This window comes from Pseudoalteromonas sp. CNC9-20 (assembly GCF_022347875.1).
In the GTDB taxonomy this organism is placed as follows: domain Bacteria; phylum Pseudomonadota; class Gammaproteobacteria; order Enterobacterales; family Alteromonadaceae; genus Pseudoalteromonas; species Pseudoalteromonas ruthenica.
This window is the reverse complement of sequence record NZ_JAKRFS010000003.1, coordinates 519,043-634,385: the sequence shown is the minus strand read 5'-3', so window position 1 is coordinate 634,385 and position 115,343 is coordinate 519,043. Positions and strand designations below refer to the sequence as shown.

99 protein-coding genes and 2 tRNA genes (2 of these 101 only partly in view) are annotated in these 115,343 nt (G+C 48.2%); 45 read left to right on the top strand and 56 right to left on the bottom strand.

The genetic code is table 11. The annotated features are described in order from the left end of the window. Positions 1 to 440, top strand: partial view of a hypothetical protein gene (locus MHM89_RS10030; RefSeq protein WP_130148417.1) — the 3' portion only. 124 nt of this gene lie to the left of the window's left edge; 440 of the gene's 564 nt are visible here — the last part of the coding sequence; its start codon lies off the left edge, out of view; it ends in the stop codon at positions 438 to 440. 50 nt (positions 441 to 490) lie between these two features. On the opposite strand, the gene metH is transcribed toward MHM89_RS10030, so the two are convergent. From metH to metA, 3 genes are read right to left on the bottom strand one after another with little or no spacing between them, the layout of a single operon-like run. Then, a complete protein-coding gene (gene metH, locus MHM89_RS10025; RefSeq protein ID WP_239408707.1) occupies positions 491 to 3,115 on the bottom strand; it encodes a methionine synthase in 2,625 nt (874 codons plus the stop codon). 12 nt (positions 3,116 to 3,127) lie between these two features. Beyond that, complete coding sequence (locus tag MHM89_RS10020; protein WP_239408706.1) at positions 3,128 to 4,183, bottom strand: homocysteine S-methyltransferase family protein; 1,056 nt, start codon at positions 4,181 to 4,183, stop codon at positions 3,128 to 3,130. Continuing rightward, a complete protein-coding gene (gene metA / locus MHM89_RS10015; RefSeq protein WP_053910546.1) occupies positions 4,173 to 5,120 on the bottom strand; it encodes a homoserine O-succinyltransferase in 948 nt (315 codons plus the stop codon). Before metA ends, MHM89_RS10020 begins: the two co-directional genes overlap by 11 nt. 146 nt (positions 5,121 to 5,266) lie before the next feature. Between metA and MHM89_RS10010 the strand changes: the two genes are divergently transcribed. From MHM89_RS10010 to MHM89_RS09950, 13 genes are all read left to right on the top strand, one after another. Continuing rightward, on the top strand, positions 5,267 to 6,154 hold the full coding sequence (locus MHM89_RS10010; RefSeq protein WP_239408705.1) for a DMT family transporter: 888 nt from the start codon (positions 5,267 to 5,269) through the stop codon (positions 6,152 to 6,154). Positions 6,155 to 6,235: 81 nt separating this feature from the next. Next, positions 6,236 to 7,909, top strand: coding sequence for an energy-dependent translational throttle protein EttA (ettA, locus tag MHM89_RS10005; protein ID WP_130148425.1), 1,674 nt, complete (start codon positions 6,236 to 6,238; stop codon positions 7,907 to 7,909). A gap of 213 nt (positions 7,910 to 8,122) precedes the next feature. Next, positions 8,123 to 8,488: a PilZ domain-containing protein gene (locus MHM89_RS10000; protein ID WP_022945793.1), complete on the top strand. Its 366-nt coding sequence runs from the start codon at positions 8,123 to 8,125 to the stop codon at positions 8,486 to 8,488. A gap of 25 nt (positions 8,489 to 8,513) precedes the next feature. After that, on the top strand, positions 8,514 to 8,918 hold the full coding sequence (locus MHM89_RS09995) for a DUF350 domain-containing protein (protein WP_022945794.1): 405 nt from the start codon (positions 8,514 to 8,516) through the stop codon (positions 8,916 to 8,918). 10 nt (positions 8,919 to 8,928) lie between these two features. Beyond that, positions 8,929 to 9,516, top strand: coding sequence for a DUF1190 domain-containing protein (locus MHM89_RS09990; RefSeq protein ID WP_138509870.1), 588 nt, complete (start codon positions 8,929 to 8,931; stop codon positions 9,514 to 9,516). Further along, positions 9,517 to 10,674: a glutathionylspermidine synthase family protein gene (locus MHM89_RS09985; protein ID WP_022945796.1), complete on the top strand. Its 1,158-nt coding sequence runs from the start codon at positions 9,517 to 9,519 to the stop codon at positions 10,672 to 10,674. 78 nt (positions 10,675 to 10,752) lie between these two features. After that, a complete protein-coding gene (locus tag MHM89_RS09980) occupies positions 10,753 to 13,266 on the top strand; it encodes a hypothetical protein (protein ID WP_239408704.1) in 2,514 nt (837 codons plus the stop codon). Between the two features lie 286 nt (positions 13,267 to 13,552). After that, positions 13,553 to 16,069, top strand: a complete 2,517-nt coding sequence (locus MHM89_RS09975; protein WP_239408703.1) for a TonB-dependent receptor — start codon at positions 13,553 to 13,555, stop codon at positions 16,067 to 16,069. A gap of 83 nt (positions 16,070 to 16,152) precedes the next feature. After that, positions 16,153 to 18,438 carry a family 20 glycosylhydrolase gene (locus MHM89_RS09970; RefSeq protein ID WP_239408702.1) on the top strand — a complete coding sequence of 762 codons (2,286 nt, stop codon included), beginning with the start codon at positions 16,153 to 16,155 and terminating at the stop codon, positions 18,436 to 18,438. Between the two features lie 143 nt (positions 18,439 to 18,581). Beyond that, complete coding sequence (locus MHM89_RS09965; RefSeq protein ID WP_239408701.1) at positions 18,582 to 21,329, top strand: family 20 glycosylhydrolase; 2,748 nt, start codon at positions 18,582 to 18,584, stop codon at positions 21,327 to 21,329. A 69-nt stretch (positions 21,330 to 21,398) separates the two neighbouring features. Then, positions 21,399 to 21,965 (top strand): RNA polymerase sigma factor, encoded by a 567-nt coding sequence (locus tag MHM89_RS09960; RefSeq protein WP_022944563.1) that lies wholly within the window; start codon positions 21,399 to 21,401, stop codon positions 21,963 to 21,965. Positions 21,966 to 21,967: 2 nt separating this feature from the next. Then, complete coding sequence (locus MHM89_RS09955; RefSeq protein ID WP_235419389.1) at positions 21,968 to 23,014, top strand: FecR domain-containing protein; 1,047 nt, start codon at positions 21,968 to 21,970, stop codon at positions 23,012 to 23,014. Positions 23,015 to 23,087: 73 nt separating this feature from the next. Further along, entirely contained in the window at positions 23,088 to 25,763 is a 2,676-nt protein-coding gene (locus tag MHM89_RS09950) for a TonB-dependent receptor (RefSeq protein ID WP_239408700.1), read from the top strand. Positions 25,764 to 25,849: 86 nt separating this feature from the next. Here MHM89_RS09950 and nqrM read toward each other — a convergent pair whose 3' ends face one another. The 11 genes from nqrM to MHM89_RS09895 form a co-directional block, all read right to left on the bottom strand. Then, positions 25,850 to 26,062, bottom strand: a complete 213-nt coding sequence (nqrM, locus tag MHM89_RS09945; protein ID WP_022944566.1) for a (Na+)-NQR maturation NqrM — start codon at positions 26,060 to 26,062, stop codon at positions 25,850 to 25,852. Between the two features lie 75 nt (positions 26,063 to 26,137). Beyond that, positions 26,138 to 27,169 carry an FAD:protein FMN transferase gene (locus tag MHM89_RS09940; RefSeq protein ID WP_239408699.1) on the bottom strand — a complete coding sequence of 344 codons (1,032 nt, stop codon included), beginning with the start codon at positions 27,167 to 27,169 and terminating at the stop codon, positions 26,138 to 26,140. A gap of 95 nt (positions 27,170 to 27,264) precedes the next feature. Further along, a complete protein-coding gene (gene nqrF, locus MHM89_RS09935) occupies positions 27,265 to 28,491 on the bottom strand; it encodes an NADH:ubiquinone reductase (Na(+)-transporting) subunit F (RefSeq protein WP_045980502.1) in 1,227 nt (408 codons plus the stop codon). A 17-nt stretch (positions 28,492 to 28,508) separates the two neighbouring features. Then, on the bottom strand, positions 28,509 to 29,117 hold the full coding sequence (nqrE, locus tag MHM89_RS09930; protein ID WP_022944569.1) for an NADH:ubiquinone reductase (Na(+)-transporting) subunit E: 609 nt from the start codon (positions 29,115 to 29,117) through the stop codon (positions 28,509 to 28,511). A 10-nt stretch (positions 29,118 to 29,127) separates the two neighbouring features. After that, the gene (locus tag MHM89_RS09925) at positions 29,128 to 29,757 is read right to left on the bottom strand and encodes an NADH:ubiquinone reductase (Na(+)-transporting) subunit D (RefSeq protein ID WP_022944570.1); all 630 of its coding nucleotides are present in this window, start codon (positions 29,755 to 29,757) and stop codon (positions 29,128 to 29,130) included. Further along, positions 29,757 to 30,524, bottom strand: a complete 768-nt coding sequence (locus MHM89_RS09920; protein WP_138548022.1) for a Na(+)-translocating NADH-quinone reductase subunit C — start codon at positions 30,522 to 30,524, stop codon at positions 29,757 to 29,759. The genes MHM89_RS09925 and MHM89_RS09920 overlap by 1 nt, the downstream gene beginning before the upstream one ends. Then, positions 30,514 to 31,716 (bottom strand): NADH:ubiquinone reductase (Na(+)-transporting) subunit B, encoded by a 1,203-nt coding sequence (locus MHM89_RS09915; protein WP_239408698.1) that lies wholly within the window; start codon positions 31,714 to 31,716, stop codon positions 30,514 to 30,516. Before MHM89_RS09915 ends, MHM89_RS09920 begins: the two co-directional genes overlap by 11 nt. Position 31,717: 1 nt before the next feature. After that, the gene (locus tag MHM89_RS09910; protein ID WP_045980538.1) at positions 31,718 to 33,061 is read right to left on the bottom strand and encodes a Na(+)-translocating NADH-quinone reductase subunit A; all 1,344 of its coding nucleotides are present in this window, start codon (positions 33,059 to 33,061) and stop codon (positions 31,718 to 31,720) included. Positions 33,062 to 33,470: 409 nt separating this feature from the next. Further along, a complete protein-coding gene (gene fabV, locus MHM89_RS09905; RefSeq protein ID WP_045980501.1) occupies positions 33,471 to 34,661 on the bottom strand; it encodes an enoyl-ACP reductase FabV in 1,191 nt (396 codons plus the stop codon). An 80-nt stretch (positions 34,662 to 34,741) separates the two neighbouring features. Beyond that, a complete protein-coding gene (locus MHM89_RS09900) occupies positions 34,742 to 35,053 on the bottom strand; it encodes a BolA family protein (protein ID WP_239408697.1) in 312 nt (103 codons plus the stop codon). A 35-nt stretch (positions 35,054 to 35,088) separates the two neighbouring features. Beyond that, a complete protein-coding gene (locus MHM89_RS09895; protein ID WP_235419385.1) occupies positions 35,089 to 35,700 on the bottom strand; it encodes an alpha-ketoglutarate-dependent dioxygenase AlkB in 612 nt (203 codons plus the stop codon). Between the two features lie 59 nt (positions 35,701 to 35,759). Here MHM89_RS09895 and MHM89_RS09890 point away from each other — a divergent pair, with 59 nt between their 5' ends. The 4 genes from MHM89_RS09890 to MHM89_RS09875 all read left to right on the top strand — a co-directional run bounded on the left by MHM89_RS09890 (position 35,760) and on the right by MHM89_RS09875 (position 39,569). Continuing rightward, on the top strand, positions 35,760 to 36,884 hold the full coding sequence (locus MHM89_RS09890; protein ID WP_239408696.1) for a methyltransferase: 1,125 nt from the start codon (positions 35,760 to 35,762) through the stop codon (positions 36,882 to 36,884). A gap of 8 nt (positions 36,885 to 36,892) precedes the next feature. Further along, positions 36,893 to 37,468: a YajG family lipoprotein gene (locus MHM89_RS09885; RefSeq protein ID WP_239408695.1), complete on the top strand. Its 576-nt coding sequence runs from the start codon at positions 36,893 to 36,895 to the stop codon at positions 37,466 to 37,468. Further along, positions 37,465 to 38,100: a peptidylprolyl isomerase gene (locus MHM89_RS09880; RefSeq protein ID WP_022944579.1), complete on the top strand. Its 636-nt coding sequence runs from the start codon at positions 37,465 to 37,467 to the stop codon at positions 38,098 to 38,100. The genes MHM89_RS09885 and MHM89_RS09880 overlap by 4 nt, the downstream gene beginning before the upstream one ends. A gap of 62 nt (positions 38,101 to 38,162) precedes the next feature. Beyond that, a complete protein-coding gene (locus tag MHM89_RS09875; protein WP_239408694.1) occupies positions 38,163 to 39,569 on the top strand; it encodes an MFS transporter in 1,407 nt (468 codons plus the stop codon). A 57-nt stretch (positions 39,570 to 39,626) separates the two neighbouring features. Here the strand turns inward: MHM89_RS09875 and MHM89_RS09870 are convergent, their stop codons facing one another. Further along, positions 39,627 to 39,869, bottom strand: coding sequence for a helix-turn-helix transcriptional regulator (locus tag MHM89_RS09870; protein WP_022944581.1), 243 nt, complete (start codon positions 39,867 to 39,869; stop codon positions 39,627 to 39,629). A gap of 303 nt (positions 39,870 to 40,172) precedes the next feature. On the opposite strand from MHM89_RS09870, the gene MHM89_RS09865 reads away from it, so the two are divergent. After that, positions 40,173 to 40,355 (top strand): hypothetical protein, encoded by a 183-nt coding sequence (locus MHM89_RS09865; RefSeq protein ID WP_151173114.1) that lies wholly within the window; start codon positions 40,173 to 40,175, stop codon positions 40,353 to 40,355. Between the two features lie 63 nt (positions 40,356 to 40,418). Here the strand turns inward: MHM89_RS09865 and erpA are convergent, their stop codons facing one another. Beyond that, a complete protein-coding gene (erpA, locus tag MHM89_RS09860; protein ID WP_022944582.1) occupies positions 40,419 to 40,757 on the bottom strand; it encodes an iron-sulfur cluster insertion protein ErpA in 339 nt (112 codons plus the stop codon). 217 nt (positions 40,758 to 40,974) lie between these two features. Between erpA and MHM89_RS09855 the strand changes: the two genes are divergently transcribed. The 4 genes from MHM89_RS09855 (at position 40,975) to hemL (ending at position 45,670) form a co-directional block, all read left to right on the top strand. Beyond that, the gene (locus MHM89_RS09855) at positions 40,975 to 42,657 is read left to right on the top strand and encodes a chloride channel protein (RefSeq protein WP_239408693.1); all 1,683 of its coding nucleotides are present in this window, start codon (positions 40,975 to 40,977) and stop codon (positions 42,655 to 42,657) included. A 12-nt stretch (positions 42,658 to 42,669) separates the two neighbouring features. Continuing rightward, positions 42,670 to 43,104 carry a CopD family protein gene (locus MHM89_RS09850; protein ID WP_022944584.1) on the top strand — a complete coding sequence of 145 codons (435 nt, stop codon included), beginning with the start codon at positions 42,670 to 42,672 and terminating at the stop codon, positions 43,102 to 43,104. A 126-nt stretch (positions 43,105 to 43,230) separates the two neighbouring features. Next, on the top strand, positions 43,231 to 44,247 hold the full coding sequence (locus MHM89_RS09845) for an aspartate carbamoyltransferase (RefSeq protein ID WP_053910567.1): 1,017 nt from the start codon (positions 43,231 to 43,233) through the stop codon (positions 44,245 to 44,247). 142 nt (positions 44,248 to 44,389) lie between these two features. Beyond that, positions 44,390 to 45,670: a glutamate-1-semialdehyde 2,1-aminomutase gene (gene hemL / locus MHM89_RS09840; RefSeq protein ID WP_151173116.1), complete on the top strand. Its 1,281-nt coding sequence runs from the start codon at positions 44,390 to 44,392 to the stop codon at positions 45,668 to 45,670. A gap of 86 nt (positions 45,671 to 45,756) precedes the next feature. On the opposite strand, the gene mrcB is transcribed toward hemL, so the two are convergent. The 4 genes from mrcB to MHM89_RS09820 all read right to left on the bottom strand — a co-directional run bounded on the left by mrcB (position 45,757) and on the right by MHM89_RS09820 (position 51,257). Beyond that, positions 45,757 to 47,967, bottom strand: coding sequence for a penicillin-binding protein 1B (gene mrcB, locus MHM89_RS09835; RefSeq protein ID WP_239408692.1), 2,211 nt, complete (start codon positions 47,965 to 47,967; stop codon positions 45,757 to 45,759). Between the two features lie 287 nt (positions 47,968 to 48,254). After that, complete coding sequence (locus tag MHM89_RS09830) at positions 48,255 to 49,484, bottom strand: ammonium transporter (protein WP_022944589.1); 1,230 nt, start codon at positions 49,482 to 49,484, stop codon at positions 48,255 to 48,257. An 11-nt stretch (positions 49,485 to 49,495) separates the two neighbouring features. Continuing rightward, a complete protein-coding gene (locus MHM89_RS09825; RefSeq protein ID WP_022944590.1) occupies positions 49,496 to 49,834 on the bottom strand; it encodes a P-II family nitrogen regulator in 339 nt (112 codons plus the stop codon). Between the two features lie 181 nt (positions 49,835 to 50,015). After that, entirely contained in the window at positions 50,016 to 51,257 is a 1,242-nt protein-coding gene (locus MHM89_RS09820; RefSeq protein WP_045980492.1) for a response regulator, read from the bottom strand. 134 nt (positions 51,258 to 51,391) lie between these two features. Here MHM89_RS09820 and MHM89_RS09815 point away from each other — a divergent pair, with 134 nt between their 5' ends. From MHM89_RS09815 to MHM89_RS18835, 7 genes are all read left to right on the top strand, one after another. Then, positions 51,392 to 52,270 (top strand): SDR family oxidoreductase, encoded by an 879-nt coding sequence (locus MHM89_RS09815; RefSeq protein ID WP_239408691.1) that lies wholly within the window; start codon positions 51,392 to 51,394, stop codon positions 52,268 to 52,270. Positions 52,271 to 52,330: 60 nt separating this feature from the next. Then, positions 52,331 to 53,869 carry a carboxypeptidase gene (locus MHM89_RS09810; RefSeq protein ID WP_239408690.1) on the top strand — a complete coding sequence of 513 codons (1,539 nt, stop codon included), beginning with the start codon at positions 52,331 to 52,333 and terminating at the stop codon, positions 53,867 to 53,869. A 120-nt stretch (positions 53,870 to 53,989) separates the two neighbouring features. Beyond that, positions 53,990 to 54,541 (top strand): hypothetical protein, encoded by a 552-nt coding sequence (locus MHM89_RS09805; RefSeq protein ID WP_022944593.1) that lies wholly within the window; start codon positions 53,990 to 53,992, stop codon positions 54,539 to 54,541. A 3-nt stretch (positions 54,542 to 54,544) separates the two neighbouring features. After that, positions 54,545 to 55,156 carry a 5-formyltetrahydrofolate cyclo-ligase gene (locus tag MHM89_RS09800; RefSeq protein WP_275441798.1) on the top strand — a complete coding sequence of 204 codons (612 nt, stop codon included), beginning with the start codon at positions 54,545 to 54,547 and terminating at the stop codon, positions 55,154 to 55,156. A gap of 46 nt (positions 55,157 to 55,202) precedes the next feature. Then, positions 55,203 to 55,856 (top strand): ribose-5-phosphate isomerase RpiA, encoded by a 654-nt coding sequence (rpiA, locus tag MHM89_RS09795; protein ID WP_022944595.1) that lies wholly within the window; start codon positions 55,203 to 55,205, stop codon positions 55,854 to 55,856. Positions 55,857 to 55,869: 13 nt separating this feature from the next. Beyond that, positions 55,870 to 57,099, top strand: coding sequence for a phosphoglycerate dehydrogenase (gene serA / locus MHM89_RS09790; protein WP_045980488.1), 1,230 nt, complete (start codon positions 55,870 to 55,872; stop codon positions 57,097 to 57,099). 78 nt (positions 57,100 to 57,177) lie between these two features. Next, positions 57,178 to 57,303 carry a hypothetical protein gene (locus MHM89_RS18835; RefSeq protein ID WP_022944597.1) on the top strand — a complete coding sequence of 42 codons (126 nt, stop codon included), beginning with the start codon at positions 57,178 to 57,180 and terminating at the stop codon, positions 57,301 to 57,303. A 35-nt stretch (positions 57,304 to 57,338) separates the two neighbouring features. Here MHM89_RS18835 and yghU read toward each other — a convergent pair whose 3' ends face one another. The 3 genes from yghU to radA form a co-directional block, all read right to left on the bottom strand. Continuing rightward, positions 57,339 to 58,181 (bottom strand): glutathione-dependent disulfide-bond oxidoreductase, encoded by an 843-nt coding sequence (gene yghU, locus MHM89_RS09785; protein ID WP_239408688.1) that lies wholly within the window; start codon positions 58,179 to 58,181, stop codon positions 57,339 to 57,341. 135 nt (positions 58,182 to 58,316) lie between these two features. Further along, positions 58,317 to 59,234, bottom strand: coding sequence for a hypothetical protein (locus MHM89_RS09780; RefSeq protein WP_152440366.1), 918 nt, complete (start codon positions 59,232 to 59,234; stop codon positions 58,317 to 58,319). A 48-nt stretch (positions 59,235 to 59,282) separates the two neighbouring features. Further along, complete coding sequence (gene radA, locus MHM89_RS09775) at positions 59,283 to 60,653, bottom strand: DNA repair protein RadA (protein WP_026111063.1); 1,371 nt, start codon at positions 60,651 to 60,653, stop codon at positions 59,283 to 59,285. Between the two features lie 103 nt (positions 60,654 to 60,756). On the opposite strand from radA, the gene MHM89_RS09770 reads away from it, so the two are divergent. Beyond that, complete coding sequence (locus MHM89_RS09770) at positions 60,757 to 63,225, top strand: PilZ domain-containing protein (protein ID WP_239408687.1); 2,469 nt, start codon at positions 60,757 to 60,759, stop codon at positions 63,223 to 63,225. On the opposite strand, the gene serB is transcribed toward MHM89_RS09770, so the two are convergent. After that, positions 63,222 to 64,241: a phosphoserine phosphatase SerB gene (gene serB, locus MHM89_RS09765; RefSeq protein ID WP_239408686.1), complete on the bottom strand. Its 1,020-nt coding sequence runs from the start codon at positions 64,239 to 64,241 to the stop codon at positions 63,222 to 63,224. The two genes, MHM89_RS09770 and serB, sit on opposite strands and share 4 nt — an antisense overlap. Before the next feature lie 93 nt (positions 64,242 to 64,334). On the opposite strand from serB, the gene MHM89_RS09760 reads away from it, so the two are divergent. Beyond that, the gene (locus MHM89_RS09760; protein WP_026111023.1) at positions 64,335 to 64,958 is read left to right on the top strand and encodes an AhpA/YtjB family protein; all 624 of its coding nucleotides are present in this window, start codon (positions 64,335 to 64,337) and stop codon (positions 64,956 to 64,958) included. On the opposite strand, the gene MHM89_RS09755 is transcribed toward MHM89_RS09760, so the two are convergent. From MHM89_RS09755 to prfC, 4 genes are all read right to left on the bottom strand, one after another. Continuing rightward, positions 64,925 to 65,692 carry a TatD family hydrolase gene (locus MHM89_RS09755; RefSeq protein WP_235419372.1) on the bottom strand — a complete coding sequence of 256 codons (768 nt, stop codon included), beginning with the start codon at positions 65,690 to 65,692 and terminating at the stop codon, positions 64,925 to 64,927. The genes MHM89_RS09760 and MHM89_RS09755 overlap by 34 nt on opposite strands. Beyond that, positions 65,693 to 66,331, bottom strand: a complete 639-nt coding sequence (gene pdxH / locus MHM89_RS09750) for a pyridoxamine 5'-phosphate oxidase (RefSeq protein WP_022944344.1) — start codon at positions 66,329 to 66,331, stop codon at positions 65,693 to 65,695. It lies immediately after the preceding gene. Positions 66,332 to 66,521: 190 nt separating this feature from the next. Next, positions 66,522 to 68,264 carry an arginine--tRNA ligase gene (gene argS, locus MHM89_RS09745; protein ID WP_239408685.1) on the bottom strand — a complete coding sequence of 581 codons (1,743 nt, stop codon included), beginning with the start codon at positions 68,262 to 68,264 and terminating at the stop codon, positions 66,522 to 66,524. A gap of 69 nt (positions 68,265 to 68,333) precedes the next feature. Further along, complete coding sequence (gene prfC / locus MHM89_RS09740) at positions 68,334 to 69,932, bottom strand: peptide chain release factor 3 (protein ID WP_026111022.1); 1,599 nt, start codon at positions 69,930 to 69,932, stop codon at positions 68,334 to 68,336. Positions 69,933 to 70,154: 222 nt separating this feature from the next. On the opposite strand from prfC, the gene MHM89_RS09735 reads away from it, so the two are divergent. After that, positions 70,155 to 72,821: an ATP-binding protein gene (locus MHM89_RS09735; protein ID WP_239408684.1), complete on the top strand. Its 2,667-nt coding sequence runs from the start codon at positions 70,155 to 70,157 to the stop codon at positions 72,819 to 72,821. On the opposite strand, the gene MHM89_RS09730 is transcribed toward MHM89_RS09735, so the two are convergent. The 6 genes from MHM89_RS09730 to guaB all read right to left on the bottom strand — a co-directional run bounded on the left by MHM89_RS09730 (position 72,822) and on the right by guaB (position 79,038). Continuing rightward, positions 72,822 to 74,591, bottom strand: coding sequence for a S41 family peptidase (locus MHM89_RS09730; protein ID WP_239408683.1), 1,770 nt, complete (start codon positions 74,589 to 74,591; stop codon positions 72,822 to 72,824). A gap of 267 nt (positions 74,592 to 74,858) precedes the next feature. Then, positions 74,859 to 75,302: a ribosomal protein S18-alanine N-acetyltransferase gene (gene rimI, locus MHM89_RS09725; RefSeq protein ID WP_138509930.1), complete on the bottom strand. Its 444-nt coding sequence runs from the start codon at positions 75,300 to 75,302 to the stop codon at positions 74,859 to 74,861. Further along, a complete protein-coding gene (locus MHM89_RS09720; protein ID WP_239408682.1) occupies positions 75,289 to 75,591 on the bottom strand; it encodes a hypothetical protein in 303 nt (100 codons plus the stop codon). Before MHM89_RS09720 ends, rimI begins: the two co-directional genes overlap by 14 nt. Before the next feature lie 60 nt (positions 75,592 to 75,651). Further along, positions 75,652 to 75,728 (bottom strand) — tRNA-Trp (locus tag MHM89_RS09715). Between the two features lie 150 nt (positions 75,729 to 75,878). Next, a complete protein-coding gene (gene guaA / locus MHM89_RS09710; protein ID WP_022944337.1) occupies positions 75,879 to 77,456 on the bottom strand; it encodes a glutamine-hydrolyzing GMP synthase in 1,578 nt (525 codons plus the stop codon). A 112-nt stretch (positions 77,457 to 77,568) separates the two neighbouring features. Next, positions 77,569 to 79,038 (bottom strand): IMP dehydrogenase, encoded by a 1,470-nt coding sequence (gene guaB / locus MHM89_RS09705; protein ID WP_022944336.1) that lies wholly within the window; start codon positions 79,036 to 79,038, stop codon positions 77,569 to 77,571. Between the two features lie 135 nt (positions 79,039 to 79,173). Between guaB and xseA the strand changes: the two genes are divergently transcribed. Then, positions 79,174 to 80,532 carry an exodeoxyribonuclease VII large subunit gene (gene xseA, locus MHM89_RS09700; RefSeq protein WP_045979541.1) on the top strand — a complete coding sequence of 453 codons (1,359 nt, stop codon included), beginning with the start codon at positions 79,174 to 79,176 and terminating at the stop codon, positions 80,530 to 80,532. On the opposite strand, the gene MHM89_RS09695 is transcribed toward xseA, so the two are convergent. Together MHM89_RS09695 and cysE are read right to left on the bottom strand one after the other, a co-directional pair. Continuing rightward, entirely contained in the window at positions 80,495 to 81,169 is a 675-nt protein-coding gene (locus MHM89_RS09695; protein ID WP_239408681.1) for a hypothetical protein, read from the bottom strand. The two genes, xseA and MHM89_RS09695, sit on opposite strands and share 38 nt — an antisense overlap. Positions 81,170 to 81,189: 20 nt before the next feature. Further along, positions 81,190 to 82,005, bottom strand: coding sequence for a serine O-acetyltransferase (cysE, locus tag MHM89_RS09690; RefSeq protein ID WP_045979543.1), 816 nt, complete (start codon positions 82,003 to 82,005; stop codon positions 81,190 to 81,192). Positions 82,006 to 82,195: 190 nt separating this feature from the next. Between cysE and MHM89_RS09685 the strand changes: the two genes are divergently transcribed. Continuing rightward, positions 82,196 to 82,516, top strand: a complete 321-nt coding sequence (locus tag MHM89_RS09685) for an Mpo1-like protein (RefSeq protein ID WP_022946280.1) — start codon at positions 82,196 to 82,198, stop codon at positions 82,514 to 82,516. A gap of 35 nt (positions 82,517 to 82,551) precedes the next feature. On the opposite strand, the gene MHM89_RS09680 is transcribed toward MHM89_RS09685, so the two are convergent. The 4 genes from MHM89_RS09680 to MHM89_RS09665 all read right to left on the bottom strand — a co-directional run bounded on the left by MHM89_RS09680 (position 82,552) and on the right by MHM89_RS09665 (position 84,414). Next, complete coding sequence (locus tag MHM89_RS09680; protein ID WP_022946281.1) at positions 82,552 to 82,800, bottom strand: hypothetical protein; 249 nt, start codon at positions 82,798 to 82,800, stop codon at positions 82,552 to 82,554. 15 nt (positions 82,801 to 82,815) lie between these two features. Beyond that, entirely contained in the window at positions 82,816 to 83,349 is a 534-nt protein-coding gene (locus MHM89_RS09675) for a hypothetical protein (RefSeq protein WP_239408680.1), read from the bottom strand. A 182-nt stretch (positions 83,350 to 83,531) separates the two neighbouring features. Then, entirely contained in the window at positions 83,532 to 83,981 is a 450-nt protein-coding gene (locus MHM89_RS09670) for a hypothetical protein (protein WP_239408679.1), read from the bottom strand. Positions 83,982 to 84,329: 348 nt separating this feature from the next. Then, positions 84,330 to 84,414: transfer RNA gene (locus tag MHM89_RS09665), tRNA-Leu, on the bottom strand. Here MHM89_RS09665 and MHM89_RS09660 point away from each other — a divergent pair. Then, positions 84,389 to 84,598 (top strand): hypothetical protein, encoded by a 210-nt coding sequence (locus tag MHM89_RS09660; RefSeq protein WP_138588425.1) that lies wholly within the window; start codon positions 84,389 to 84,391, stop codon positions 84,596 to 84,598. The two genes, MHM89_RS09665 and MHM89_RS09660, sit on opposite strands and share 26 nt — an antisense overlap. A 5-nt stretch (positions 84,599 to 84,603) precedes the next feature. Here MHM89_RS09660 and MHM89_RS09655 read toward each other — a convergent pair whose 3' ends face one another. Then, on the bottom strand, positions 84,604 to 86,256 hold the full coding sequence (locus tag MHM89_RS09655) for an acyl-CoA dehydrogenase family protein (protein WP_239408678.1): 1,653 nt from the start codon (positions 86,254 to 86,256) through the stop codon (positions 84,604 to 84,606). Between the two features lie 144 nt (positions 86,257 to 86,400). On the opposite strand from MHM89_RS09655, the gene MHM89_RS09650 reads away from it, so the two are divergent. Further along, positions 86,401 to 86,901: an RDD family protein gene (locus tag MHM89_RS09650; RefSeq protein WP_239408677.1), complete on the top strand. Its 501-nt coding sequence runs from the start codon at positions 86,401 to 86,403 to the stop codon at positions 86,899 to 86,901. Between the two features lie 16 nt (positions 86,902 to 86,917). On the opposite strand, the gene lptG is transcribed toward MHM89_RS09650, so the two are convergent. Together lptG and lptF are read right to left on the bottom strand one after the other, a co-directional pair. After that, complete coding sequence (lptG, locus tag MHM89_RS09645; RefSeq protein WP_239408676.1) at positions 86,918 to 87,982, bottom strand: LPS export ABC transporter permease LptG; 1,065 nt, start codon at positions 87,980 to 87,982, stop codon at positions 86,918 to 86,920. Continuing rightward, positions 87,979 to 89,091, bottom strand: coding sequence for an LPS export ABC transporter permease LptF (gene lptF / locus MHM89_RS09640; protein ID WP_022946286.1), 1,113 nt, complete (start codon positions 89,089 to 89,091; stop codon positions 87,979 to 87,981). The genes lptG and lptF overlap by 4 nt, the downstream gene beginning before the upstream one ends. Positions 89,092 to 89,334: 243 nt before the next feature. Between lptF and pepA the strand changes: the two genes are divergently transcribed. The 3 genes from pepA (at position 89,335) to MHM89_RS09625 (ending at position 94,252) form a co-directional block, all read left to right on the top strand. Beyond that, positions 89,335 to 90,849: a leucyl aminopeptidase gene (gene pepA, locus MHM89_RS09635; protein ID WP_022946287.1), complete on the top strand. Its 1,515-nt coding sequence runs from the start codon at positions 89,335 to 89,337 to the stop codon at positions 90,847 to 90,849. Between the two features lie 105 nt (positions 90,850 to 90,954). Then, positions 90,955 to 91,389, top strand: a complete 435-nt coding sequence (locus tag MHM89_RS09630) for a DNA polymerase III subunit chi (protein ID WP_026111300.1) — start codon at positions 90,955 to 90,957, stop codon at positions 91,387 to 91,389. A 16-nt stretch (positions 91,390 to 91,405) separates the two neighbouring features. Then, entirely contained in the window at positions 91,406 to 94,252 is a 2,847-nt protein-coding gene (locus tag MHM89_RS09625; protein ID WP_239408675.1) for a valine--tRNA ligase, read from the top strand. Between the two features lie 117 nt (positions 94,253 to 94,369). Here the strand turns inward: MHM89_RS09625 and MHM89_RS09620 are convergent, their stop codons facing one another. Next, positions 94,370 to 95,629 carry an outer membrane protein transport protein gene (locus MHM89_RS09620; RefSeq protein ID WP_130148491.1) on the bottom strand — a complete coding sequence of 420 codons (1,260 nt, stop codon included), beginning with the start codon at positions 95,627 to 95,629 and terminating at the stop codon, positions 94,370 to 94,372. A 231-nt stretch (positions 95,630 to 95,860) separates the two neighbouring features. On the opposite strand from MHM89_RS09620, the gene MHM89_RS09615 reads away from it, so the two are divergent. After that, positions 95,861 to 96,190 carry a hypothetical protein gene (locus MHM89_RS09615; protein WP_138547988.1) on the top strand — a complete coding sequence of 110 codons (330 nt, stop codon included), beginning with the start codon at positions 95,861 to 95,863 and terminating at the stop codon, positions 96,188 to 96,190. Here the strand turns inward: MHM89_RS09615 and MHM89_RS09610 are convergent. From MHM89_RS09610 to MHM89_RS09600, 3 genes are all read right to left on the bottom strand, one after another. Then, a complete protein-coding gene (locus tag MHM89_RS09610; protein ID WP_151173134.1) occupies positions 96,150 to 97,391 on the bottom strand; it encodes an HD-GYP domain-containing protein in 1,242 nt (413 codons plus the stop codon). The genes MHM89_RS09615 and MHM89_RS09610 overlap by 41 nt on opposite strands. Before the next feature lie 87 nt (positions 97,392 to 97,478). Continuing rightward, positions 97,479 to 97,814 carry a ribonuclease E inhibitor RraB gene (gene rraB, locus MHM89_RS09605; protein ID WP_022946294.1) on the bottom strand — a complete coding sequence of 112 codons (336 nt, stop codon included), beginning with the start codon at positions 97,812 to 97,814 and terminating at the stop codon, positions 97,479 to 97,481. Then, entirely contained in the window at positions 97,814 to 98,518 is a 705-nt protein-coding gene (locus tag MHM89_RS09600; RefSeq protein WP_239408734.1) for a 1-acylglycerol-3-phosphate O-acyltransferase, read from the bottom strand. Before MHM89_RS09600 ends, rraB begins: the two co-directional genes overlap by 1 nt. A 260-nt stretch (positions 98,519 to 98,778) precedes the next feature. On the opposite strand from MHM89_RS09600, the gene katG reads away from it, so the two are divergent. Next, the gene (gene katG / locus MHM89_RS09595) at positions 98,779 to 100,941 is read left to right on the top strand and encodes a catalase/peroxidase HPI (RefSeq protein ID WP_239408674.1); all 2,163 of its coding nucleotides are present in this window, start codon (positions 98,779 to 98,781) and stop codon (positions 100,939 to 100,941) included. Positions 100,942 to 100,986: 45 nt separating this feature from the next. On the opposite strand, the gene parC is transcribed toward katG, so the two are convergent. The 8 genes from parC to MHM89_RS09555 all read right to left on the bottom strand — a co-directional run bounded on the left by parC (position 100,987) and on the right by MHM89_RS09555 (position 110,684). Continuing rightward, positions 100,987 to 103,287, bottom strand: a complete 2,301-nt coding sequence (gene parC / locus MHM89_RS09590; protein WP_239408673.1) for a DNA topoisomerase IV subunit A — start codon at positions 103,285 to 103,287, stop codon at positions 100,987 to 100,989. Positions 103,288 to 103,303: 16 nt separating this feature from the next. Continuing rightward, positions 103,304 to 104,398 carry a PQQ-dependent sugar dehydrogenase gene (locus tag MHM89_RS09585; RefSeq protein ID WP_022946298.1) on the bottom strand — a complete coding sequence of 365 codons (1,095 nt, stop codon included), beginning with the start codon at positions 104,396 to 104,398 and terminating at the stop codon, positions 103,304 to 103,306. Next, positions 104,391 to 106,262, bottom strand: a complete 1,872-nt coding sequence (locus MHM89_RS09580) for a GGDEF domain-containing protein (protein ID WP_239408672.1) — start codon at positions 106,260 to 106,262, stop codon at positions 104,391 to 104,393. The genes MHM89_RS09585 and MHM89_RS09580 overlap by 8 nt, the downstream gene beginning before the upstream one ends. A gap of 108 nt (positions 106,263 to 106,370) precedes the next feature. Then, entirely contained in the window at positions 106,371 to 108,266 is a 1,896-nt protein-coding gene (gene parE / locus MHM89_RS09575) for a DNA topoisomerase IV subunit B (protein WP_239408671.1), read from the bottom strand. Between the two features lie 4 nt (positions 108,267 to 108,270). Further along, positions 108,271 to 108,855, bottom strand: a complete 585-nt coding sequence (locus tag MHM89_RS09570) for a YqiA/YcfP family alpha/beta fold hydrolase (protein WP_239408670.1) — start codon at positions 108,853 to 108,855, stop codon at positions 108,271 to 108,273. Next, entirely contained in the window at positions 108,840 to 109,619 is a 780-nt protein-coding gene (locus tag MHM89_RS09565) for a metallophosphoesterase (RefSeq protein ID WP_239385001.1), read from the bottom strand. The genes MHM89_RS09570 and MHM89_RS09565 overlap by 16 nt, the downstream gene beginning before the upstream one ends. Then, entirely contained in the window at positions 109,606 to 109,980 is a 375-nt protein-coding gene (locus MHM89_RS09560) for a DUF1249 domain-containing protein (RefSeq protein WP_081604455.1), read from the bottom strand. The genes MHM89_RS09565 and MHM89_RS09560 overlap by 14 nt, the downstream gene beginning before the upstream one ends. Positions 109,981 to 110,057: 77 nt before the next feature. Beyond that, a complete protein-coding gene (locus MHM89_RS09555; protein ID WP_239385002.1) occupies positions 110,058 to 110,684 on the bottom strand; it encodes an NUDIX domain-containing protein in 627 nt (208 codons plus the stop codon). Between the two features lie 182 nt (positions 110,685 to 110,866). Here MHM89_RS09555 and tolC point away from each other — a divergent pair, with 182 nt between their 5' ends. From tolC to MHM89_RS09540, 3 genes are all read left to right on the top strand, one after another. Further along, entirely contained in the window at positions 110,867 to 112,234 is a 1,368-nt protein-coding gene (gene tolC, locus MHM89_RS09550) for an outer membrane channel protein TolC (RefSeq protein WP_239408669.1), read from the top strand. A 90-nt stretch (positions 112,235 to 112,324) separates the two neighbouring features. Beyond that, complete coding sequence (gene lpxL / locus MHM89_RS09545) at positions 112,325 to 113,251, top strand: LpxL/LpxP family Kdo(2)-lipid IV(A) lauroyl/palmitoleoyl acyltransferase (RefSeq protein WP_239408668.1); 927 nt, start codon at positions 112,325 to 112,327, stop codon at positions 113,249 to 113,251. A gap of 56 nt (positions 113,252 to 113,307) precedes the next feature. Then, complete coding sequence (locus MHM89_RS09540) at positions 113,308 to 113,883, top strand: TcpQ domain-containing protein (protein WP_022946307.1); 576 nt, start codon at positions 113,308 to 113,310, stop codon at positions 113,881 to 113,883. A gap of 6 nt (positions 113,884 to 113,889) precedes the next feature. Here the strand turns inward: MHM89_RS09540 and glnE are convergent, their stop codons facing one another. After that, on the bottom strand, positions 113,890 to 115,343 hold the 3' portion of the coding sequence (gene glnE, locus MHM89_RS09535; RefSeq protein WP_239408667.1) for a bifunctional [glutamate--ammonia ligase]-adenylyl-L-tyrosine phosphorylase/[glutamate--ammonia-ligase] adenylyltransferase. The gene runs 1,360 nt beyond the window's last position; the window shows 1,454 of its 2,814 coding nt (coding positions 1,361-2,814); its start codon lies beyond the right edge, outside the window — the gene reads right to left on this strand; the stop codon is at positions 113,890 to 113,892.

Below are 115,343 nucleotides of genomic sequence, written 5' to 3'. Positions count from 1 at the left end.
CCCTAGGGGAGCATGTTCTGGCTTTTCGGGAGCGCAGTTTTTCTCCTTCTTTGGTATTGGCCACCCCCGTTTTTGCCGTATTAACCTACTTACTGTGGTTACGAGCAACTCATACCCAAGTAAGTGATAGGTTACTCAGTGGTTGGTTTAAGCTGTGCGGCGTGACCTTAGTATTGATGTTAATTGCCACGCCTATCTACACCTATCTCATTGAACACCATATTAGTGCTCAGGGTTACACCCTATGTAGCGCCTACGGCCGGGGCACGATTGGCTCAGCCGATATCTGGGTGGCAAATGAGAGCCATTGTATAAAAGAAGGTTTCCCCGTACGCAACGAACTCGTTGACTGGCTATCTCAGCAACCATCAGATACCAGCGCGCAACAAGTAAAGCAGAAGTTGGCAACGCTTTTGGCTGCTCAGCATCATACAAAGTAATTGAGCAGCCAGCTCATGTTCCACTTGGCGCAAAAAAGTAAAACCTGTGGTTAATTTTCATACCCCAAATTCGGGCCTAGCCACTTTTCGGCTTGCTCTAGCGTCATTCCTTGGCGGTTAGCATAGTCCTCAACTTGGTCTTGTTGAATCCCTGCCACGGCAAAGTATTTCGAATCAGGGTGTGAGAAATACCAACCCGAGACGGCGGCACCCGGCCACATCGCATAGGAGCTCGTCAGTTTCATGCCGATGCGCTCTTCAACGTTCAGTAATTCCCAAATCTTAGCCTTTTCAGTGTGCTCTGGGCACGCTGGATAGCCTGGCGCAGGGCGAATACCCTGATAGTTCTCACGGATGAGCTGATCATTGTTTAACGCTTCGTCTGGGGCATAACCCCAGTACACTTTACGCACTTGCTCATGCAGGTATTCAGCGAAGGCCTCTGCAAGGCGGTCAGCCACCGCTTTGACCATGATTTTATTATAATCATCACCTTGGTCATCAAAGGCCTGGGCTAAGTCATCTTCTTCTAACCCGCCGGTCACAGCAAAGGCGCCAAAATAGTCGGCAACACCTTTAGGCGCGATATAGTCGGCTAAACAATAGTTAGCAAAGCCCTTTTTGTGCGTTTGCTGGCGTAACTGACACGAACGTAAAATCACTTCGTCACGCTGCTCGTCGCGGTATATTTCTATGTCATCGCCCACGCGGTTTGCTGGGAATAAGCCAATCACCCCTTTTGGTTGAATGCTGCCTTGGCGCGCAAACTCATCCAACATTGCATTAGCGTCGGCAAACAATGAGCGCGCTTGCTCACCCACCACCTCGTCATTCATGATACGCGGGTATTTGCCGGCCAAAGACCAGGTCATAAAAAATGGCGTCCAATCGATATATTGCCGTAAGGTGCTCACTGGCACCGAGTGAAACTCTTGGACTCCTAGCTGTTTAGGCACAGGCGGAGTGTAGTTTTGCCAATCCAGCTGGGCATGATTGGCGCGAGCTTGTTGCAAACCTATGGGCTTGGAGCGGGGTTTCTTGCGTGCTTGTTGCTCTCGCACTCGCTCGTACTCTGCTTTAGTTTTGCTCAAAAACTCACTTTTCGCGGTTTTACTTAGCAAACTAGATGCCACGCCCACCGCTCGGCTGGCGTTATTTACATAAACCACGCCGTTATCATATTGGGGCTCAATTTTTACGGCGGTATGCGCCTTTGACGTCGTCGCGCCACCAATCAGCAACGGAATGGTAAAATCGCGGCGTTTCATTTCTTTGGCGACATGCACCATTTCATCTAACGAGGGAGTGATAAGCCCGGACAGGCCTATAATATCGGCGTTTTCGTCTATCGCGGTTTGTAGGATTTTTTCAGCGGGCACCATCACCCCTAAGTCGATCACCTCGTAGTTATTACACTGTAACACCACGCCAACAATATTCTTGCCAATATCATGAACATCGCCTTTTACCGTGGCCATGACAATTTTACCGTTGGTTTCACCCTCTTGTTTCTCGGCTTCGATATAAGGGTCTAAATAGGCCACCGCGCGCTTCATTACCCGCGCCGATTTCACCACCTGCGGCAAAAACATTTTCCCGGCCCCAAACAGATCACCCACTACATTCATGCCGTCCATCAACGGCCCTTCAATGACCTCGATGGGTTTTGCAAACTGCTGTCGGCACTGCTCGGTGTCCTCATCAATATAATCTGTAATGCCTTTAACCAGGGCGTGTTCTAAGCGCTTTGCCACCGGCCAACTACGCCACTGCAAATCCTCAACCTTCTCCGCTTGCGCCATGCCCGAATACTTAGGCGCTAATTCCACCAACCGCTCTCCGGCGCCGGCATCTTTATTTAAAATCACATCCTCAACGGCGTCTCTCAGCTCAGAGGGAATATCGTCATACACCGCTAATTGACCGGCATTGACGATGCCCATATCCATTCCGGCTTGAATGGCGTGATACAAGAACACAGAGTGAATAGCCTCGCGCACCGGATTGTTGCCTCGAAACGAAAAAGAGACATTAGACACACCACCGGATACCTTGCAGTGCGGAAGATTCTCCTTGATGCGGCGAGTTCCTTCGATAAACTCCACGGCATAGTTGTCATGCTCTTCTATGCCGGTGGCCACGGCAAAGATATTGGGGTCAAAAATAATATCTTCTGGTGGGAAGCCCAATTCATCGACCAGGATGCGATAAGAGCGCGCGCAAATAGCAAACTTCCGCTCAGCGGTTTCTGCTTGGCCGGTTTCATCAAAGGCCATCACCACCACGGCGGCGCCGAAGCGCTTTAATACCTTGGCTTGGTGACGAAACGGCTGCTCCCCCTCCTTGAGGGAAATAGAGTTCACTATCGCCTTGCCTTGAATGCATTTTAGTCCCGCCTCGATTACTTCCCATTTCGACGAGTCCACCATAATGGGCACTTTCGAAATATCGGGCTCTGAGGCGATAAGGTTCAAAAAGGTGACCATGGCCGCTTTAGAGTCCAACATGGCTTCATCCATGTTGATATCGATAATCTGCGCGCCATTTTCAACTTGCTCACGTGCCACCTCTAACGCGGTTTCGTAATCTTCCTCGAGGATCAGCCGTTTAAAGCGCGCCGAGCCGGTCACATTGGTGCGCTCGCCGACATTGGTAAAAGTTGCAGTATTATTCATGTTATTGGCCCCTTAATTGAGATTACAGGCTTCAAGGCCACTTAAACGCATGCGCACCGGCAGCTCGGGCAAAGTACGTGGAGCGGTGTTTTTTAGCCCATCACTAAAGGCTTTAATGTGCTCGGGTGTGGTCCCACAACAGCCACCAACAATATTGATAAACCCTTGCTCCCCCCAGTCGATGATTTCTTGTGCCATTTCTTCGGCTTCTAAATCATATTCGCCAAATTCATTCGGCAGCCCTGCATTGGGGTGCACCGAGGTGTAGGTTTCACAAATACTGGCCAACTCTTCCACATACTGACGCAACAAGTCTGGCCCTAGCGCACAGTTCAAGCCAATGGAGAGCGGTTTAATATGGCGAATGGAATTATAAAACGCCTCGGTGGTTTGCCCTGACAAGGTTCGACCCGAGGCATCGGTGATGGTGCCGGAGATCATTACCGGCAGAGTCACTCCAGCCTGTTCGAACGCTTCTTCTACCGCAAAGGAAGCGGCTTTGGCATTGAGGGTATCGAAAATAGTTTCAATTAAAATGAGATCGGCACCACCTTCTATCAGTGCCAGGGTCGATTCGATATACGCGGCCACCAGCTTATCGAAGGTGATATTGCGATAGCCCGGATCGTTAACATCCGGCGAAATCGAGCAGGTTTTTGATGTTGGCCCCAGTACGCCGGCCACGTAGCGCGGTTTGTTTGGCTCGCGAGCGGTAAACTCATCGGCCACCGCGCGTGCCAGTCGGGCCGATTCGAGGTTAATCTCACGGCTTAGGCTCGCCATGTCATAATCTTCCATGGAAATGGTCGTGGCGTTAAAGGTATTGGTCTCAATAATATCGGCGCCTGCTGCCAAGTATTCACGGTGAATTTGTGCTATCAACTGCGGTTGAGTGAGGCTCAATAAATCGTTGTTGCCCTTGACCAACACATGCCAATCTTGAAACCGCTCACCACGATAATCATGCTCTTCGAGCTTATGCTGTTGGATCATCGTACCCATGGCGCCATCTAAAATTAAAATGCGCTCGTTGAGGGCCAGTGTTAATGCATCACGTTTATTCGGCATAGTTGTTAGTCCTTACATCCTGGCTAACCAGATTAATATCATAGGGAGTGGTTTGGTAAACGTAGTAATTAAGCCAATTCGAAAATAGCAAAAAGGCATGGCTTTGCCAGGTTTTCGAGGGCTCTTGCGCTGGGTCGCCATTAGGGAAGTAGTTTTCTGGCATCGGTGCGTCAGCGCCTTTATCGCAGTCACGTAAATACTCTTTTTTCAGGGTATCGGCATCATACTCAGGGTGTCCGGTGATATACACCTGCGAACCACTCTGGTTTTTAAGTAAGTAAGCACCTACCTTGGGCGAGCCTGCTACCACGACTAATTCTTTACAGGCGTTTATCGCAGCAATATCAATATGGCCATAACGCGAATGCGGGACTAAGAAGCGATCGTCAAAGCCTCGGGTTAACGCCGCGTGGTCAAAATAACACTGATGCTCAAACACCCCGCACAACTTATTTTTCTGCAATTGACGCTTAAGTCCATGGTGATGGAAAAGCCCAGCGTGCGCCGCCCAACAACTAAATAGCGTCGAGGTCACATGGTGCTCCGCCCAATCAAAGAACGCTTGTAGCTCCGACCAATACCCTACTTCATCATATTCTAAGTGAGCCAAGGGTGCGCCGGTGACAATCAAGGCATCGTAATTGTTGTCTTTAACATCTGAGAAATACTGATAAAACATATCCAGATGCTGCTCTGAGTTGGCGCTAGAGCGGTGCGTATCTAAACGCAGTAAGTCAACATTGACCTGCAATGGCGTATTTGCCAGCAAACGAATAAATTGCACTTCGGTTTCCACCTTATTCGGCATCAGGTTCAAAATAGCCAAGCGCATGGGCCGGATTTCTTGAGTCCGAGCGCGACTTTTCGGCATCACGAATACATTTTCTTGGCGCAGCTCCATAATCGCTGGCAAAGCGTCTTGAACCGTAATGGGCATGGCGGTACTCCGAATTAAAAGATAAGAGGCTATTATGAACGCCACACTGGAAATTTCAACCTCTAGATGTTTAGACGTCCAAAATAAAGTTGCAGTGAATGAGTTAACTGCAATAATGCCCGCGATTAACTAACAAAGAGTCGATGATGGGTATAGGTGAAATTGCAGCAATCAGTGCAGCCGTGGTTTGGGCTTTTTCTACCTTACTGTACAAAGGCTTCAGTCATCACCTTTCACCGCTGCAACTAAATGTAAGTAAAGGCTTACTCGCTTCTTTAATGATGATGATTGCCATGGCGCTACTTGGCGATGGCGCCATGCCAGTGCAGCTCACCTCATGGGGCTGGCTTATCGCCGGTGGGATTATCGGTATTGCCATCGGCGATAGCGCCTACTTTGGCGCCCTGCGCAGTATTGGCCCAGCACGAACCTTAATAATCGAATCTCTCGCTCCAGCCTTAACTGGCATACTTAATATTGTGCTGTTGGGTGTGTACTTACCGCTATTGGCCTGGTTGGGCATCGCCATCACTTCGGTGGGGGTGATCCTCGCGGTATTACCTCAACGCCACTTGCCCCCAGTTGATAAGAAGTTTTACTTTCAAGGCGTGGCTTTCGCATTACTTGCGGCTTTGTGCCAAGCCAGTGGCATGGTGATGTCAAAAGGGGCTATGAATACTGAGTCGATGAGTAGCCTATGGGCCGCCCTTATTCGCCTCCTTGCCGGCACATTGAGCGTGGCTTTACTGGTAATGATTATAAAACGCAGCGACCTATACCAAGCCATTCGATTGCACGGTATTGATAACAAACGCTGGCTGCTGGTGGCTGTTTTTTTCGGCACCTTCGTTGGCTTGTGGCTGCAATTGGCGGCGGTGCAGCATACCGACCCGGCTATTGCACAAACTATTTTTGCTACTGCCCCGCTGATGGTCATGACGATTGGCTTTTTTAAACGCGAGCCGGTGACTTGGCGTATGATAGTGGGCGGTTTATTGGCGCTGGCTGGAGTGGCCATATTATTGGCAAATTAACGGGCCATTCGTTGACGCTTTCACCATAGAGACTCTACAATAACGGCAGTTTAAATTAGTCACATTGTAAAGGCTCCTTTCATGGTTTTACCTGATAAGTTTATTTTCTCGATGAGTCGCGTGTCAAAGGTGGTGCCACCTAAACGCACCATCTTAAAAGACATCTCTCTGCACTTTTTCCCTGGCGCAAAAATTGGTGTACTTGGCCTAAATGGCGCAGGTAAATCGACCTTACTACGCATTATGGCCGGCGTGGATAAAGATTTTGAGGGTGAGGCACACCCTCAGCCTGGCATTAAAATTGGTTACCTTCCTCAGGAGCCTGAGCTTGATGAAAGCAAAACGGTGCGTGAAGTTGTAGAAGAAGCGGTCAGTGAAGTTAAAAATGCTCTTGATCGCCTTGACCAAGTATACGCTGAATATGCCATGGAAGATGCCGATTTCGATGCGCTTGCCAAAGAGCAAGGCGAACTTGAAGCCATTATTCAAGCCCACGATGGCCACAACCTTGATAACGCCCTAGAGCGCGCCGCAGATGCATTACGATTGCCAGCTTGGGATGCCAAGATTGAGCATTTATCAGGGGGTGAGCGTCGCCGTGTAGCAATCTGCCGCTTATTGCTTGAAAAGCCGGATATGCTTATTCTCGATGAGCCTACCAACCACTTAGATGCTGAATCTGTAGCTTGGTTAGAGCGCTTCCTACATGATTATGAAGGCACTGTAGTGGCGGTAACCCACGATCGTTATTTCCTTGATAACGTGGCCGGCTGGATCCTCGAATTGGACCGTGGCGAAGGTATTCCGTGGGAGGGCAACTACTCTTCTTGGCTTGAGCAAAAAGACGCACGTCTGCAACAAGAGCAAAAAGCAGAGAAAGCAAGACAAAAATCCATCGCTCAAGAGCTTGAGTGGGTACGTTCAAACCCGAAAGGTCGCCAAGCAAAATCAAAAGCGCGTATGGCGCAATTTGCTGAACTACAACAAGGCGATTATCAAAAGCGTAACGAAACCAATGAGCTGTTTATCCCACCTGGCCCGCGCTTAGGTGATCAGGTCATTGATGTACAGGGCTTAAACAAAAGCTTTGGCGACCGTGTGCTTATTGATAACCTTGATTTTAGCGTTCCTAAGGGAGCGATTGTCGGCATTATTGGTGCCAACGGTGCTGGTAAATCGACCTTATTCAAAATGCTCAGCGGCGAGGAACAGCCTGATAGCGGTGAAATCACCCTAGGTGAAACCGTTGAACTCGCCACCGTTGACCAATTCCGTGGTAACATGGACGAGAGCAAAACCGTATTTGATGAAATCGCCGACGGTCAAGATGTGTTGAAAGTGGGCAACTTCGAGTTCCCAAGCCGTGCCTATGTGGGCCGCTTTAACTTTAAAGGCAATGATCAGCAAAAATACGTCAAAGACCTTTCCGGCGGTGAGCGCAACCGTTTGCACTTAGCCAAACTACTAAAAGCGGGCGGCAACGTATTACTTCTCGATGAGCCAACCAACGACTTAGACGTTGAAACTTTGCGGGCGTTAGAGAATGCGATTCTCGAGTTCCCTGGCTGTGTCATGGTAATCTCGCACGATCGCTGGTTCTTAGACCGTATCGCCACTCATATTCTTGATTATCGCGACGAAGGCCAAATTAACTTCTTCGATGGTAACTACACCGAATACGAACAGTGGTTGAAGAAAACCTTAGGTGCCGAGGCTGCACAACCGAAGCGCATTAAGTATAAAAAGATTGGTTAATTAACCACATAAAAAAGCCCCATCTCGATGGGGCTTTTTTGTGCCCTTGGCATCCACCGATGCATGCACTGCGATTGCGCTAACGCGCCACTACTTGATGACCATTGTGATATTTTTAGCTTATTGAAATAGCGAAAAAAGTCACTCACAGCCAAGGACAACCTCAAGGCTGGCTACTACACTGGAGGGAGACGCGCCAATACAGGAACTGTTATGGAAAATCGCAGAAACTTCACTCGTGTTATTTTTCAACGCCCCGCCCTAGTGGTATTTAATAACCAGCACCATGGCTGTCATTTACTTGATCTTTCCTTAAATGGCGCTTTGGTAAGCCATCCTGATGACTTCAACCCACAGTTAGGTCAAAGCGTAGAGCTTATTTTCCACCTATCTGGCAGTGATGTTGATATTGATATGCTTGCTGAAGTAGCTCACATTGAGCCGCAACACATTGGCTTACATTGTGTAAAAATGGATATTGACAGTGCCACTCATTTAAAACGCCTTATTGAACTTAACGTGGGTGATGATAAGCTACTGCACAGGGAGTTAGCGCAGCTTGCTGCGCCCGAACAATAATAACGATTGCAGTGAGAGCACAATAATGATCATGGAATCCATCCAGGGCTTTGTCCCTTTTATCATGTACTTTGGTTTAGGCTACCTACTTATCCTAGCCTTTCTATTCATTTACACCCTTATCACCCCGCATTGCGAATGGACCTTGATGAAGGAAAACAATGCCGCCGCTGCCACCGCGTTTAGTGGCGCGTTCATTGGCTTTACCCTTCCAGTTGCCAGTGCAGCGGTGAACTCGGTCTCGCTGCTAGACTTTGCCATCTGGGGCGTTATCGCTGGCATCATGCAATTAGTGACCTTCTTCTTAGTGCGTTTATACATGCCCAAGCTGTCTGAAAAAATTGCTCAGGGGCATATGAGCGCTGGGGCATTTTTAGGGGTTGCTTCACTGGCCACCGGTATTCTCAACGCTGCCTGTATCACCTACTAAGGAGGCGGCAATGAAACGTACTAGCAAACTTAAACTGACACTTATGCTCGGTGCCAGTGCCGGACTGAGTGGCTGCACCGACCCTGAAGAACCAGCACTATTATTTACCGATGTAGATGATTGCACCGACTTTGGCGTCGAACGCGATGTATGCCAAGCACAATACCAACAGGCCTTGGCTAATCACGATATTGAAGCGCCAAAGTACGCCAATGAAAACCTCTGTGAAAATGACTTCGGGTTTGAGCGCTGTGAGCAAGAAGGCAGTATTTGGCGACCCATTATGGCAGGCTTTATGATCGCCGCCGTCGCTGAGGCGGTGGATGAAGGTTTAGACCTTATGAAGAAGAAGAAAAAACGCAAAAAATACGCGTTTTTAGGGGGGAATTACTACTCAGGTGCGAAGCCCCTTTATCGCTCACGCGATGACTTTTTCAGCTTCCGCAATGCCAACAACGATTACATTGGCTCAGTCAACAATCGCGGCACCACTATGGTGAAAAAGTCTAAAGTTAAATACGCTTCTAAGCCCAAGCGCGTTACTCGTAGCCGAGGAGGCTTTGGCCGCCGTGCTTCATCACGTAGCTTTGGTGGGTAGATGTTTCGCCACCCTATTGCTGAGCGGCCGGATTTAGCCGCTCAGGCCGATTATTTCGGCTTTGATTTTTGCCGCATTGATGGTGAAAAGTACTGGGATGAAAGCGCTTATTACCAATTCACTCTAGAGCAAATTGAGAACGACTTAGAGCAACCGACCAATGAACTGGAGCAAATGTGCTTGCAGTTAGTCGACAAAGTTGTACGTGACGAGTATTGGCTGCGCAAGTTCGCTTTGCCCGAGCAGTACTGGGACTTTATCGCCACCAGTTGGCACAACAAAGAGCCTAGCCTATATGGCCGTATGGACTTTAGTTACCACGGCAACGGCCCAGCCAAATTACTGGAGTACAACGCCGATACCCCCACCTCCATCTATGAAGCGGGTTTTTTCCAATGGCTGTGGCTGGAACAGCAAGTAGATAGAGGCAAATTGCCACGGCAAAGTGATCAATTCAATAGTATTCAAGAGGCGCTCATTGAGCGTTTTAACTTCTTCTCTAACCGCGAATTGCTGCACTTTGTCCACAGTCGCGACTCCATTGAAGATAAAGGCACCGTCAGTTATTTACAGGACTGTGCCTATCAAGCAGGCATGCCCACGGCGCGCATGGCTATTGAAGATATTGGCGTTGATGAGCACGGCCAGCTCACTGACCTAGAACATGCTCCTATCGCGCAACTCTTTAAACTTTACCCTTGGGAAGAGTTGCTGCATGACGACTTTGCCCCCCATGTGCTCAGCACCGACACCCTGTTTGTCGAGCCGCCTTGGAAGGCTGTGTTATCGAATAAAGCCATATTACCGCTGCTGTGGCAAATGTTTCCCGGCCACCCGAATCTCCTAGCCGCCTACTTTAGCGGTGAAGAAGGCGATGGGCTGGAGCAAGGCTTTGTGAATAAACCCCTGTTTAGCCGCGAAGGCGAGAATATCACTTGGGTGCATCCAGACAAGGGCCGTGTGCACCAAAGCGGTAGTTACGGTAGCGAAGGCTTTATTACTCAAGCGTTAGCACCCTTACCCGTGTTTGCCGGTAATCACACCTTGATCGGCTCTTGGGTCGTCGGACACCAAAGTTGCGGCCTCACTATTCGCGAAGATGACGGCCCCATCACCAAAGATACCTCTCGGTTCGTCCCTCATACTATTTTAGGGTAATTACTCTTCACTTTATTTCATATGTCGGTACAATCGGTGCCGATTTTATGAATACCAGATTAATAAAGGACATATCTTATGTACTCTCGAAAGGGAATTTTTGCTGCGGCTGCAGCGCTTACCCTATTTGGCTGCGGCGGCAGCGACGATAAACAGCCTGACACTCCCACACCACCAGCTCCCCAAAACCAGGCCCCTATCATCGACCTTGTCACAAAAGTGGATGTAAAAGAACGTGATATGTTGGAAATTGAGGCGACGCTCTCAGACGATGGTGAAATTGCCAACATTGAATGGCAACAAATTGCGGGCAATACGCTGCAATTAGAGACCACCAATACAGCAACCCTTAGTGTCCAAATTCCTAATATTGCACAGACGCAAACCTACACATTTAGTATCACCGTTACCGATGATGAAGGAAGCACAACCACTCAACAAGTGGATGTAAATGCACAAGCATATGCGCCATTACAGACAGAAATGATCGCTGATAATGCTTTAATGCAGTGCTTAGAAGATAACAACGTTGATACCGCTTTTACCTCAGTCTCATGTGATGGCTATACAATTAATAATATCGCTGGTCTAGAGCAGCTCTCTGAGCTTAGCGCATTAACGCTGACTAATGCTGGCTTAACAACTATCCCAGATTTGCAAGCGCTGACAGCGCTAGAAAAGGTGAACTTCAATCGCAACCCTATTAGCAATATCGCGAATCTTGTACCTTTAAACCAACTTACCTCATTATCACTCGACTCCTTAGCAGCAATAGAGCCGTCACTAAGCTCAGTTAACCTTTCAGCTGTAAAAAGCCTCACTTTAGGGTGCACATCAGGGTGCTACAATGCTTCGCTAGACTTAAGTCAACTCAACAAAGAATCCATGATAGCGCTTGATGTGTCTGGAATAAGGGTAGCCAACTTGAGTGAGCTTAAGTATTTTACATCTCTTGAGGTACTGTCTTTAGGTGCCCTAAGTTATGATACTTACGGCTTAACAAGCCTAAGCTTCCTTCAGCACATGCCTGAGCTTAAAACTCTGAAACTGAACAACCATTATATTACCGATGTATCGGCGTTGTTCCATACGCCCAAGTTAACTACTCTAAGGCTAGAAGGTAAGGCTATAGATAGCTTTAGCGCTCTCTCTCACCTAACCGAGTTACAGTCATTACATATTGAAAGCAACTACGGGCAGCAACTAGCCTCAGATGATATCGAAACAATCGCTGCACTAAATAACCTTACATCATTAACGATTAGCGGCTATCGCTTTGATGGCGCACGCTCTTTCAAGCAGCTAACCGCGTTGGAAGAGCTTGCCCTGATTAAAACAAACACATCCTCGATTGGCTTTATTCGTGAGTTCTCGAACCTAAAGACGCTGACGTTGGATAGTAACGGTGACCTTAATGATATTAGTGCTATTGAGGGCTTGAACTTAACCACGCTTACATTGCGTAATTTATACGGCCTAAGTTACTTCGACTATATTGAGTCACTAACACACTTGCGTAAGCTCAATATAAGTGGGAATTCGTCAATGTCATTTGACTTAGTAATTCTAAAGGAATTAAGCAACCTTGAAGAGCTCAGTTTATCTGATATTGATTTAGAAAATACAGGTGCTTTGAACCAATTAGTTAGCTTGCAAAGCTTACAACTAAGTAGAACAGGCCTTGAGGTTATACCTCCACTTTATAATTTAGAGCAATTGCAGAGCTTCACAGTTCAAGATAACTATGAGCTAGCAGATGTTACTGCACTCGACGGCTTGGTAAACCTAGAAAACTTAGTTATTTATAATAGCAAGTATATAAACGACGTATCATTTTTAACTTCTCTTACCAAGTTGAAAACACTGCACCTTACTCGACTTCCACAGTTAGTTTATTTTCTTGATGCTGTAAGTGAATTAAGTGCATTAGAAAAACTAAACTTAAGCGAGAGTGAAAACCTCAAGTGCTCTGAATTAGAAATCTTAGAACAGCAATACAATATAAACAGTATAGAGCGCTCTAGCTCATGTCTTGAAAAAGAAGTAAACATGGATGCTTTTTCAGATCCCGGGTTATATCAATGTATTGCCAACCACAAACAGAATTACCCGAATTTGCTTGATAGCAATAAATTTATTGGCTTAAATTGTCATGGTAACTATGAAGTGCAAAGCTTAGATGGTTTAGAGCAGTTTGAAAATCTAAGACATCTTAATGCAAGTACTTTCGCTCGCTCTTTAAGCGGTTTAGACAAGCTTACCAAACTTACCCAGCTAACACATGTTGACTTTTCAGATTCAAATAACGCACTGCCTTTGGTTCAGGTATTTAACGCACTGCCAAACTCTGTTGTTGGAATAGATATTGGTAATTCAAGTATTGCCGATTTCAATGCACTTAAGCATATAAAGGAAAATGTAGAATCCTTAGATGTTAGCAGAACTAACCTCAGCACAGTTGAACCTTTAATGGGTCTAGTGCACCTAGATAACCTTGATTTATATTTTAATGATATATCATGCTCAGACATGGAATCACTTAAAGCTGCATTGCCAGACACATATATTGGCTATTTTGATTGTCAGCAATAAGTGAAAATAATAGGGCTATTCACCAGCATCGAATAGCCCTATTGCTCAGTCATTAGTAAGCGCCACATAGACTTTCAAGCAAATCGTTACTCTGTTTTTTAGCTCCTCTCCAAACGATTTAAAGCGCGGCGAATGACTCATTTATCAGCATAGCCGACCTTCGCTTTCACGTACTAATCGAGATAACTGCGTAAATCGCATTCCTAAAACGCCGCCCTCGTTCGTTAATAGATTTACAAAGCCAAAAACCATTGGTTTTGCTCATAATAAAAACGAAGGGGCCAAAATGAACCAGCACACACTTCAGTATAAAAAACACCTTATTGCGCTTGCTATAAGCAGTGTACTTTTCAGTAGCCAAGCGTTCGCCGCTACAGAATCACAACAACAATCCGATAAAAAGCAGTTGCTCGACCTTGAGCGCATAGTGGTCACAGGGAGTGGCGGGCGTGGGCAAACCAAGCTTGAGTCATCGGTGTCTATCACCACCTTGAGCGCCGAAGATCTCGCCCGCGAAGCACCGCTCGGCACGGCTGACTTACTGGAAACCGTTCCCGGGTTTTGGGTTGAAGACTCTGGTGGTGAAACCAACAATAACGTCGCTCCACGGGGTCTTCGCGGCGGCGAAGGATTTCGCTATATAGGCGTGGAAGAAGATGGGCTACCGGTGGTCTACGACGGCGTCTGGGTCGATTTTTATCAGCGCCAAGACATTACAATCGAGCATATGGAAGCGGTTCGCGGTGGCACCTCGGGCTTGCTAACCACCAATGGTCCGGCTGCCTTGGTGAACTTTATTACCCGCAAACCCGATAGCGTTGAAGAAGCCACCATTCGCTTAACCACCGCCGACTATGGCATGTACCGCAGTGAGTTCTTTTACGGCACCCCTATTAGCGATGATTGGAAAATGTCGTTGGGCGGTTTTTATCGACGCTCAAACGGAGTCAGAGATACCGAATTTACGGCAGACCATGGCGGCCAGCTGCGCATGAGTTTAGTTCGAGAGTTTGATAAAGGTCAGTTAACTTTATCTGCCAAGCATTTAAACGATCACACCACTTTCTTCGTGCCGATCCCCCTGCAAAACCAAGATGATCCCGAGGGCATCCCCGGTGTCGACCCGCAACATGGCACCTTAATAGGTAATGGCCAGCGGCTGTTACAGTACTTGCAACAAGATGGCAGCTATCAAACCCGAGACCTTAAAGATGGGCAGCATACTAAGTTTTCTACTTTAGGATATAACCTGGATTGGGAGCTCAACGATCGCTGGCTACTCGACACCGCCGGGCGTTACTCTCGCTTTGAGAATGACATGTATATCCTGCTGAACTTTGATAACTCCACGCTTATCAATGCCAACGAGCGCCTAGACCAGCAAGATGTCACCGCAATGTTGACACAATTCGCCGATGAGGGCGCTGTTGCAGCGCGATATCGTTACGTGGATAACGGTGAGCTACTGACAGATGTCAGTAACCTCAATGGTAATGGTTTGGTCACCACAAGCTACCCTTTGTACTCACAATACCAAGCCGAGCAGTTCGTAAATAAACTGAGCTTTACCTATGAAGGCGACCAACATACAGTGACAATGGGTTGGCTATTTGCTTATGTTGATGCCGATGCACTGCCGGTTGATCAGTGGCAATCACAGTTCCTTACAGAGGTAAAAGACAACGCCCGGTTGCTCGATATCGTTGCCGTAGACAATAACCAGCAGGTGATAGGTCAACTCACCGATAGAGGCTCTACAGGGTATGCACCCGGATGGGGTCAAGCGACCGCTTTTGGCACCAGTACCTCGCATTCTTTCTTTATCAATGAGCAGTTTCAGGTAACGGATAATCTGCGTATAGACGGCGGCCTTCGCCTCGAGTGGCTAGAGCTTGATAGTACTGCGTCGGGCACCGAGTTTGCACAGCCGGTAGACGGTGCATTTGACGCTGATGGCAACGATACCGACAACAACCTAGCTAATAACTACGTTGATACACCTTCGCGGCAATTCTTATCGAAAACCCGCAGTGAAACCGAGACAGCCTGGACCGTCGGTTTTAATTACCGCCTCTCTGAGAGTGTATCGACCTTTGGTCGTTATGCTGATGCCTTTGAAATGCCGCGCTTAATGAGCTTTGGTCAGAATATTCATGCCCAAAACGAGGCAGACTTTAACGACAGTGTAAACCTGACCTTTGGCGAGCTTGGGGCCCGCTACTCGGGTGCGGACTTGGGCGCTTCTGTTACCTTATTCCGCACTAAGTTTAATGACTTAGTTGAACGTAACTTTACCGGCAATGATGGCCAAGTCGCTAATCAAGTAATTGACACTATTACCGATGGCGTCGAATTCGAGGCCGTATGGCAAGCCTTGGATGATATACAGCTGACCTTAACCGGGGTGGTACAAGATCCAAAAATGGAGGGCTTCACGGGCGCCTTTGCACATTGGCAGGGTAAACAGGTTAAGCGCACTCCGAAGGTGCAACTACGACTCACCCCAACCTATTATTTTGACGATGGCGATGTGTACTTAACCATCCACCACTTAGGTGAGCGTTACTCCGATGGCGAAAATAAGTTTGTTCTTCCCGACTATACCACCGTGGATATGGGCGTTAACTACCGCTTTAACGACACCGCTGCGTTGCATGTTAAAGCGACAAACCTCACCGACGAGCTAGGTCTAACCGAGGGCAATCCACGTGCCGTAAACGATGTTCAAGCGGGCTATGACTATTACTACGCCAGGCCTATTCTGGGGCGCACAGTGAGTGCCTCATTAACGCTTAACTTTTAATGTTCCCCTACTAATTAGCGCTTTGCCCAGTGCCAATTAGTACACCCAAGCCCGCTGTTGCGGGCTTTTCTCAGGAATTGACTATGAATGACAGTACCCTTTCTTACTACTTATCCAGTACCTTGATGGCATTCGCATTGTTTTTCAGCTGCCAACAGGCGTATGCCGAGATCACCCCAAAACCCCATCATATTGCCTATGCACAAGGCCAGTTTGAGCTCACTCAGGAGACCGAAATAAGCTTTAATCACCCCGATGCTAAGCCGGTCGCTGAGTATTTGGCAGAGTTTTTACGCCCGCCCACAGGCTATTTACTGCCTATAACCAAGCAAACGCGTAGCCAAAGAGACGTCATCACGCTGCATCTTGTGGATAGTGCGCTTGCCGAGGAGCAATACCGACTAGCAGTGAGTGCACAAAGCATAGAAATAAGTGCGCGAACGCCAACGGGACTATTTTGGGCGGTGCAATCATTGCGGCAATTACTCCCTGCAGAGATAGAATCGCGCATGCCTATAAACCAAGCCAGTTGGGCAGTCCCCCAAGTGACCATTAACGATAAGCCGCGCTTTAAATACCGTGGTATGCACTTAGATGTAAGCCGCCATTTCTTCGATGTCGATTTTGTAAAGCGCTACATCGATTGGTTAGCCATGCATAAATTTAATGTCTTTCAATGGCATTTAACCGATGACCAAGGCTGGCGCATAGCCATTGATGCCTATCCGAAATTAACTGAAATTGGCGCCACCCGCCCTCATACTGTGGTGGGTCATACCTATGACTATCAACCGCTGTTTGATCAGCAACCCGTTTCTGGCTTTTACACCCAAGCTCAGATAAAAGAAGTGATAGCCTATGCACAGGCCCGCCATATTGAGGTAATACCAGAGATTGATATTCCCGGGCACACCAGTGCCTTGCTGGCCGCTTACCCGGAACTTTCTTGCCATCAACAGCCGGTCAAAGTACAACCCCAATTTGGTATTTTTGAGGACGTACTTTGCCCCCGAGAGGATGTATTTGCATTTTTAAGCACAGTGTATAAAGAGGTGGCCGAGCTTTTCCCTAGCCAATATATTCACATTGGCGGCGATGAAGTCATTAAAAAGCAATGGCTCGCTAGCCCCTTTGTAAAGCAGCTCATGCGTGAACACCAGCTCAGCACGCCTGAGCAAGTACAAAGCTACTTTATAAAGCGCGTCGCGAATATTGTTCAAGCGCAGGGCAAAACAGTGATTGGCTGGGACGAAATTTTAGAAGGGGGTGTCGCAGAGGGGGCTGTGGTGATGTCTTGGCGCGGGACGCAAGGAGGGATAGCCGCTGCAAAACTGGGTCATCAAGTGGTAATGAGCCCCTATCAGTATATATACTTTGACGCTTATCAATCGCGTAACCTCGATGAGCCCAAGGCCATTCATGGCCTTTCCACACTCAAAAACGTTTATCATTATGAGCCCCAGCCCAGCCATTTGAGCCCCGAGCAGCAAGAGCTCATCATTGGTGCGCAAGGTGCTTTATGGACGGAGTATATAAAAACACCGCGCCACGCCGAGTATATGGTTTTTCCGCGCTTAAGTGCGTTGGCCGAAACCTTATGGTCTGCAAAAGCAGATAAGTCGTGGTCTGAATATAGCCAACAGCGCTTACCCAAATTAATGCAGCGCTACCAAAAAATGCATATAAATGCCGCCACCAGCGCCTACAAACCCACCATAAGCAGCACGATAAAAGGCGAGCAACTACAGGTATCCATGCGCACTGATATCGAAGGCACTGAGATTTACTACACCCTCGATGGCAGCGAGCCGACACTCACCTCGTTACGTTATCAGCAACCTATTATTATCAGCGAGCGCACGCGCGTGCGGGCGCGCAGTTTTGCAAAGCCGCTCGGGCAATTGGTAGGAGACGCACAGCTTACCTTAGCGCCGCACCTCGCACTGGGGAAAGAAATAAGCTTTAGCTATCCGCCAGCAGAAGGCTCTGCCACTAAGCTGCAAGATGGTCAGTTTGCCTATGATCAATTTTACAGCGTCAATGACTACGCCATTTTTTATGATAGCGACCTTGAAGCGGTCATCGATTTAGACAGCTCAACCTTAGTCGAGCGCGTAGAAATAGGCTATAACAGCGGTCGTCATCGACAACTGCATCCGCCAACAAGCATCAAGATATGGGGTTCTAACGATAACAAAAACTGGCAACCGCTGGCCCACATTCAGCAACCACCCGGGCCCATGTCGATTCTCTCTTTTGCGGCCACGCGTGTACGCTACCTCAAAGTGAGTGCCATCAATAGTAAGCAATCTCAGGATATACAAATCCCCAAATTGCCTTTATACATTGATGAAATAGCGGTGTATTAACCTTTTAAGCCCTAGTACTAAATACGTATTTAGGGCTTATTGCTATTTTTTATTCCCAAACCTTAACGCTAAGACGTTTATAGCAATAGAGCCACTTGCGGTACTCGCTCTCACTACACAATAACAACGTCTTAGGAGCCCTCATGGTTGCAAAACTATCTACATTCACACTCGCATTGGCAGGCTTGAGCTTATTGAGCGCGAGCCAGTTAGCCGTTGCTCAGCCCCATCCTGATAACCTCGATTTACACTGGCAAGTGGTCGATCACGGAATTGGCGAGAATATCTTTCTTGGCAGTTTAACCATTACTAATAACGGCACGGAGCCACTTTCAGAGTCTGGATGGGCACTGTATTTCAGCTCAGTGCGCCCCCCAGCCAGTGTGTTACCAAGCGGTGATGCTAATGGCGATTATGCGCGTCAGCATATAGCAGCGCAAAACCTCAGTTTGGATAATGCCGATGTCGCTAAAAGCGGCGATTACTTTGTGTTAAAGCCGCAACCTGGCTTTGAGCCCATACAACCAGGGCAGTCGCGAGAGATAGAGATAATCGCTCAGTACTGGCAAATGCTTAAAAACGACTCGCCTTCTAGCTTTCATATCAGTTATGACGGACAAACGCCTCAGGCTGTGCTGGTGAATGTCACCATGGATCCCAGCGATCCGAAACAAACCACTCAAGCCAGCAATGACACTATGCCAGTGCAAACCACGGCACTGCGATTTACAGAGAACAACACAGCGCTCACTCCCTTAGCCTTGCAGCATCAATTAGTGCCACAGCCTTATTCCGTCGAGCATAAAAACGATGAGTTTCTCACCCTAATGAGCCAATTAACCGGTATCTCGGCGCCCTCCTCTTTGGCCACGGAAGCGGCCTATTTACAAACGGCGCTCGGCGACATTCTCAGTGGTTCTTTTGCCATTAATGGCGCTGCGCAAAATGGCCCTAACCACATCACTTTGCAACTAGATGCTCAGCTCGATACCAACAACGATGGCCAACCGGATGCCGGCGGTTATCGCCTTGAGATAGATGCATTTTCCGGTATTACTATCACCGGTCGCGATGCCCAAGGGGTGTTTTACGCCATCCAAACTTTGCGCCAATTAATTCCTACATCCGTATATAAAAATGCAGTTAATTCAAATACCTTGGCTGATAATGCAGTGCTGCCAGCAAGCACGATTTTGGATGCCCCTCGCTTTGCTTATCGAGGCATGATGCTCGATGTCTCGCGTAACTTTCAATCCCTTGAAACTGTTTTTAAATTATTGGATTTAATGGCGTTTTATAAGCTCAATAAATTTGAGATTAATGTTGCTAATGACGAGGGATGGCGCTTAGAAATACCTGGGCTGCCCGAGCTCACTGAGTTTGGTGCCAAGCGCGGACACGACCTTGAAGAAACCACGATGTTGCATACCTTTATGGGCGCAGCCAATGAATTTGCGCCCGGTGACGGCATCGACAACAAACCAGCCGATAAAGTCGCGGCTAACTTAGGCACAGAGCCACAGTTCCAAGGGTTTGAAATCGCTCAGCAAAACTTCCTTGGCAAAGGCTGGGGTTATTATAGCGTTGCAGAGTTTCAAGAAATTCTGCAATACGCGGCAGACCGCCATATTGATGTCATTATTGAGTATGACTTCCCCGCCCATGCCCGCGCCGCCATCAAAGCCATGGAATACAGATATAACAAATACAAAGACACCGACCCGGTTGCCGCCAATCAATACCGATTGATTGACCCACTCGATGAGTCTCAGTACTACACTCCGCAGTTTTACACCGACAATTTTGTCAACCCAGCGCTAGAGGGCACCTTTACTTTTCTCAACCATGTAGTCAGAGAGACTCGCGCTATGTACGATGCGGTGCCCGATGCCAAGCGCACGCGCTTACACGGCGGTGGCGATGAACTGCCGCATTTAGGCGCAAATGAATGGTGGGCCAAATCCCCGGCCGTGCAGGCGAACCCAGCAACAGCAGGGAAAACCGACGCCGAACTATTTGACTACTTTTTCACGCGCTGGAAAGACATCATTAATAGCCATGGCTTTGATATGGCTACCTGGGGCGATGTGCTTTCCCATAACGGCACCGGCAACGTCGATTATGGCAATATATACCCAGTGTTTTGGAATAACGTTTGGGGCTGGGGCAATGAGCATCAAGCCTATAAATTTGCCAACCAAGGCTATAAAGTGGTGCTCGCGCATGCCACGAATATGTATCTCGATTTAGCCTACAATAAGCACCCGGACGAGGTGGGTTATCATTGGGCGGGCTATACGGATACCAAAAAAACCTTTACCTATCGCCCCTTTAATATCTATGCCAATGCCGAGTCTGATAAGCTCGGCAACCCGGTCCCCTGGGGAGAAAATTGGCTGCCATTGAGCGCCACGGGTAAGCAGAATATTGATGGCATTCAGGCGCAACTTTTTGGTGAAAATCAAAAATCCCCTGAGATCCTTGATTACATGACCTTTCCGAAGTTACTCGGAGCCGCCGAGCGCGCTTGGGTACAAACCATGCCCGCTGAAGGCTTAGCAACAGAGCAGGCCTGGGACACTTTTGCGAACACCCTGGGGCAGCACGCTCTACCACTATTAGACTATTACCAAGTGGTCGACATTAATGGTCAAATACCCCATCAGCCTGGCGTAAACTACCGCATCCCCTTACCCGGTGGCGCCATCGAAAACGGTCAGCTGGTGGTTAATACTCGCTTTGCAGGGATGAATACCGAGTACTCCTTAGATCAAGGTGCGACCTGGCATCACTACCAACAGCCAGTTCCACTTACCACCTCGGCGTCAGTACAATTACGCACTGTAAGTGACTCTGGACGAGTGAGTCGAGTGGCCACGTTGTCTGAGTAAATCAAGGCGGCGGGCCTGCACTTAAGGCTCGCCGTACGCTAAATAAAAGGAATAGCAGGATGCGTACCCATGCCATCTTTATTATCGTTTAAGCGCAAAGCGGCGAACAGCGAAAGCAATTATGAATCAGATAGACGCCAGCAAGTAGAGCAGCTGTTTTTAAAGCAGCAACGCAAACTCATTCGCCACATTATGGCCAAGGGGCTGGATAAGCGTGAAGCCGAAGACATTGCCCAAGAAGCTTTTGTTAAGCTGCTGGGCCTAGAGCAAGAGAAGGTAAGCAGCTATATAGCCGCTTACCTATATAAAATAGCCACTAACTTGGCCATTGATAAGCTAAGGCGTAAGGCTCGCAGCCCCTTTGATCACTATGTTAGTGACAGTGATGAATTACCTAAGCTGTGTGCGCCAACGGGGCCGGAGCAAAACCATCATAATCACGAATTACTCAAAGAAATGGAAAAAGCCCTCGCGAGCCTTCCAGACAAGTGCCGCTTGGCCTTTTTGTTATATAAAATGCGCGGGCAAAGCTATGAGGAGATCGCGTTGACCCTGCAAATATCGACCAGTATGGTGAGAAAATACGTTCTACGTGCAGTTCGTCATTGCTACCAACAACTTGAGCATGAGCTTTAAGCATGAGCAGAAAGGATATTGATATGACCCTTCCCGGTGATGATGAAACTGTCATCGAGCAACAAGCCACACAGTGGCTACTGACGCTCCATGAGCAGCAACTGGATCATGACAACGACAGCCAATACCCTGAGGCGCTTACCCTATGGCTTGCCCAAAGTGCCCGCCACCGTGAAACCTTTACTAAGGTAAGTAAACTGTGGGCATTGTCGGCACAACTCGATCCGGCGTTTGTTGACAGTCAGCTTGCTCACCTTGACACCGAGCCCGCAACCAAGCGCAAGCCAAAAAAACCAGCGACGCTTTGGTACGCAGCCTTAGCGGCGTCCTTTTTGCTTGTGAGCACCCTCATGTTGTGGCCGCCCAGCTCATCGGCGCCACGACAACTCGTTAACAGTCCCGCCATACCCAGTAGCAAGGTATACAGCGAATTTTTCCACACCCCGGTGAGCGAGCATAAAACCGTGACCTTGGATGATAATTCGCAGGTCACCTTAGGTGCCAACACCCAGCTCGCCGTGCGTTATAGCGATAGCACGAGAGAGTTATTGCTATATCAAGGGGAAGCGCTTTTCAATGTCAGCAAGGACCCGACGCGACCATTTATCGTACGCTATCAGCAAAGCCAGGTAGAGGCGTTAGGCACTATTTTTAACGTCCGCGCCAACCCTGACTCAGTGCGTGTTGATGTATTAGAAGGGCGAGTTGCCGTGGCGCAACAAAACGCCATTGAATTAACGGCAGGGCAAGCCGCAGAAGTGGCCACTGATGGTAATATTACTCGCAGCCAGGCACAGGGAAAAGGCACCCAAATGGCTTGGCAACAAGGTCACTTAATTTATCATAATGCTCGCTTAGGTGATGTACTCCATGATGTCGCCCGCTATAGCCAAATGGACATCACAATCAGCGACGAAAAGTTAAAGCACTTAGTGTATACAGGCACTTTTTTAACGACTGAAATCGAAGCGTGGCTAACGAGCCTGCAACAGCTTTACCCCATTAAGGTACTGCGCAGCGGTGATAAAGTGACCTTAGTGGCGAATTAGCTAAAAGTGGCATAGTGACCACAGCCAAAGTGTGGTACAAAATTCAAACAATAAAAATAAAGCTGAACCCGCCATGTTATTAAGGTTATTAACCATCGCTCTGCCATGGTTAATATTATTTAGTAGCTGTACTTATGCCCAAAGCGAACATCCGTTTGCGCTGCCTGAAGCGACACTACAGCAGCGCTTGCTCGATATTGCTGCGCAGAGCAACTGGCAGCTTAATGCTGCAGCAATTGAGCAATCGCCCCCCCTAGCGGCCCTTAATGGACGATACAGCCTAGAGCATGTTTTAAACCTCAGTCTCCGTGACACGCACTATGACTATGCCTTGGATGTGAGCGAGCGCCGTATTGTTATTACTGCGGCAAGTGAAGCAACACCCGAGGGCGATTTTGAGCGCATTATTGTCACCGGCGTCAGCGGTCAGCGCCGCAATATACTCAATTCATCCATCGCCATTACCCAGTTATCTAATTTAGAACTGAGGCAACGCACGCCCTACTCCAGTGCTGAAGTGCTCAAAAACGTCACCGGATTTTGGGTCGAGGACTCAGGCGGCGAAACCAATAACAATGTTTCGCCACGAGGGCTCAGGGGCGGCGAAGGGTTCCGCTTTATTAGCTTGATGGAAGATGGTCTGCCCATGACCTACGACGGCATATGGAGTGACTTTTTTTTACGTCCAGACTTAACCCATCAACGAATCGAAGCCGTGCGCGGTGGCAGTAGTGGGATCTTCACCCTGAATGGGCCGGCGGCAATGGTTAACTATATTGGCCGACGCGGCTCACACACGCCGTTGCAACTGCTCAAACTCAGCCAGGGTCTAAATTATGACTACTCGCGTCTGGATGGGGTTGCCAGTGGCCCCATCAACGAGCAACTATTTTATACTGTGGGCGGCTTTTACCGTTTCTCTGATGGCATTCGCGAGCCGGGGTTTATCAGTGACTTAGGCGGGCAGTTAAGCGCCCGCCTAAGTTTGCGGACCGATGCCTTTGAGCTCGATGTTATTTACAAACACTTGCAAGACAATACCAGTTTTTACGCTCCCTTGGTGATGCAAAATCACCACGGGATTGAGGCCTTATCGAGCCTGCCCCATGACTACGGCACCCTACTCAGTAAGGATATGCAATTACTGAACTTTTGTACCCCCGAAGGGACAACAACCCATGATTTAGAGGATGCGCAGCAAACGCGTATGAACAGCTACACTGTGCTGTTTAATGCACCGCTATCAACACACCTAGCCATCGACAACCGCACTCGTTATGCGAAGCTCAATAATAGCCTGTACACCTTAATGAATTTAGGCAACCAAACGATTAATAGTGCTGAGCAGCGTTTAACCTTGGCCGATGTCAGTCAGTTCAAGGATAACGCCGCAGATCACACCTTAAGCTTGGCCTATCAACGGGTCAGCGATGGCAGCCTAATCGCCGACCCTTCAACGCTTAATAACAATGGCCTTGTTACTGCAACCTTTCCACTGTACTCACGCTACCAACAAACACAATTAATCAACCACCTCAGCCTTAGTTACCAAGACACGGACTGGGCTGTGACGCTGGGTCATCTCTATGCCCATAGCGATTATGGCGCCCTACCCTTAGATCAGTGGCTCGGAGAGCTGCTAACTGATGTGCAACACCAGCCTCAGCGCCTAGATATAGTGCTTATTGATGAGCATAACCAGGTTGTAGATACATTCACCGACAGTGGCTTTTTATCGCATGCGGGGCCGGTTTATTTAAAAGGTCATGGAGTGTCACAATCGCACTCCTTATACACCAATATTGACTGGCGCATCACCGAGCAGCTGCGCCTTGATGCGGCGATACGCCACGAACACCTAACACTTGACAGCACCAGCGCTCAAGGCCAGCGCTCTCAAGCTGATAACGGCCAACTTTTTTACTCGCATTACGCACCCAGCACCTCTTTGCGTCAGCACTTTAGTGACAATGCCATCAGTGTGGGGGTGAACTATCAGGCTGCGGAGAATGTGGCTGTATTTGCCCGTTATGCCGATGCATTTGAAATGCCACGGCTTATAAATTTCGGCAATGCCCTAGGCTGGGCTGGCAATGCTCATCAGCGCGGCGAAGTTGATTACGGTGAACCTATTCGTCTCACGCTTAGTGAGGTAGGTTTGCGATACCAAACAGCCCACTCGCACTTCAGTGGCGCGTTATTTACTACTCATTTTGATCCACTGCCATTCACCGTGTATCGCGGTGCAACGAGCCCGCAGCACGCCATTTTAATCAATACACAAACAACCGGGGTCGAATTTGAATATGAATACCGCTACAACGCGAGCTGGCAGTTAAAAGCGATTGGGGTTTGGCAGGATGCAGGCTTTTACGGCATTCCTACATCTTTGCCGCAAAGCCAATTCAACGGCAATCAAATTACCCGAACGCCAGAGTTACAACTGCGACTAACCCCTCAGTATAGTCAAGGGCCTATCACCGCTGCACTGACCTTTTCGTACATTGGCGAGCGCTATTCTGATGTCGCCAACCGTTTTGCTCTGCCTGCTTATCATACTTGGGATCTGTTCTCAGAAGTCGCTCTGAATGAGCACCTAAAGGTGCAATTAGAGATTAAAAACCTAACCAACACGCTAGGCCTTACCGAGGGCAACCCCCGCGATGATTTAAGCCATCAAGAAGCGCTATTTTACGCCAGACCGATTTTTGGCCGCACAATCACACTGTCGATGAGTTATGAGTTTTGAGATGAGCCACGACACTTGGGGTTGCTAGAGCAACAAAAAAGCGAGCTAATGAGCTCGCTTTTTGGCCATTATAAAAGAACACTCGTTTAGATAATTTGGTTCTCTTTCCAGGCTTGCTCTTTGGCCATACGTTTTTTACGTTTGTCACACGGGTCGTCACAGTCACAGGCTTTGTCGATGCCGACAGAGCCAAGACCTCCGCAACTACTGGCCATGGCTTTACGTTGTACAATAACGCCAACGGCCATCGCCGCGACGACTAAGACGAGTAGGCCAAATGTAAGAAGAAATAGTTGCATTGTCTGTGCCCCTTTAAGTTGACAAGTTAAGGCGCAAAACGCCTTACCCACTATTATACGCCGAGCAAAAACTAACTACAAATATGGCTTAAAAGCTGTGCTTGCATGGGTTTGCAAACCACTGTCAGTCTTGCTGATCAAGTACACCGGTAAATTATGCTGCTCAGCATAAGCTTTGGCCTGCTCTGTGCCCATAACGGTCAGTGCCGTTGCTAGGCCATCAGCAGTCATGGCGTTAGGGTGCAATACCGTTACCGAAACCAAATCATGTTTAATTGGCATGCCCGTTTGCGGGTCAATTAAATGGGTATAGGTTTCGCCATCCATTTCATAGAAAATACGATAATCTCCTGAAGTGGCAACGCCCATACTGCCTGGCTCAACTACACGGTGAATTTTGCGCTGCCCCGGCGGTGCATCGGGCTGCTCGATAGCAATGCGCCACGGCTTGTTATCGGGCTTGTGCCCGGAGATACGCATTTCACCACCAATCTCTACCATGTAATTGGTGAGTCCATGGCTTTGCAATAATTCAGCAACCTTATCAATACCATAGCCTTTTGCGGTAGCGGAAAAGCTCAGCTCTAAACCATCCACGGTTTTAGCCAAGCCTTGCTCGCTCAAGACCAGTTTATCAACGCCAATATTCGCCAGCATGGCATCGAGCTCAGCTTGCTCTGGGCGCTGTGTGGGTCGCTTATCGGGGCCGAACCCCCAGAGATCAATAAGCGGCCCCATGGTCACATCCAGCGCCTTGGTTGATTGTCCAAGGCGAATTGACTCGCTCACCACAGCGCGAAAATCGCTGCTGATGGGCATCACGTCACCTGCAGGCAAGCGATTAAATTGATTAATCTCGGAGTCTTCAATGTACGTCGACATCGACTGATTCACTTTTTTAAGCTCCTCAGTGACATCAGCGTATAAATTAAGTTGAGGTAACTGTTGCTGTGGCACAAACACCTTAATATTAAAAGTGGTACCCATGGTTTTCCCTTGTAACAACACCTCTTGTTGATCAGATTCTGGGGCGTTATCACACCCCGATAAGGCAAATAAAGAAAGGATGAATAACAAGCCAAATACGGCTTTTACGCTGCGTAACATTGCTAGCCTCAAGTTGGTGAACAGTAAACGAAAAAAGGCTTCCTAACTGGGTTAGGAAGCCTTTTATAAATCAATGACGAATGCGTGACATTCGTTTAGCCGCCGAAGTCATCCAATAGGATATTTTCGTCTTCAACACCTAAGTCTTTTAGCATGTTGATTACGGCTGCGTTCATCATCGGTGGCCCACACATGTAGTACTCACAGTCTTCAGGTGCTTCGTGGTCCTTAAGATAGTTATCGTACAATACGTTGTGGATAAAGCCAGTATAGCCTTCCCAGTTGTCCTCTGGTTGAGGATCAGAAAGCGCTACGTGCCACACGAAGTTATCGTTTTCTGCAGCTAGACCGTCAAAGTCTTCAACATAGAACATCTCACGCTTAGAGCGTGCACCGTACCAGAAGCTCATCTTACGATCTGAGTTCAAACGCTTCAGCTGGTCGAAGATGTGTGAACGCATCGGTGCCATACCTGCACCACCACCGACAAAGACCATCTCTGCGTCAGTTTCTTTAGCGAAGAATTCACCAAATGGACCAGAAATTGTCACCTTATCGCCTTCTTTAAGCGACCAGATGTACGATGACATCTTACCGCAAGGTAGGCTTAGGTTGTTTGGCGGCGGCGTAGCAATACGCACGTTCAACATGATGATGCCAAACTCTTCTGGGTAGTTCGCCATTGAGTAAGCACGAATAGTTTCTTCGTCTACTTTTGACTCTAGGTCAAAGAAACCGAAACGCTCCCAGTCAGGACGATATTCTTCAGGAATATCAAAGTCCTTGTATTTAACGTGGTGAGCAGGTGCTTCAATTTGAATGTAACCACCGGCGCGGAAAGGTACAACCTCACCGTCTGGGATCTTAAGCTTAAGCTCTTTGATGAAGGTTGCTTTGTTATCGTTAGAGATAACTTCACAATCCCACTTCTTGATCCCGAAGATAGACTCTTCTAGCTCAATCTCCATGTCGCTTTTAACAGCAACCTGACACGCAAGACGACAGCCCTGACGTGCTTCACCTTTAGAGATGTGGTCAAGTTCGGTCGGCAGGATATCACCACCGCCCTCTTTAACATCAACACGACACTGGCCACATGAGCCACCGCCACCACATGCAGAAGATACGAAAATACCTGCATCTGCTAGGGCACCCAGTAGCTTGCTACCTGGTGATGTTGTAATTGCTTTGTCAGGATCACCATTGATCCCGATGGTGACGTCACCTGTGGGTACTAGCTTTGATTTGGCCGCAATGATGACCAAAACCAGCATAACCACGATAGCGACGAATACACCTACGCCTAAATATACCTCAAGCATGATTTCTCCTCGCTACCTTATAGTGAAATACCAGAGAATGACATAAAGCCCAGACCCATCAGGCCTACTGTGATAAAGGTGATACCTAAACCACGCAAACCATCAGGAACGTCTGAGTACTTCATCTTCTCGCGAATACCCGCTAGCAACGTGATTGCCAGCGCCCAACCTACACCAGAACCAAGGCCGAAGACCACTGACTCACCGAAGTTGTAATTACGCTCTACCATGAACGATACCGCACCGAAAATCGCACAGTTTACCGTGATCAATGGTAGGAAGATGCCCAACGCGTTATAAAGCGGTGGGAAGAACTTATCCAATGCCATTTCTAGGATTTGTACTAGGGCAGCAATAACACCGATGAACGTCAAAAAGCGCAAGAAGCTTAAATCAGCGTCAGGGAAACCCAACCACTCCAGTGCGCCAGGCGCTAATACCGCGTGATAAACTAAGTTATTCACCGGTACGGCAATACCCAGTACGAAGATAACCGCTACACCTAGACCAATTGAGGTTTTTACTTTCTTTGATACCGCAAGGAAAGTACACATCCCCAAGAAGAAGGCAAGCGCCAGGTTTTCAATGAAAACCGCTTTAACAAATAAGTTAAGATATTGTTCCACGACTCGCCCCTTATTTCGCTTCTACTTGGTCTTTCTTATAAGTGCGTAGCACCCAAATGAATAGACCGATGATGAAGAATGCACTAGGCGGCAGGATCAATAGACCCATAGGCTGATACCAGCCACCGTCTTGTACTAATGGGATGATTTCTACGTCGAACAGCGACCCTTTACCGAATAGCTCACGAATGAAACCAACAGTCAGTAGTACTACTGAGTAGCCTAAGCCATTACCAATACCGTCTAGGAAAGACATAAACGGCGGTGACTTCATCGCGTATGCTTCAGCACGACCCATTACGATACAGTTGGTGATAATCAAACCAACGAATACCGACAGTTCTTTCGCTGTTGCATACGAGAAGGCTTGCAGTACCTGGTCCACCACGATTACCAATGAGGCAATGATGGTCATCTGTACGATGATCCGCACACTTGATGGGATCTGGTTACGAATCATAGAGATAAACAAACTTGAGAAGCCCGTTACTAGGGTCAATGCAATTGACATGATCAATGCATTTTTCAAGCTTGATGTTACTGCTAGCGCCGAACAAATACCGAGTACTTGCAGAGCGATAGGGTTATTTGCGAAGACAGGTCCAAATAGAACCGACTTCATTTCTTTAGTATCAGCCATTATTTCAACGCTCCTTCACGTACTTTCGCAAGGAAAGGACCAAAGCCGTTTTCACCTGTCCAATAATCAACCGTGTTATCAACACCGTTTGAGGTCAGGGTTGCGCCAGAGAGACCGTCTACTTCGTGCTCGTTGTCAGCACCGCTTTTCACTAAGTCTACCGGCAGCTCTTTGCCTTGCCACTGAGCCGTCCAAGCTGGGTTTTGGATTTCACCACCTAGACCTGGGGTTTCGTTGTGCTTGTAGAAGATGATGTTTTTAACAGTTTCGCCATCACTTTCAAGAGCTAAGAAGCCATACATAACACCCCAAAGGCCATAACCTTGGATTGGTAGAATGATTGACTTCACTGAGCCGTCGTCGGCACGGTTAATGTAAACCGGTGCTTCAGTAGTACGACGTTGAATGCCCGCTTTGTCTTGCTCTTTTGGCAACTTAATGCTCATATCGGCGTCAAACTTACTCTTCTCAAAGTCGTAAGCTTTGATCCACTCGCTGCGAGCTTGCTCAGAGTCAAACTCAACTTGTTGGCCGTTATTAACATCAACAACGATGGTTTCAATGTTTTCGTCATACGTAGCTTGCACGTCTTTGACATCATTAAATCCAGCGGCTGAAAGAATATTGCTTTGAATATCCTTTAATTTATTTTCTTGCTGCAGCGGGCGCAATTGCACCGATGCGAACGATACGATAACCGCACACACCAAACATAGCGAAACAACTACACCGAGCGTTTTACCGATTGATTCGTTATTACTGGACACGTGCCAATCTCCTCTTGATGTTTGACTGCGCTACGAAGTGGTCGAATAGCGGTGCAAATAGGTTTGCAAACAAGATAGCGAGCATCATGCCTTCAGGGTATGCCGGGTTAACCACGCGGATCATCACCACCATAAAACCAATCAGTGCACCATAGGCCCACTTACCTCTATCGGTAAATGACGCAGATACCGGGTCGGTTGCCATAAAGAACATACCAAACGCAAAGCCACCAAGGACTAAGTGCCAGTGCCAAGGCATTGCAAACGCGGTGTTGGTGTCTGAACCGATAAAGTTAAGCAGCGTTGCAGTGACTACCATACCCAAGAAGGTACCTAGCACGATACGCCAAGAAGCAATACGCACATAGATTAGGAACAAACCACCTAATAAGATTGCTAGGGTTGATGTTTCACCCATAGAACCTTGAATGAAACCGTAAAACGCATTCCACCATAGCTCCACGTTGGCATAATCAAGCGCACCTGTTGCCGCTTGGCCTAGGTAAGTCGCGCCAGAGAAACCATCAACAGCTGTCCACACTGTGTCACCTGAAATCTGCGCCGGATAGGCGAAGAACAGGAACGCACGGCCAGCAAGCGCAGGGTTCAAGAAGTTACGACCTGTACCACCGAATACCTCTTTGGCGATAACCACACCGAAGGTAATACCTAGGGCAACTTGCCAAAGGGGAATGGTTGCAGGCAGAATCAATGCAAATAACACAGAGGTAACGAAGAAACCTTCGTTTACTTCGTGCTTACGTATTGACGCGAATAGCACTTCCCAGAAGCCACCGACACCGAAGGTAACGGCATAAATTGGCAGGAAGAAACAGGCACCGTAGAACATTTTCGCGCCCCAGCCTGAATCAGCAGTGAGCTCACCGCCTAACAGTTGGAACAATCCTACTTGCCAAGAATCACCTAATGCAAAACCGTTTGCTAACGCTTCTGCCGCTTGGTGGCCAATGTTAAACATGCCAAAGAACATGGCAGGGAACGTTGCCATCCACACTAAAATCATAATACGTTTTAGGTCGATGTTATCGCGAACGTGAGTACCGCCTTTGTTGACATAGCCAGGGGTATAAAAAATAGTCGCAACTGCTTCATACAGTGCGTACCACTTTTCATGCTTACCACCCGCTTCAAAATGCGGTTCGATATCTTCTAAAAATTTCTTCAAGCCCATTTTAGCCTTCCTTCTCGATTGTTGTCAGGCAGTCACGAAGGATAGAACCGTATTCGTATTTACCTGGACAAACGAAGGTACACAACGCTAAATCTTCTTCGTCTAGCTCCAACGCGCCGAGTGAAATTGCCCCATCTAGGTCACGCGAGATTAAATCGCGCAGTAATAAGGTAGGCAAAATATCAAGCGGCATCACGCGCTCATAGTTACCGATTGGTACCATCGCACGTTTTGAACCACCGGTTGATGTGGTCATGTTGAACAAACGGCTTGGCGCTAAGTGGCCTAAGAAGGTACGCGTTACAGAGAACTTGTTGCTGCCTGGAGCAATCCAGCCGAACAACTCTTTCTCACGACCCTCTAGCAGCACCGACACTTGCGTGTGATAACGGCCAAGGAACGCATGTGGACCCGTTGCATTGGTACCAGAAAGTACTGAGCCTGAAATGATACGGTTGTCACCGTCTTCCAGTTCACCAGACACTAACTCATCCAAAGCAGCACCGATCTGTGTTTTCACCAAACGTGGGTTCTTAACACGTGGGCCGGCTAAAGAAATCACACGCGGAGTGTAAATTTCACCACTTAGGAAAAGGTGACCGTAAGCGATCACATCTTGGTAGCCCAAGTGCCATACCTGCTTCGATGCAGACACTGCATCTAGGTGATGAATGTGGGTACCAACAAGACCTGCAGGGTGCTTACCGCCAAACTCATGAACTTCTACAGAAGCCACAGAAGAGCTAGGCACTTGAGCACCGGCTTGTTTACACACAAACACTTTGCCTTCTGTAAGACGAGAGACAACCGCTAAACCAGCTTCAAATGCTTCCGCATTCTCTGCAATAATTACAGCTGGATCAGCTGCAAGCGGATTAGTGTCCATCGCTGTTACAAAGATAGAGCTAGGTTTGGCATCAACAGCGGGTACTTTGCTGAATGGGCGGGTGCGAAGCGCAGTCCATTGACCTGAGTTAACTAACTGGTCAACCACCTTTTGGCGGTCAAGGTTAGCGAGCTCACCCTGGTCGAACTTTGCAAAGGTTTCCTGCTCGTTGCCATCGATTTCGATCACAACAGATTGCAGCACACGTTTTGCACCACGATTGATTTCTTTAACTACCCCGGCGGCCGGTGCAGTGTAGATAACGCCAGGATTCTTTTTGTCTTCAAAAAGAACTTGGCCTTTTTTCACTTGGTCATCCACACGAACTCGCATGGTAGGACGCATGCCGATATATTCTTCACCTAGCACGGCTACTCGTTTGACGGGTTGACCGTCGTGAATAACTTGCTGAGGTGCGCCCTCTATCGGTAGATCCAGACCTTTTTTTATGTTGATCATACGCACTTGCATTACATTAACGGAAAGAAACTTAAAATCTTACCAACCACGCTGCTAAGTTGGCCGAGTTGAGTGATGGCCGCGTAAAAGGCGGTTCGCTTATTGCTCGGTGCGCACTTACGCACTTGTGCAAGCAAAAGTCGTCCACACGATTAATACAAACGGTATAAAAGAGCACCCATTTCGGTTAGTGAGCAAAGCAACGCAGTGAACTTGTCACATATCTGCCGAATTTTAACATCAATCACGGCGACTATGCGAGTTAAAAAGTAAAAATTATCTAAGCAATCCGAGCTAAAATTAGTGAATAAACTTCAATATAGACCAAAGTCTTAATTTCGCAGCCTGAGATTGTAAAAACACAAAAAAGCCAGTCTATTGACTGGCTTTCTATGTAAAACAGCGATACTTAAACGAGATTGTTGATTTCAACCTCAGGGTTAACATCACTTTCGTAGTCAACACCGTCTAGATCAAAACCGAACAGGTGTAAAAACTCACGATGATAACCAACATAATCGGTTAGCTCGTCAATGCTGTCGGTATCCACCTGATCCCAAATATGCTGCACTCGTTGCTGCACATCGTCTTCAAGCTCTTTGTAGTTCTGGAATAAATGACCGCCTTCGTCAAAGCGCGGCGTTTCGCCGTACAAGTTCTCTTTAAACAACGCGGTAATTTGCTCGATAGTCCCCTCATAGGTGCCATCTTCTTTCATCACTTTGAACAGCGCAGAGATATACAAAGGCATAATCGGTATTGCCGAGCTGGCTTGCGTGACCACAGCATTAAGAGAGCTCACATAAGCCTCACCGGAAATATCAGCGGTAGATGCTTTGATTTCCTGAACCGCACGGTCCAAGTCTTCTTTGGCTTTGCCTATTGTGGCGTGACCGTAAATCGGCCAGGTCAGCTCTTTTCCGATGTAGGTGTAAGCGGTGGTTTTGAAGTTATCGGCAAGCACGCCCGCTTCATTTAAGGCATCAATCCACAGCTGCCAATCTTCACCACCCATGACTTTCACGGTATTGGCAATTTCTTCATCACTGGCAGCCTCAACGCTCACCTCATCAATAATACGCTTTGAAGTATTGAGGTTCTTGGTGGTCACACCTTCACCGATCGGCTTAAGTGTCGAAGAGAAGGTTTCACCGGTTTTTGGATCGGTACGACGCGGCGAAGCAAGGGAATAGATAACTAAATCAATCTTGCCTAATTCATTTTTAATAACATCAATCGTCTTTTCTTTGATTTCATCAGAAAAGGCATCACCATTGATATTTTTTGCCCACAAGCCCGCTTCATCGGCTGCATTTTGAAAAGCAGCGGTGTTGTACCATCCCGCAGAACCTGTTTTCTTTTCTGTACCTGGCTTTTCGAAAAACACGCCCAATGTTTTGGCGCCATGACCAAAGGCTGAAACAATACGTGAGGCCAAGCCATAGCCGGTTGACGAGCCAATGACTAGGACGTTTTTAGGGCCTTGCCCTAAATCACCTTGGCGTTTTACGTAATCTATTTGTTGTTGTACGTGCGCTGCACAGCCCGCAGGATGAGCGTTAGTGCAGATAAAACCACGAATTTTAGGCTTAATGACCATGATAAAATTCCATATCGTTGCCGAAAAATTTAGCGCTAGTGTAACGACTAAAGCCCATTACACAGGTCTGATGACTTTACTTAATCGAATTTGGAGCCACCTAAACAATTAGGAGACTGCGGAGCTTGCCCCTTTCGCTCACTGAATTCTTCAGGAGTGTAGGCATGAATCGCAAGGGCATGAATGTGTTCGCGCAACTCATCGGCCAACACCTCATTAATCGCGCGGTGGCGCTGTAATAAGCGTTGGCCGCTGAATTGCTCACTGACCACAGTGACTTTGAAATGAGAATCTTCACCTCGGGCGTGCATATGGCTTTCGTTTTCCACATGTAAATGCTTGCACGCAATGGCAGCAGCGAGTTTTTGCTCTATCTGAGTTTGCATAGACATAAATTACTGACTCGTCAGCGTAAACTGGAGCATTACTATAACAAAGAAGCGTCAATGTGGCGAAACGTTAAGTTAATGCGCCCTTGGGTCACTTTACGCTGCTTCGGTAGACTGTGCTCGAAGTGTTGCTGGCTTTGGCCTTTCATGATCAGCAAACTACCGTGACGCAAAGGCACATCTGTCACCACCCGCGAGTGCTTATGGCGTAATTTGAACTTACGCAGCGCTCCTAAGGATAACGATGCAATGGTCGGCTGCGCTCCAAGCTCAGGTTCATCGTCAGCATGCCACCCCATACTATCGAGACCGTTGCGATAATAATTAACCAGTACCGCATTAAATTTGCACCCTAGCTGATTATTAAGGCGCTCCCGCATGCGCGCCAAAGGTTCAGGCCAGGGCATAGGCGAAAACACTTGCTTCGAGTATTCATACGCGCTGTCGGGATCGCCGATATAGGCCTGTAAACGAGGTATAGGATGCCATTTACCGAAAACGTGTATGCTTGGCTGTTGCCAAGCCAAATTATCACGCAAATAATGATAGAGCTGGGTGGCCTTATCAGCACTCAGCGCCTGCAGCTGATAGTGAAACATGTCTGCTGGTAGCTCATCGGGCAACAGGTTGCCGGTATCAGTGTTAAACACCTTCGAATTCCCATCCATCGTGGTAAACTAGCGCTACTATCCGTTACACATTGACCGTTATGATAACATCCGCCCTACTCGGTGGCACCCACTACACCCTACACCGCTTTCCTCTGGAGCAAAAAAACCGTAGCCTACAGGCGTGGGATGCCGCCGACGAGTACTTAATTGATTATGTCAAAGAGCACCATCCCAGTGCAAAAAAGCTGCTTATATTAAATGACGACTTTGGTGCCCTCGCCTGCGCTTTGCATCAATTTGATATTAGTGCGCTCAGTGACTCGTACGTGGCCCACCAAGCTTGGCATTATAACCTGGCGCAAAATGCCCTGGATGAAAGTAATTTCACTGCACTTAGCAGCATGGATAAACTGGGCGACTATGATTTAGTCATCGGCAGAATTCCTAAAAACAGTGGCTACCTGCAACATCAACTGGCCCAGTTATCACAGACATTAAGCCCAAACACGCCGGTGATCTTGGGGGGCAAAACTAAAGCTGTTCATACCTCAACAATCAATCTCGTATCGCGCTACATAGGCCCAGCAAGCACCACCTTGGCGGTGAAAAAAGCGCGACTTATCACCGCCTCTATGCACAATAAAGCGCAACAAAGCCCTTTTCCTAAGAGTTGGCCACTTGAGGGCACTCCTTACACCCTGCATAATCACGCTAATGTATTTTCTCGCGATTCATTGGATATTGGCGCTCGCTTTTTCAGCAACTACCTACCGCAGTCCAAAAAAGCACTGCGCATTGTAGATTTGGGTTGTGGCAATGGCGTCATTGGTCTGCTTACTTTGGCTCAATGCCCACAAGCACAACTTACTTTCGTTGATGAATCATGCATGGCAGTGGCCTCAGCACGACTTAATGTTGAACAAAACCACGAACATGATTTGCACCGTTGCCAATTTGTGCAGTCAGATTGTTTAACAGGGTTTGCCGCTGCCAGCCAAGACCTGATCTTATGTAACCCGCCGTTTCATCAACAAAACGCGATTACCGACCATATTGCTTGGCAAATGTTTAATGACGCGAAAAAAGTATTGCGCCCCGGCGGCGAGCTTCGTATCGTAGGCAACCGACATTTACAATACCATGAGAAACTTAACCGTTTATTCGGTGGTCATAAGCTGCTGGGTTCGAATAAAAAGTTCGTCGTGTTAAGTGCAAAAAAATAGGTAGGATCATGAGCAACACAGTTATTCGTCTTTTTCTCTTGAGCGCCGCACTGGTTACTGTGAGCGGGTGCGCTAACCGCACAGCCGAGGCTATTCTTGACCCACAATACCAAGGCGGTCAATATCATCAATTTAATCAAACAGTATCACTGCAAGTGAATGACCAGCGTGCTAATAAAGCCACTGTGATAGTGAGCGATGGCGAGCATTCACAACAGCAGCTCACTCAAGGGCTTAATAGCAAACTCACGCGGGTGTTTGAACAAGGTTTACAACGCAATGGGGCTCAGGTCAGCGCCATGGGAGCCACCCATATCCGTATTGCTATTCATGATTTACACGCTCATGTTGAACAAAACACCGTCGATCATAACAGTACTGCGAAGATTGCCCTACAAGTGTTCGTGCAGCGTAATGGTAGTCAATTCAATAAAATGTATAATGGCCAAAGCCAGTTCAGTGGCCCATTTGGTTATGATCAAGCCAAAGTAGAAGCGCAGCTTAATAAGCAGATTGAGCAACTGGTAATTCGTATAATGAACGACCCTGAACTGAACAATTACATGCAAAAGGGAGCATCATGAACACTCGTTTTCTTGGCACACTTACCGCCGTATTCCTTACTTTCTTTATCAGCCTGCCCACACTCGCGGCTGTACAAGGTCAATTTGTGCAAAAGGACAACCTCTTCCCACGAGTAGAATTCGCCACCAGTGAAGGAAAGATTGTTGTTGAGCTGGACCGCTCACGAGCACCAATTACGGTCAATAATTTCCTGACATACGTGCAAGACGGCAGTTATAAAGGGTCGGTGTTTCATCGGGTTGAACGCGACGAAGAAAACGACCGCGACTTTGTCATCCAAGGGGGTGGCTACGACAAGAATTATGACGGCCTGCATGAGAATGACCCTATTTTTAATGAAAGCGGCAGCGGCCTGGAAAACGATATGTATACCATTGCCATGGCTTACCAAGACCGCAAGCCGCATTCTGCAACGCGTCAGTTTTTCTTCAATATGGATAATAATGACCACCTAAATCCCGGCAGTGATTGGGGTTTTGCTGTGTTTGGCTCCGTCGTAGAGGGGTTTGAAACTTTAGATAAAATCATGCGTGTCGAGACCGACTACCAAGAGAAAATAGGCTATTCCTACGTTCCTAAACAACCGGTTATCATTTTCAATATTAAAGTACTTGAAGCGCAACCTTATTAGTTTTCAGCTATGGGCGGTTGTCACCGCCCGTATCCTCCCAAAATCTCAAGTAAGCTGTCATCATGAGCCATAATCCCGTATCACTTCAGACTTTTATCAATTACTTTCGTGATCGCCGCTTACTCACTATTTTTATTTTTGGCATCAGCAGCGGCTTTCCTTGGGTGTTGATCGGCTCGGTGATGAGTGCGTGGCTTAAAGATGAGGGCTTAAGCCGCAGTATGATTGGCTTATTTGGCATGGTGTTTGGTGCCTACTCTATTAACTTCCTGTGGTCACCTTTGGTTGATCGGGTCAAAATTCCTTATGTGACGGCCTGGCTTGGGCAACGCCGAAGCTGGTTGCTTTGCTGTCAGTGCGTGATATTGCTGGGCACGCTGGCTATGGCTTTTGTTGATATAGGCGCACAGCTGTATCTAGTGGCGCTGCTTGCCCTGGTAATTGCCACTGCTTCTGCCACTCAAGATATTGCAATTGATGCTTATCGTATTGATATTTTAGATGAAAATGAAAGTGAAAAGATGTCGGCAGCGGCGGCAATGGCAACCTGTGGTTGGTGGACAGGTTATGCTCTACTCGGTGCCATGCCTTTTTTCGCCGCTGATATCCCCGGCATTGAATGGCCAGATGTCTACCTCGCATTGGCGCTGATAGTCGCCGCTCTCATTGCCTATGTGTTTGTTGCCAACGAACCACTGTCAAACCGTGAGCATGTTCATGAACAGTTGGAACATCAGTATCAGCAAAAGTTACAACAACATTCTAACGCTCTTCCGTTAGTATTGAAAAAAACCTTGGCTTGGTTAGGAGTCACCATCATCGAGCCGCTACGCAGCTTTTTTGCTAAAAATGGCGTGAAAACCGCTATTGCTCTGCTAGCGTTTATTTTCTTATTCAAAATTGGTGAGGCATTTTTAGCGCGAATGTCCATCGTTTTCTACAAAGAAGTGGGCTTTAGCAATTCCGATATTGCCACCTTTTCGAAACTCGGTACAGCGGTACTAACGATTATTTTCGCGTTCCTAGGGAGTTTATTCAATGCCCGCTTTGGTATTGTAAAAGGGCTATTTATCAGTGGCGTGGCAATGGCCGCATCGAATTTAATGTTTTCTTGGATAGCCGTTGCTGGCCCTAAGCTGCATTTATATGCGTTAGCCATCATTTTAGACGGTTTTACTCAAGCTTGGTCACTGGTTGCTATGGTTGCGTTTATTTCCATGCTGTGCGATCGCGCTTTCAGCGCTACGCACTACGCGCTGCTGGCTTCATTGGGCAACCTGGGGCGCACTTTGCTCTCTGGATACAGTGGTGTGGTGGTTGATGATTGGCTTCACGGCGACTGGTCCACGTTCTTTATACTGACTGCACTTATGGTGCTGCCATCACTACTATTTTTATATCTAATCAGAAAACGGTTATACCAGCTTGAACAACAGTATCATGCACGTTCAGCGAAGGTTAAAGAATAATTGGTAGGGTATAGGAAGAAGAACCTAGAGCCCTTCCTGGGCTCTGGTTTATCGGTATTACGCTTGTTCTTGAAGTAGTGATAGACCTTCATAAGGGTCAACTTCAAGGGCGTCGCAATAACGCATGAACTCAATAACATCTAAACGACGTTCTTGGTTTTCTATTTTACCGATAAAAGAGTGCGGCGTGCCCAAAACTTGAGCCAAGCTGCGCATAGTGTGGCCTTTTTCATGGCGTTTGTCTTTTAGCCACTTTGTTAGTCTTCCGTTTTCTTCGGAAGAAACGGTTTTACCCATCATAATTACATCTCCTACTAGATGAATTGCTATACATATCACGGTTGATAAATAGGATTGAATGAAATTTGCCCGTCTCATTCACGCGGTATTAAACCACATGTCCTATTTTAGGTATAGTTTATATACAAAAATTTACCTAATTCCGGCGCGAGAATTTTCACTGCAATTTTCGCAATGAATCACGCACTAGAGTTTAACAAGATATTAATTAATTTCACTCATAAAATCGATAGTTTATTTTTACCTTTAGCGTTAGGTACTTATAAGCTAATATGAAGGAAAATAGGGAATTTAGGGGAAAAAATGCTCAGATTGCTCTTTATCTTGCCAATTCTTTTGTGTTTATTGTGGTGGCTTTTTCTCCATTACAACGGAATACCGCTAAAACAAGGTCGTAAAGGGTTTGTGTATATTGTTGCTTTCTCCACCTTAGTTTTAGGTTTCTTCACCTTGATGCTATTTGTCACCAATACTCCACTAGAATAACGTTCAACCACAAAAAATGCCGCGAATGCGGCATTTTTTTCGATTTCTGATTCAACCTAATGCTTACACGCTAAAGCTAGCACCACAGCCACAGGTTGTAGTGGCATTCGGGTTATTCACAAAAAAGCGTGACCCCTCAAGCCCTTCGGTATAATCGACTTCACCGTCAACTAGGTATTGAATACTCATTGGGTCGACCACTAAGGTGACACCATTTTTTTCTATCTGCATGTCGCCTGGATTGGCCTGCTCCGCAAACGTGAAGCCATACTGAAAGCCTGAACAGCCGCCACCAGTGACATAAACGCGCAGCATCAAGGAAGGATTCTCTTCCTCTTCAATAAGCTGCTTTACACGCGCAGCAGCGGCATCACTGAATTTAATTGGTAATTGCTCGGACATACTATTTCTCTCACTGCTCATTTACTGCGAATTATCTAATACCCGACTAAGTTAATCAAGTATTGCCGCGCGAAAGCATCATAACATGACTTAAGTGCGACACCAGTGCAGCCTGCAACCATTGCTCTGACAAAGTGTGACGTTAAACAAGGATTTATATATAAACCTTTGGTAGACTTAAGCGCACTCCATAGTCATTAAGAACAAAGGAATAGGTATGCAACTAGAGGCGCTAAGACGACGCCTTGCTCGCCCTAAAACCTCAATCCAGCTTTGCCTTCTCGGTATTGCCGCAGGTTTGATTGCAGCGGGATTAATTATTCTATTTCGTTTGACTATTGTGTTAGTACAAAACATCTTTCTAGATAATTTTGATGACTTTACCACCTTATCGGCATTAGAACGGTTTTTACTGCCTGTTGGCGCAGCCTGTATTATCGCACTGTTTGCCTACCTTACTGGCTTTAAGCACTACCGCCTTGGTATTCCCTTTGTTATTCACCGTATGAAAATACACTACGGACAAATGCCTTTTTATAACACAGTAAACCAGTTCTTTGGCGGTGCTCTAGCATTGATTAGTGGTTTTTCGGTAGGTCGTGAAGGCCCCTCCGTTCATATGGGCGCAACAGGCGCAAGCATGCTTGCTAACCAGCTCCACCTGCCCTATAACGCCATGCGGACACTCAGCGGTTGTGGCGTAGCCGCAGGGATTGCAGCCTCCTTTAACACCCCTTTGGCAGCGGTAATTTTCGTTATGGAAGTGGTGCTACGTGAATACAAAGTGCATATCTTTGTTCCTATTATGCTCGCCGCCGTTACCGGGGCTTTAGCCACTCAGTTCGTTTTTGGTGATGACATAGAGTTAGCGCTGATCAGCGTTACTCCACTGAGCTTTTGGCATTATCCCTACTTAGTCATCTGCGGCATGACCTTAGGCGCCATCGCCTATGCCTTTAACAAAAACCTGATGCTCATTATTCGCACCTTTAAACCCTTATCAATGCTGCCACGATTGATTATTGCTGGCATTATTGCCGGGGGCATCGGTTACCTGGTGCCGCAAGCAATGGGCTCGGGAATGAGCGCCATTACTATCGCTACTCATTCACCGGATAATGTACAACTGCTGCTGACCATATTAATCGCTAAACTACTGGCGACATTGTTTGCCATCGGCTTAGGTATACCTGGCGGCCTGATTGGCCCGGTTATTGGTTTGGGAGTTATTATGGGCACCTTAATGTCATTTTTCGCCCACCTTGTTGCCCCGGGCACCGACGTTGCTGGCACTTATGGCGTATTGGGCATGGCCGGATTACTCGCCGCAACTCTGCATGCGCCACTGGCATCGCTGACAGCGGTGATGGAGCTCACTTCCAGTCCGCAAATTATTGTTCCAGCAATGTTAGTAATTGTGACCGCTTACGTCACCGCCTTACAAGTGTTTGGCAACCGCTCTATTTTCCTACAGCAACTCGACTTTCAGGGGCTGACCTACCAAGTATCTCCAGCCACGGAGGCACTGCAAAAAGTCGGTATCATGGCAGAGATGAATGAGGACTTTAAGCTGCTATACGCCGAGGACAAAGAGCAAATCAAAGAGTCTTTGGATAATCTCGACGGACAAACGCCGCTGATTGTTTATGATGAAGAAAATGGTTACCGACTCGCGGAATATGATCTTAATTTAATGTCTGAGGAAAATATCAATATCCGCTACGTTACGCTCGAAGGGGTGAGCTCACAGGCCACCCTATCGGATGCCTTCGATGTGCTCAAAGACAAGCGCAGCGGCGCCGTGTATGTGTATGATATGCACGATCACAAAGAAATTCTGGGAATTATGCGCTGGGATCAAATCCGCCACATTCTCACTATTCGTAATGCCTTACTCTAACTGGGAAGTACAATGTCACTGATTTTGGTATATAAAGCTCTACACCTATTTTTCATGGTTGCCTGGTTCGCTGGTATTTTTTATTTACCACGCTTGTTTGTTTATCACGCGCTCAACGAAGAGAAATCATGCAGCTCTATGCTAAAAGTTATGGAGCGCCGGTTACTCCTGTTCGTTACCCCGTTTGCGATTTTAACTGCGGTGTTTGGGGTACTGATGATCGTCGAGTATGGCCGCGAGTGGTTTCGCGCTAGCATGTGGCTGCACTACAAACTCACTTTAGTGCTTATTTTGTACGCCTATCATGGCTACTGTTTTAAACTATTAAGTGATTTTAAACACGACAAAAACACCCGTAGTGATCGGTTTTATCGTATTTTCAATGAACTTCCCGTGTTAGTACTGCTGGCAATCATCTTTTTGGCAGTATTAAAGCCGGCACTCTAAAAATTAGAAAAAATCTGCTATAGTGCGCCTCCAAACGCGGTGGCGTACTTGCGGCTTACACTCGATGGCGGTGTTAGGCCCAACGTACCCTCATACTGTCTCACTTTATTGTTTGGGAAGACCTCCATGCTACGCTTCTTAGGTGAAAACATTCTGTCTGTAAATCAACTTGATAGAGAAAGTATCGAGCATATATTTGCAGTGGCTAAACGGATGGAACCTTATGCCAAAAAACAAAAACGCACAAAAGTGCTCGAAGGGGCGATTCTTGCGAATCTATTTTTTGAGCCTAGCACCCGTACACGGGTCAGCTTTGGCACCGCCTTTAACTTGCTAGGCGGATTAGTGCGCGAGACAACAGGCATGCAAAGCTCCGCTTTGGCCAAAGGGGAATCCCTCTACGATACCGCACGCGTCATTTCTGCTTATGCCGATGCTGTCGCCATGCGCCACCCCGATGCCGGCTCCGTGGCCGAGTTTGCCACCGGCTGTAGCGTCCCTGTACTTAATGGCGGTGATGGCCCCAACGAGCATCCCACTCAAGCACTACTCGACTTGTTAACCATCGACCGCGAGTTAAACCGTTTTGGCCAAAAAATTGATGGCATGCATATCGCTCTAGTCGGCGACCTAAAATATGGTCGTACCGTGCATTCGTTATCCAAGTTGCTATGTCATTATAAAGACGTGCGCTTTACCATGGTTGCCCCGGATGGCTTGCAAATGCCACAAACCATTCTAGACAGCGTCAGCGATGCCGGCCACCACATTGTCCTCGCCGATAAAATGGAAGGTAATCTGGCCGCTGATATCGTCTACCAAACTCGCATTCAAGAAGAGCGCTTTCCAAGCCAAGAAGAAGCCAATAAATACCGTGGTGGTTTTCGTATTTCCCAGTCCATCTACAACGCCCATTGCAAGCCCAGTTCAGTGCTGATGCACCCGTTGCCACGTGATAGTCGCAGCGATGCCAATGAATTAGATAATGATTTAAATGCCAATGATAATTTAGCGATTTTCCGCCAAGTTCAAAATGGTGTGTTAATTCGTATGGCGTTATTTGCATTAACCCTTGGGGTCGAGAACCAAGTAGAAAAGTATGAAACCACAGTACCGTGGTTCAGCCGTAAACGTGAAGACTAAAACCGACGTGTATGCATATCGCTGAGGGGTCCTGCCCCGTCTGGATACGCAGTTAAACTTACACAGGCTCAGATTCGTACACATGCCAAGTGAGCTGCTACACACTTAAAAGGTCAACTGACCCGAATTTATAGGAAGCATTATGAGCAAAAGCCAAGACTTATATTCCCGCGCCCAAGCCTCTATTCCCGGTGGCGTTAACTCTCCCGTACGTGCTTTCAATGGTGTAGGTGGTACGCCATTGTTTATCACTCATGCCGAAGGTGCATACACCTATGATGCCGATGGCAAAAAATACATCGACTACGTGGGCTCTTGGGGACCGATGATTTTAGGCCACAACCACCCTGAAATTAAGCAAGCAGTACATCAAGCGGTAGAGCGCGGCTTGAGCTATGGCGCACCTACCGAAGCCGAAATTGATATGGCTGAGAAGGTAAAAGAATTAGTACCTTCCATTGATTCGGTGCGCATGGTTAACTCTGGTACAGAAGCCACCATGAGCGCGATTCGTTTGGCGCGTGGTTACACCGGTCGCGATAAGATTCTAAAGTTTGAAGGCTGCTATCACGGCCACGCTGACTCTTTGCTGGTTAAAGCAGGCTCTGGGGCATTAACCATGGGAGTGCCAAACTCACCAGGGATCCCAGAAGATTTTGCCAAACACACCCTCACTGTGTCGTTCAATAACCTTGACGAAGTGAAGGCTATTTTTGCCGAGTATCCACAAGACATCGCCTGTATTATTATCGAGCCGGTGGCTGGCAATATGAATTGCATTCCACCACAACCTGGCTTTCTAGAGGGCCTGCGTGAAATTTGCGATGAACACGGCAGTGTGCTGATCTTCGATGAAGTAATGACCGGCTTTCGCGTTGCACTAGGCGGTGCTCAAGCTTATTACAACATTACCCCTGACCTGACCTGTTTAGGTAAAGTGATCGGCGGCGGCATGCCGGTGGGCGCTTTTGGCGGTAAACAAGCAATCATGGACTATATCGCGCCAGTTGGGCCTGTTTATCAAGCCGGTACTCTCTCTGGGAACCCCATCGCCATGGCAGCTGGCTTAAAAGCCTTGCAGCTGCTCAGCGAGCCAGGTTTACATGAGCAGCTGGAAGCGAAGAGTAAGGCGCTGTGTAGCGGTTTCCAAGCGGCCGCTGACAAAGCAGGGATCGCCCTAACAACTAACTATGCAGGCGGTATGTTTGGCTTTTTCTTTACCGACGCCGAGCAAGTAAGCAGCTACCAGCAAGCTACTGAATGTGACCTTGAGCGTTTTAAGCGCTTTTTCCACCTAATGCTAGAAGAGGGGGTGTACCTCGCTCCATCAGCGTTTGAGGCTGGGTTTGTATGCGCCGCTCATGGCGATGAGCAAATAGCAGCAACGATTGCCGCCGCTGAGCGTGCATTTGCAAAGCTATAAGGCGGTGAAGCCATAAACCCATGGCTCATTAGCTGACAAAAAGCCGCCCTTGAGGCGGCTTTTTAATGCATATCGATTAACGGCTGTTACTGGCGACACGGAGGGCGTGGATTAAACTCGCGCTCGCGCACCGGGAGCTGGATAACCTTGCCACAACCAGGAGGTGCTTGCTCACCGGTGGCCTCGTTAACGAAAGCCCAACGAATACCTTCAGGACGAGTATCGGCGATAGATTGAGGGTTGAGCTGGCGCAGATAACGAATATAGAGTTCCAATGCCCCCACCGAGCCGGTTAATCCGGTACTTTGGTTGTCATCTCGGCCCACCCAAGCCACAGTGACGGTACTTTGATCAAACCCAGCATACCAGCTATCACGTAAGTTGTTACTGGTGCCTGTTTTGCCAGCCAATTGAATCGTTGGGAAGTGTTTATTTAAACGCTTACCCGTGCCATCTTTAGTCACCCGTTTCATACCATATTTGGTCATATACATCGCATCTTTAGCAAAACGTTGCTGCGGGGAAAACTGATGGCGATACAGCACCCGGCCACTGTTATCAGTCAATGCCGAAATACTACTTAGCTGGCCATAAGCGCCATCATTCGCCAATGTGGTGTACATTTGCGCCACTTCAAAGCTCGACAACTCCAATGCCCCCAAAAGCAGCGATGGATATTGATTGATACGCGACTGCACACCCAACCCCTGTAAAGTATTGGCAACCTTGTCGACACCCACGTCTAACCCCAAATTGACCGCTGGAATATTAATACTTTGGCTAAAGGCACGGTATAAAGGCAACATTCCTCGGTGTTGATGGTCGAAGTTGTCAGGTTGCCAAACCTCACCCTGCTCGTCAGTCACCTCCAGTGGTCTGTCATCCAACAAAGTCCCTAAGTTATATTGTGGTAACTGCAAGGCTGTTAAATACACCGCAGGTTTCACCAAAGAGCCGATATTCCGTTTAGTATCCAGTACCCGGTTAAAACCGGAATAACGGACATCGCGTCCAGCAACCAAGGCAGATACGCCCCCTACTTCACGATTAACTGACAGCATCGCCGCTTCCAACTGCTGTGTTTTCGGGCGCCGTTCTAAATAGGGGAGCGACTTTTCAATTGACGCTTCCATCGCTTCTTGCTTTTGTAAATCAAGGTATGTAAATACCCGCACTCCAGCATCCAATGTGGCTTTATTGGGAAGTAACTCTTTGAGCTCACGATTAACCAGCTCTAAATAGCCTGGGTAGGTTTTATTAATATCACGACGCATCGCCACGATATCTAGAGGCCGTTTTAGGGCCCGACGATATTCGTTGGTTGTTAGCAAACCATTTTCGGCCATTAACCGCAGTACTAAGTCGCGTCGTTCCATGGCGCGCTCTTCATAGCGTCGCGGATTATAGTACGACGGCCCCTTCACCAAAGCGACCAGTAGCGCAATTTGGTCAAACTCCAGCTCATCAACAGGCTTGGAAAAGTAAAACTCCGATGCCAGCCCCATACCATGCACGCCTTTAGTGTATGACTGACCTAGGTAAACCTCATTAAGGTAGGCCTCTAGTATGGCATCTTTGGAATAGCGATAATCCAAGATCAGCGCGATTAACGCCTCGTTGATCTTGCGAACTAAAGTGCGCTCTCGCGATAAATAAAAGTTCTTCGCAAGCTGCTGTGTTAACGTACTGCCGCCTTGTACCGTGCGCCCAGCTCGAATATTGGCATACAAAGCGCGCATAATTGACCAAAGCGAGACACCGTGATGCTGATAAAAGTCCTGATCCTCCACCACCAGCAAGGTCTCTTTTAATAATGGTGGGAACTTATCTAGGGGCAAAAATTCACGGTCTTGGGTTTTGTCATTGCCGATACGAGCAATTTGCACCGGCTCCAGTCGCGCACGCTCTAAGCGCTGACCAATATTATTTTGTACGCTGGCTAAGCGGTCACCTTTGAAACGCAGCTCAATAATATGTGCTTGCTCTGCGCCATCGGCAAACTCAAAAGCACGACGATAAATGCGTAATCGAGTTCGACTTTGTTCGTATTGCCCTGTATGAGCAAGCTTAGTCACTTGCGTGTAGTTTAGCCGTTGCAGCTCCCACTCTACCTCCTCAAGAGATAGGTATTGCCCAGGATAAAAGTTCATTGCCCGCGCGTACACCTGCGCAGGTAACTGCCACTTATTGCCCTCAAACTGCCTGGTTACCTTGGCATCGAGATAAATCATGTACAAGGCCACACTAATGAATGTGACTAAAGCCAGCTTCCAGGCAATGGAAAATAACCGCTTCATAACCCGCTTAAAGGTTGATGATGGCTGCTTAGAGGCTGCTTTTTTGGAATTGGACTTCTTTTTGCTGGGAGATTTTTTCGACGCCATGTATGTGCAAATGCTAGCTAGGGTGAAATTGTTGGGAAGCTTAGCACACTCGTGATTGAAATTAACCGCCCACGAGCATGCCAAGCAGGGTGCGAGTGAACTCTAGCGTGGTAAAACTTAACTGTGACTGACTTATGCAGCAGCAAATAAGCATAAAAAACGCCAGCATAGGGGCTGGCGTTCTATGGGAACGGGTGAGCTTAACTGGAACGTACAGACACGAACTCTGGATAAGCATCAATACCGCAATCATGTTGGTCCATACCGTTGAGCTCTTCTTCCTCGCCGACACGGATGCCGATGGTTTTCTTCAAAATCGCCCAAACAATAAACGACGCTACGAACATGAAGCCAAAGATACACAATAAACCAATTAACTGCGTAGCATAGCTGGCGTCAGCATTAGACAAGGGCACTAACATTAAGCCAATAGCACCGCACACCCCATGCACCGAGATAGCACCCACTGGGTCATCAATACGCGCCTTATCCAAAGCGACAATGCTAAAGACAACGGCAATGCCCCCTATCGCGCCAAGCAAAATAGCCAACAAGGGTGAAGGTGACGCCGGCTCGGCGGTGATCACCACTAGTCCAGCAAGAGCACCATTTAATACCATCGTTAAATCGGCTTTACCCCAATAAGTTTTACACACAAGTAAGGAAGCCACGGCACCGGCTGCTGCGGCAGCATTGGTGTTGAGCATGATTTTACCCACTGCGGTGGCATTCTCAGCATCGCTAATAAATAACTGGGAGCCGCCATTGAAACCAAACCAGCCCATCCACAAAATAAAGGTGCCCAGTGTTGCCAGTGGCAAGTTAGAACCAGGAATGGGGTAAATTTCACCGTTTTTACCGTATTTACCCCGGCGCGCACCGAGCAGTAACACACCGGCCAGCGCTGCTGATGCACCCGCGCCATGCACAATGCCTGAGCCGGCAAAATCAATAAAGCCCATTTCCGATAAAAAGCCTCCACCCCATGTCCAGTAGCCTTCAAGTGGGTATAGCACGCCAGTGAGAGCAACACAGAAGATTAAGAACGCCCACAGCTTCATACGCTCTGCGACAGCGCCAGAGACAATCGACATGGCGGTGGCAACAAAGACAACTTGAAAGAAAAAGTCAGACTCTAGCGCATGATCGGCATCACTGGCTTGGGTGCCTATCAAGGCTCCAAAGCTAGGTATAAAGCCGCCCTCAGCATTATCCACGTACATGATGTTATACCCAATCAGCAAGTACATGGTGCAAGCGATAGCATACAAAGCGATGTTTTTCGTTAAAATCTCGGTGGTGTTTTTAGAGCGCACGAGCCCTGCTTCGAGCATAGCAAAGCCTGCTGCCATCCACATCACCAGCACCCCGGAGATTAAAAAGTAAAAGGTATTGAGTGAAAACTGTAATTCTACAACCGTATTTTCCATGATGGCTCCCCTTAAATCGCTTCTTCGTCGAGCTCACCCGTACGGATGCGCACAATTTGGTCAAGGTCATAAACGAAAATCTTACCGTCGCCAATTTTGCCAGTGGAGGCCACCTGGGTGATGAGTTCAACCACTCTGTCGACGTTGTCGCTTAAGGTTGCGATTTCGATTTTAATTTTGGGAATAAAGTCCACCTGGTATTCGGCGCCGCGATAGAGTTCGGTGTGTCCGCGTTGCCGGCCAAAGCCTTTAACATCAACCACAGTCATCCCCTCTATACCCAGCTCCGCCAAGGCTTCGCGTACTTCATCAAGTTTGAATGGCTTGATGATGGCGCTGATCATTTTCATACGGCCCCCTTAGGCAATATTCATTATTATTGTCTAAGGACCAATCCAACCTTTATGCCAGTTTAAATTCCCTTTATTTAACAGCGTATTAACTTATCTAAGCATAAAAAAACGCACCATTGTGGTGCGTTTATCAGTCGCTCTGGCCAAAGTTGTGCGTTAACTCATCACAGCGATGATGTTATTCACACACCAGCTGACATTTACCTTGCGCCTTGGCGCGATAAAGGGCTTTATCGGCAGCACTTAAGCAGGCATCAAAGTCATGATGATTCATCGCTGCTAAGCCAATACTGACACTCAGTGTATGCGTGCTATCAGCCAGTTCGATTGGCTCATCGCGCAGCGAGTCGTTTACATTTTCCAGCTGCTGCTGCAATTGTGCACTGTCGTGACAATGTGCCAACACGGCGAACTCTTCGCCACCAAAACGCGCAACAATGTGCTCATCAAGGTGCTGCTGTAGTCGCTGGGCAAGCTGTCGAAGCGCGCTGTCTCCGGCTTGGTGACCATACTGATCGTTGATCTGTTTGAAGTTATCGGCGTCGATAAGCGCCACCGTGACAGCGTGTTTATCTTTTGCAAATAAGCGCCGACCATGCTCCTGTAAATAGCGACGATTAAACATGCCGGTGAGGTAATCACGCTCTGCCGTGGCTTTAATTTGTTCGATTAAATGCAACTGCTCTACCGTTTGCAGCACGCGACAATGAAATTCTTCATTCATGAACGGCTTGGTCAAAAAGTCATTGGCGCCGTATTTGATAAACTTAGCCGATAAACCATTGTTGCCCGCCCCGGAAATACCAATAATGGCCAAATCATCACGGCCTCGGTGGTTACGCACCGCTCGTACTAATTCGAAGCCGTCCATTTTCGGCATAGCATAATCACATAGCAGCAGCTTGATACTGGTGTCTTCACGCAATATCGCCAGCGCTTGTTCACCGTCTTCAGCCTCAATAACATGATAAAGCTGACGCTGTAGTAACTGCTTAAGTACTTGTCGGCTTAATTGCGAATCATCAGCCACCAGCACTGGTAGACCTTTATTACGCAGTAGCTGCGTTAATAGACGCACGGCATAAAGGTAGGAGTCACGGTTATCTTTAATAACATAATCAACCACGCCGAGCTCCAGCATCTGTTGGCGCTGAGACTCGTCCATACTCGAGGTTAAAATGACTGAAGCGACATTATGTTCAATCGTCAGGCGTGCAGCATCGCCACTGGCACAGTCTGGCAAGGTCATGTCAACCAACGCCAAATCATATGTGTGCTGCTCAAGTAGCTCTTGGGCTTGCTCATAATTCCAAGCAAAATCAACGTGCTTAATAAATTCACGGGCAAATTTTTGCGTTAGCAAATGGCGCAATACTTGCTGCACAACTTTACTATCTTCAACAATCAATACTCGGGCCATCGCCAACTCCAAGGTGAATATCTTTCATTAAGCGGACCAAATTTAACCACACTTTGGCATTAAAGGACATCTTTGACTTTATAAACTTGTGTCGCTAGGGTGAGTTCCACCAATAGATGACCTGCGTTTTTATTATGTCTACTATCATGCTATCCGGCGCAACCGGATTACTCGGCCGTGCGCTTTATCAGCGTCTTGCGCCGCATCACCAAGTGATTGGGTTAGGTTTTTCCCGTGCTCAGCCACCACTTGTTAAAGTCGACCTGACCGATGCCGAGGCATTGTCCGCGCTTTTTTCAAAGCATCGCCCCGAGGTGTTTATTCATGCAGCCGCTGAGCGCAACCCAGACCAATTTGATACCGACCCGCAACGCAGCATACAACTGAACTGCGAGGTTACCGAACATATCGCCCAGTTATGCACCGAGTACCAATGCCGACTCATCTTTATTAGTACTGATTACGTATTTGATGGCCAGCACCCGCCCTATGAAGAAGGCGCTGCCGTCAACCCACTGAACCTCTATGGTGAATCCAAAGCGCGCAGTGAAACACTATTACAAGCAAACTACCCCGACGCAGCCATCGTCCGTATCCCGGTACTTTACGGTGAAGTTTCTCATTTAAAAGAATCGGCTGTGACCACCATTGCAGCACAACTAAAAGCCGGACAACAGCAGTTTGATGATGAGGCGCAGCGCTTGCCAACGGATGTTAACGATATTGCTGATGTGCTCAGTAATGCGCTGCACATGATGAACAACGACCTAAGCGGTATATTCCATATCAGTGCCAGCGAAAAGCTCACTAAGCTGACAATGGCCCAAGCCATGGCACCGCTATTACATATTGACCCCAACAGTCTCAGTGCTGCCAGTGTGGATAGCAACGCTGCACCACGGCCCAAGGATTGTCAATTGCGTGATACTCGACTGGCGCCGATGGGGCTGACCATTGATAGTGATTTTAGTGCTCGTATCGCCACAGTGATTGCTCCCCACTTGTCGCATTAACTTGTACTTGTCACTTTGAACTCCTTTAATGGAGAAAACTACAGGAACTAAGGGTGAATCATGTTCGCAACACAATTAAAGGCATTGAGCCTAACTCTTGCAGTGGCACTTTCGCCACTGGCTGTTGCCGAGGTCGATCAGCACGACGCCTCGCAGCACAGCCGCCAAATTGATATCGATAGTAAAGTTATTACCGAGCACAAAGCGCGCATCAATGGCGATCGCTTATCGTACACCGCCGAGACGGGCACACAGCCGGTGTGGGACGACCAAGGCCATGCTGTGGCCACACTGCACTACACCTACTATAAGCGTAATGGTGTTGATGATGACACCCAGCGTCCGCTGCTTATTTCATTCAATGGTGGGCCTGGCTCGGCATCGGTTTGGATGCACCTAGCTTATACCGGTCCCAAGGTATTAAAAATTGATGACGAGGGTTACCCAGTCCAACCCTACGGTGTTAAAGAAAACCCCTACTCGGTGCTAGATGTAGCGGATATTGTCTATGTGAACCCGGTCAATACCGGGTACTCTCGCGTACTGCCGGACGCTGATGGCAAAATGCCTAGCCGCGACAAGCAAAAGGACATGTTCTTTGGCGTTAACGCCGATATTCAATATTTAGCTGAGTGGCTCAATACCTTTGTACACCGTCATAATCGCTGGCGCTCGCCCAAATTCCTAATTGGTGAAAGCTATGGCACCACCCGGGTGTCCGGTTTGGCGTTAGAGTTACAAAACAGCCAATGGATGTACCTCAACGGTGTGGTGCTGGTGTCGCCCACTGAGATCGGTATCAAACGCGAAGGCCCGGTGGAAGCCGCTAATCGCCTGCCCTACTTCGCTGCCACAGCGTGGTATCATAAGGCGCTAGATGAGCAGTACCAAAACATGGACCTCGAGCCGTTTTTAAGCGAAGTAGAAACTTTCACTGTCAATGAGCTGATCCCGGCATTGGCCAAAGGTGGCTTTATCTCTGACGATGAAAAACGTCGCATCGTTGCACAAATGGCCCGCTATGCAGGCGTCTCTGAAACCTATATTGAGCGCAACAACCTCGATGTGCCCACCATGTCTTTTTGGAAAGAGCTATTGCGTGAGCGCGGGCAAACAGTAGGACGTTTGGACTCGCGTTATTTAGGTATTGATAAGCGTGATACTGGCGAGCGTCCAGATTACTGGGCGGAACTGACTTCTTGGTTGCACTCGTTCACACCGGCTATCAATTACTACCTTAGTGAAGAGCTAAATTACAAAACCGATGTGAAATACAACATGTTTGGCTCGGTGCACCCTTGGGACCGTAGCAATAACAACACTGGTGAAAACCTACGCTTGGCGATGGCACAAAACCCCTACCTCAATGTGCTAATCCAATCAGGCTACTACGATGGTGCGACCAACTATTTTGATGCCAAGTACACGATGTGGCAGCTAGACCCAAGCGGTAAAATGAAAGAGCGCTTGAGCTTTAAAGGTTACCGCAGTGGCCATATGATGTATTTACGTCGAGCTGATCTAGAAAGCTCAAACAACGATTTGCGCGAGTTTATTTTGAACGCTCTGCCAGAACAAGGAGCAGCGGCTAAATACTAAGCCGGGTACTCACTGTATCGATTAAAGCCCACCCAATGGTGGGCTTTTTCTTTTTAAAAAAAAGGATTTATACTCACAACTACACAATCGTTGTAGCTGTATCAGCACAGCAGGATATCTATGAGTGAACAATATAGGTTAGTATTCGCCAGCCTCGATGAGGGTCTTGAGCAAACCGAAGTCGCACATGCGTTGCAGCAGAAACTCAAACTGTCACCCAAGCAGGCGCAAGCGTTTTTTACTGGGCGTAGTATCTTTGCTCCCAGTGATAAAGCCAAAGCATTAAAACAAGCTAAGGTGTTGGCTTCGTTAGGCATTCGTACACGACTGCAAAGCATGCAAAGTACGGCCAATGAGACCGCGAATACGGCATCGTCCGCGGCTAGAGACGAGCAAATTTTGGCGGCGCTTGATTATATTACCAGTAGCCTTATTCGCCTTGAGGAACGTCTTGATGATATGGATAACCGCCTCAATGATCAGCTGCAGCAAAATTCTAGCAATGAAGTGAATGATGATTTTGCCGTTGATCTCAGCCTCGACGAGGAGCTCGAGCTGGCGCCTCAGCCAAGTCGCAAACGTTGGCCTTTATTTACCTTAATCGCGCTGATTGTGCTTCTGCTTGGTGTGCTCGCGTTGGCTTTCATCTACCCCGAATTACTGACTTTTTAAGCTATGAGTGCGAATCAGTTTAATCAGCAACGTATTGACATCCGCAAGAAGATGCGGGAAATGAGAAAAAGCTTATCCACTTCTGAACAAAAACGTGCCGCCAACGACCTCATTATTAATTTTCTTCAAGTAGCAAAGATTGCTCAAGGGACCCAAGTAGGTGGGTATTTGGCGAACGATGGGGAACCCAGCCTATCTCCCATATTTGAAGACTTATGGGCTAAACAAGCAGTGCCAAACCTGCCCATTATTCACCCCTTTTCAAAGACTCATTTGCTCTTTCAGAGGTATGAAGAAAATTCACCCATGAGCACAAACCGCTATGGTATCTTGGAACCCAAGTTGAATTGCAGTCATGTGTGTCCGGTTGCGCAGTTAGATTATATTCTCACGCCACTGGTTGCATTTGATAGTCAAGGCAATCGGTTGGGTATGGGTGGCGGATATTATGACCGCACATTAGCACAAATCCCCGCCGATCGAAGTCAGCGCCCTCTGCTCATAGGCATTGCCCATCAATGCCAAGAAGTGGCGCAACTACCGGTCGCGAGTTGGGATGTGCCACTTGATTATATTGTGACACCGAAGACAATTTATCGCCCCGGTGCACAGTGATACACTAACCGAAACCCTTTGCTATTAACTCTTTAATGAGCACACCATGACTCAAGATGAAATGAAAAAAGCGGCTGCTTGGGCAGCGCTAGACTATGTAAAAAGCGACACGATTGTTGGTGTTGGCACCGGTTCTACTGTGAATCACTTTATTGATGCACTGGCGTCGATAAAAGACACGATTCGTGGCGCCGTTTCCAGCTCTGAAGCCTCAACACAACGGTTAAAAGCGTTGGGAATAGAGGTATTTGAGCTCAATGATGTCAGTAGCCTCGATATTTATGTTGATGGCGCCGATGAGATCAACGCCAACAATGAAATGATCAAAGGCGGCGGTGCGGCATTGACTCGTGAGAAGATTGTCGCGGCGGTGGCCAAGCGCTTTGTGTGTATCGTTGATGAGAGCAAAATCGTCGATACCTTGGGTGAGTTCCCACTGCCAGTGGAAGTGATCCCGATGGCGCGCAGCTATGTCGCCCGTGAAATTGTTAAACTCGGGGGCGACCCGGTTTATCGCCAAGGTGTCACCACCGATAACGGCAATGTCATTTTGGACGTGCATAATTTACATATTGTTGATGCCAAGTCGCTTGAGCAGACATTAAACCAAGTCGTCGGTGTTGTAACCAACGGCCTATTTGCCCATCGTGGTGCCGATGCTGTTGTCGTTGGTACTGCGCAGGGGCCTACTACACGTTAGAGGAATGAGGAACATGAGTAAGGTATCGTTAGCAAAAGACAAAATTAAGATTCTCTTGCTAGAGGGCGTACACCAAAGTGCGGTGGAAACGCTAAAACGCAACGGTTACAGCAATATCGATTACGTTAAAACCTCGCTACCTGAAAGTGAACTTGTAGAGCGCATTAGCGACGTGCACTTCGTTGGCTTGCGCTCACGTACGCAACTCACAGAAAAGGTCTTAGATGCGGCGCAAAAGCTGGTCGCTGTCGGTTGCTTCTGTATTGGTACTAACCAAGTTGACCTCGACGCCGCGAAGCGCCGGGGGATTGCGGTCTTCAACGCACCATTTTCCAATACTCGCTCGGTCGCCGAATTAGTGCTGGGTGAGATTTTATTGTTACTGCGCGGTATTCCTAAACGCAATGCGATGGCTCACCGAGGCCAGTGGCTGAAATCAGCAGAAGGTTCTTTTGAGGCTCGAGGCAAAACATTGGGTATCATAGGCTATGGCCACATCGGTACTCAGTTGGGCATTATGGCTGAAAACATTGGCATGCAAGTGCGTTATTACGATATCGAAGATAAGTTATCCTTAGGTAATGCCCAGCAAGTAGAAAATCTCACTAAATTACTGCAGCAATCGGATGTAGTCAGTTTACACGTGCCGGAAACCCCGCAAACAAAGAATCTCATCGGCACCGCTGAGTTGGCGGTCATGAAAAAAGGCAGTATCTTGATTAACGCCTCACGCGGCACCGTTGTCGATATTGACGCCCTTGCCGAAGCACTCGAAGAGCGCAGCTTATCCGGCGCGGCCATCGATGTGTTCCCTGTTGAACCGAAATCAAACGATGAAGAATTTGTCTCGCCACTGCGCCAATTCGACAACGTTATTTTAACCCCCCATGTTGGCGGCTCCACGCAAGAAGCGCAAGAAAGTATTGGTGTGGAAGTGGCCGGTAAGCTCGCTAAATACTCCGACAACGGCTCAACAATGACAGCCGTCAATTTCCCTGAAGTCGCCCTGCCAGAACTGGCGAATCGCAGTCGCCTGTTGCACATTCACCAAAACCGCCCTGGTGTGCTGACACAAATTAACCAAGCGTTTGCACAGCATGGTATTAATATTGCCGCGCAGTACCTACAAACCGATGACAACATAGGTTATGTCGTTATTGATGTGGATAGCGACCACTCCGAAGTGGCATTGAAAGAGCTCAGCGCCGTGGACGGCACCATACGTGCGCGAATTTTGCACTAAATGGTTTGTATAGGTAGACTAAAAAGCACAGCTTCGGCTGTGCTTTTTTGATCAACAACAACCAATAGGGATCGCCTTATGGACTCTAACAATAATAACAAAGACAAAGCGAAAGAACGTCGCGGCCATATCACCCTCATTGCCTTTTTAGTGGCCGTGGGTATTTTTGCCTTGGGCATTAAAGTAGGCGAGCTTCTAGCGTAATACCCAGACTCTCGCCAATCTAAGCGGCTGTTGGTTTAGGTATCAAAGTCGCTACTGGCATGGCGCTCTTTGAGTTGCTCGCTCGGCTCACCCCATACGCGATTAACTCGTTGGCCCCGCTTTACTGCAGGCCGAGCGTCAATTCTCTTGGCCCACGCCAACACATGCTTATACTCGTGTACACTGAGAAACTCAGCGGCATCGTATAACCGTCCTAACACCAAGGCCCCATACCAAGGCCAAATAGCAATATCGGCAATAGAGTATTGCTCACCGGCCATATACTCGTTTTGCGCCAAGTGCTTATCTAACACATCCAACTGGCGCTTAGTTTCCATGGTAAAGCGATTGATGGGATATTCCATCGGCTCTGGCGCATAAGCATAAAAGTGACCAAAACCGCCACCTAGATAAGGTGCGCTGCCCATCTGCCAAAATAACCAATTCATACACTGCGCCTTCGCATAAGGCTCTGAAGGGATAAGCGTGGCAAATTTCTGTGCTAAATAAAGCAGTATTGCTCCCGATTCAAAAACCGGTGTGGCGGGGGTGCTTGAAGTGTCCAGTAACGCCGGGATTTTTGAGTTCGGGTTAATGGCAACAAAGTCAGAACCAAACTGGTCGCCTTCGCTAATATCGATTAAAAAAGCATCGTATTCGGCGTCTTTAATTCCCTGCTCCAGCAACTCTTCAAACATAATCGTGGCCTTTTGGCCATTAGGAGTAGCCATAGAGTACAGCTGAAAGGGATGCTGCCCGCTTGGCAGATGCTGCTCGAACGTGGCCCCTGCTGTGGGTTTATTTAGGCTTGCCCATTTGCCGCCACTTTCGCTATCGAACTGCCAAACTTGTGGTGGAGTGTAGGTCGATTTACTCATTGTCGCTCCTGATGATGTAAAAACGTTTTGAGTATAGACCTGAGGGTGGATAATATAATTACAAGAGCAAAAAAGGCACCTTCAGGTGCCTTCTCGAATTTTACCGCCCACATCCGTGCGCGCTATGGGTCGTCATTATTTACCTACAGCATGCAAGCTAAAGTAGTTAGCCAACTCTTCCGGCTTACCCATTAGTGTCATCATTTGCTGATTAATCTCTGCCACCGAGGTATTTTCGGGAACCTGCATAGAGACTTCAAACTGCTCCGTGCCCTCGATAAAATTCAGTGCCGCTTCTCGCAATACCACCGGCGCCGGTGACATGCTCAATTGTTGCTGGGCATTTTGTTGGAATTGCTCATAGGTCATGCCTTGCTCGCCAATTAGGCGCTCAAGAAGCGCCTTGAGCTTACCGTTGTTGGCTAATTTAAAGCTCACTTTCTTTGGCACCAACTCGGTCACAGCACTCATCATCTGGCTTTGTAGCGCCAGCTGTTGCTGTAAGTTCCCCTGCTCTTGTTGTGATTGCTGTTGCATCTCATTAAGTTGCTGCGACACTGCCATTAACGCCTGTGAATTGGTCATGGCAAAGCTAAACTCAACATCGGCCAATTTACCTGCATTGAGCTTGGTAAAAATATCCGCATCACCACTTTTTTCATCATAAGTGAACTCACTCAAGACATTGATATTCTCGCCTTTAAGCTCATCCATGCCTTGCACTGCGGCGCCTGAGAAAGTTAAGTCTTTGATTTCGACACGAGCATATTCAGAAACCTTATTCGGCTCATAGCCGGTCATTTCAACACGCTCAATCTGAGCAATTTGCTCGCCGAGGTGGTCATTGACAGAAATGTCGGCCAACGCCAACGCATTGTCCAATACATTGGCAGAAATCTCGTCGTAGCGGATATCAAGGCCTGTTTGCGTTTGAATTTGCATTAGCTGCTGATCAATGCCCTTGCGCGCTTCTTTCGACACATAATAATTGGCATAGCTGTAACCGCCAATGGCGATGGCACCCACGGCACCGACAATGAGTAGTTTTTTCATGTTGACTTCCTTGGGAGTGTCCAGCTCCCTCCTAGTTTGGACATTACTTTAAAATAACGCATCGAGTGCATCGCTTAAGCTTGCGACTGCTGTGACTTCCATGCCCTCGATTGCCTCTTTCGGTTTATTGTCAATGGGTACAATAGCACGTTTAAAGCCATGTTTCGCGGCTTCACGCAGTCGTTCTTGACCACTGGGCACTGGACGAATCTCCCCACCCAGGCCAACTTCACCAAATACCACCAGCTCACGGGCCAAGCTATAATTCTTAAAACTGGACACCAAAGCCACAATCAAAGCTAAATCAGCACTGGTTTCCGTGACCTTAACACCACCGACGACGTTAACAAACACATCCTGATCGGCCACTTGTAAACCGCCATGGCGGTGTAGCACCGCCAATAACATCGCGAGGCGATTTTGCTCCAAACCCACCGTGACGCGACGAGGGTTTGCAAGCTGCGAATAATCGACGAGCGCCTGCACTTCCACCAGTAGCGGTCTGGTACCTTCCCATACCACCATCACTAACGAGCCCGGTGTTTGCTCTTGTGAGCGGTTCAGGAAAATAGCCGAAGGGTTTTTTACCTCGCGCAACCCTTGCCCAGTCATGGCGAACACCCCAAGCTCGTTTACTGCGCCAAAGCGGTTTTTGTGACCACGCAAAGTACGAAACCGACTATCACTGCTACCTTCAAGTAAAATAGAACAATCAATGCAGTGTTCTAATACCTTGGGGCCGGCTAAGGAGCCGTCTTTGGTCACATGGCCCACCATGATCATGGCTATTTGATTTTGTTTAGCAAAACGGGTGAGGTACGCCGCACTTTCTCTTACCTGGGAAACACTACCTGGTGCCGATTGCACATCGGCCATATGCATGACTTGAATGGAATCTATGACCATGATCCCGGGCTTTTCTCTTAGCGCCAGCTGGCAAATGGTTTCGACATTGGTTTCGGCTAAGGTTTGCAGTTTATTGGTGGGCAACCCCAAACGCTTTGCCCGCATAGCCACTTGCTGCAAAGACTCCTCCCCGGTGACATACAGGGTTTTCATATTTTCTGCGAGACCACACATGGTTTGCAGCAAAATAGTACTTTTACCGGCTCCGGGCTCACCACCGATAAGAATGGCACTCCCCGGCACCACACCGCCCCCTAACACGCGGTCAAACTCAACAAACCCGGTGGAGAAGCGTGGCAGGCTTTCAAGATTAACCTCATCCAGAGTTTGAATTTTGGCCTCAACCATGCCGGCATAGCCGCTCGCAGCACTATTGCGTGGCGCCGATTTAACCGAGGGCACGCGAAATTCGGTTACTGTGTTCCATGCTTTGCACTCGCTACATTGGCCTTGCCAACGCGCAAACTCAGCACCACACTCATTACATACAAAAGCTGTTTTCTTTTTTACCATATTACGGGCATAATTTTTGCTGGATAAATCGTTTAAATAACGAATAAACAATAATTTGACACCCAGTATAACGGTTTTTGCCGACTGGGTAATGGTTTAATGCATGGCTGAAGACACCCTTTTAAAACACCAACCCTTAGTTGACGAACTCAAGCAAAGCCTCGGGCAGGCGAGCTTTAGCCGCGATTTTGCCGCTAAAACGGCACAACTACCTAAGGGCGATCAATTTATTATAAAGATGGAGTTTAATCGTCTTCGTCAGCCGTGCAGTCGCACCATTGATTTACGCGGCACGGCTTCCGGTGAAGTGCAAAGCTACTCATACAAGAGTCAGCAGCATTTTATGGATGCTCAAGCCATCGCAACCTTTGAAAAAGGCGTCGCTCGCTTCGGCGACTACACCATGGCTGTCTATGAAATGGTGATGGAAGAGGTGAACAATCAGCGCCAATTACGCCAAGGTGCAACACCACAGCCGGAAAATACTGAAAAAAGTGCCCGTGTCATCCACTTTGCCTCCTATGATTTTCGTCAGCAAGAGCGCATGAATTACACCATCAAAGTCAGTGTTATGGTGAATGACAAAACCATAGAAGGTAAAAGCAGCGATATTTCTTTGGGGGGATGTAAGCTCAAATTGCCTAGTCATGCCATGCTTGAGCGCGGTCAAAAAGTGCAGGTTCGCTTTACCGGTCTAGAGGAAGATTTCGAACTGGGCCTCAAAAACGGCTTAGAATATGAAATTGTCGGCATAGATCCTGCGAGCACCATCGACTTTTATTACGCCCGCATGAAGCGCACTGGTAGCGAGACAACCCCTGGGTTCGATGAGTTTCTGGCGCGCTTTATTAACGGTAATAAACGCCGCTACAAGGTCAACCTTGATAACACCCTCGATGCGGTTTTAACCAAAGGTTATGAGCAGTATTACTTGCCAAGGGTCAGTTCGCTGTTCAGTTTCATTTGCGTAAACGATAAAAAGCTCACCCCTAAACTGCTGCTTACCACCGAGAATAATGCCTACATTCACTATTATTTCAGTGATGAAGAGCGCCGCTCTGTGCTGCCGAGTATTCTTAATACGCAGCGCATAAGCAGCATTTTGGCACGCAAGGGGCAAGTCAAATCAACCCTACTTTACAGCTTTAGTCACACCCAAAATGGCAAGGTCTTCTTTTACAGCGCCACCGATATCGAACTGGCCACCTACCCTAAGTTACGCTCGTTATTTTTTTCCTATGCCAGTAGGAAGCCGTCTTGGCGGGTATTTAAGTTGCAATTGGTTCCCGTGCAAAGCGAAGACTCCCATATTCCACTCTCGCTCCCCGACAGTGCCGGCGAAGCCATCGCTAAACTTAATAAGCCTCCGAGCGCTCGAGTGCAAAGCTATTTAAAGGGTCTAAAGTACCTGTGTACCTTATCGGAGGTGAGCTCTGCTAATTTAACCGCACACAAGCGCCGCTACCGACTCGATAAAAGCTTGGTCAACCAGCTCAAAGTATTTGGCCATCGTAAAGTGGCAGAGCCAGAGCTTGAAGTCGTTGCTTTGGAGTATGCTAACTTACGGGCTCACAAACGGTATCTGTACCAAACAGAAGTGACCGTTGAAAGTGGTTTGGCAGCGCCGATGTCAGCACAATCTCGTGATTTCAGTGTACTAGGAATGCAAATAGAGCTGAGCCAGCCAGCGCCTGAGACCAAAAAAGGCGATGTTATTTATCTGCGCTTACCGCAACTGCAAGAAATAACGAAAAAATTTGAGCTCACTCAGCTGCCTTACGAGGTGATGGCTGTCAGTAAGACCGGCACCATTTTAAATTTAAAAGCCTACCAAAAAAGTAAGCAACCCCATGTTGGCGTACAGTTTTTCTCGCAACTAGTAGAGAACAACAAAGACAAACTGCAAGTGTGTGAGGAAGAGCCGAAAGTGCCGGGGCTATCCAAAGCCTTGCGTAATATTGTGGTCAAGAATCTAGCGCAAACACCGCTGTATATTACCAAAGAAGAAGCACACCTGGAGCTTGGTGCAATAGGTGAAGGACGTTATCAAAGCGCGATTCACCATATTTGGCGTCAGTTTGGTGAATTCTCTACGCAAATAAACTTAAAACCCTTACTGAGCATCAAGGAGTTCCAACAGCTCAGTGATACCCTACGCGATGGAAACCGCCAAGATAAGCCCAAAACTTTCGACCTGTTTATTCGCTTAAACCTTAAAAAAGACGACCTCAGTAGCGCAGTCACCAGCCGCTGTATTAGCACCGAAGAGGACTACAGCTCACTGCTGCCCTTTGTGAACAAGGCGCTTAAATCGGGCTTGTTGTTTGCGTTTCGCCTGCATTTATCGAAAACCGGCCGCCCAGACACGAAATACCTGATCAGTGAGCTGAAGTACATCAGTCACTATGCGCTGCATAAAGCCAAAGAGTTAGAGCAAGCGCTATGGCGTGTAGAGGGCGTGATTGATGCCCTCGCTATTGATGAGTTAGTGCCAAAGCTCTGTGATATAGAAGTTCAGGATTACCAGAAAATGCTTGAACGCCGCAGCCTGTGGCTACAGCGTTTAGGTTAGTTGAACTCGGGAATACTGAGTAGATACAGTATCTGCGCTAAACTGCCAGCATTGATGGCGGTGGGAGCCTGCGCCACCACTTTAGGCTTACCGTGGACAGCAATACCTAGCCCAGCTGCGTGCATCATAAGCAGATCATTGGCACCATCACCGATGGCCACCGTTTGCTCTGCGCCCACGCCCAACTCATCGCGGTAAGCTAATAAAAAGCGTGCTTTTTCTTGCGCATCAACAATATCCCCATTGACCACTCCGGTTAACACGTGGCCATCGTCTGCTAATTGGTTGGCATGAATACGGTCTAATTTGAGTTGTTTTTGTACTTGCTCAGCAAATGGAATAAATCCTCCCGAGGCGATGGCCAAATGCCAATTATGGCGTTTTAGCGTTGCGCATAGGTGGTCGATCCCTGGCATCAAGGGAAGCTGCTCTTTGAGCTCTGCAAGCAAAGACAACTCAACGCCCGCTAGTTTCGCGACGCGCTGACGCAGGCTGTCACTAAATTCCAACTGCCCACCCATCGCTTGTGCGGTGACCGCAGCGACCTCGTCGTACACCCCTGCTAAGCGCGCAATTTCATCAATACATTCGATGGTGATCGCCGTCGAGTCCATATCCATCACTAATAAGCCAGGTGCATGTAAACGTGGCGGGTTGCTCAGCAGCGCGCACTGCACTGCGTTTTCAGCTGCATATTGCTTTAGCTGAGAGTTAAGCTCAGCCTGGGGGTTAGCAATCGCGAACGCAAACCCTGGAGGTAAATCGTCATCGGCGTGATACCGGACCACCGCCTGCACCTGACATTGCCAGTCACGCAGATGCTGTGCCAGTTGAGCAACGTGCATGCCCAGTTGAAAACCAAATACACTGACATAAGCCAGTGGCTGTTCGCTCTGCTGACTTGCCACTAAAGGCGAATCGTCAAAGGAATACCAAGTATTTAAACTTAGGGTTTGCTGTAAAGACAAATCGTCTTGCTGTGCTAAAGTAGACAAGAGCATGCTTTGGTGCGACATTAAAACTCCAAATAGGTGAACACGTTAGCTGATGACAACGGATGCTTAATTTAATCACCCTTAGCGATGAAAGTCAGTAAGTACACCCATGATATGAAAAATAAACAAGTGAAAAATCCGGTTCGAACATCGCAGTGGCAACGGCTACTGCGCTTGGTGTTTGCCGCTTTTTGCTTTGTATTACTGACTTGGATGGCCTTTAATACCAGCTTTCAAGGCCACCAAATGCTCTACCAGCAAAGCTATCAATATGCCAAAAGCCTCACCGAGCAGTTAGCCTTGACCGCAGCGGAGCCTTTGGAGCAGAGCAACAAGCCTCGTTTGGGACATTTGGCCAATCAATTGAGCACAGACTCGAGTATCCAAAGTGCAGCCATTTATGATGCTCACGGCACTGCGATGGCGCTCAGTGAGGCGTTTAGTCCCTACCAACGTGAGTTTGGGGTCACACAAGCAACCCCGGGGGTGAGTAAATTGAGTCAACCTATTGTCATCCCCATCACCTCATTGCAAAGCAATAAACCCATCGGTTTTGCTCGCGTTAATTACCTGCCCCAAGTCGCCATTGATGACAGTCACCGATATTTTCATGAGGTCGGTCGCCAAGTGCTTCTTATGCTATTGATCACCTGCGTATTCACTTGGCAGCTTGGACGAGGATTAAAACGTTGGCAGTTAAAGCGTTACTTTCGTAAAAAAGCTAAGCAGTTAAAATAGAGCTGCTCACTTAAGGCGCTGAGGTCTTGGCATTGCAATAGCCGTGCTAGGGCTATAAACACTTGAGGAATACGCTCTGGCGTATTGATTTGCCCTTGGTATCCGCAAAGCGGCATACTCGGTGCATCACTTTCCAATAGCAGATGCTCTATTGCGACACTACGCAGTGCTTGCTGGGTCTTGACCGATCGAGCATAGGTAATGGTTCCGCCCACACCCAATTTAAAGCCTAACTTGATATAGTATTTAGCCACTTGTTCGGATCCAGAAAACGCATGGATCACGCCGCCATAACGCGGCTGACAACGCTTAAAACTCGCGGCGATTAAGTCATGGCTCTGACGGTGATGAACAATGAGTGGCAACGCCAGTTCATTCGCTAAGGCAATCTGCGCTTCAAAGAGCGCCACTTGCTTGTCCATTTCTCCAATACTGCGATCAAGGCCGCACTCTCCTATGGCGCACCAACGGTGCTTATGCGCTGTTGCCAGTTCGCCTAGGCCGACTATATGTTCACTCGCGTGTTGCGATAGAAAGTAGGGATGTAAACCAGCACCGATATGAATGGGCCCATGGTGCTGGCTGAAGTCGAGCAACTGCTGGGATTGTGCCAAGCTAATGCCAGGCACAATAAACTGCTCCACGCCCAATGCTTGGGCATTCGCTATTATCGCCTCTCGCTGGCCATTAAACTCGCTAAAATCGAGGTGGCAATGAGAATCGATAAAACGCATTTAAGGGTTTAGACGCTCGACACGCCAGCTCCCATCTGGCTGACGACGATACATAAAGCGATCATGAAGGCGATGCGCTCCTCCTTGCCAAAACTCAACCTTAGTCGGCTCGACACAGTATCCTCCCCAAAAATCAGGCAACGGGATTTCACCTTTAGCAAACTTACTTTTCATTTGCGCAAACTTTTCCATAAGCGCCTGACGTGATGACACCGGCCGACTTTGGCTAGAAGCCCATGCCGCTAACTGGCTTTCTTTTGGCCGCGATAAGAAATATTTTGCCACTCGCGATGTTGGCAACGGTTTGGCCTCGCCGTAAACAATGACTTGACGCTCAAACATGTGCCACGGGAAGTGCAGACTAATTTTATTATTCTGGGCAAGTTCCTGCGCTTTGCGTGAGCCTGTATTAGTGAAGAACACAAATCCTTGCTCATCGACATGCTTAAGCAACACAATACGCTGCGAAGGCTGACCCTGCTCGTCAACGGTGGCTACGACCATGGCCGTCGGATCGGGGATTTGCGCATCAATGGCTTGTTGTAACCACTTTTCAAACTGTGCTACTGGCGTCGCATCGAGCATGGTTTCATCTAATCCACCTTGCAAATACTCACGACGAATATCTTCCAATTTCATATTCATTCCTTCTCACTAAGCGCCAAGAATACCCGACAATCAACTAAGCTATGTCACCTCCCAGTCACTCAGCCTGTTCTAAAACAAAGCCTATTGGGGGATGTGTGTAATCGACCTCCCCACCAGCCGACTTTGGATAAAGCGCGGTTCGGTCGATTAGAGGGTAAAATATCAGCAAACATTGAGCTGATTACATTTGCTCCATCACCTCAATGCCAAGCAGGTCTAACCCTTTGTGCAAGGTTTTTGCTACCAATGAACACAGCACCAAGCGGCTATTTTTATCTGCGTCGCTGACGCCCTCTTTAAGTACCGGACAAGCTTCATAGAAGCTCATATACAAGCTCGCCAGCTCATACAAGTACCCACATAGTACGTGAGGTGTGGCATCGCTGATCATTTGATCAAGCACTTCTTCAAATTGCATCAGCTTGATAGCCAGCGCTTTTTCCTGCGGCGCAGCAATCACAACCGGTGCCTGATGAGTGGTGCTATCAATGCCGGCTTTACGGAAAATACTTTTCACTCGCGTATAGGCATATTGCAGATAAGGCGCCGTGGCTCCTTCAAAGCTCAACATGGTATCCCAGTTAAAGATGTAGTCACTGGTACGGTTTTTCGATAGGTCGGCATATTTTACCGCGCCAATTCCCACTTTCCGGGCGATTTCTTCTTGCTCTTGCGCACTATGAGGAGAGTCGCTATCGGCGAGCTTTGCTTTGGCGCGAGTCACCGCTTCATCGAGTAAATCGGCAAGTTTAACGGTACCGCCAGTACGGGTCTTAAACGGTTTACCATCCTCGCCCATCATGGTGCCAAAAGGACAGAATTCATAGCTGGTTTGTTCGCGTAAAAAGCCGGCCTTGCGTGCTGTCAGCTCAACTTGGCTAAAGTGCAGGCTTTGACGAGCATCAACGAAAATCAAGATACGGTCGGCTTGCAAATCATTAGAGCGATAGTCACAAGCGGCAAGGTCTGTGGTTGAATATAAAAAGCCACCGCCGGATTTCTGCACGATGAACACCGATGGCTCACCGTCTTTGTTGGCTAATTCATCTAAAAAGACCACTTGCGCACCCTGGTCTTCCTGCGCCAGTCCTTTTTCTTTAAGCACCTCAATCATGCGCTGCAACTCACTGTTGTAGGCACTTTCCGCTTTAATATCATCGCGAGTCAGGGTGACATTCAGCTTTTTGTATACTTCTTCGGAGTGCTTGACCGAAGTATCAATGAAAAGTTGCCACAGCTTATTACAGTGCGCATCGCCTTGTTGTAGGCGTACAACATACTCGCGCGCCTTATCAGCAAAACCGGCTTCATCGTCGAAACGCTTTTTGGCGTCACGATAGAATGTCTCTAAATCAGCAAGCGCTACGGACTCTAGATCAACGCCCTCATTAAGCATGTCTTCCAAATGCGCGATAAGCATACCAAATTGCGTACCCCAATCGCCCATGTGGTTTTGCCGTATTACTTTATCACCACGAAACTCCAAGGCACGTACCACAGCATCACCGATAATGGTGGAACGTAAATGGCCCACGTGCATTTCCTTGGCAAGGTTGGGCGATGAGTAATCCACCACCACTGTATCTGCTTGCGGGTGCTGCGCTACACCGAGTTTACCGTCTTGGCTTGCAGCTTCGACACCGGCGCCTAAAAACGCCGGTTTGAGGTGAATGTTAATAAAGCCTGGGCCTGCTATTTCGACCTCGGCGGCGATATCGCTCACATCCAGGTTATCGATAATTTTTTGCGCTAGTTCACGCGGATTAGTTTTTAGCTTTTTCGCGGCGCCCATAGCACCGTTAATTTGGTAATCACCAAATTGCGGACGCGTACTTTGCGTCACCGCTGGATTCGTGCCTTGCTCAAGTCCCGCAGCGATCATCGCAGCGTTGGCTTTTTCAATCAGAATTTGCTTAATGTTCATAGTTGCAGTTACCTTGCAATAAGGGCCAGCGAGGGCTGACCACGATTAATACAGTTGCTCAGTGGCGCTTTAGTGCTCGCGCGTTTCGCTAAAGGTTACCTCTGGGTAACGCTCCATGGATAAGTTCAAGTTTACGCGACTTGGGGCGATGTATGTCAGGTTATCTCCGCCATCTAAGGCTAGGTTTTGCTCACACTTGCGCTTGAACTCTTCAAATTTCTTCACATCATCACAGCTTACCCAACGCGCCGTATTAACGTTGACACTTTCATAGATGGCATCCACTTTGTATTCGGCTTTTAAGCGTGCAACCACAACATCAAACTGCAGCACCCCAACGGCGCCAACAATTAAGTCGTTATTGGCAAGCGGTCTAAACACCTGCACCGCGCCCTCTTCCGATAGCTGTACGAGGCCTTTAAGCAACTGCTTTTGCTTAAGTGGATCTTTAAGGCGAATACGGCGGAATAGCTCTGGGGCAAAGTTAGGAATACCGCTGAACTTAAGCTTTTCTCCGTCGGTGAAAGTATCACCAATTTGGATGGTGCCATGGTTGTGCAAGCCAATAATATCCCCGGCATAGGCGTGCTCAGCACGCTCGCGGTCACCAGCCATAAAGGTCACCGCATCAGAAATACTGATTTGCTTGCCTATACGCACGTGGTTCATCTTCATGCCTTGGCTGTACTTGCCCGAGACAATGCGCATGAAGGCAATACGGTCACGGTGTTTGGGGTCCATGTTGGCCTGAATTTTAAACACAAAGCCTGTGAACTTTTCGTGCTCAGCACCCACTTTGTTGCCATCATCGGTGGCGCGCGGTAAGGGGGCCGGAGCCCACTCGGTCAAGCCATCAAGCATATGATCAACGCCAAAGTTGCCCAACGCAGTACCGAAGTAAACCGGGGTTAACTCACCACTCAAAAATAACTCTAAATCGAATTCGTTGGACGCTCCTTGCACCAGCTCAATTTCTTCGCGCAGTTGTTGCGCTAAGCTCTCACCCACCGCTTCGTCCAATTCACTGTTATCCAGCCCTTTGACGATGCGCAACTCTTGAATGGTGTGGCCTTGACCGCTTTGATACAAAATCGTCTCGTCACGGTGCAAATGATAGACCCCTTTGAATTCCTTACCACAGCCAATGGGCCAGGTTACGGGGGCACACATCATATTGAGCTCAGTTTCCACCTCATCCAATAACTCCATTGGATCGCGGATATCACGGTCCAGTTTGTTCATAAAGGTGACGATAGGGGTGTCACGTAAACGGGTGACTTCCATTAACTTACGAGTTCGATCCTCAACACCCTTAGCGGCATCAATCACCATCAAACACGAATCCACGGCGGTCAAAGTACGGTAGGTATCCTCAGAGAAGTCTTCGTGCCCTGGGGTATCTAGCAGGTTAACTAAACGCTCGTTATAAGGGAACTGCATTACCGAGGTGGTCACCGAGATGCCACGTTCTTTTTCCATTTCCATCCAGTCTGACTTAGCGTGTTGGTTTGACCCTCGGCCTTTAACTGTGCCCGCTTTCTGGATGGCTTGTCCGAATAATAGAACTTTTTCGGTAATGGTGGTTTTACCCGCATCGGGGTGTGAAATAATCGCAAAAGTACGACGTTTACTTATTTGTTGTGTTAACTCTGACATGCGGTCACTTATGAATAGTCGACCCGGCACTAAACGCGAACCAAGCCGGGAATTAATTTAGAGATTATTACGCGTGATTATACCGACTTTAGCATGCACACAAAAGCGCCTAATACCGACAAAAGTGACTTCTACGCATTGCCATGTGTATTATTGCTAAGCAATTTTGTATAATTTTTCGTTCGTTTGAGTTAGTAAGCTGTTTTTTACGTTGCAAGGAGCCGCACCCATACCATGAAAACCAGTAAGTTAAGTATACGATTACTATGGTATATCACTCCGGTGGTGATTTTGCCCTTGCTGTTTTTAGGTGGCTTTACCTTGACCAACGTAACTTCAAGCTCACAACAGCAAACACAGCTCATTGTAAGCCGCTTTGTCGAACAGCAGCAAAATAAGGTGTTTCACTCCCTCAATGTCTATCACTCAACCACCGAGCTGTTAACAAGTTCACCAGTACTGCAAGACTTCGTGCCGGAAATACATCAGAGCAGCGACCGCTACACCGAACGTTTAGCGGCGCTAATGGATGTGTTTGGCAGCTACACCCAAGCTTACCCAGATATACTCAGTATTAACTTAGTGTCGCCACAGCAAAAAAGTTACGCTTACTTTTCAACGAAATTAGAGTCCGCACCGCAGGCATACCCATTTTTTGAGAAACTCAGCGCCAGTTCCCTGCGCCGCCAGCAATTTATGGTGCAAAATGAACGCGGCGAAACCACACTGTACTTCGTGCAAAAGGTATTTACCCCAGATTACCACTTAGAGCGCCCTATTTTATTGGGCTACGTAATCATGCGCGTGCAGCCAACAGTACTTAATACAGCGATTTTAGAGTCTCCGTACAACAATACCCTCAACTTGATGCTCACTGAGCAAGGGAAAATTCTATTTAGCTCTAACCACGCCCTGCGAGGCCAGAGTATCGCCAGCGAAGAGATGCGTAAAATTAGCTTATGGGCCGATAATGGTCGCCTCAACGAGCTCGCCTTACACAGTATTGATCACACACAACGCTTGGTGTATGCGGTGCAAATGGCCGGAGGCCACTATTTCATTACCAGTATTCCGAAAGAATTACTGTACGAGTCTGGCAAAGTCATTAGCTTGATCACCGCCTTAATTGTGATGATCTCTGTTATCACTCTGCCAATACTCATTTTTATTGTTGTACGTAACTTGCTGTTAAACCCTATCGAACAGTTGGGGGCGGCCAGTCACCGCGTTGGCGAGAATGACCTTGCCGTACGCCTACCCGATGATCGCAAGGACGAGGTAGGCCAACTCTTTAGTGATTTCAATCACATGGTTAATAAAATTTACCACACCCAGGGAGAGCTCGAAGAATACAAAAACACCTTGGAACAAAAGGTAGAAGCGCGCACCTTGGAGCTGGAAAAAACCAATAAGGCGTTAGAGCTCGCCATAGAACAAGCCGAGCAAGCCAACCAACTTAAAAGTCGCTTCCTAGCCAATATGAGTCATGAGATCCGCACTCCGCTGACGGCAATTATGGGTTTCACCGAGCAACTACTTGATAACAATAAGATAAAAGAAGAAAAAGTGCACACCCAGCTCGCTACGGTACTGCGCAATTCACGCCACCTGCTGGAACTGATTAATAACATTCTCGACTTATCGAAAATCGAAGCTGAGAAATTGGATATGAATCATGAACCGGTGTCGCTATACGAATTACTCCATGATCTTGAGTCCATCGTCGAGCCTCAAGCGCAGCAAAAACAACTGCAATTCGATATTGACTATCACTTCCCGCTGCCCAAATATTTAAGCAGCGATCAAACGCGATTAAAGCAAATCCTTTTAAACATTCTCACTAATGCGGTGAAGTTCACCACCCAAGGTGGCGTGCATATGAGCATTCGCTATCAAAGTGGCATGCTGGAGTTTGTTGTTACCGACACGGGTATTGGTATTTCAGATAAAGAACTGGACCGTATATTTAAGCCCTTTGAACAAGCCGATGCCACCACTACACGACGTTTTGGCGGCAGCGGCCTTGGCCTCTGTATTGCTAAAAACTTGGCGCAGCTACTCGGCGGTGATATTTGGGCACAAAGCCAACAAGGGGTCGGCAGTCAATTCACTATTCATGTTGCTTGCTATCAACAATATACCGAACAGGATTATTACTACGACCACGCACAAATGCAGCCAGTTTACAGCGAACGTCCGGCCCTGAGCGAGCAGCGCTTTGATGGCGATATTCTTGTGGCGGAAGACAACAAAGATAACCAGGCGTTAATATCACTGCTACTTGAACGCTGGGGGATTGAGCCTGACTTTGCTAACAACGGCGCAGAGGCGGTGGAAAAGGCCTTGGTCAAAGACTACCAGTTAATTCTTATGGATATGCAAATGCCCGTTATGGGCGGAGAAGAGGCCACCAAAATGCTCCGCCATGCCGCTTATGATGGCCCTATTATCGCCTTAACTGCCAACGTGATGAAACATGATATTGAGCGCTACCTCGGTGCTGGCTGTGATAAGACTTTAGGGAAGCCTATTGATAAACAGGAGCTTGAGCATACGTTAGCCACCTACTTGAGCATTCAACAAGAAGCAGCCTCACAGTGGGACGATATTTTGCAAAGCGAGCGTTTTTTGCAAATTAATGCCAATTATAAGGAAAAGCTACCCGAGTACCTTGATGAGGTGCTTGGCCACCACCATGACGGGGATTGGGAACAATTGCAGTCACTGGCTCACAGCATCAAAGGCAGCGCCAGCTGTTTTGGTTTCTTTGCCATTGCCGAAGCAGCGGGCGAGCTCGAGCAGGTCTTACGTCAAGGCCACCATGACAGCCATGACTACAGCGTACTTAAGCTCGAACACGCCATTCGCTATGTGCTCGAGCAAGATGTCGAGCCGAGCTAATCACTGCGCGTGTTTATGCGCGCCAATAATTCCATGAATGGCTGCCATGGCCGGGTCATGAGCATTGAAGTACTGCTTTGATGACAGTGTCACCGGCACATGAGGAGCAATCCAAATACGGTGGTCCTCGGCCTTTGACGCTTGATGGAACTGCGATGAAATCAAGCCCCAAACGCCACTGTAAGGCAACTTAAACCAGCCACTCTCACCAAGATGATTAGGTCGACTGCCACTGGGTTCGCCGACAATAATGGCATCACTTAAGCGATTTAAATCAGCCAGTAACAAGTGTGCTGCGGAAAAGGTATTACGGCCAACAATTACAAACAGCTTATGTTGTTCACGCTCTTGTGCAAAGTGCAGCAACGCTCTGGTTAACGGTGGAATAATCGAGCCATTTCCGCCGCTATTATGACGCAAATCGAGCACTAAGTTCTGCACTTGGCGCTCGTTAGCTATGCGTGAAATGCGCTTACTAAAAGCAGCAAGTGATTCCGACTTTTTTTGCCCAACTCGATTAAATTGTACGTAAGCTAAGTTTTGTTCTGGGCTTATTTTGAGCCAGTAAGGTTGATGCTGCTGACTCAGATAAAGTGGATTATGTTGCTCTTCTAGCTTTGGTAACTTCGGAAACCCGGTGAAGTTGAAAGACTCTGCGGGCAAGGTAATGTGCGTTGTCACCCCCTGCGAGTCGGAGACCGTCAGCGCGGTTTTCTCTGTCTCTTTTGTCACCCCCACTCCCTGTAAGACCTGAGGTAAAGAGAGGTAAAATGGCGCAAGCCATAATTGTTGCATCTCATTATCACGGGCATTAACCATGGCTACCTTGTCCACCACTTGTGCAATCGGTGTATTGCCGATACGCAACACTTTTTGCCCTACCAAATGGCGATATTTAGCACTGGCGGAAACAATAAAATAACCATCATTAAAACGATAAAATTGTACTGGCAGTTGCGTAAATGCCCCTTTCAATGAGTGCGTCGGCACAATAAAATTGTGACCATTGCCGAGGCTGCCCAACAATGACATAAACTGGAACACGATTTGTTGGTCGCTCAGACTCGGGATCGCCTCAGCTATTTGTTGTACTTTCGCGGTAAAGGCTTGTTGACTGATGTGGTGAAAGGCATTGACGTGCAAGCGCTCAATCTCAGCCACTAAAAAATCGAGATCCTTAAGCCATTGTTGGTCGCGACTGAGATTATCAGCTAACGCGGCCCCGGCAATGGCTTTAAACTGTGTGTTCGTAGCCAACGCAGTAAAGTGCCTGCTAGTTAGCAAGCTTTTGCGGTCATCCCAGCGATAAGCCAGTGCTCGTTCTAACCACTGAAGCGCGGCTTGGCTTTCACCCAAAGCGCTGTAACAACGCGCTATTTTAACCATCATATCGTTGGCCGGTGACGAGGTGGAGGGCACTCCTGAGATAATAGTCCCTAGTGCAATTGCTCGCTCCAAAGCGGGTATCGCTTTCTCATACTGTTTATCTAGCATATAGCCATGCCCCAGTAGAAACCATGTATCACCATCATCACGGTATGCTTTTGTAAGTGTCTCTAACAAGGGTAAAGCCAACTGCCACTGCTCTTGGCGAGTATACTGCACAGCCTGCTGACGCTGCCGCCAGTAACTTTTTGCGTCTTTGGGAAACGCATCGGAGGGAGCGTTTATAAAGGCATTGTTGGTCATTACATCGGCACGCGAGTTGGCCGCCACCGGCGCGCTCACTAACACACACGCCATCATAGAGCATAGTAAAGTTGTTCTCATTTATTATTCTTCTTTAGCCAGATAACATCATCACTTAACCTAACAAGCGAAGACAATGCGTTGCTAAAAAATAGGCGCCCTGCGCAGCAGCTACAATAGCGACACGTCGTTCTCATCGTGTTCGGTAAGTGTCATTTTTAGCTAATACTATCAAGGTGTTGAGATCGACACCTTATCTAAGTTGTAACAAATTATCTGGTTGCACTAGCTTAAATTCAAAGCCGGTAGCTTAAGATAACAAGAGATATATGCTTGAAGGGGGGGCGCTTAAGACTGCGCTACATCTAGCTCGCGCATCATTAACAGTGCATCTTCGCCGTCTGGGTAATACCCTTTGCGTCGACCATTAATTACAAAGCCACTGCGCTGATAAAGGCCGGTGGCAGCATCATTACTCGCCCGCACTTCTAAAAAGATGGCCTCGCATTGGCGCGCTGTTGCTTGGTTTATAAGGTGGTTCATTAGCGCTTTACTGAGCCCCTGCCCTTGCTTATTTGGAACAATACAAATGTCCATTAGCGTGCAATCTGGGCCCGCTTGCTCGGCTATATAAAAGCCCACCAGCTCAGCCTCATCATAGAGCCCGGCGTTGAAATAACGCCCACCTAGGCATGAGCGTATCAGCTTTTCGCTCCACGGGTGGCTGTGACAGGCATTTTCAATAACGCATACCGCCTGGATATGATCCAACGACAGCTCACTCACTTGCATGGCTGTACTCGTCAATCACATTCGATAACTGCTGCCACAACGCCTGCTTTTGAGTGACCGCCAGCGTTGCTGCGGGCAAGTAGACGCTCAGCCCCTGCACTTGTGGGCTTGGTACATCACTAATATAAACAGCAGCGCCTGGTGGCAAGCAACGTAAAATATCTTGTGCCACTGTGTTGTTTAGTGGCTCTGCATTGGCCGAATTGACATGTGCAACGGGCGCTGTTTCGTCGCTGCTGCGTAAACGCACAGGTTGAATCGCAAGTATATCGGCAATATCTGGATGCATAGTAATGATTAAGTCGTTTTGGCGAGAGCCAGTGTAGCGCAAAGCTAGAAAAGAAAGAAGTGGCAGGGGCGGAGAGATTCGAACTCCCAACCGTCGGTTTTGGAGACCGCTGTTCTACCAATTGGAACTACGCCCCTGCAATGTCGACGCATTATAATGAGGTTTTTAAAAAGGTAAAGAAAAAATCACGCTCACCCGGTTTAACTGCTTTTAAAATAAACAAACGGCATGCAATTGCTTGCATGCCGCTTTAATATCGCTGTTATTTTGCCGTGAGGCCTAAATAACTATTCCCACTCGATAGTCGCTGGCGGCTTACCTGAGATGTCATACACCACGCGAGAAATACCATCGATTTCGTTAATAATACGGTTAGACACCTTACCAAGGAATTCATAGGGTAAGTGTGACCAACGCGCGGTCATAAAGTCGATGGTTTCAACACAACGTAGGCTCACCACCCAGTCATATTTACGCGCATCACCCATCACCCCGACCGAGCGCACTGGCAAGAACACCGTGAAGGCTTGGCTTACTTTGTGATAAAGCTCCGCTTTGTGCAGCTCTTCGATGAAAATAGCATCAGCGCGACGGAGCAAGTCGCAATACTCTTTCTTAATTTCACCCAGTACCCGTACACCTAGGCCTGGGCCTGGGAATGGGTGGCGATACAACATGTCATAAGGAAGACCCAGCTCAAGGCCTATCTTGCGTACTTCGTCTTTGAACAATTCACGCAGCGGCTCAACAAGGCCCAGCTTCATGTCTTCTGGCAAACCACCAACATTGTGGTGTGACTTGATGACATGGGCTTTACCGGTCGCCGAGGCGGCTGATTCAATTACATCTGGGTAGATAGTTCCTTGCGCCAACCACTGCGCATTCACACGTTTGCCCGCTTCTTCATTGAATACATCAACAAAGGTGTAACCAATGGCTTTACGTTTAGCTTCTGGCTCATCAATCCCTTCTAAGGCTTTCAAAAAGCGCTCTTCGGCATCTATTTTGATGATATTGAGGCCAAAGTGGTCGCCGAACATATCCATCACCTGCTCGCCTTCGTTCAAGCGTAACAGGCCGTTGTCAACAAACACACAAGTTAGTTTATCGCCAATGGCTTTATGAATAAGCATCGCCACGACAGACGAGTCTACCCCACCGGATAGGCCTAAGATCACTTCTTCGTCACCGACTTTTTCACGAATACGCTCAACAGCATCTTCGATGATTTGCGCGGGTGTCCAAAGCTTTTCACAGCCACAGATATCAACCACAAAGCGCTCTAACAGACGCAGACCTTGAAGTGTATGAGTCACTTCTGGGTGGAACTGCACGCCATAAAAACGTTTTTCTTCCCATGACATCGCTGCATGGGGACAGGTGTCTGTTCTCGCTGTGGTAGCAAACTGAGGGGGAATTTCTTCTACTTTATCGCCGTGGCTCATCCATACATCAAGCAGACCGTTGCCGTTGTCGCCAAGGTGATCTTCAATGGCTTCAAACAAGGCACAATTACCTACTTTTTCCACTTGCGCATAGCCAAACTCTTTCTTATCAGAGCCGTGTACTTTACCGCCAAGCTGCGCCGCCATGGTTTGCATGCCATAACACACACCCAGAACCGGAACACCCGCTTCAAATACGTAGTCAGGTGCACGCGGGCTGCCCTCTTCGACTGTAGATTCAGGGCCACCAGATAAAATGATGCCTTGCGGGTTAAATTCACGAATTTGCTCTTCCGTTACATCCCACGCCCATAATTCACAGTAAACGCCTATTTCACGCACGCGGCGGGCGATCAGCTGGGTGTACTGCGAACCAAAGTCGAGGATCAATATACGGGAATCATGGATGTCTTTGCTCATTGCTGTCTCATCTAAATTAAATGATGGCGGACCCAGTGCAACCAGGTCCTTTACGCTAACCGAAATTAAGCAGGGCTAGCAGTTGCTAGCCCTGATTGCACCGTTTTCGCGCCTAGCCTAGGCGGTAGTTGGGCGCTTCTTTAGTAATTTGCACATCGTGTACGTGCGACTCGCCCATACCGGCCGAGGTAACGCGTACAAACTGTGGCTTAGTGTTCATCTCTTCAATGGAGGCCGAGCCAGTTAGGCCCATGGAGCTGCGCAGACCACCCATTTGTTGGTGGATAATATTGCCAATCGGGCCTTTGTAAGCGACGCGGCCTTCGATGCCTTCTGGTACCAGTTTCTCGGCTTCTTTCGAAGTTTGGAAATAGCGATCTGACGACCCTTCTTTTTGGTCCATCGCACCTAATGAGCCCATGCCACGGTAAGATTTATAGTAGCGTCCTTGATACAGCTCAACCTCGCCTGGCGACTCTTCAGTCCCCGCAAGCATTGACCCCACCATGACGCACGATGCACCGGCAACCAGTGCTTTAGCAATATCGCCTGAGAAGCGAATCCCCCCATCGGCAATAACAGGAATATCACGTCCTTTAAGGCCCTCAACAGCATCTGAAATAGCGGTAATTTGGGGTACACCACAACCAGTCACGATACGCGTAGTACAGATAGAGCCTGGGCCGATGCCCACTTTCACGGCATCCACGCCAGCATCAGCAAGGGCAATAGCGCCTTCAGCTGTTGCTACGTTACCAGCAACGATTTGTAAATCTGGGTAAGCTGCACGCGTTTCTTTGACGCGGTCAATAACCCCTTGCGAGTGGCCATGTGAGGTATCGATGAGTAGCACATCAACACCGGCTTCAACCAATGCAGCGATGCGCTCGTCAGTACCAGCACCAACACCCACTGCAGCACCGACGCGTAAGCGACCTTGCTCATCTTTACAGGCGTTTGGTTTGTCCATGGCTTTTTGGTAATCCTTCACTGTGATCATGCCTTTCAGTTTAAAAGCGTCATCAACAACTAGGATTTTCTCAATGCGGTGCTCGTGCATCAGCCCGAGGATCTGGTCACGATCAGCATTTTCGCTTACCGTAACAAGGTCTTCTTTTTTGGTCATCACGCTAGAAACAGGCTTGCTCAGCTGAGTTTCAAAACGCATATCACGGCTGGTAACAATACCCTGAAGGTTATTGTCTTTGTCGGTCACCGGGAAACCAGAGAAGCCTTTCTCAATCGCAAGTGCTTGTGCATCAGCGATAGTCAGGTCCGCTGGTACGGTCACAGGTTGTGACACGACCCCTGCCTCGTACGTTTTTACTTTACGTACATTGGCCGCCTGTTCGGCGATGGTCATGTTTTTGTGAATAAAGCCCAGTCCACCTTCTTGCGCTAGAGCAATGGCTAAACGCGCTTCAGTCACTGTATCCATAGATGCAGAAACAAGCGGGAGGTTCAGCTTAATGCCGCGAGTAAGGCGAGTGGTAAGGTCCGCTGTGTGCGGTAGAACAGTAGAATGACCAGGTACTAAAAGTACGTCGTCAAAGGTAAGAGCTTCTTTAGCGATCCTAAGCATTGGCAACTTCTCACGAATTGGTGATTGGATGGAGTTGCGGCGGCATTTTATCAGCGATAATAGGGCGAGTAAATAAAATTCGCCGTTTATTTATGATAAAGTGGCGACAACTTTTTCGCTCTCTTGGGTCGTTCTATGTATTCACAACCCCACGCTAATACGCCAGCTGCCGTATACACCGTATCGCGCCTAAACCGCGAAATCCGAACCGTGTTAGAACGTGGCTTTGCCAGTATAGTACTCAATGGTGAAATTTCTAACTTTGTTGCCCCCGCTTCTGGACATTGGTACTTCTCCTTAAAAGACGATAAATCCCAAGTACGCGCAGCGATGTGGCGCGGCAACAACCGCTATGCACAAATTCGCCCAAAGAACGGCGACCAAGTGCAAGTACATGCACGAGTCTCATTGTATGAACCGCGCGGTGACTACCAAGTCATCGTCGAGCGCATGGAAGCCGCTGGCGAGGGGCTGCTTAAACAACAGTTCGAAGCCTTAAAAATGCGTTTGGCTAGTGAAGGACTCTTTAACTCTAGTTACAAAAAGCCGTTGCCTAGCAGCATCAATAAAGTAGGTGTTGTCACGTCCAGCACTGGGGCCGCTATAAAGGATATTTTAACCGTATTAAAGCGCCGCGCACCGCAGCTTGAAGTGGTTATTTACCCTTGCCAAGTGCAAGGTGATAGTGCCCATCAAGGGATCATCGATAAAATTGCTCTAGCCAATGCCCGCAAAGAGGTTGATGTATTAATTGTGGGGCGCGGTGGCGGCAGCTTAGAAGACTTGTGGTGCTTTAATCACGAGCAATTGGCTCGCGCTATTTTTGCCAGTGAATTACCTGTGATCAGTGCCGTGGGTCATGAAATAGATACCACTATCAGCGACTTTGTTGCTGATATACGTGCGGCGACCCCCTCGGCGGCGGCCGAGTTAGTGAGTCCCGATAGCGAACAAATTAAGCAGTTTTTAGCGCATAAAAAGCAGCAGCTACACAGCGCATGGCGACACCGCTTAGCGGCCTATCAACAGCAATTGCAGCAACTACAAAGCCGTTTATCACACCAGCATCCAGCTAATCAGTTGATGCAACAGCAGCAGCGTTTAGATGAGTTGCAAATGCGTCTACACCGCGCCATGGAGCAGCGTTTTAACCACCAGCAACAGCACCTTGGCGAGCTTAGTATGCGTTTGCAACGCGCCAACCCAGCACAACGGGTAGCCAGCGCCAAATATCAATTGCAGCAACTGTCGAGCCGTCTAGTGGCAAGCCAAAAAGAACAACTCTATCGCGCCCAAAGCGAACTGAGCCACCTCGCTACTCGCCTTGATAGCATCAGCCCTTTGGCCGTACTTGGGCGCGGCTACAGCATTACGCGCGCCGACTCGGGAATTATTAAGTCAGTACAGCAAGTACAACCGGGCCAAACACTGCATACGCGCGTGGCCGATGGTGAGGTTACGACGACGGTGGTAGGCGTTCAACCCAAAGATTAAGACCCGCTTCAGAGCTGCGCGAATTGGTGCGGTGAAACTGCTGCCACCACGGCTGTTCCATAAGAGTATTTTGAATATTGTGCCAATCGTCACGCGGGTCGAGTTCAACGTCTTCTTGGGCTGAGAACTGCAGGCGACACACCGTTTGCTTACATTGGGCGGTATCGAGTTTAATCTTGTACGCCAACCCTTGGCTGTAAACAAAGTCACTCACTTTGGTCTCAACTTCATAGGCCCAAGCTTCGTCTCGCTCTTGATGGGTAAATCGCTCTTTAAGTTCGGCCTCCATGTCACTGGGTGCATCCAGAATATGCTTGTAGGTAGCAATGGTTTGCTTAGCGGCCGCTAATTCACGGCGTAAAGTATCAATGTCGCTGGCACTGTTAGCGGCACCCTGGGGTTGTTCGGGGGCGACCTCTAGCGTATCGGTAGCGGGTGGCGGCTGCTGTTTTTTTAATGCTGTTTGAGGTGATTCAGGCAGCGCCGCGAGCTGAGGGGGATGAGTTACAAGTTGAGCATCACTTGATGGTGCGGGCTGCGTTGCTGGCACGGGTGATGGCTCGAAGAACACCATATAACCGCCTCCGAAGCCCAACGAGAATGCCCCCAGTGCAGTTATAACAAGTTGTTTATTCATCCCTTTTCACTCTAGTGCCACTACAACATGGCACTAGTATGCGATTGATTCTCTTGTTCGTCATCTAAAAAGTTTTGATTCATGCTTTCCGCTGGACAAGGACAGTCCGGTTTGCCCACCAATTTAGCGGGAACGCCAACGGCGGTCATATGCGGCGGCACTGAGCTCAATACTACCGAGCCGGCACCAATACGCGCACCCTCACCCACTTCAATATTGCCCAGAACTTTCGCCCCGGCGCCAATCAGCACCCCGGCACGAATTTTAGGGTGGCGATCGCCAGACTCGTTACCTGTACCACCTAAAGTGACCGACTGCAAAATAGACACATTGTCTTCAATCACCGCTGTCTCACCAATAACAATGCCTGTCGCATGGTCAAACATGATGCCGTGACCAACACGGCACGCGGGGTGAATATCAACACCAAACACCTCTGAGCAACGGCTTTGTATAAATCGAGCCAGCTCGATGCGCCCTTGACGCCACAAGCAATGAGCCAACCTGTGCGCTTGAATGGCGTGAAAGCCTTTAAGGTTTAAGATCACCGTTAAATAAGTATCCACCGCTGGGTCACGATCGCGAACGGCTTTAATATCGTTTGCTACATGAGTAAGCATGGTATCGCAGTCCACAAACGCTTGGTCAAATAGCTCACGAATAGTAAACGCTGACACCACCGCATCGGCGAGTTTGTTGGCCACGATAAAGCTTAGCGCCGAGCCAAGGCACTCATGATTAAGCACACACGAGTATACGTGCGAGGCCAATAATGGCTCTTTAGTTACAACTTGATTTGCTTCTTCTCTGAGCTGCTGCCAGATTTCATGACGCATGGGCATATCCACCAACTTACGAACAACGGACTTGTAATAGACTAAGTGTAACGGATCTGCCCACTATCACGCCATCCCGAGGGCAATTTAGGGTCGTTATCAGATATAACTAAAACAACTAAGGAAAGAACTGTTGTCGTTAATGCAAAAATAAAGCTAGGCTAAGGTCATAGCCGCATTGGAGAAGAATATGCCCCAAGCAATTGATAAAAAGAACTTTAATAGCTTTAAAGCGTTTTACCCTTATTACTTACAAGAGCACGAAAACCCTGTGTGCCGACGTTTACATTTTATCGGCAGTTTAGTGGTGCTGGCGATATTAGGCTTTGCTGTGTTCAGCGGCAGCTACATTTGGTTGTGGGCGATGCCTGTGGCCGGTTACGGCTTTGCATGGGTGGGTCATTTCTTTTTCGAGAAAAATCGCCCTGCTACCTTTCGCCATCCAGTTTACAGCTTGATTGGCGACTGGGTCATGTTTAAAGATATGCTCATTGGCAAAGTGCCTTGGTAGCCCCAAGCTTTGCCACTGAGAGCTCTAATAGGGTGCTACACCCCCACACCAAGGGTTTTTAACAACGCCAACACACTTTTAGCATTATCTGCTAATGCCAACTGCTTATCATGCTCTGAAGTCGCCTGATGCACAGCCGCAATCATCTCATGCAGCTCTTTTAGTTCATCATCACTAAAGGCACTACGAAGTTGTGGCTTCGACATGGGTAAGGAATTGCTTAAATCAGCGGCAATCTGGGTGATATCGTCGGCGAACTCGCCTCTTAAATCGTTTAGGCTCATTATTCTATCCTGTTATTAAAGGCCTGCGCTTTGTAATGATTTATCGATAAAGGTGCTAATTGTTGGCGGGATCGGCAGTAAATCACCCACCTCCCTTATGGCGCTTTGCTGCAAACTCAATACCGAATTAGCGCTAATAAGTAACTCGGTGATGCTTTCATTCGCTTCAAGGGTTGCTTGCACATTGCCATGAATAGTGCGACGCATCCTATCGGCTTCATCGTGAATGCTGCCTCGTACTTGCGTGCGGATAAGGGCCGCCAAACCAGCCACATCTTCACGTTGCTGTGAGTTGAGATTATCATTATCAGCCAGCTGTCGTTTGCTACGATAACTTTGCTCCGCTTTGGTATATACCTTATGCCAGCGCTCATCAAGCATCGCATAAGCAGAGTGCTCCCACGCATCCACCATGGCCAAACCATTATCCCCAATCGCGGCGATGCCTTTCGAGACTTGCTGATTGGCGGTAATCGCCTGTTGTGGAACGCTAGTACAGCCACCGAGAATGACCGTCGCCAATACCACCGCACTAAACACCCGAGTCATTGTTATTGCTTCCTTTTTTATTATTTGTCCCGCTAATAGAGTAACTTAGTTCGGATGAATTGCCACCTTTAATCACCCTATTTGAGTTAAGTGCACCACTGTGTAGCAGTGCTCATTGCGGCGATAGGGCTTGGATGGATAAAGGAGAAAGTGAAGTTGCAGACTGAAGAGCACGACCTGATTTAGTTATGCTCTTCAATTTGATGCGGTGTCAATGTGACACGAAGCACCTCTTTTTTTACAGGCAAAGATGGATTATTTTTCAGCGCTGCTGCGGTGTAATTCGACATAGTCAATTGCAGCGTTGCGGTATCTATTGCATCATTACTTAACCAGTTAATATCTGTTACCTCTCCTTGGTGAGTCAAGATAAATAGATTTGTCTGCGGGTACTCATCAAAGGTCGCGACACTTAAATAATATTGATACTTACACACCCCATGTGTTTCGATAAAACATTGCTCTTCATAAACTGGGGCTTGGTACATGCGCACATACAATGATTTATCAACTTGGTTTGAATAATCGTTTACCTCGGTGACAACTCCAAATGAAATCGCTTTTTCAAAATCTCCCTCTAGGGAAGTACATGCACCAAGAAAAACCATACATGCTAATAATGCCAACCTCATCAGGCTCTCCTAGTTCATCGCAATGTAGATAAGATATTTGTAAAGTACCGGTACCCGAGCTGAGTCCTCTTCCGTTACGCTCATTTCCGAATTTTATAGTGCCTTAAAAAATGGCGCGGATCGCACAAAGGTTACAATAAGGAGGCTGTTTAAACAAAGCGCTTCTCGATTATTCTTGAAGCCCCTTGTCACTTTAACTACATGAAGAACAACGTTATTTAAAAGCGTATAAAATAGAGCTCACATAGTGGGCTGCGGCTCATTGCTTAAGGTCGGCTACATTAGGTAAGTTGATATCAAATTTCAGGCATAAAAAAACCCTAGCCAATCGGCTAGGGTTATCAAAAGTGGTACCAGTGGGCGGACTTGAACCGCCACGCCCGAAGGCAACGGATTTTGAATCCGTCATGTCTACCAATTCCATCACACTGGCATCTTTTTTCTTTGACCTTCTCAACGAGAAGATAAAGAAAAACCACTTCAGAGCAAAGGCTTTGTTTATCTGCCCTCATCTCTATGCCGTGCATTATACAAAGAATGAAAAGCGCGGCAAGCGTTTTATGTTATTAATGTGTCAACTGCTGAATAAACAACCAAGCATGAGCATGGATGTTTAACAATATCAGCACTTAGGCATAAAGCGTTTAATAATTGCCTGCATATCAATATTTTCATTGAGTGTGCCATATTGATGGTGGCTTTGTGGCGCTAAACGCGAGCGCACAAAGGCATCGGCAATTAAGGGGTCGCCGCAAATAAGCAAGGTTGCACCCTGCCACAGTAGGGCCAAGCTCTCCATGATTTGCCGCGCATGTATTTCAATCGCCCCTTTATCACCAAGCTGGGCCTGCAACTGCGCTAACCGTTCATCGAACTGCGCATACTGGCCCTTTGCCTGCTCTAATTCCCGCAGTAACGCCTTTAACGTATCCGGCTCTTTATTCAGCACCCGCAATAAGTCTAAACACTGCACATTGCCCGAGCCCTCCCAAATGGCGTTCACCGGGGCCTCTTTATATAAACGGCTGAGCACATTGTCGTTTACATACCCCACCCCACCGACACACTCCATGGCCTCATAGGTGTGTTGTACGGCGCGCTTGCAAATCCAATACTTGCCGATTGCAGTGGCACTGCGTACTAACGCTCGATGGTGGCGATCATCTTGGTTATCTAATGCATTGGCGATACGCATAGAGATAGCCAAAGCAGCCTCGGCCTCAATGGCTAAATCGGCTAATACGTTGCGCATAAGCGGTTGCTGGTGCAAACCTTTGCCAAAGGCCTGGCGTTCATGGGTATGCCAAATCGCTTCTTTCGCTGCTTGCGCCATCAGTGCCGAAGAACCCAGCATGCAGTCGTAGCGCGTTAAAGCCACCATTTGAATGATAGTAGCAATGCCGCGCCCGGGCTCACCCAATAACCACCCATGAGCACCGCGAAATTCCACCTCGGAGCTGGCGTTAGATTGATTCCCTAATTTATTTTTAAGGCGCTGGATATGCATTGGGTTCTTGCTGCCATCCTCGCGCCAACGGGGAACTAAAAAGCATGAAAGCTGTTGCTCTACCTGGGCTAACACCAAAAAGCCATCGCACATCGGCGCCGAGCAAAACCACTTATGACCCACTATTTCATACAATTGCCCCGGCCCGATCGCAGCTACAGGGGTGGCATAGGTGGTGTTTGCTCGCACATCACTGCCACCTTGTTTTTCGGTCATTGCCATCCCTATGGTCACGCCTTGCTTTTCATACCAAGGCTTATTGCTTTCATCATAGTGACGCGACAAAATCTTGGGCAGCCACCGATCGGCCACCTCTTTTTGTACCGCGATTGCCGGAACGCTGGCGAAAGTCATGGTTAACGGGCAGCCCGAGCCTGGGTCGGCGTGGCTGTGTAAAAAAGCCAGTGCCCCGCGCACCACATGCGCCCCGCTTTTGCTTTCCAACCAAGGTAGCGCACAGTGACCACTTTGCACTGCATGGCGCATCAGTTGATGATAAGCGGGGTGATAATCGACTTGATCAATGCGCTCACCAAAACGGCTATGACTAACAAATTCGGGAAGGTGCTTATTAGCAAGGAAGCCGGCCTCTAATAGTGGCCCACCTATGCCTTCACCAAAGTTGCAAAGCATGGGCGCGCCCCAACTGCCACCGAACCGCGTTAACCAGTATTGCAACACCTCATCGGCGCTAAAGGCATTGTAATTCGCTAATGGCTTGGGTTGATTAAATACCGAGTGTGTATCTGCTAGGCTGTTGTTATTCATTTATTTTTCTCACAGTGCGGCAGTGGAGTTATGTCACTGACTATAGCAGGTCTGACCACCTTGTCGAGCGAGCACTAAGAGCGTCGCCTTTGTGCAGGGGGTTTGCTACACTGTCGCCGATTTTATCGCTTAGGAAATGTTGTCATGTCTGCTGATTATGCACGCACTGGGTTTGCCCGACGTATCGCCTCATTAATTTATGATGGCCTTGTGGTTATCGCATTTGCCATGCTGACCACGGTGGTGTACTTGCTTGTTGTACAAGGCGCTATCTCGCTAGGTTGGTTAAGCTTAGGTGAGGCGGAAGATGTGGCAGCGTTGATTCAACAAAATACCCTTCTCTATGTGCTCCGTGATGTGCTTTTAGTCTTAGTAAGCCTAAGCTTTTTTGGCTACTTCTGGAGTAAGAGTGGGCAAACAATCGGTATGCGTGCATGGCGTATGCAAGTGCGCCGGCTCGATGGCAGCCTTCCAGGCTTTTGGCAAAGCGCATGGCGTAGCCTGTGCGCGTTACTTGGCTTAGGCAATATCCTGGTCTTGGTTGATATAAAGAACAAACGCGCCCTGCAGGACTACTTATCGGGCTGTGAAGTGGTTACCTTAAGCAAAGAAGAGAACAAGAAAATTTACCAAGCTCTAGATTAAGCACAGCAAGCGGCGTTTAATTGCGCCGCTTCAGTAGATAGCTTGAGAAGATAATAAACAACATGCTCGGTAGCACCGCCCCCACAAATGCGGGGATCTGATACACCGTCACAATAGGGCCGAAGATACGGTCGGTCAGGTGGAAAGCAATACCTGTGACCACCCCCATCACGATACGCGCCCCCATGGTTACGGTGCGCAGCGGCCCAAAAATAAATGACAGCGCAACAAGCAGCATCACTGCCAAAGACACGGGCTGCATAATCTTGCGCCACAATGCCAACTCGTAAGCGGTGGTGTCTTGGTCGTTGTGCTGCAAATACTGCAAGTAAGACCACAGCCCTTTGAATGACAAGGTTTCAGGCTTCACCGATACCACTCCCAATTTTTCAGCGGTGAGCTGTGAGTCGTAAAATTGTTCTTCGGCGAAGTTTTCTCTAATTTGCGCCGCATCAACATGTAACTCTTTGACTTTACGCAGCATCCAGCCACCTTCGCGATAAAGCGCTCGATCAGCAAAGGTGATCTTTTCCAGCTCTAAGTCTTTATCAAAGTGATACATACGCACGCCGTTGAGTTGCCCTTGTTGGTCAACATCCTCAATGTTGACGAAAACATCACCATCTTTGGCCCACACGCCTTGCTTGGCGCTGTATACATCACCGCCGTATATAGCATGCGAACGCAGTTGTTTGGCGGTTTGCTCGGCCTTGGGTACGCCCCACTCGGCCATGGCCATCATCAGCAAGGCTAATACCACCGCCGTTTTCATCACCGAGGCAATGACCTGCAAGCGTGACATGCCCGCCGCCTGCATCACGACCAACTCGCTGTTTGAAGCCAAAGCCCCGAGCCCGGTGAGTCCGCCTATCAACGCCGCCATAGGGAAAAAGACCACTACATCGCCAGGCACCGTATACAGGGTATATAACAGCGCATCCATAATGTCGTAGCTGCCACGCCCCACTGATTTAAGCTGCTCAATAAACTTAATGAGGGTACTGATCCCCACCAGAACCAATAGGGCGAACCCCGTGGTTTGCATAATGCTGCGCCCTAAATACCAATCGAGTGTTTTCATACTGCGGCCTCTCGCTTAGTTAGGATGGAGCGCAGCCACACGCCAAGCGGCCGCCCTTTGATAATGAGGAATGCGCCAATAAACAGCGCACTAAGATGCACCCACCATAGGCCAATCGAGGGCGGAATTTTGCCATCTTCCAAGGCAAACTTAGCGGCATTCAATAAAATAAAATACCCTAGGTACAGGCTGATCGCCGGCACTAGTTTGGCAAATTTACCTTGGCGCGGGTTCACCACGCTCAAAGGCACGGCGATAAGCGTTAATAACGGAATAGACAGCGGAATGGCTAAGCGCCATTGAAACTGTGAGATAGCTTCATTGCTATCTTGCTCTAACAACTTGGCGGTGGGCACAGCTTCCAGCTTACGACGCTGGTGTTCAATGGCTTGCTCGCGGATCTGCACCTGATAGCTATCAAACTCGGTATGTTGCATGTTCAGTGCGCGAGCCTGGGTTTCGTAGCGCTGCCCCTGACGCAGGATCAACTGCTGTTCGCCGTTATCACGTTCGATAACCTGCCCTTGCTCGGCATACACGACCTGAGACTGTTGCTGGCCTTCACCACGAGGCAACTGCGCCACAAACACCTTATTTAAAACGCGTCCGCCATCGTCCATATCATGAATAAAGACCACCGCTTTTTCATTCCCTGTTTCCTGAAACCGCCCGGCACGCAAGGCAGAAAGGCCGGCATCGGCTTGCGCCCGCTCCTTTAACTGGTATTCCTTTTCACTGGCCCAAGGGGCTAAATACAAGGTCATGGCACCGGCTAAAATCGCCAAAGCGGTGCTTGAGATTAAGGTGATACGCACCACATACCATTCACTGACGCCACAGGCTTTAAGAACCGTCATTTCGCTGTCAGCATACACGCGGCTATAAGCGAGGATAATACCTAAAAAGATACTTAGCGGCAGAATCAACGAGGCTAATTGCGGCAGCTTTAGTGCCACCATAGAAAGCACTAATTTTGCAGGAATACTGCCCTCAGATGCATCGCCTAGAATCACGACGAATTTTTGGCTGATAAAAATGGTCATTAAGGTCAAGAAAACAGCAACCTGAGACTTGAAAACTTCAGCGGTTAAGTATCGAAAAATCAGCAATGTCCGCCCCTAAAAACGTCGTGTTTCACTGGCATAGTAGGAAAATTTGAGTAAACTAGTTGTTTTAGTCACTTTATTATATGTCAAGCGCATTAAATATCATACCTAAGGCATGTAATTGTCTACACTTTAGTTAGTGGATTGATAAATGCGTAAATAGTTCACGACAATAGTAAGTAGGTGAACAGCGCCTTGGCTGGCAAACGCCCCAAGGGCTGACTTTTCCTCTAATTAGGAGTCACAATGGAATTTAGCGTAAAAAGTGGTAGCCCAGAGAAGCAACGCAGCGCTTGTATTGTAGTGGGTGTTTACGAGCCACGCCGCTTATCCCCTATCGGCGAGCAACTGGACCAAATCAGTGAAGGCTACATCTCTAACCTTTTACGTCGCGGCGACTTAGAAGGTAAGCCGGGGCAAACGCTATTATTACACCATGTACCGAATGTGCTAAGTGAGCGCGTACTACTTGTAGGTTGTGGTAAAGAGCGCGAGCTAGACGACAAACAGTATAAGCAAATCATTTCCAAAACCATTAATACCCTGAATGAAACTGGGGCCATGGAGGCGGTGTGCTTTTTAACAGAGCAGCATGTAAAAAGCCGCGATACGTATTGGAAAGTACGCCAAGCTGTTGAGACGACACAAGATTGCTTATACACCTTTAACCAGCTGAAAAGTAAAAAAAGCGATCCACGCCGACCACTGCGGAAAATTGTTTTTAACGTACCAACGCGCCGCGAATTGCCGATTGGCGAAAGTGCTATTGAGCATGGTTTAGCTATCGCTTCAGGAGCCAAACTCTGTAAAGATGTCGCCAATATGCCGCCAAATATCTGTAACCCACGTTACTTAGGCGAGCAAGCGAAAAGCTTAGAAGAAGAGTTCGAGAACGTCACCGTTAACTTGGTCGGCGAGCAAGAAATGGAAGAACTCGGCATGCACTCGTACCTTGCCGTAGGCCGTGGAAGTGCTAACGAGTCAGTGATGTCGGTGATTCACTACAATGGCGGCGCAGAAGGCGCGGCACCGATAGTGCTGGTAGGTAAAGGCCTGACTTTCGACTCCGGCGGTATTTCAATTAAGCCAGGCGAAGCCATGGACGAGATGAAATACGACATGGGCGGTGCAGCTGGGGTTATCGGCACCATGCGCTCCATTGCCAAAATGCAACTGCCCATTAATGTGATTGGTGTGCTTGCAGGCTGTGAAAACATGCCCAGCTCCAATGCCTATCGCCCGGGTGATATTCTAACCACGATGTCGGGGCAGACCGTTGAAGTCCTTAATACCGACGCCGAGGGACGCTTAGTATTGTGTGATGCCCTCACCTATGTGGAGGCATTCGACCCCGATACCGTGATTGACGTAGCCACCCTTACTGGCGCGTGTATCATTGCCCTGGGTGCTCATGCAACCGGCATGCTCTCTAACCATAATCCTTTGGCACATGACCTTCTTAAAGCCTCTGAGCAAAGTGGCGATCGTGCTTGGCAGCTGCCGCTATGGGATGACTATCATGAGCAGTTAGAAAGCCCGTTTGCTGATTTCACTAACTTAGGCGGTCGCGCCGCAGGCACTATTACCGCTGCCTGCTTCTTATCTAAGTTCACCAAAAAGTATAACTGGGCGCACTTAGATATTGCCGGTACGGCGTGGCGCAGCGGTGGCAAAACCAAAGGCGCCACGGGGCGTCCTGTGCCAATGCTAACGCAATATTTGATTAACCGCGCTGGGGTATTGGATAACCCGCAAGATTAATCACTGCGATATCACTTCAAGCCCCTTTTTTAAGGGGCTTATTCATTGATGCAGGGGCGTGATTGTGTCAAAATTGGCGGATTAACGAGCCGCGTAGAGGGCGCAATGCACGCGTTATTTTACCTGCTAGAACATGCCGATGAGCCGGGCAGCGACGTACCGGCTCATTTTGATCTTGGCGCTCGCTTGGCGTGCGAGCAATATCGCCAAGGACAACGGGTATTTATCTTTGTTGATAATCGCGACGATGCTCATCTTGTTGATCAGCACCTATGGGCATTTGACGCCGATAGCTTTGTGCCCCACAACCTCCAAGGTGAAGGGCCTCGCGCCGGTGCCGCTGTGGAGATAGGGCAAACCCCGCCTGTGTCACGGCGCAGCGTACTGATCAACTTAGCATCAAGCGTGCCCGATTTTATACGTCGCTTTGATACGGTGTTTGACTTTGTGCCAGCCGATGACACACGCAAACACCAAGCACGAGCAAGATATAAGCAGTTACGCGACTTAGGCGCGCAGCTGGCAACACAAAAAGTTTAAGTTAAGGTTCTGGGCAATGGATAAAACCTATAATCCGCAAGATATTGAACAATCCCTCTATCAGAAGTGGGAAGAAAACGGCTACTTTAAGCCAAGTGGTGAAGGCGACTCATACTCAATTATGATCCCACCACCAAATGTCACCGGCAGCCTACATATGGGCCACGCCTTCCAGGACACCATCATGGATACCTTAATCCGTTTCAAGCGGATGCAAGGGAATAATACATTGTGGCAGGTTGGTACCGACCATGCCGGGATCGCGACACAAATGGTGGTCGAGCGTAAACTCGCCGCCGAGGAAAATAAAACACGCCATGACCTAGGTCGTGATGCCTTTATCGATAAAATCTGGCAATGGAAGAATGAATCTGGCGGCACCATCACCAAGCAGCTACGTCGTTTAGGCGCCTCGGTGGATTGGGACCGTGAACGCTTCACTATGGATGACGGCCTATCTGAAGCGGTTAAAGAAGTCTTTGTGCGCCTGTATAAAGACGACTTAATTTACCGTGGTAAGCGCCTGGTTAACTGGGATCCAAAACTACACACCGCTATTTCTGACCTTGAAGTTGAAAACAAAGACAAGCAAGGGCATATGTGGAATATGCGCTATCCATTGGCCGATGGCGTCAAAACTCAGGATGGCAAAGATTACATCGTCGTCGCCACCACTCGCCCAGAAACCATGCTCGGCGATACTGGTGTGGCCGTAAACCCTGATGACGAGCGTTACCAGAACCTCATTGGCAAAGAAATCTTGCTGCCTATCGTGAACCGCCGTATTCCTATCGTTGCCGATGAGCATGCCGATATGGAAAAAGGCACCGGCTGTGTGAAAATCACCCCAGCGCATGACTTCAACGATAATGAAGTCGGTAAACGCCACCAGTTGCCGATGATTAACGTATTCAACAAAGATGCGGCAATTCTAAGCGAAGGCGAAACCTTTACCTTTGATGGCAAACCACTGCAGCTAGACGCCCCTATCCCTGAGCGCTTCCACGGCTTAGACCGTTTTGATGCGCGTAAGCAAGTGGTTGCTGAGTTCGAGCAGGCTGGGTTATTAGAAAAGATTGACGATCACAGCTTAACCGTGCCCTACGGCGATCGCTCTGGGGTGGTGATTGAGCCCCTACTTACCGACCAATGGTATGTGCGCGTTGCGCCACTGGCCGAGCCGGCTATCAAAGCCGTTGAAGACGGTGATATTGAGTTTGTACCAAAGCAATACGAAAACATGTACTTTTCTTGGATGCGCGACATTCAAGACTGGTGTATTTCACGCCAGCTATGGTGGGGCCACCGTATTCCAGCGTGGTACGACAACGACGGCAACGTGTATGTTGGACGCGATGAAGCAGAAGTGCGCCGCGAGCATAACCTCGATGACGATGTCACGCTCAGCCAAGATGACGACGTACTCGATACTTGGTTCTCATCAGCATTGTGGACCTTCTCAACCCTTGGTTGGCCGAACAACGTTGAAGACTTAAAAGTATTCCATCCATCTAACGTGTTGGTCACTGGTTTCGACATCATTTTCTTCTGGGTTGCCCGTATGATTATGATGACTCTGCATTTCATCAAAGATGACAACGGCAAGCCTCAGGTACCATTTAAAACCGTTTATGTGACTGGCCTGATTCGCGATGAGAATGGCGATAAAATGTCGAAGTCTAAGGGTAACGTGCTTGACCCACTGGACATGATTGACGGCATCGATTTAGAAAGCCTAGTGACTAAGCGCACCGGCAACATGATGCAGCCACAACTGGCGAAGAAAATCGAAAAGAACACCCGCAAAACCTTCGCTGAGGGCATTGAGCCGCATGGCACCGATGCCTTGCGTTTCACTCTTGCAGCCATGGCGTCAACAGGTCGTGATATCAACTGGGATATGAACCGCCTAGAAGGTTACCGTAACTTCTGTAACAAGCTATGGAACGCTAGCCGTTACGTGCTTATGAACACCGAAGAGCAAGATTGCGGCTTCAACGATGCACAGCGCGAGTACTCGCTGGCGGATCGCTGGATTCAAGGGCAGTTCCAACAAACCGTGAAAACCTTCACTGAACACTTGGACAACTACCGTTTTGACCTTGCTGCTAACACGATTTACGAGTTCACCTGGAACCAGTTCTGTGACTGGTACCTCGAGCTAACTAAACCCGTGTTATTTAAAGGCACCGAGACCCAGCAACGCGGTACTCGCCATACGCTGATCACTGTGCTTGAAGGGCTACTGCGTTTGATGCACCCATTAATGCCATATATCACCGAAACCATTTGGCAGCGTGTGGCTCCGCTTGCAGGTATCCATGCCGATACCATTATGACCCAAGCGTTCCCTGCGTTTGAGCAAGATAAAGTCGATAGCACCGCGATGGCCGATTTGGAGTGGATGAAACAATTTATTGTCGCCATTCGTAATATTCGCGGTGAAATGGACATTAGCCCAAGCAAACCATTGAACGTGTTGCTTGCTCAGGCTTCTGCCGAGGATACTCGTCGCTTACAAGAAAATCAGACGTTCCTAGCCGCCCTAGCCAAGCTAGAAGATGTGACCGTGCTTGATAACGTCGACGACGCGCCAGCGTGTGCGACCGCCTACGTGGGTCAACTCGAGATCATGATCCCCATGGCTGGGCTGATTGATGTAGACGCTGAGTTAGCGCGTATTGCTAAGCAATTGGAAAAAGCTGAAAAAGGTCTGGCTCAAGTTGAGAAAAAGCTCGCTAACGAGAAGTTTGTCAACAATGCGCCTGAAGCCGTACTTGAAAAAGAAAAGTCGAAGCTGGCAGAGTACAGCGAAGCCAAGGCGAAATTGCTCGAGCAAAAAGCAAAAATCGAAAGCCTGTAAAACTATTAGGCAACAATCATAACGCGAGCTCAGGCTCGCGTTTTTTATGTCCACGTCACATACAAACAAGCATAAAAAAAGCCAAGCAGTTGCTTGGCTTTTTCATCTCAGCATTGCTTAGAAGCTGTAGTTGTACTGTGCACCAACCAGGTAAGCATGGCCTTCTGATTCAAAGCCCCACTGCTGCCCTAGGTTGTCACCTTCAACAAAGTTTTGGGTTTTACCGCGTAAAATACTGGCACCTAAATCAACGCTAGACGCTTCATCGATAAACCATTCCGCACCAAAAGAGAGCCAGAAGCGGTCGGTATCTGGGATAGAGATAGACAGATGCTTCTGCGCCACTGGCGATTCATCAAAGGCTAAACCAGCACGCAATTTAATATCGTTTGTTAGCTGGTAGTCACCACCGATTGACACACGGATTGAATCCGAGAAGTCTTCGTTTTTGCTAAATACCGGTCCCTCACTCACTGGCACATAGGCTTCAAGCTTGTCAAAGCTACTCCAGCCTGTCCAAAGCACACTGTAGTGTAGGCCATAATCTTGGTTTAACTGATGTGAGCCTGAGAATTCAGCAATCGCTGGCAAGGTTAAATCAACCGTACCAGGTAAAGTTTGCCCGTTAAGGCCACCCAATGCTGCCGGAAGCTGATTGGTGTAGTCACCTTCAAATGTGAGGTCTGTTTCACTGCGATAGTGGAAGCCAAGGCGGTTGTCACTATCTAGGTCATAGGCCAGGCCTACATTCCAGCCAAAGCCATAGTCGTCGCCCTCAAGGTGAACCGCTTCTAAGCTTGCCGGTGCACCTAACGGGTTTGCGCCAAGGTTACGGACAATCTTTGCATCGGCGTACACGTGGTTAACACCCAGTGCCAAGGTAAGAGCTTCGTCCACCTTATAAGAAACCGATACATTAGAGTTAATGGTGACGATTTCAGTTTCACCAGCTAGCTGGCCTGCCGCATAATCACTGGCAAACTCAGTAGCTAAACCAAAGTTAGAGAAGGCACCAAAGCCTACTGCCACCTTATCGTTTACCGGGAGCACAAAGTAACCGGCAGGGATCACCGCGCTAGGGGCGATGCTATCGTCGTTTAACACATTAGGGTTTAGGCCATTGTTGGTGCTTTCGCCTTCAAGGCTCACGTCTGGCTCGACATAAATTGCCGCCACGCTCAACTGTGCCGTTTCAAATTGCGACATCAGTGCGGGGTTACGGGCAACCACGGATGCATCATCAGCAATGGCTGCTTCACCGGCGTAGGCACGGCCTAAGCCTGACGCATTTTGCTCTGCCAGCTGAAAAGCGGCAGCGAAAGATTCTGTTGATAATAGCGCCAATGAAGCCGCTAAAATTGTCTTTTTGAATTGCATACTTCTTTCTCATTGTTGTCATTTTAACTGGCATACACTAGCGTATTTCATGCAAAAAAACTGTTAAATATGGTTAACATAGCGTAATTTAAGGGCAATATTTACATAATTTTACGATTTTAAAGACTGATTAGACCTCAAACACTCAAATGATATAAATTCTCATTATCATTGACTATTTATCTAATATCGCTACACTGCGGGTATTAAAAAAGTGAACAGGAATGTCCTATGGTGCTCGTTATAATGCTTATTTTGGTTGCGCTGGTGTTTTGCGCTATCAGTGTATTTGCATTTTTACGTGCGAACTACTGCGCCTGCCACCATCAAGGCGAGTGCGACAACCCGGTCAGCCAATATTGGCTTGCTTCAATGCTGGCCTCGCTGGTAAGTTTGGGACTGTGTTGTATTGCCCTGCATACGACACAAGGCACTATGGTATGGTTTATACTAACGGGGAGTTGTTTTAGTGGCGCATTAATCGCTGCTAAGCGCCAAGGAAAAAAGCAGTGTGAGCGTGCTAAGGCAGCAAGTGCTCCTTTAACAAACGAGACAAATTAAGGTCAAACTCTAAGGGAGAGGTGCTACCCAAGATTTTGATATCGTCTTTGCTGATACTCAAATCGACGTCTTTGGCGGTAATGTGGTGACGGTGCTGAGTGTTATAAAACACCCGTACCTTAGGTTTGATAGGATTAGCCTCGTTGCCCTGCACTACTAATGCCAGACGCTCATTGGTAAGTTTGACCAAGGTTCCCACAGGATGGATCCCGACACATTTTATAAAGCGCTGTACTAGGGCTTGGTCAAACATCGCCTTTTGCGCTAATAAGAAACGCAGTGCCGTTAGCGGCTCCTCACCTTTTTTATAGGGCTTATCTGCCACCATTGCCGCATACACATCCACCAGCGCTAAAATACGTGCTTCACGAGATAATTTATCGGCTTTGATACCACGCGGGTAGCCGCTGCCGTCTAACCGCTCATGATGGTTAACAACCATTTCTAACATCATGCTGGAGATGTGCTTTTGCCCTTTAAGCATGGTTAGGCTCAGCGCCACGTGTTTACGTACCGCCTTGGTTTCGAGCTCAGTGAGTTTACCTGGCTTTGATAGAATTCCTTGCGGTACTTTGGCAAGACCAATGTCATGCAACAAGGCCGCTAACGCCATTTGCCGCACTTTATTAATTTCGAAACCTAAATATTTGGCAAAAATAGCGGTCAAAATGGCGCAATTCATCATATGACGCCAAGTGTAGCTATTTCTATCGCGCAGCAGTGTCAGCGCGGCCATAGCGTCTGGATTACGAAAAACTGAGTCAACAATATCATCAGCGATACCACTGAGTAGTGCCATATTGACTTGCATGCCTGAGGTCAGCTCGTTGTACATGGCACGCAGTTTACCCAAGCTTTGATCATAACAAGTGCTAGCGATGAGGAACTCTTGCTCTAACGTCGCCTGACTGTGATCACGGTCACTAAGCTTCGGCTTTTCTGCTTGGCTTGCGATATCTTGCGACTCGCCAGTGTGTTCTTTCTTAGACTTGGGTTTTAAATGCGTGGGAATGGGGATATCGCTTTGTGCGAAATCGATGGTCAGCTCTTCCACTCCCTCACTCAGCAGGCGCTTAATGATGGAAGCATCTCTGACCATGCCCCGGGTTTTTATCTTTATTGACGCACCTTGGGCCTGCTTATTTACCCGGTCAACAAACATGCCGGGTTTTAGCTCGCTAATAGGTAAGGAGATCAACATAGGGGACTGTACGAAAGCTGAATAAACTCAGATAAAATTACCACTAAATGGTAAATAAAGTCCATAAAAGGTGGTTAAAACCACCCTTTAGTCTTGGAAGTAAGTGCCCCAGCCATCGTATTCCACGCCGTTATCGGCGGCAATTGCTACCAGCTTATCAACATCTTCCATAATAACGTCGGCATCGAGCTCAGACTCAACCACCACATCAAAGCCCCAGATAGTTCCCCCTTCTTCGAGTTCCAACTCAGCTGGTTCTTCCACATCAAAGCCAGCCTTAAAAGCAGCTAACGCGGCGTTTTCTAGGGCATTAAAATCTTCACACACAAAGTGGTGTTCTACCTCATATAAAATTTCCGGATTAGAGCCATCTTCAAGTAGGGATTCGACAATTTCTTCGCTAATTTCGCGCCAGTTTTCCATTATGTTCTCTCATTCAATTGCGCCAGTGTCTGAGCCATCAAGGCATGGAAATGATCCGCATATTCGCGCGGGCTCATCGAGGCATCCAATAATTGTGGCGCCAGCATTTTGATGTAAATAGTACCATTATCCCAGCGATTTAGCTTGATGGTTTTGTGGGTATCGCTCATTACTACCGGCACCACAGGGACCCCGGCATTAAGTGCGGTGTGGAACGCGCCGGTTTTAAATGGCAACAAGCCACGACCATAACTACGGGTGCCCTCTGGAAACATCCACAGTGATAACCCGCCTTTTTTGAGCTTTTCGGTGGTTTTAGCAATGGTGGCCATCGCCCGTGAACGATTTGCACGATCGATAAGAATATTGCCCGACAACCAATAAATTTGGCCAAAAAATGGGATCCATTTTAAGCTTTTTTTACCCAAACTTACGGTATTACGCTGCAGCGCACCGGGGAGTAAAAATAAATCATAGTTATTCTGATGGTTGGCAACATAGACCGCAGGCGAACCAGTCACAATGGCTGGGTCTTTCTCAATAACAACATTCACCCCCAGCAACTTAGGCATCTTTGCATACCAGCTACCAATCACCCGCACGTTGTCACCGTGAAACGGGCGTACCAAGCACAAGATAAACCCCGCGATAAAGCTTAAGAGGACAAACATAGCCATGGCTAACAAACGCAATAAAGCCAGCACGATAAACTCCACATAACCTGAATTGTCGGCATTATACATAGGCGAATTATTTTAAGCGAACACTTGTACGCTGTTATTGCTTTCTCACTAAGTGCGCTATACGTGTTGGAAAAAAGCGATGCCACGCATCGGTTTTTATCGTTTCCAATTTCGCTGTCATTAAGGCCTTATAGACTACACTTGTTTAATCTTAGTTCATCTCCACAGCTCTATAGTAAGTGAATGAATTTATTACCGTTAGATTCCTTAAGGAGGACGATATGGGTAAGTGTCCAGTGATGCATGGCAGCCAAACCACGCAAGCAAAACCTAATACTGATTGGTGGCCCAACGCACTCAACCTCGATATTTTGCATCAGCACGATAGCAAAACAAGCCCCTACGGCGAGCATTTTAATTACGCTGAGGAGTTCAAAAAGCTCGACTTAGAGGCGGTGAAAAACGATCTTAAAACACTGATGACTGACAGCCAGGCATGGTGGCCTGCCGACTGGGGCCATTATGGTGGGTTGATGATTCGTATGGCTTGGCACTCCGCAGGCTCATATCGCCTTGCTGATGGTCGCGGCGGGGGTGGTACCGGTAACCAACGCTTTGCTCCGCTTAATTCATGGCCTGATAATGCCAATTTGGATAAAGCACGGCGATTACTGTGGCCTATCAAGAAAAAGTACGGTAACAAACTCTCGTGGGCCGATTTAATGATCCTTGCCGGCAACATGGCCTATGAGTCCATGGGATTGAAAACCTTTGGTTTCGCCGGTGGCCGCGAGGATATTTGGCACCCAGAAAAAGACGTTTACTGGGGTGCGGAAAAAGAGTGGCTAGCACCGAGCGATGAGCGCTACGACAATGTTGAGAAGCCGCAAAGTATGGAAAACCCTCTCGCCGCCGTGCAAATGGGGCTTATCTACGTCAACCCTGAAGGGGTTAATGGCGAACCAGACCCGCTCAAGACCGCTGCGCAAGTCAGAGAGACATTTGCTCGCATGGCCATGGATGACGAAGAAACCGCAGCCTTGACCGTCGGTGGTCACACTGTCGGCAAAACCCACGGTAATGGCGATGCCGAAATACTTGGCCCCGAGCCCGAAGCCGCCGATGTTTTCGAACAAGGGCTGGGTTGGAATAACCACCACCAGCGCGGGATCGGTCGCGACACGGTCACTTCAGGATTAGAAGGAGCATGGACCACCTACCCAACAAAATGGGATAACGGGTATTGCCACCTACTGCTTAACTACGAATGGCAGCTCAAGAAAAGCCCTGCGGGCGCTTGGCAGTGGGAGCCTATCGATATGAAAGAGGAAGATAAGCCCGTTGATGTTGAAGACCCATCCATTCGCTGCAATCCGATCATGACCGACGCCGATATGGCGATGAAGCTTGACCCCAGCTATCGCAAAATCATCGAGCGCTTTCACAACGACTTTGATTACTTTAGCGATGTCTTCGCCCGCGCTTGGTTTAAACTAACCCATCGTGATTTAGGCCCTAAATCTCGTTACCTCGGCGTCGATGTGCCAAGTGAAGATTTAATTTGGCAAGACCCTATTCCTAGTGTCGATTACGTACTTAGTAGTTCCGAGCAGGCTGAACTTAAACAGCAAATACTGGCATGCCCAGTGAGTGCCGCCGACCTTATCTGCACCGCATGGGACAGTGCTCGCACCTTTCGTAGCTCAGACTATCGTGGCGGCGCCAATGGCGCGCGCATCCGTCTGGCACCACAAAAGGATTGGCTTGGCAACGAACCTGAACGCTTAAATCGAGTACTTGATGCCTTGACGCAATTGCAAAGCACCTTAGACAAACCCATTAGCATGGCCGACCTCATTGTTCTCGGTGGCACTGCAGCCATTGAGCAAGCGGCAAAAGCCGGGGGCGTAAATATCAATGTGCCCTTTAGCGCAGGGCGCGGCGATGCGACCGATGAGATGACCGATGGCGAGTCATTCGAGCCACTGGAACCTATTCATGATGGCTATCGCAACTGGTTAAAGCAAGACTACGCCGTTCCAGCGGAAGAGTTGTTACTTGAACGCACGCAGTTGATGGGCTTAACGGCACCGGAGATGACCGTGTTATTAGGGGGAATGCGTATGTTAGGCACTAATCATGGTGGCTCCAAGCACGGTGTGTTTACCGACCGTGAAGGGGTGCTGAGCAATGACTTCTTCGTCAACCTCACCGACATGGCATACCAGTGGCAGCCTAAAGAGAATGGTCTTTATGACATTGTTGAGCGCAGCACAGGCAAAGTGAAGTGGACCGCCACCCGCGTTGATCTGGTGTTTGGCTCAAACTCTATCCTGCGCAGTTATGCTGAGTTTTACGCTCAAGACGATAACAAAGAACGCTTTGTCCACGACTTTATCAAAGCCTGGGTTAAAGTAATGGACGCCGATCGCTTCGACTTGTAAATGACAAAAGCCGTTAAAGTAAAAAGAGGGCCAAGGCCCTCTTTTTTAATCTTCGCTAAGCATTTCCTCGTCGGGCGCTTCACTGGCTTTGGTGCTCAGCTCTATATCACAGCCATCCACACGCTGTAGACCACGCGGAAGCTTATTGCCTCGGCGTCCGCGCTCTCCATAATAGTGTTCGAGGTCTGCGGGCTTAAGCGTTAGTTTGCGCTTGCCTGCATGCAAGGTCACGCTAGCACCCTCGGGAACTACGGTGAGCAACTTCACATACTCTTCGCGCGCCTGTACCTTGGCACTGGGTATAGAGATAATTTTATTCCCTTTCCCTTTGGCGAGCTTAGGCAAGTCTCGTAATGGGAACAGTAACATGCGACCTTCACTGGAAATAGCCATGCAGTAGTCTTTACTGACATCGTTTACAGCAATGGGCTGGAGCAATAACCCGCCTTTAGGCAAGCTTACCAGTGCCTTACCATTTTTGTTCTTACTGACCAAATCGGCAAATTCAGCAACGAAGCCGTAACCGGCATCACTGGCCATCAGTAACAGTTGCTCATTCTCTGCCATCACCGCGTGTTCAAGTGTGGCACCCGCAGCGATATTAAAGCGCCCCGACATCGGTTCACCCTGGCTGCGCGCTGAGGGCAGACTGTGTGCGTCGGTGGCAAAGGCGCGGCCACTGGAGTCGAGGAATACCGCCGGCTGATTGCTCTTGCCTTTGGCGCTGGCTTTAAACTTATCGCCTGCGCGATAGTTTAAGCCCTCAGCATCCACTTCATGGCCTTTGGCCACCCGCGCCCAGCCTTTTTCGGAAAGCACCACAGTGACCGACTCTGAAGGGATTAGGTCTTTTTCGCTCAGAGCTTTGGCTTCTTCACGTTCAACTACAGGCGAGCGGCGATCATCACCGTATAACTCAGCCGCTTCTTGAATTTCTTTTTTCATTAGCGTCGACATACGGCGCTCTGAACCTAAGATCAGCTGCAGTTTGTCACGCTCTTGTTCTAACTCGTCTTGCTCGCCGCGAATTTTCATTTCTTCAAGCTTAGCAAGGTGGCGAAGTTTCAAATCGAGAATTGCTTCGGCTTGTTTTTCACTGAGGCCATAGCGCTCCATCAATACCGGCTTCGGCTCGTCCTCGCTGCGAATAATAGCTATGACTTCATCAATATTGAGATAGGCAATCATCAAGCCTTCGAGAATATGCAGTCGCGCGAGCACTTTATCTAGGCGGTACTGCAACCGTCGACGCACCGTATCACGACGGAAAGTCAGCCATTCGCTAAGGATACTGCGTAAGTCTTTCACTTGCGGTCGACCATCAAGGCCGATCATATTGAGGTTAACGCGGTAATTCTTTTCCAAATCCGTGGTGGCAAATAAATGCGCCATCAGCGGCTCGACTTTTACCCGGTTAGAACGCGGTACCACTACGATGCGGGTTGGGTTTTCATGATCCGACTCGTCGCGTAAATCGGCCACCATCGGCAGTTTCTTTGCCGTCATTTGGTTGGCGATTTGCTCTAACACCTTGGCGCCTGAGCACTGATGTGGCAATGCAGTGATCACCACTTCACCCTGCTCAATATGGTATTTAGCCCGCATTTTTAGTGAGCCACGGCCACTGGTGTAAAGCTTTTCAATGTCCGCCTTGGGAGTAATGATTTCTGCTTCGGTGGGGTAATCGGGTGCCTTAACCAGCTCCAGTAACTCCGCCAATTCAGTCTTGGGTTTATCCAATAACAGACAACAGGCATTAGCCAATTCGCGCACATTGTGCGGTGGAATATCGGTTGCCATGCCCACAGCAATACCCGTTACTCCATTAAGTAAAATGTGCGGTAAGCGTGCAGGCAGTACCTCAGGCTCCTTCATGGTGCCATCGAAGTTGGGGATCCAATCAGCGGTGCCCTGGCCTAACTCTTTTAGTAGTACCTCAGAGAATTTTGACAACCGCGCTTCGGTATAACGCATCGCAGCAAAAGACTTAGGATCGTCTGCGGCCCCCCAGTTACCTTGACCATCAACTAACGGGTAACGATATGAAAAAGGCTGTGCCATCAGTACCATAGCTTCATAGCAAGCACTATCACCATGGGGGTGGTACTTACCGAGCACATCACCCACAGTACGAGCGGACTTTTTATATTTCGCCGCTGCAGAGAGCCCCAACTCACTCATTGCGTAGACAATGCGCCGTTGCACGGGCTTCAGACCATCACCAATATGAGGTAAGGCCCGGTCCATGATCACATACATGGAATAATTGAGGTAGGCGTCTTCGGTGAAGCGCCCCATGGTAAGTTGCTCTATGCCTTGTTGTGACAAGGTCGTTGTTTGTGTCATTGATACTTACCCAAACTTACTTCTTGTTATAGTGCACGCGGTAAATCGCGTTAGCGTAATCATCGGAGACCAGCAAGCTGCCATCGGCCATTTGCACCATGGCAACGGGTCTGCCAAAGGTCTCTTCGTTTTCCATAAAACCGGTAATAAATGGCTCGTAGCCAGTCACTTGGCCATCTTCTACCTTAGCCATCATAACTCGGTAGCCCGCTTTTTTACTGCGGTTCCACGAACCATGCTCAGCCACAAAAAGCTGTTTGTCGTAGTCACTTGGAAATTGCTCACCAGTGTAAAAGTGAATACCTAGTGGTGCCACGTGAGCACCTAAATTTAGCGCTGGCTGAGTGTAATCGGCAGCGTTTTTGCCTTTGCCGAACTCCGGATCCGGGATTGTACCACCGTGGAAGTATGGAAAGCCAAAATGTTGCCCTACTTCATCGATACGGTTAATTTCACACGGCGGAATATCATCACCCATCATGTCACGACCGTTATCGCTAAACCACAGTTTGCCACTGTCTGGATGGTAATCGAAACCAACCGAATTACGCACCCCCTCTGCGAGGGTGGTAAGCTCTTTGCTCTCTAAGTTCAGGGAGAAAATACGGCCAAACTCAGGGTCTTCTGCGCAGACGTTACAGGGCACACCGACAGGCACAATGAGCTCACCGCTGGGAGCGAAGCGAATAAACTTCCAACCGTGGTGGCGCTTATCGGGAAACTTGTCATACACCACTTCTAGTTTGGCTTTATCAAGCTTGTTGTCGATATCATCAAAGCGAATAATGCGCTCTACCTCAGCAACGTACAGTGCTCCGTCTTTATAGGCTATGCCCGAAGGCATGTTAAGACCTTCAGCAATCAGCACCTGTTTGTCGGCACGGCCGTCTTGGTCTTTATCAATTAAGGCGTAAACATTACCCGCTTTACGCGAACCGGCATAGACCACACCGTTTTCGGAAATGGCTAGTTGCCGCGCGTTATCAACATTTAGCGCGTACGGCTCGATGGTGAAGCCTGCGGGAACCGACAGTCTGTCGGTGATATCTGTTGCCATCGCACTGCTGGCGAAAGTTAACCCAAGTAATGCACTAACAAGTTTGTTATTCATAAATCACCTTATTTCGACCGCTGTTTTTTGCTTGATAGAGTAGTTTGTCCACGGCGCTGAGCAGCGCTTTGGCAGAGTCATAATCATTACTGCGTTGCAGTACCCCAAAACTCGCCGTTACTCGTAACTCATGATTATTGCTTTTTACTGTATCCGAGCACAAACTATTGCGCAAACGCTCTGCGATCTCAACAGCTTGCTCAAGGTCGGTGTCTGGCAACACCACCAAAAACTCTTCCCCCCCTGTGCGCCCGAGCATATCGCTCTGGCGTACCATGTAGCTAAAACGTTTGGTCACACAGATTAATACATCGTCGCCAACGCTATGCCCAAACTCATCGTTAATACGTTTAAAATGATCAATATCGCAGGCGATCACAGAAAAAGGCTGATTGTCTTGCCATAAGCTATCGACTTTATCCATGATATGGCGACGATTTGCCACCGCCGTAAGACTATCGGTAACTGCAAGCGCGCGAAAGCGCTGTCGCAAACGATATTGTCGCCAAGAAAAAGCAAGCACGGTGATAAGCACTAAACTTCCGAGAAAAATGATTCCTTGCTGTAGTCGGTGCTGTCGCTCGGAAGCCTCGAGTTCTAGCTCTTGCAGTGACTGCTGCTGCGCCAAAATACGGTTATTAAGTTCTATTTGCTCGGTATCAAACTGCACTTTATGGCGCGCTTTGGCCACTGCTCCAACACTGTCGTAATGTTGTTCACTGGCCTGTATATACTGCTCTAACAAGTCCACCGCACTTGGGTAATCTTGCTGGCGCTTGGCCAATTGCGCTTTTAATTCAAGCAACTCCAAATTGCGATGAATACTGCCTTGCTCTGCTTGTGATTGCTGCTGTTGTTCAATGTTGCGCAATATATGCTGAGCCTCTTCAAGGCGGTTTTGTTGCAAGCGAATACGCGCTTGCAAAAATTGATGGGCACGCTCATTAGCTGCATCTTCAACCACCCAAACCCAGTGCTCACTTTTATCTAATGCTTGGTCTGCTTGTTCGGTTTTCCCCATCTGCGCATAAGCAAGCGCCAACCCAAAGTAGGTAAAGTATTTACCTTGTGGGTCGTCGCGCTTAGCCCCAAGCGGCAACATTGCTTGAAAGTATTCCAACGCTGTTTGGGGGTCATTGAGTTCGATGTAAATGGAGCCAATATTAAACAGCGACACCATTTGATCGAAGTACAAACCATGCTCGCTAAAATAATTAAGCGCTTTAGTTTGCATAGCCAATGCTTGGTCGTAATCGAACAGGTACTCATGGGTTTTCGCCATACTTGATTCAAGATACGCGATTTGCAACTCTGAGCCGTGCTCGAGTAACAACCGATAAGCCCGAGAGAAATAGCCCAATGCTTTTATCTCTTGGTCGTTGTATACGTAAAAAGTGCCGATGGCGCTGTACACTTCAGCTTGTAGAAGAGGGGCTAGGTCTTGGACTTGCTGCTCGGCTTGGCTGTAGAGTTCAGTAGCTGCGTCTAGCTTGCCTTGGCGGTCAAATAGCTGCGCACGGGCAAGTAACAGGAGTACTTGTTGTGACGGCCTAAGTTCATCTGCTGTGGCGATGAGCTTATCGGTTAAACGCTGTGCGTCGCTGTCGCGCCCTACAAGTAAGTAGTTGCTGACCAGCTCAAGTTCAAACGCTGCGCGTTGCAATGCGCTGAGCTCGCTGTGGTTATCAAGTAGTTGTTCGGTAAAGTTAACAGCTTCTACAGGGTCTTGAACGCTGTATTCATCCAATTGCTTGAGCTGCTGATTCAGCCACGCGTCGGAGTACTGCTCTGGCTCGCTTGCCAGCGCCGAGCCGACAAACACAAGCAATAGTATATGCTGGCAAAGCAGTAATACGCGTTTCATAGCTATCCTTAGTTTAATATGGTCTCGTTTAAATAGACCACACCGCAAGTAAAGGGAAGGTGAACGGCTAACACCAGGCTGTAATATTAGCCGTGATAGTGATTCTAGTTACACCTCAACTTGCGCTTTATCGCCGTGATTCTCAAGCCATTGGCGGCGATCGCCAGAGCGTCTTTTCGCCAGCAGCATATCCATCACCTCAACGGTGTGTTCCATCTCTTCAAGGGTAAGCTGCACCAAACGGCGAGTATTCGGATCCATGGTTGTTTCACGCAGTTGCAACGGGTTCATTTCCCCCAAGCCTTTAAAGCGTTGCACATTGACCTTGCCGCGTTTCTTTTCTGCCTCAATGCGATCCAAAATACCGGTTTTTTCGCCCTCATCTAGGGCATAGAAAACCTCTTTACCCACATCAATGCGATACAGAGGCGGCATGGCAACATAAACATGACCCTGGCGCACCAAGGTGGGGAAGTGTTTAACAAACAAAGCACATAACAAGGTGGCAATATGCAGTCCATCGGAGTCAGCATCGGCGAGAATACAAATTTTGCCGTACCGCAAGCCACTTAAATCGTCGCTGTCGGGGTCTATACCTAATGCAACGGAGATATCATGCACTTCTTGCGATGCTAAAATTTGTCCGGATTCCACTTCCCAAGTATTCAGAATTTTACCTCGTAGCGGCATAATCGCCTGGAAGTCTCTATCCCGGGCTTGTTTGGCTGAACCGCCTGCTGAGTCCCCTTCCACTAAAAATAATTCAGTGCGCTCACTTTCGTTACTGCTGCAATCGGTCAACTTACCGGGCAAAGCGGGGCCTTGCGTAACCTTTTTACGCACCACTTTTTTGGCGGCGCGCATACGTTTTTGAGCGTTACTAATACATAGCTCAGCAAGGAGCTCGGCAATATCGGTGTGCTCATTTAGCCACAGGCTAAAGGAGTCTTTAACCACCCCAGAGACAAACGCTGAGCACGAACGTGACGACAGCTTTTCTTTAGTTTGTCCGGCGAATTGTGGGTCTTGCATTTTTACCGATAATACATAGGAGCACTTTTCCCAGATATCTTCTGGCGTCAGGCGTACACCACGGGGCAACAAGTTGCGGAATTCGCAGAACTCTCGCATTGCCTCGAGCAAGCCTTGGCGCAAGCCATTCACATGGGTGCCGCCTTGTGCGGTGGGAATGAGGTTAACGTAGCTTTCTGTGATCGATTCACCGCCCTCTGGCAGCCACAACAAGGCCCAATCCACTCCTTCCGTAGCACCACTAAACTCACCGGTAAATGGCTGTTTAGGCAGTGCTTCAAAGTCTTTGGTTGCGTCTTTTATGTAATCTTGTAGGCCCGCCTCGTAGTACCACTCCTGGGTTTCTTTATTTTGCTTGTTGATAAAGCGGATACGCAAGCCAGGACACAGTACCGCCTTGGCTTTGAGAATGTGGTTGAGTTTAGAAAGCGAAAAATTCGCGGAGTCGAAATACTTTGGATCGGGCCAAAAGCGAACGGACGTACCGGTGTTACGCTTACCCACAGTCCCGGTGACTTCTAAGTCTTTCACCTTATCACCATCGGCGAAGGCAATCTCATACACTTGCCCGTCGCGACGCACAGTCACTTCAACACGTGTTGACAGCGCATTGACCACTGAAATACCCACGCCGTGCAAACCACCAGAGAACTGGTAGCTTTTGTTAGAGAACTTACCACCGGCGTGAAGTTTAGTTAAAATCAGTTCAACCCCTGGGATCCCCTCTTCAGGGTGAATATCCACCGGCATACCACGACCATCATCAATGACCTCTAACGAGTTGTCCTCATGTAAAATGACATCTACCTTACTGGCATGTCCGGCCAGCGCCTCATCAACACTGTTATCGATCACTTCTTGACTGAGGTGGTTAGGGCGCGTGGTGTCGGTGTACATCCCCGGGCGGCGTTGCACCGGCTCGAGACCATTTAATACTTCAATTGCTTCGGCGTTGTAATTCTGCTGGCTCATATTTTTATTCGTTAACGGCCTTAGTGGTTAGAGAGATATTCAGAAATTGCATTATATGGGCAAAGTAGCGCTCAAACCCAATAAAACTGTGGTTGCCACCCGCTTCTACTCGTTGTTTACAACCTTGATAGTAAGCGACAGCCTGCTCATAGGGTAGCACTTCGTCACCTTCTTGTTGTAACAAAAACAGCAGCTCGGGGGAAGTTAATTGCTGTAAATAAAGCCCCTGCAAGGCCTGCATGTGAGTGTGATTCAGCTCATAGCTATAATTTTGATAGGGGTTGTACTGCACCCCGCGATACTCATCGAGCAGCTCAAAAGGGCGTACGGCAGGGTTTATCACCACGCTTGGTAAATGATAACGCTGCGATAAATACGTAGCATAAAAGCCACCAAGCGAACTGCCGATTAAGGCGGTGTCTTCATCCACCAACGCGCTCAAGTGGGCGATCGCCTGCTCTGGGTCATGGCTGAGACGTGGCACAATATATTGCCCCTGCCAAGTACGTAAGTGCTCACCAAGCTGCACCGCTTTGTGGGAGCGCTCAGAACTATTGAAGCCATGAATATAAATTAATTTGCGAGCCATTTGACCTCTGTGATGGGCGCTTTATTGGCCACGAGACGCACGCGACGATACCCTGGGCCGAGATTTTCTTGTTGCCAACTCACTGCATTTTTTACAAATTGCACCGAGGTGGCGGGGGTGCCGAACACCTCAACACCTTGGTAATCATGGTGGTAATCATGATGTGTATGGCCATGTAGCACGGTTGCGCTGCGACTACGCGTCTCGATGCATTGCAATAACGCATCACCATTTTCGAGAATATGCTTATCTAAATAACCGTGAATAGGCAATGGGTGGTGATGGGTAATAAACACCTGCTGAGGAGCGGCTGTATCAATGGCATCACCAAGCTCAGCCAAATGATTCTCTGCCACCCACCCTGCCGGTGTATCGCCTTTGCTATTAATCAGTAAAACTTGGCCACAAGCATGCTCAATGCGTTTTTCAGGACGAATTTGCCCTCCAGTTATGGCACTGAGCTGGCTAAGCTCATCATGATTCCCCGGTACCCAAAATACCGGGCACTGCAACGCGCTATTGGCCACCAGCTCAGCAAACAGTTGATAAGATTCAGGGCTGTGGTCTTGGGTAAGATCGCCACCGAAAACCACAAAATCAAATGCTTCAGCGGCCATGGCCGCCAGCGTTTGTTGTAAATGCTGCGCTGTACGCACACCAAAGTACTGCTCTTGCGGCTGCGCAAATAAATGCGCATCGGTAAAATGCGCGAAGTTTAGCTCAGTACTGGCAGGGCAAAAATAAGGGGATTCAAACCAAGCCACTGTTACAATCCCAATCTAAAACCGCTTCGCCATGTGACATACAAAAACTCAACCAGTCATGCAAAAACGCATTAACTTGGTATTTTTCGTCTTTATGATGCATTTTCGGGTTCGGGTAACCATAAGATGGCTTAATTCGCGTATGGTAGTTTGGATGCACTACCTCTGCGACCTTGGCATCGTGATAAATGCGAACATTCATTGGCGGTGTGAATAGGCCCTCCACCGCTCCTTGCACTTGAGTAATACAAATATCAGTGGTGTATTTGGCAGCTTGCTCAATCACAACCTCATATTGCTCATTGGCGATAGTGAGTAACTGCGATGCGCCCGTTGTGCCAGCGCTTGGCAAAATGCGCATCACGTTGGCATAGTTGCGCTCACACAAAGTGAGGTATTTAGGCAGGGATTGAATGTATCCTGCTTTTCTTTGTACTGTCACTCAGCGCCCCATTGCTGTTGAATTCGCTGCTCATTGAGTGCTAACCATTGTAGACTAATCACTGTTGCGGCGTTATCAATTTCCCCGTTGTTTAGGCGCGCCATTGCCTCATCAACAGCCATCACATGTACTTTAATATCTTCACCTTCATCATCCAGTCCGTGTACCGTGCCACCGATTCCTGATAAATCAGTTTGCGCTAAATACAAATACAACCGCTCTGTTGTCCCGCCGGGGCTCGAAAGGTATGACAGCATGAAGTCCAATTGCTGCAATTCCAAACCCGCTTCTTCCTGCGCTTCTTTACGTACTACCGCCGGGTAATCTTCACTGCCATCAGCCATGCCAGCAATACATTCTAATAGCCAGGGGTTATCTTTGGTTGCCAAGGCGCCTATGCGAATTTGCTCGACGAGTAACACCGAACGCGTTGCTGGATCATAAGGCAACACGGCCACAGCATGACCGCGTTCAAATATTTCACGCTCAATGATTGCACTGGTGCCACCGGCAAATAATGCGTGTTTGAAACGGTACTTATCGATTTTGAAAAAACCTTTAAACACTTCCTCGGTGCTCTCAATGGTCACATCGCCTTTATCGAACTGATTGATTTTATTCATTTTATACTCGCCACCCCACTTGGCTAAAAAGTTTATAAGTCAACGGTCGCGTTTACCCTTCCGCGAAAATTATATTCTGTTACACTTAAGCGCAGTCAATTTACGTTTTTGCTTTTCGCAAATCGCGAGAAACACGATAACATGCTCCTAATTCGCTGAATATTCTAAGGACTGTACTGATAATGAAAAAGACACTACTGACCACGCTGATTGCATTGAGCTGCAGCTTTAGCACTTACAGTCATGCTGAAGACCTAATGCAGGTGTACGAAATTGCACTTGAGAACGATCCCGTTGTTTTAAAAGCTAAAGCTAACGCCGAAGCACAAGAGCATAACACAGACCGTGCACTGAGCGCGTTGTTGCCTCAGCTTGGTTTCAGCATGGGCTACACTAAATCAGAAAGTGATAGCTACGAGTTTGATGACGACTTGCTACAACTGGTCAAGGTTGACAGCGAGCGCGATAGCTTTTCTCGTGAGATTGGCTTAAGCCAAGCCATATTCGACCTTAACGCATGGCGCTCATTGGATATTGCCGAGAAGCAAGCTCTGCAACAAAAGACCGTATACGACCAAGCGCAACAAGCGCTGATTGTGCGTGTCGCACAGGGCTATTTTGAAGTATTAGCTGCCATTGATACCTTAGAATTTGTGCAAGCAGAAAAACGCGCTATCGAACGCCAGCTCGAGCAAACCAAGCAGCGTTTCGCGGTAGGCCTAACTGCCATTACCGATGTACACGAAGCGCAAGCGCAATTCGATAACTCAGTCGCTCGCGAAATCGTCGCTAAAAACGATGTTGAAACAGCGCGCGAAAAACTCCGTGAAATCACCGGTAAGTACCACGCCAAACTTGACCAGCTTGATACTGAAACTTTCTCTACGGTGAAGCCGAATAAAGCCACCGAGGACTTTGTTACTCTGGCTAAAGCGAACAACTTAGAGCTGCAAGTTGCTAAAGCATCGGTTGATATCGCCAAACAACAAATCGATTTGGCGCAAACAGGTCACTATCCGAAGCTGACTCTCAATGCAGCCTACGGCGATTCATTAGTTGATAGTGAGCGTACTATCATGGGCCAAACCGTTGTTAATGACCATGTTCCGCGTGGCGACACAGCGTCAGTGGGCTTAAACTTCGAACTTCCGCTTTACTCTGGTGGAGCAACAGTGGCTTCAACTGACCAAGCACGTGCCCTTTATGTTGTTGCCAGTGAAGACTTAGAAGCGACCCTGCGCGGGGTAACGCGAACCACGATTACCTCTTATAACCAAGTGGTGTCTGATATCGCTACCTACAGAGCATTGGAGCAAGCTGTGGTTTCCGCAGAAAGCGCCTTACAGGCCACGGAAGCTGGTTTCGAAGTGGGTACAAGAACCATTGTGGATGTGTTGATTAGCACCCAGAACCTTTACAATGCCAAACGTAACTTAGCCGATGTGCGTTACCGCTATGTAGTATCGACTCTGGCACTGAAACAAGCTGCGGGCACGCTTACCGCTGAGGACCTACAGGCAATAAATCAAGGCCTGAAGCCACAAAGCTAACGCGTCAAGATAAAGCCAGTGCCCAGCACTGGCTTTGTTATATGAATAACGTATACTGTCCGCCATCTACAACGGTGAATAACAACTACAGTGGTCAACAAAGCAACTTTCCAACTTGCCTTCTTAACCCCCAAGTATTGGCCAAGCTGGCTCTCCATTTTTTTACTTTACACCCTTAGCTGGCTACCACAATCCTGGCAATTAGCCTTAGGGCGTGCATTAGGTCGTTTAGTGCATCGGTTTGTAAAAAAACGCCGAAAAATTGCTGAAGTCAACATTGCCTTATGCTACCCAAAGTTAACAGAAGCCGAGCGCGCCGAGTTGGTGCTTAAGAATATGGAAAACACCGGCATGGCCATTTTTGAAAGTGCCATGGCATGGTGGTGGCCCGCATGGCGAGTAAAACGAGTGATGGGGTCCATCACCGGATTAGAGCATGTAGATCAAGCCAATAAAGACGGTAAAGGTGTGCTGTTATTGGTGCCTCATATTCTGCATTTAGAAATGGCCTCTCGCGTAATGGGATTAGAGCGCCAAGGCGTGGCTTTTTATCGCCCCCATAACAATGCCTTAATGGATTACTTTACCGCCAAGGGACGTTTGCGTTCGAACGAGTATTTGGTTGGAAAGCGTGATGTTAAGTCTTTACTTAAAGCTCTAAAAGATAAAAAGTTTTGCTACTACCTGCCGGACCAAGATTATGGCCGCAATCGCAGTGTTTTTGCGCCTTTTTTTGCCGTCAAAGAGGCAGCAACCACCACTGGTACACTATTATTTGCAAATAGTCGCCATTGCCGAACACTGAGCATTATGACTCGCCGAGACGCACAGGGAAAATACCACCTCGCGGTGCAACCTCCGCTAGAGAACTTCCCCAGTGGCGATGATGTGCATGATGTCACGCAAGTAAACCAGCGTATGGAGCAAGCTATTAATAATGCACCTGAGCAATATATGTGGCTACACCGGCGCTTTAAGACGCGCCCTGACGAGCATGCACCGTCTTATTATCGCTAGTCAATAACAATAATGACCAACTATGCTTAACAATAACAACATCATCAGGAGTAGCTATGTGGTTTTGGATTAAACATTTATCACTGGCTTTTATTCTTATTTTAGCCGCCGCCTATTTTTTACTCGGCGATGGCCCTGTATTTCAAGTAAGGGAAGACAGCAACCCAGCCGCCAAAGGGTTGTCACAATTTTACGCTAACATCAAAAACACCGTGCGCAATGCCACTGAGCGTGAAAAGTATGTTATCGAGCTGGGCGAGCCTAAAGACGACATCACGCGCATGCTGGAGCAACGTGTCGGTGTGGTGCAACCCACCGATATTCGCTGGCAAGGGCAAGTTAAAAGTCGTCGCTTTGCCGCTGGGGCTACACTGCGCAAGGTGATGTCTGACTTCGCCAAGGAAGAAGGTATCGCCTTTTACTGGTACTTAAATAAAGACTACGTAGTGAAGCACCCTTTTCGCGTAGACGACACTTTTGTATCAACGCTCTACCAAGTGGGCAAAGCGATTGACAGTGATTTTGAATACGAGGTACAGACCTTCTATTGCCACCGCGAGCGCGCGGCCGTGATCACCGAGCGCCCCTCACCTTACATTCGCGAAAACTGTAAAAAGATGTCTCGCGCTTAATGCCCCTCATTTGGGAGCAGCAAAAAGTTGCTCCCAGATTTGGCTGACCGAGGCGATTTCATCTTGCAGCTCTATTTTGGCAACCATTTTCTCTTGATTGCGTAAACTCAGTACATGATATAAGCCCCGATAATGGCAATAAGCGTGTATAAGCTGCTGCGTCTGACGTTCGCTGATACAGCCACAGTGCGCCGCCGCTTCCAAAATGCGGATATTATCTGAATACTCGAGTAATGCTGGATGGTGGTGCGCATGGGCCAAAACCAAAAACTGAGTGATGAATTCAATATCGGTCATCCCACCAACACCCTGCTTCAAATCAAGCATAAACTCGTTTTCTCGGTTTAAATGCCGCCGCATTTTTTCCCGCATGGCGATCACGTCGTCGCGAAGCGGTGCTATCTGCCGCGCTTGCGCTAATATCTCTATACGGATTTCACTAAATCGTTGGCGTAGCGCGCTGATTCCATAGACCATGCGGGCACGCACCAAGGCCTGATGCTCCCAAGTCCAAGCTTGAGTTTGCTGGTAGTGAAGAAAGCTCTCGATATTGATGGCTAACAAGCCTGATGACCCTTCAGGGCGCAAGCGAGTATCGAGTTCATATAAAATGCCGGAGCTGGTGCGCGTGTTAAAAAGGTGCATCAAGCGCTGCGCTAGTTTTAAATAAAACTGCCGTGCGGAAATCGACTTATCACCGTCGGTGCTGCTGTCGCCATCGTGGTTGTGAACAAAAACTAAATCGAGGTCAGAGTCATAACCTAACTCCAACCCGCCTGCCTTACCGTAGGCGATTACGGCAAAGCCCTTATGTTGTTCATCGGTGCCGGGGACTTTGCCAAAGCGCGCCACCATTTGCTGCCAGGCAAGGTTAACTGCTTGCTCTATAATCGCCTCCGCTAACGCGCTGAGGTGGTCGCTGACCTTCATTACTGGCAACGCACCGGTCGCATCCGCCGCAGCGATACGTAATTGCTGGGTTTGCTTAAACTGCCTGAGCGCCTCCATCTGCATTTCTAAGTCATGCTCATCAATGCGTAAAAAATACTGGCGGATCTCGTTACTATAGGCATCCAAAGGGAAAGGATTGTAAAGCTCCGCAGGGTCAATAAGCTCATCCAACAGAATCGGATAATGAGCAATATGTTCGCCAATCCAACGACTATGTGCACACAAGCGTACTAATTGCTGGAGAGCCCCTGGGTTTTCAAGTAGTAACTCTAAATAGGCGGTGCGCGACATAATTTTATCGAGCACATTGGTGACCAAGGCCACGACCTCACCACATGCGTGAGCATGCTGCAGCTGTTGCAACACATGGGGCATTAATTTATCCAGTGTGTCTCTGCCACGTTTACCTATAGGCTGTTTGCTTACGCGCTCATGAAAGTGATTCAGGGGTCCCTGCCAGCTCATACGCTGCTGGGCATTGGCAATCACATCACTGAGGGCCTCGGTAT

Excerpts from the sequence above, each read along its gene's own strand:
- MHM89_RS09805 (WP_022944593.1), top strand. The coding sequence starts at position 53,990 with ATGAGTGAACAATATAGGTTAGTATTCGCCAGCCTCGATGAGGGTCTT.
- MHM89_RS09910 (WP_045980538.1), bottom strand. The coding sequence starts at position 33,061 with ATGATCAACATAAAAAAAGGTCTGGATCTACCGATAGAGGGCGCACCT.
- MHM89_RS09680 (WP_022946281.1), bottom strand. The coding sequence starts at position 82,800 with ATGAGCCTAAACGATTTAAGAGGCGAGTTCGCCGACGATATCACCCAG.
- nqrM (WP_022944566.1), bottom strand. The coding sequence starts at position 26,062 with ATGCAACTATTTCTTCTTACATTTGGCCTACTCGTCTTAGTCGTCGCG.
- MHM89_RS09770 (WP_239408687.1), top strand. The coding sequence starts at position 60,757 with ATGGCTGAAGACACCCTTTTAAAACACCAACCCTTAGTTGACGAACTC.
- MHM89_RS09980 (WP_239408704.1), top strand. The coding sequence starts at position 10,753 with ATGTACTCTCGAAAGGGAATTTTTGCTGCGGCTGCAGCGCTTACCCTA.
- MHM89_RS09875 (WP_239408694.1), top strand. The coding sequence starts at position 38,163 with ATGAGCCATAATCCCGTATCACTTCAGACTTTTATCAATTACTTTCGT.
- MHM89_RS09825 (WP_022944590.1), bottom strand. The coding sequence starts at position 49,834 with ATGAAAATGATCAGCGCCATCATCAAGCCATTCAAACTTGATGAAGTA.
- parC (WP_239408673.1), bottom strand. The coding sequence starts at position 103,287 with ATGACACAAACAACGACCTTGTCACAACAAGGCATAGAGCAACTTACC.
- erpA (WP_022944582.1), bottom strand. The coding sequence starts at position 40,757 with ATGTCCGAGCAATTACCAATTAAATTCAGTGATGCCGCTGCTGCGCGT.
- fabV (WP_045980501.1), bottom strand. The coding sequence starts at position 34,661 with ATGGTCATTAAGCCTAAAATTCGTGGTTTTATCTGCACTAACGCTCAT.
- mrcB (WP_239408692.1), bottom strand. The coding sequence starts at position 47,967 with ATGAAGCGGTTATTTTCCATTGCCTGGAAGCTGGCTTTAGTCACATTC.
- MHM89_RS09570 (WP_239408670.1), bottom strand. The coding sequence starts at position 108,855 with ATGGCTCGCAAATTAATTTATATTCATGGCTTCAATAGTTCTGAGCGC.
- MHM89_RS09755 (WP_235419372.1), bottom strand. The coding sequence starts at position 65,692 with ATGCGTTTTATCGATTCTCATTGCCACCTCGATTTTAGCGAGTTTAAT.
- MHM89_RS09850 (WP_022944584.1), top strand. The coding sequence starts at position 42,670 with ATGTCACTGATTTTGGTATATAAAGCTCTACACCTATTTTTCATGGTT.
- MHM89_RS09800 (WP_275441798.1), top strand. The coding sequence starts at position 54,545 with ATGAGTGCGAATCAGTTTAATCAGCAACGTATTGACATCCGCAAGAAG.
- MHM89_RS09900 (WP_239408697.1), bottom strand. The coding sequence starts at position 35,053 with ATGTCTATGCAAACTCAGATAGAGCAAAAACTCGCTGCTGCCATTGCG.
- yghU (WP_239408688.1), bottom strand. The coding sequence starts at position 58,181 with ATGAGTAAATCGACCTACACTCCACCACAAGTTTGGCAGTTCGATAGC.
- MHM89_RS09995 (WP_022945794.1), top strand. The coding sequence starts at position 8,514 with ATGATCATGGAATCCATCCAGGGCTTTGTCCCTTTTATCATGTACTTT.
- MHM89_RS09580 (WP_239408672.1), bottom strand. The coding sequence starts at position 106,262 with ATGAAACGCGTATTACTGCTTTGCCAGCATATACTATTGCTTGTGTTT.
- MHM89_RS09870 (WP_022944581.1), bottom strand. The coding sequence starts at position 39,869 with ATGATGGGTAAAACCGTTTCTTCCGAAGAAAACGGAAGACTAACAAAG.
- MHM89_RS09560 (WP_081604455.1), bottom strand. The coding sequence starts at position 109,980 with ATGCGCATTTTGCCAAGCGCTGGCACAACGGGCGCATCGCAGTTACTC.
- MHM89_RS09950 (WP_239408700.1), top strand. The coding sequence starts at position 23,088 with ATGTTATTAAGGTTATTAACCATCGCTCTGCCATGGTTAATATTATTT.
- radA (WP_026111063.1), bottom strand. The coding sequence starts at position 60,653 with ATGGTAAAAAAGAAAACAGCTTTTGTATGTAATGAGTGTGGTGCTGAG.
- MHM89_RS09650 (WP_239408677.1), top strand. The coding sequence starts at position 86,401 with ATGTCTGCTGATTATGCACGCACTGGGTTTGCCCGACGTATCGCCTCA.
- MHM89_RS09675 (WP_239408680.1), bottom strand. The coding sequence starts at position 83,349 with ATGACTCGGGTGTTTAGTGCGGTGGTATTGGCGACGGTCATTCTCGGT.
- MHM89_RS10000 (WP_022945793.1), top strand. The coding sequence starts at position 8,123 with ATGGAAAATCGCAGAAACTTCACTCGTGTTATTTTTCAACGCCCCGCC.
- MHM89_RS09830 (WP_022944589.1), bottom strand. The coding sequence starts at position 49,484 with ATGGAAAATACGGTTGTAGAATTACAGTTTTCACTCAATACCTTTTAC.
- MHM89_RS09880 (WP_022944579.1), top strand. The coding sequence starts at position 37,465 with ATGAACACTCGTTTTCTTGGCACACTTACCGCCGTATTCCTTACTTTC.
- MHM89_RS09925 (WP_022944570.1), bottom strand. The coding sequence starts at position 29,757 with ATGGCTGATACTAAAGAAATGAAGTCGGTTCTATTTGGACCTGTCTTC.
- MHM89_RS09695 (WP_239408681.1), bottom strand. The coding sequence starts at position 81,169 with ATGAATAAACAACTTGTTATAACTGCACTGGGGGCATTCTCGTTGGGC.
- rpiA (WP_022944595.1), top strand. The coding sequence starts at position 55,203 with ATGACTCAAGATGAAATGAAAAAAGCGGCTGCTTGGGCAGCGCTAGAC.
- xseA (WP_045979541.1), top strand. The coding sequence starts at position 79,174 with ATGTATTCACAACCCCACGCTAATACGCCAGCTGCCGTATACACCGTA.
- MHM89_RS09885 (WP_239408695.1), top strand. The coding sequence starts at position 36,893 with ATGAGCAACACAGTTATTCGTCTTTTTCTCTTGAGCGCCGCACTGGTT.
- MHM89_RS09735 (WP_239408684.1), top strand. The coding sequence starts at position 70,155 with ATGAAAACCAGTAAGTTAAGTATACGATTACTATGGTATATCACTCCG.
- cysE (WP_045979543.1), bottom strand. The coding sequence starts at position 82,005 with ATGCGTCATGAAATCTGGCAGCAGCTCAGAGAAGAAGCAAATCAAGTT.
- MHM89_RS09685 (WP_022946280.1), top strand. The coding sequence starts at position 82,196 with ATGCCCCAAGCAATTGATAAAAAGAACTTTAATAGCTTTAAAGCGTTT.
- MHM89_RS09855 (WP_239408693.1), top strand. The coding sequence starts at position 40,975 with ATGCAACTAGAGGCGCTAAGACGACGCCTTGCTCGCCCTAAAACCTCA.
- MHM89_RS10010 (WP_239408705.1), top strand. The coding sequence starts at position 5,267 with ATGGGTATAGGTGAAATTGCAGCAATCAGTGCAGCCGTGGTTTGGGCT.
- tolC (WP_239408669.1), top strand. The coding sequence starts at position 110,867 with ATGAAAAAGACACTACTGACCACGCTGATTGCATTGAGCTGCAGCTTT.
- MHM89_RS09540 (WP_022946307.1), top strand. The coding sequence starts at position 113,308 with ATGTGGTTTTGGATTAAACATTTATCACTGGCTTTTATTCTTATTTTA.
- MHM89_RS09940 (WP_239408699.1), bottom strand. The coding sequence starts at position 27,169 with ATGTTACGCAGCGTAAAAGCCGTATTTGGCTTGTTATTCATCCTTTCT.
- hemL (WP_151173116.1), top strand. The coding sequence starts at position 44,390 with ATGAGCAAAAGCCAAGACTTATATTCCCGCGCCCAAGCCTCTATTCCC.
- MHM89_RS09960 (WP_022944563.1), top strand. The coding sequence starts at position 21,399 with ATGCCATCTTTATTATCGTTTAAGCGCAAAGCGGCGAACAGCGAAAGC.
- serA (WP_045980488.1), top strand. The coding sequence starts at position 55,870 with ATGAGTAAGGTATCGTTAGCAAAAGACAAAATTAAGATTCTCTTGCTA.
- MHM89_RS09810 (WP_239408690.1), top strand. The coding sequence starts at position 52,331 with ATGTTCGCAACACAATTAAAGGCATTGAGCCTAACTCTTGCAGTGGCA.
- MHM89_RS09975 (WP_239408703.1), top strand. The coding sequence starts at position 13,553 with ATGAACCAGCACACACTTCAGTATAAAAAACACCTTATTGCGCTTGCT.
- metH (WP_239408707.1), bottom strand. The coding sequence starts at position 3,115 with ATGAATAATACTGCAACTTTTACCAATGTCGGCGAGCGCACCAATGTG.
- MHM89_RS09610 (WP_151173134.1), bottom strand. The coding sequence starts at position 97,391 with ATGTTGATCTCCTTACCTATTAGCGAGCTAAAACCCGGCATGTTTGTT.
- MHM89_RS09990 (WP_138509870.1), top strand. The coding sequence starts at position 8,929 with ATGAAACGTACTAGCAAACTTAAACTGACACTTATGCTCGGTGCCAGT.
- guaA (WP_022944337.1), bottom strand. The coding sequence starts at position 77,456 with ATGAGCAAAGACATCCATGATTCCCGTATATTGATCCTCGACTTTGGT.
- guaB (WP_022944336.1), bottom strand. The coding sequence starts at position 79,038 with ATGCTTAGGATCGCTAAAGAAGCTCTTACCTTTGACGACGTACTTTTA.
- MHM89_RS09965 (WP_239408701.1), top strand. The coding sequence starts at position 18,582 with ATGGTTGCAAAACTATCTACATTCACACTCGCATTGGCAGGCTTGAGC.
- lptG (WP_239408676.1), bottom strand. The coding sequence starts at position 87,982 with ATGAAAACACTCGATTGGTATTTAGGGCGCAGCATTATGCAAACCACG.
- MHM89_RS09630 (WP_026111300.1), top strand. The coding sequence starts at position 90,955 with ATGCACGCGTTATTTTACCTGCTAGAACATGCCGATGAGCCGGGCAGC.
- MHM89_RS09660 (WP_138588425.1), top strand. The coding sequence starts at position 84,389 with ATGTCTACCAATTCCATCACACTGGCATCTTTTTTCTTTGACCTTCTC.
- MHM89_RS09865 (WP_151173114.1), top strand. The coding sequence starts at position 40,173 with ATGCTCAGATTGCTCTTTATCTTGCCAATTCTTTTGTGTTTATTGTGG.
- katG (WP_239408674.1), top strand. The coding sequence starts at position 98,779 with ATGGGTAAGTGTCCAGTGATGCATGGCAGCCAAACCACGCAAGCAAAA.
- MHM89_RS09915 (WP_239408698.1), bottom strand. The coding sequence starts at position 31,716 with ATGGGCTTGAAGAAATTTTTAGAAGATATCGAACCGCATTTTGAAGCG.
- pepA (WP_022946287.1), top strand. The coding sequence starts at position 89,335 with ATGGAATTTAGCGTAAAAAGTGGTAGCCCAGAGAAGCAACGCAGCGCT.
- MHM89_RS09970 (WP_239408702.1), top strand. The coding sequence starts at position 16,153 with ATGAATGACAGTACCCTTTCTTACTACTTATCCAGTACCTTGATGGCA.
- MHM89_RS09625 (WP_239408675.1), top strand. The coding sequence starts at position 91,406 with ATGGATAAAACCTATAATCCGCAAGATATTGAACAATCCCTCTATCAG.
- MHM89_RS18835 (WP_022944597.1), top strand. The coding sequence starts at position 57,178 with ATGGACTCTAACAATAATAACAAAGACAAAGCGAAAGAACGTCGCGGC.
- nqrF (WP_045980502.1), bottom strand. The coding sequence starts at position 28,491 with ATGCTTGAGGTATATTTAGGCGTAGGTGTATTCGTCGCTATCGTGGTT.
- MHM89_RS09985 (WP_022945796.1), top strand. The coding sequence starts at position 9,517 with ATGTTTCGCCACCCTATTGCTGAGCGGCCGGATTTAGCCGCTCAGGCC.
- metA (WP_053910546.1), bottom strand. The coding sequence starts at position 5,120 with ATGCCCATTACGGTTCAAGACGCTTTGCCAGCGATTATGGAGCTGCGC.
- MHM89_RS09620 (WP_130148491.1), bottom strand. The coding sequence starts at position 95,629 with ATGCAATTCAAAAAGACAATTTTAGCGGCTTCATTGGCGCTATTATCA.
- pdxH (WP_022944344.1), bottom strand. The coding sequence starts at position 66,331 with ATGAAATTGGAAGATATTCGTCGTGAGTATTTGCAAGGTGGATTAGAT.
- rimI (WP_138509930.1), bottom strand. The coding sequence starts at position 75,302 with ATGCAAGTGAGTGAGCTGTCGTTGGATCATATCCAGGCGGTATGCGTT.
- serB (WP_239408686.1), bottom strand. The coding sequence starts at position 64,241 with ATGTCGCACCAAAGCATGCTCTTGTCTACTTTAGCACAGCAAGACGAT.
- MHM89_RS09890 (WP_239408696.1), top strand. The coding sequence starts at position 35,760 with ATGATAACATCCGCCCTACTCGGTGGCACCCACTACACCCTACACCGC.
- MHM89_RS09670 (WP_239408679.1), bottom strand. The coding sequence starts at position 83,981 with ATGAGGTTGGCATTATTAGCATGTATGGTTTTTCTTGGTGCATGTACT.
- rraB (WP_022946294.1), bottom strand. The coding sequence starts at position 97,814 with ATGGAAAACTGGCGCGAAATTAGCGAAGAAATTGTCGAATCCCTACTT.
- argS (WP_239408685.1), bottom strand. The coding sequence starts at position 68,264 with ATGAACATTAAGCAAATTCTGATTGAAAAAGCCAACGCTGCGATGATC.
- MHM89_RS09845 (WP_053910567.1), top strand. The coding sequence starts at position 43,231 with ATGCTACGCTTCTTAGGTGAAAACATTCTGTCTGTAAATCAACTTGAT.
- MHM89_RS09760 (WP_026111023.1), top strand. The coding sequence starts at position 64,335 with ATGAAAAATAAACAAGTGAAAAATCCGGTTCGAACATCGCAGTGGCAA.
- MHM89_RS09655 (WP_239408678.1), bottom strand. The coding sequence starts at position 86,256 with ATGAATAACAACAGCCTAGCAGATACACACTCGGTATTTAATCAACCC.
- parE (WP_239408671.1), bottom strand. The coding sequence starts at position 108,266 with ATGAGCCAGCAGAATTACAACGCCGAAGCAATTGAAGTATTAAATGGT.
- MHM89_RS09615 (WP_138547988.1), top strand. The coding sequence starts at position 95,861 with ATGGTGCTCGTTATAATGCTTATTTTGGTTGCGCTGGTGTTTTGCGCT.
- MHM89_RS09720 (WP_239408682.1), bottom strand. The coding sequence starts at position 75,591 with ATGCATCCAGATATTGCCGATATACTTGCGATTCAACCTGTGCGTTTA.
- MHM89_RS09780 (WP_152440366.1), bottom strand. The coding sequence starts at position 59,234 with ATGAAAAAACTACTCATTGTCGGTGCCGTGGGTGCCATCGCCATTGGC.
- MHM89_RS09730 (WP_239408683.1), bottom strand. The coding sequence starts at position 74,591 with ATGAGAACAACTTTACTATGCTCTATGATGGCGTGTGTGTTAGTGAGC.
- MHM89_RS09815 (WP_239408691.1), top strand. The coding sequence starts at position 51,392 with ATGTCTACTATCATGCTATCCGGCGCAACCGGATTACTCGGCCGTGCG.
- MHM89_RS10020 (WP_239408706.1), bottom strand. The coding sequence starts at position 4,183 with ATGCCGAATAAACGTGATGCATTAACACTGGCCCTCAACGAGCGCATT.
- MHM89_RS09585 (WP_022946298.1), bottom strand. The coding sequence starts at position 104,398 with ATGAATAACAAACTTGTTAGTGCATTACTTGGGTTAACTTTCGCCAGC.
- MHM89_RS09820 (WP_045980492.1), bottom strand. The coding sequence starts at position 51,257 with ATGGCCCGAGTATTGATTGTTGAAGATAGTAAAGTTGTGCAGCAAGTA.
- ettA (WP_130148425.1), top strand. The coding sequence starts at position 6,236 with ATGGTTTTACCTGATAAGTTTATTTTCTCGATGAGTCGCGTGTCAAAG.
- MHM89_RS09555 (WP_239385002.1), bottom strand. The coding sequence starts at position 110,684 with ATGAATAAAATCAATCAGTTCGATAAAGGCGATGTGACCATTGAGAGC.
- MHM89_RS09955 (WP_235419389.1), top strand. The coding sequence starts at position 21,968 with ATGAGCAGAAAGGATATTGATATGACCCTTCCCGGTGATGATGAAACT.